Genomic DNA, 111,261 nt, shown 5'->3' on the forward strand with positions numbered 1-111,261 from the left:
GAGCATAGGAATGCGGCCACCCGAGCGTCAATGACTTTTCGGGCGACCGCATACCTATGCATAGGCTGCTAGCGGGCCATCTCCTCCTTGAGGGCCGCCACGAACCGGTCCACGTCGTCCTCGGTGGTGTCGAAGGCGCACATCCAGCGGACGTCGCCCGCGGCCTCGTCCCAGAAGTAGAAGCGGAACCGCTTCTGCAGGCGCTCGCTCACGTCGTGCGGCAGCCGGGCGAAGACCGCGTTGGACTGGACCGGGTAGAGGATCTCGACGCCGTGGACCGCCCGCACGCCCTCGGCGAGGCGCTGGGCCATCTCGTTGGCGTGGCGGGCGTTGCGCAGCCACAGGTCCTTGGCGAGCAGGGCCTCCAACTGCACCGAGACGAAACGCATCTTGGAGGCGAGCTGCATGGACAGCTTGCGCAGGTGCTTCATGTGGCGGACGGCGTCCTGGTTGATGACGACCACGGCCTCGCCGAACAGCGCACCGTTCTTCGTCCCGCCCAGGGAGAGGATGTCCACGCCGACCGCGTTGGTGAACGTCCGCATCGGCACGTCCAGGGCGGCGGCCGCGTTGGCTATCCGGGAGCCGTCCAGGTGCACCTTCATGCCCCGCGCGTGGGCGTGCTCGCAGATCGCGCGGATCTCCTCGGGGGTGTAGAGGGTGCCCAGCTCGGTGCTCTGGGCGATCGAGACGACCTGCGGCATCGCGCGGTGCTCGTCCTCCCAGCCGTACGCCTGCCGGTCGATCAGATCGGGTGTGAGCTTGCCGTCCGGCGTCGGCACGGTGAGCAGCTTGAGGCCGCCCACGCGCTCCGGCGCCCCGCACTCGTCGACGTTGATGTGGGCGGACTCCGCGCAGATCACCGCGCCCCAGCGGTCGGTGACCGCCTGGAGCGCCACGACGTTCGCTCCGGTGCCGTTGAAGACCGGGAAGGCCTCGGCCGTGGCACCGAAGTGGCTGCGGATGATCCGCTGGAGGTTCTCGGTGTACGCGTCCTCGCCGTACGCGACCTGGTGCCCGCCGTTGGCCAGGGCCAGGGCGGCGAGCACCTCCGGGTGTGCCCCGGCGTAGTTGTCGCTGGCGAAACCGCGGACCTCCGGGTCGTGATGACGGCGCGCGTCGGTCCTGGGAGGGTTCACGGCTTCTCGGTCAGCCACAGACGGTTTCCGTTCACTTCGGCGGCGGGCTTGTCCCAGACTCCGGCGATGGCCTCCGCCAGGTCCTTGACGTCGGTGAAGCCCGCGAACTTCGCGTTGGGGCGGTCGGCGCGCATCGCGTCGTGCACCAGCGCCTTCACCACCAGGATGGCAGCCGCCGACGTCAGCTCGCCCTCGCCCTTCGCCTTGTTGAAGGCGTCGGCCATGGCCAGCGTCCAGGCCTCGGCGGCGGCCTTCGCGGCGGCGTAGGAGGCGTTGCCGGCGGTGGGCTTGCTCGCGCCCGCCGCGCTGATCAGGACGTACCGGCCGCGGTCGCTGCGCTGCAGGGCGTCGAAGAAGGCGAGCGAGGTGTGCTGCACCGTGCGGATGAGCAGCAGTTCGAGCAGGTCCCAGTCGTCGAGCTTGGTCCTGGTGAAGGTCTCGCTGCCGCGCCAGCCGCCGACGAGGTGCACCAGACCGTCGACCCGGCCGAAGTCCTTCTCGACGTGGGCGGCCCAGTCGCGGGTGGACTGCAGGTCGAGCAGGTCCACGGTGTCACCGGTGACCGTGGCGCCGCCGTACGCGTATCGGGCCGCGTCCACGGCCTCCGCGAGCCGCTCGGGGTCGTTGTCCGAACCGACGACGGTGGCCCCCGCTTCGGCGAGCCGCAGCAGCGCCGCCCGGCCGGCCGGTCCGCCCGCGCCCGCCACCGCGATCACCGCGCCGCTCAGTGGCCCGTTCCCGTTCCGCATCTTCGCCTCCTGCCGAGCGGCCGTACCGGTTCCCAGAGTGCTCATGCGGCAACCCGCTCGGCCGCCTGAGCCGTGATGCCCTTCGTCGAGGCGATCACGTTCTTGAGCTTCTTCTGCAACGCCTCATAGAACATGCTCAGCGGAAACTCGTCCGGAAGCACGTCGTCCACGAGCTTACGCGGCGGCTGGGTCAGATCGAGGGCATCCGGGCCCTTGGCCCACTTGGAACCCGGGTGCGGGGCGAGGTAGGTGGAGACCAGTTCGTACCCGGCGAACCAGTGCACGAGCTTGGGGCGGTCGATGCCGTCCCGGTACAGCTTCTCGATCTCGGCGCACAGCTGGTTGGTGACCTGCGGGGCGCGCTCCCAGTCGATGGCGAGCTTGTTGTCGGTCCAGCGCACGACGTCGTGCTTGTGCAGGTAGGCGAAGAGCAGCTGGCCGCCAAGACCGTCGTAGTTGCGCACGCGCTCGCCGGTGACCGGGAAACGGAACATGCGGTCGAACAGCACCGCGTACTGCACGTCGCGGGCCTGCGGCACGCCGTCGGCCTGGAGCTTCACGGCCTCCTTGAAGGCGGTGAGGTCGCAGCGCAGCTCCTCCAGGCCGTACATCCAGAACGGCTGGCGCTGCTTGATCATGAAGGGGTCGAACGGCAGGTCGCCGTGGCTGTGGGTGCGGTCGTGGACCATGTCCCACAGCACGAAGGCCTCTTCGCAGCGCTTCTGGTCGTGGACCATCGCGGCGATGTCCTCGGGCAGCTGAAGGCCCAGGATGTCGACGGCGGCAGCCGTCACGCGGCGGAAGCGGGCTGCCTCACGGTCGCAGAAGATGCCGCCCCAGGAGAACCTCTCCGGCGCCTCGCGCACGGCGATGGTCTCCGGGAACAGCACGGCGGAGTTGGTGTCGTAGCCCGTGGTGAAGTCCTCGAACTTGATGCCGCAGAACAGCGGGTTGTCGTAGCGGATGCGCTCCAGCTCGGCCAGCCAGTCGGGCCAGACCATGCGCAGCACGACCGCCTCGAGGTTGCGGTCCGGGTTGCCGTTCTGCGTGTACATCGGGAAGACGACCAGGTGCTGGAGGCCGTCCCGGCGGTTCGCGGCGGGCTGGAAGGCCAGCAGCGAGTCCAGGAAGTCGGGCACCGGGAAGCCCTCGTCGGCCCACCGGTGCAGGTCCCTCACGAGCGCCTCGTGGTAGGCGGCGTCGTGCGGCAGCAGCGGGGAGAGCTCCGCCACGGCCTGTGCCACACGGCGGACGGCGGCCTCGGCCGCCGCGCGCTCCGGGGCGCCCTCGGCGTCGAAGTCGATCGAACCGTCCTTGGACTGCCATGGCCGGATTCGCTCCACGGCATCCTTGAGCACGGGCCAAGCCGGGTGGTCCACCACCCTGTCCTGCGGAGGAACCTGCTCCTCCGAACCCAACTGCACAAGAATTTCCGTCATGACCCATCCTTCACGGGAGAACCTCTCGTAAGCACACCGTATGCATACGGGGTTTCCCCCAGCAAGGGGACAGTCGAAAAATTATCCTGCTTGCAACCCGCTTCACCGCTCTTTTTCCTGCGCAGCATCGGCAACGCAACGACTTCCACTGAACGTTTGTTCGGGAACGATCTCCGGGGCAGAAGGGCGACTTCAGGCCATCGCCGTAGGGCACAGCACGGTCAACACGGGCGAGACGCGCCCACCCGGGGGTGACACCGGACCGGCCGCTCAGTCCGGTTTCGCGCCGTTCCGTGCGCCCCCGGGCCCCGGCACGACCGGGTTCGCGACGCGGCCGGGCCGTTAGGCTGCGGCCGAGCCGCGCCGGCCCGGGAGCACCGCGCGGCTGCCCGAGCCGCCGTCGACGGAAGCGAGCCGAACCTTGAACTTCCTCACCATCGGTCACCGCGGAGTGATGGGTGTCGAACCCGAGAACACCCTCCGGTCCTTCGTCGCCGCCGAACGCGCGGGACTGGATCTGGTCGAGCTCGATCTCCATCTGAGCAAGGACGGTGCCCTCGTGGTCATGCACGATGACCAGGTGGACCGTACGACCGACGGTACGGGGCCGATCGCGGAGAAGACCCTCGCCGAGTTGCGCGCGCTCGACGCGGGCCGTGGTGAACGCGTCCCCGTCTTCGAGGAGGTCCTGGACGCGGTGCGGACGCCGATCCAGGCGGAGATCAAGGACGTGGCGGCGGCACGGGCGCTGGCCGAGGTGATGCACCGCCGCGATCTGGCCGGCCGGGTGGAGGTGTCCTCGTTCCACGGCGAGGCGGTCGCGGAGATCGCCCGGCTGGTGCCGGGCGTCCGCACGGCGCTGATCGCGAGTCGCTACGGCACCGACGTCGTGGAGCGCGCCGTCGAGGCCGGCGCGGCGACCGTGTGCCTCAACATCCGCCGGCTGACCCTGGAGGTCGTCGAGCACGCGCGCGAGGCGGGCCTGAGGATCATCGGCTGGGTCGTCAACACCCCGGAGCACCTGCGGCTCGTCCGCGCGCTGGAGCTGGACGGCGCGACCACCGACTACCCGGAGATCAGGCGCACCGGCCGCTTCACGGCGTGACCTCCCCGCACACAGTCACACCAGCGGCTTGACCAGCAGCTCGAACTGGAGGTCGTCGCGCTGGGGGATACCGAAGCGCTCGTCGCCGTACGGGAAGGGGCTCATCTGTCCCGTACGGCGGTAGCCGCGCCGCTCGTACCAGGCGATGAGGTCGTTCCGGACGGAGATGACGGTCATCTGCATCTCCTTGACGCCCCACGTCTCGCGGGCCGTACGCTCCGCCTCGGCGATGACCACCTTGCCGAGCCCGCCGCCCTGCAGCGTGGGGCTGACCGCGAACATCCCGAAGTAGGCGTGGTCGCCGCGGCGCTCGATCTGGCAGCAGGCGATGATCGCCCCGTCCCGCTCCACGGTCAGCAGCCGGCTGTCGGGCGACTTGACGACCTCGAGCACGCCCTCCGGGTCGGTCCGCTGGCCCTCGAGGATGTCCGCCTCGGTGGTCCAGCCGGCCCGGCTGGCGTCGCCGCGGTACGCCGACTCGATCAGCGCGACCAGCGCGTCGATGTCGGCCTCGGTGGCGTCGCGGAAGGTCAGACCGGTCATGGCGGTGTCGGCGTTGGCGGGGCTGTCCATTGGGATGCTTCTCCGTGTTCGGTTGCGCGGCGTGAGCATCGATGAGGGTAACCCGCCCACTAGGCTCCGCATGTATGGTCCACGTGCTGAGCAGCCGCACCCTCCTGCGCCCGACCGACCCGGAGCGCTCCCGGGCGTTCTACGGCGGGAAACTCGGGCTCCCGGTGTACAGGGAGTTCGGTACGGGACCCGATCGCGGGGTCGTGTACTTCCTCGGCGGGGGCTTCCTCGAGGTGGCCGGCCGCAGCGAGACCCCACCCTCGCCCGCCCTGAAACTGTGGCTGCAGGTACAGGACGTGGCCGCCGCACACGCGGAACTGGCCGACGCCGGGGTCACGATCGTACGGCCGCCGGTGAAGGAGCCGTGGGGTCTGATCGAGATGTGGATCGAGGACCCGGACGGCACCGAGATCGTGCTCGTGGAGGTTCCGGACGACCATCCCCTGCGGTACCGCCCGGGCACCTGATGCCGCCCCGCCAGGAGCGGGCTTAGCGTGGTGAGGGGGACATCAGTGGCGGAGGTGCCGCATGAAGCTCGACGCACCGGTGACCGGCGGGCCCTGCTGGACGGAACTGGGCACCAGCGATCTGGAGGCCGCCAAGCGGTTCTACACCGAACTGTTCGGCTGGCGGCCGGAGACGGACCCGCGGCCGGAGGCGGGCGGCTACACCATCGCGCACCTCGGCGACGCGGCGGTAGCGGCCCTCGCCCCGCTCTACCAGGAGTCGCAGCCGGTCGCCTGGAACGTGACGTTCTCGGTCGCCGACGCGGACGCCGCGGCGGAGGCGGTGCGCTCGGCCGGCGGCACGGTGCTCCTGGGGCCGATGGACGTCTTCGACGCGGGCCGTTTCACGGTCGCGGGCGACCCGGGCGGCGCCGTCTTCCAGATGTGGCAGCCGCGGGCCTTCCCCGGGGCCGGGCTGCTCAACGCGCCGGGCTCGCTCGGCTGGGTGGAACTGCTGACCCGGGTTCCCGAGCGGGTCACCGACTTCTACACGACCGTCTTCGGCTGGAGCGTGCACCCGGCCGAGCAGTACACGCAGTGGGGCGTCGAGGGCGCCGACTTCGGCGGCATGGTGACGATGGGCGACCGGTTCCCGCCCGAGGTGCCGTCGCACTGGCTGCCGTACTTCGCGGTGGAGGACGTCGACGCCACGGCACAGGTCGCGACACAGGCGGGCGCGGGCGTCCTCATGGAACCCACCTCGGTCCCGGACGGCCCGCGCATCGCCGTCCTGAAGGACCCGCAGGGCGCGGTGTTCGGCATCCATGCCGCAGGTGAGGAAGGCTAGGGTCGGTCTTCGAGCCCGGGTGCCGCTCCCGCTCGGCGGACGACGTCGAGTCGAGGGGAACGGCCGTGATCGCGAATTCCGCCGGTGTGCGCCGTCAGCCGCGCGGCGCGCCGAGCCGGCCCTCCAGCTGGACGAGCAACTCGCCGAGCAGCGTGGCGAGTTGATGCCGGTCATCGGTGTCGAGTCCGGACAGGACGGCGGTCTCGTACGACAGCTGCTCGGGCAGGACGGCGTCGACCAGCTCGCGGCCCGCCTCCGTCAGATGGACATGCGCGACTCGGCGGTCGCGGGTGTCACCGCGCCGCTCGACGAGGCCCCGCTCGGCGAGCTGCTTGATCCGCTTGGTGACCGCAGCGCCGGAGGAGAACGTCTCCCGGGCCAGCTCTCCGGGCGTCAGCTCGTGTCCCGTACGGCGCAGCGTGCCGAGGACGTCGAACTCCGGCCGGGTCAGCCCGGCGCGGCGCAGCGGGGCGTCCTCGGCCTGCTGGAGCAGGGCGGCGCAGCGGTTGACACGGCCGATGATCTCCATGGGCCCGGTGTCGATGTCGGGGCGGACGGCCCGCCACTGGCGCACGACGGCGGCAACGGTGTCACCCGTGACCGGCGCCCGTCCGGCGGCACCGCCCTGCGACCGCGTCGTCGGTCCGTTCACTGCCGTCATGTCCGTGCGCCTTCCGAGGTGTGCGGTTGCTGCCGTCATACCGTCGCGGCGAGCGTACGGTGTCCGGCCTGTTCGACGCGCAGCACCCGCTCCTCGGGCAGGGCGCGTTGCCACCACTCGCCGGCCGCGGCGTCGGCCGTGGCGCGCAGCTCCACGAGGGCTGCGGCGAGAGCGCGGCGTGCGGCTTCCAGGGTCCCCGGCTCGGCGTGCTCGGTGGCCAGGATCCAGGCCGCGCGCTCGCGGGCTCGGTCCGCGGCGGCGAGAGCGCGGTCGAGGCGATCACCGGCGCGCCGGTTGGTGACGACCCCCGATGAGGGTGTCCAGGACCCGGTCGGCCATCAGTGCGGCGGGTTCCTGGTAGCGGGCGAACTCGGTGATGAGCAGGGCCATCGGGGTCACGCAGACGCTGCCCAGCCAGTAGTTGCGGCTGATCAGCGCCTCGGCGCCGAAGTTGAAGACCAGGCCGCACAGCACCAGGGCGAGCTGGTTCAGGTGCGCGAGCGGGGCGATGGCCGCGAAGAGCAGGACGCCGAGGAGGTTGCCGATGACCCGTTGGACGCCTCGGCGCCAGGTGAGGGTGATGTTGGCCTGGTAGAGCGAGGCGGCGGTGACCAGCGCCCAGTACGGGCGGCCGACGCCGAGCGCGAGGGAGACGTATCCGGCGAGGGCGCAGCCGAGGGCGGTGCGCAGGGCGATGGGGGCGAGCGGGCCGAGAGCGTGGTGCAGGAGGCGCCGCGGGCTTGCGAGTTCGGCCTCCACACCCAGGAGCTCGTCGGCCATCCCGCCGGGGTCGTCGGGCTGCGGGACGGCCCCGGTGCCGCGCAGGTCGCGGGCCCAGGCACGCAGCCGCCGGGGGTCGGTGTCGTCGGGCGCCGCGAGCGCGACCTCGGCACGGACGACGAGCCGTGCCAGGGCGGGCCGGGATGCGGAGCCGGCGCCGGTGGACAGCAGCGACTGCCAGGCGGTGTGTATGGCGGCCGCGGCACCGGCCCGGGCGGTGGCCGCCCCGGTGTCGACGAACACGGCGGCGGCGCTCAGGGCGTGGGCGGTGGCACGGCGCTCCGGGCCGTGCGGGCGCAGCAGGCCGGGGGCCATGCCGACGATCCAGGACCAGGCACCCGCCGCGGCGGCGAGACCGAGGTGGCCGGGGACCTGCCCCAGGGTCTGCGGGGCGAACAGGGACGCCGAGCTGACGAAGGTGAAGATCACGTTGCCGGGCGGCCCGATGCGGGCCGCGTCGCAGAGAGCCTTCTGCACGGCCGCGAGGAGGGCACCCACGGTCACCAGAACCATGGCGTTCGCGGTCAGGGACGCGGCGACCAGGGCGACGGCGAGGCCGCCGAGCATGCCGAGGACGACCCGGACGAGGGTCAGGGCACGAGCGGCGTAGGGGCGGTGGTGCGCGTAGAGGGCGCACAGCGAGCCCGCCATCGTGTAGACGGCCAGGTCGAGGCGGCCGAGGACGAGCAGCGTCAGGTTCGGCGGTGCGACCGCGGCGACCACGCTCAGTGCGGGCTTGGACCAGATCTCGGAGGGCCGGCCGAGGCCAGATGGCCGGAGAGGGGCAGAGGGCGCACTCGGGGGGTTCGGGGGGTGACACTGCTCATGCGAGAAAAGTTTAGCAGGTATTTTACCAGTAAATGAATTCGACTCCGGGGACCTGGCACCGGCCTGCCGTGCGATCCCCGCGCTCCCCCCGTACCCCTGTGCGCTCGCGTGCGCACCCTGCGTCACGGGCATGCCCTCGGTGACCGTCAGAGACCGTCCAGCGGGGAGGTGCGCGGTGCACGGATCTGCTTCGCCCGGCTGGCTGCTCGTCGCGCTGTGCGCGGCGACCGGGGCCTACTGTCTGCTGCGGATGCGCAGCACCGTCGAGGAACAGCGCCGGGCCGCGGGCGGCGAGGCGCTGATGGGGTTCGGCATGGCGGTGATGGCGGTGCCCGCCGCGGTCGCCGTGCCGCCGCGCGCCGTGTGGATCGCCTACGCCGTGGTCTTCGGCGGGGCGGCCGTGCGGGCCCTGTGGGAGGCCCGGCGCGGCGCCCACCATCTGCACCATCTGATAGGCGCGTGCGCCATGGTCTACATGGCGGCGGCGATGGCCGCCTCGCCGGGACACCACACCCACGGCGGCGTATCGCCGCTGACCGGGACACTGCTGCTCTACTTCACGGTCTATGTGCTGTGGTCCGGAGTACGGCTGGTGCCGGCGGTGGCGGTGGCCACCGCCGGGGGTGCACCCGGCACGGGCTGGGGCGACCGGCCCGAACTCGCGCGCGCCTGCCGCCTGTCCATGGCGATCGCGATGCTGGCGATGCTCCTCACGCTGTGACACGGGCGCCGGCCGCATCCGATCGACCGTGGGAGACGGCACTGCGCAACCGTGGCGTGCGTCACTTTGCCGCGACAGTGCGTAGGCCGTGCCCCCGCTCGACTCATAGGCTTCGCCCCATGATGGTCCCCGCGGCACTGCTGCTGCTCGGCGCCCTGACCGCCGTCCTCGCTCCGCGGCTGCTCGCCCGGGCGGACTGGCCCGACCGCGAACCGGTGGTCGCCCTGTGGGTGTGGCAGTGCGTGGTGGCGGCGGTCCTGGTGTGCTGCGTGCTGTCGATGACGCTGAGCGCGGCCGCCGCGTGGACGGCCGTGCGGGGTCATGTGTTCGCCCCCGCGCCGCACTCGGTCGTGGCCGCCTACGCGCTGAGCACGGGGAGCCCATGGGCCGCGACGACCGCCGTGGCACTGGCGTGCGGCGGCGTGTGGAGCGCGGCGATGCTGGTCCGGGAGGTCTCCCGGGCACGGGCGCGCCGTCGGCACAGCCGCGCCGAACTCCTCGTGCGGGCCCCGTTGTTGCCCGGCGAGCAACCGCGCGGCGACCGGCTGGTGGTGCTGGAGGGGGAGCGCCCGGACGCCTGGTGGCTGCCCGGGCCGACACCCCAACTGGTCATCACCACGGCTGCGTTGCGCCGACTCAAGGGCAGACAACTGGACGCCGTGCTCGCCCATGAGCAGGGCCACGCGCGGGCCCGGCACCACTGGCTGCTGCACTCCTCGGCCGCACTGGCCAACGGGTTTCCCCAGGTGCCCGTCTTCGCCGCGTTCCGCGACGAGATGCACCGGCTGGTGGAACTCGCCGCCGACGACATGGCCTCCCGCCGCCATGGCCGCCTCACCACCGCGCTGGCGCTGGTGGAACTCAACCAGGGCCGGGGCGTGTTCGGGCCCTGCCCCACCCCGCAGGCCCATGTTCCGCAGCGTGTGCACCGCCTCCTCACCCCCCCGGACCGGCTCCCGGCGGCGCGGCGGCTGCGGCTGACGGCGACCGCGGCCCTGGTGCCGGTGATTCCGGTGCTGGTGGCGTTCGTACCAGGGCTGCGCGCACTCGGGTAGTCATGGCAGGCGCCCCGCGGCCCGGACTTGACCCATGGCCGCAGGTGTCGGCGAGGATCACGGTATGCACCCCGCGACCGTCGACTCACCGCCCCGTCCACCGAGCCCGCGGATCGGGGCACTCACCGCCGCCGCCCTCGCCGCCTCGTCGGTGGTGCTCCTGGTGCTGGTCGCCGTCTCCTGGCGTCCGCTCATGTCGCTCGACGGCGACATCGCGACGACCACGCACCGCTGGGCGGTCGAACACCGGGACATCACGCGCGTGTCCCGGGTCCTCACGGACTGGGTGTGGGACCCCCAGACCATGCGCGTTCTGTGCGCGGCCGCCGTTGTCCGGCTGTTGTGGCGGCGCAGAGCGCCCTGGCTCGCACTGTGGGTGGCGGCCACATGCGCGTTCGCCGCGCTGGCGCAGAACGCGCTCAAGGCGGCCGTCGACCGCCCGCGCCCGGTGTGGCCGAATCCCGTCGACTCCGCCCACTACGCGGCCTTCCCCTCCGGTCACGCCATGACGGCGACCGTGGTGTGCGGACTGCTGCTGTGGCTCCTGCACCGGTACGACGCCGGGCGCCTCTTGTGGCGTACGGCGCTCACGGTGGCCGTGGTCTCGGTGGTGGGCGTCGGTCTGACCCGCGTCTGGCTGGGCGTGCACTGGCCGTCGGACGTGCTGGGCGGCTGGTTGCTGGGGGCCCTGCTGGTCGCGCTCGCGGTGGCTTCGTACGAACGGTGGTGCCCAGGGGTGGAGGCGCCGCTCCGGCGCGAACGGCGTCCTTGACCGTGTGCAGCGTGTCCCGAAGGATCGGCCCATGGCGATCAAGGGCGTCCTCTTCGACTTCTCCGGGACCCTCTTCCGCATCGAGTCGACCGAGTCGTGGCTGCGCGCGGTGCTCGCGGAGGCCGACACGCCGCTACCCGAAAACGAGTTGCCACGGCTCGCGGCGCAACTGGAGGCCGCGGGCGCGCTGGCGGGCGGTTCCTCCCCCGCGGGTCCGCTGCCGGACGACCTGGCCGCGCTGTGGGCGGTGCGGGACCGCAGCGCCGAGGCGCACCGAGCCGCGTACACCGGGCTCTCCCGTCGGGTGGAACTGCCGGACGCGCGGCTGCACGACGCGCTGTACGACCGCCACATGACGCCCGCCGCCTGGCAGCCCTACCCCGACACGGTCGAGGTGCTGGCCGCGCTGCGCGAGCGCGGGGTGGCCGTCGGCGTGGTCAGCAACATCGGCTGGGACCTGCGTCCCGTCTTCCGCGAGCACGGCGTCGACCGGTACGTGGACGCGTACGTGCTGTCGTACGAACACGGCATCCAGAAGCCGGACACCCGGCTGTTCGCCCTCGCCTGCGAGGCGCTCGGCGTCGGCCCTGAGGACACGCTGATGGTCGGCGACGACCGCCGCGCCGACGGCGGCGCGGCGGACCTGGGCTGCGCGGTGCACTTCGTGGAACACCGCACGGTGACCGAGCGCCCGGACGGGCTCCGTCCCGTGCTGGACCTGATCGACTGAGCCTGGCGCGCGCCTCGGCTCTCAGCTCTCGTAGCCCTCGACCTGCGACGCCGGGCGGACCTGTGCCTCGTCCGGGTTCTCGCCGAACTCGGCCTTGGCGCGGCGCTGGCGCAGCAGGTCCCAGCACTGGTCCAGGGCGCGTTCCAGCTCGCCGAGCCGCTCCTGCTCCGTCGCGCTGTCGATCCGGCCGGACGACACCGCCTCCCGCAGGACGCGCTCCTCCTCCACCATCGCCGAAATCCTGCCCAGGATCTTGTCCTGATCCATCTCTGTCCGCCTCCTCGGTGATTGCTGCCCACTCTAGGGAGGGATCACCGGCTGTGCGACACATGTGGCGGGCGACGAGGAGTGCGCGCCTGCCCCGGACCATCCCCCGCGTGGCCCGGGGCAGGCGCCGCCCGGAGCCGGCCGGCGAGGCGCGGTTCCGGGACGCACTGAGTATAGTTGGTTGGCAGCCAGTCAACGCAGGAGTCCAGGATGTCGCCGCGCAGCGCCTCGGTCAATGAAGAATTGCGGCGGCGTTCCCGCGAGCGGCTTCTGCACGCTGCCGTGGAACTGGTCAGCGAGCGCGGCTACGACGCGACGACGCTCGGCGACATCGCGGACCGCGCCGGCTCGGCGCGGGGCCTGGTGTCGTACTACTTCCCCGGCAAGCGGCAGCTCCTCCAGTCGGCCGTGCACCGGCTGATGCACCGCACCCTGCAGGAGGCCCTGGAGCGGGAGCCGCGCACCGAGGACGGCCGGGAGCGGATGGCGCGGGCCATCGACGCGATCCTGGGCCTGACCGTGCACCATCCCGTGCTGATGCGCCAGCACATGGCGGGGATCCTGCAGGCCGAGGGGTTCGTGCAGTGCCCCGAGCAGCAGCGGCTGGCGGAACTGCTGCGGGACACGGTGGCCCGGCACGGCTCGGCGGACCCGGACACCGACTACCCGATGCTGCGGGCCCTGCTGATGGGCGCGGTCTATGCGGCGCTGGTGCCGGGCGTTCCCATGCCACGGGCCGTCCTGCGGGCCGAGTTGTTCGAGCGCTACGGCCTCGCCTGGGAGATGGGTGCGCCGCCGGCCCCCGAGGGGACCGACGAGGCGTACGACCCCGACCTGTCGCGGTTCTTCGCGACGGAGGACCGCCCACCTCGGACGAGTGGTCAGCCGAAGTAGTCCGGCTGCGTCTGGACGTTCAGCTCACGGAGCCGGACCCGTTGCGCGGGGTCCGTGCGGCGGTCGGTCAGCTTCAGGACGTCGAAACCCTTCGCGATGTCGTTCGAGTAGATGTACCCGTCGTAGTGGTACGCCGACCAGGAGCCGCCGACGGTGAGGGTGCCCGTGGAGAGCGGTCCGCGCTCGAGGTAGGCGATTTCCTCGGGGTGTGCGGAGTCGGTGAACTCCCAGACGCTGACGCCGCCCTGGTACCACGCCTGGACCATGAGGTCGCGGCCCTTGACCGGGATCAGCGACCCGTTGTGGGCAACGCAGTTCTCGGTGTCCGCCTGGTGGCGCGGGATCTTGTAGTGGCCGCGGAAGACGAGCTTGCGGCCCTCGCCCCTGCCGACGATGTCGTGGACGCCGTCCGCGCCGCGGTTCGGGCCGGTCTGCGCATTGCAGGTGGCCGCGCCGCCTCCGCCCAGCTCGTCGGTGAAGACCACCTTGTCCGCCTTCTGGTTGAAGGTGGCCGAGTGCCAGAACGCGAAGTTCACGTTGTCCTGGACCCGGTCGATGACCTTCGGATGCTCCGGGTCCTTGACGGACATCAGGATGCCGTCACCCATGCAGGCGCCCGCCGCGAGGTCCTTGGAGGGCAGCACGGTGATGTCGTGGCAGCCGGTGGTCTTGGCGACGCCGGGGTTGGTGGGTGAGCCGGGGTTGCCGCCGCCGTCCGGTCCTTCACCGGGGAAGAGCACCGGGAAGCCCACCACCGCGGCCTTCTCGGGCGCCTTGCGCGGCGCCTTGATGACCGAGATGCCGTCGTGCGGCGGTTGGCAGTCGGGGAACGTGCTGCTCGGCGAGTACGAGGAGACGTAGATGTAGACGTTGTCGCGCTTCGGTACCAGCGAGTGCGTGTGCGAGCCGCAGGCGGTCTCGACGGCCGCGACATACCTGGGGTTCGTCTTGTCGGTGATGTCGAAGACCTTCCTGCCCTCCCACGACGACTTCTCGGTCGCGGGCTGTGTGGTGCTGTTGCAACTGCTGTCGCTGCGCGAGGAGTCGGTGGACAGGAAGAGCAGGTTGCCGGAGACGGAGACGTCGTTCTGCGAGCCCGGGCACAGGACCTGGGCGACCGTCTTCGGGGCCTTGGGGTCGGCGATGTCGAAGATGCGGAAGCCGTCGTAGTTGCCGGCGAAGGCGTATCTGCCCTGGAAGGCCAGGTCCGTGAAGCCGGGAAGCGCGTCCTTGGGGACGTTGGCCAGGTGCTGCACGTTGGTGGAGTGGACGATCTCGTCCTGGCCGGGTATCGCGCCGTCCGCGATCGCCTTCCTCGCCTGCGTCTCGGCGCTCTCGGACACCTGGCGGGAGGCCGCGGCGTCTCCGGGATCGGGGGTGGCGGCCGCGGGTTGGGCCGTGAGCAGTGCGGCCAGGAGTCCGGCCGCCGCAGCGCCGACTCCCAGGCGTCTGCGCCGGGTGGAGACACTCTCCGCCGAGGAGGCCGGCAAGCGGCGCGCGGAGGACGACACTCCGAACGCGGCGGACTTCTCCTACGCACGAATGATGATCGACCATCACCGGCAGGCGCTTGAGATGACGCAACTGGCGCCGCGGCGGGCCGAGTCGGATGCGGTGAAACGACTCGCGGAACGGATCACGGCCGCGCAGCAGCCCGAAATCGCCTCGCTGGAAGCCTGGTTGACGGCACATGCGAAAGAGGACCACGGCAGCTCGCACCAGCACGACCCGATGCCCGGCATGGCGACCGAAGCCCAGCTGAAGCGGTTGCGCGCGGCCGAGGGCAAGGCGTTCGACGAGTTGTTCCTCAAGCTGATGATCACTCATCACGGCGGCGCCGTCACGATGGCGGCGGACGTGAAGGCCGAGGGCAACAACATCCGGATCGAGGAGATGGCCGACGACGTGATCGCACAGCAGACGAGCGAGATGAGCCGCATGCGCCAGATGCTGTGAGGGGCTCGCTCGCGCGGCGTTCCCGCCCCATCAGCTCCTGATGTGACGCGGGGTCAGGAAGCCGGCGTCGCGCGCCCCGGCGATCAGTTTCAGCGAGCGGCGTCGGCTGCGCCCCGTCGCACACATGACCGCGTACACCGGATCGACGCCCTCGCCCTGGGCCGCGCGATACTCCTCCGCGACCAGGCGCCACCCCTCGACGCCACGCGGCCAGGCAGGGCGGGGCCGGTCCGCCGGTGCCCCCAGGGGCTCGTGCGGCGACCCGGAGTCCACACCGCACGCCTCGAGCAGCGGTTCCTCGATCCAGTCGGCGAGGGCCGTCAGATCGCCGAGCGACAGGGGCGGCTGGGCCCGCACCTCCTCGATCGACACGCCACCGCCCGCGACCACGGCGAGGACGTCGACCCGGCCGCCATCGGGCAGATCGAGCCGGACCGCATACCACGACGTGACGCTCCCGCGCTCCCGCACTTCCCACGCGGGCCACACCGCCACCGGCACATCCGACCGTGAACGATCGGAAAAATCCTGAAAGGACACTTCCAGCACATACGGAACGTAAATGAATGATCACATACCATGCGGAGAGCCACGCACAGAAGGAGCGCGCACCGCACCCCGTCGGCCCAGCGGCACGCCCCCTCCCCTCCTGCCGTGCGCGGTGCAATGCTGGAGCCACCAGCGATCTCCTGCGCGAAGGAGTTCCGCCGTGCTGCATGTCGCCGTCGTCGGCTCGGGTCCGAGCGGGGTCTACACCGCCCAGGGCCTGGTCCTGCAGGATCCAGGGGTACGCGTCGACGTACTCGACCGCCTGCCGTGCCCGTACGGGCTGGTGCGGTACGGCGTGGCGCCCGACCACGAGAAGATCAAGTCCCTGCAGAACAATCTGCGCACGGTCCTGGAGCACGAGCGGATCCGCTTCCTGGGCGGCGTCCAGGTGGGCGCGGGAGGGGTGCCGCCCGCCCGGCTGCGCGAGCTGTACCACGCGGTGGTCTACTGCGTGGGCGCCGCGACCGACCGGCACCTCGGCATTCAGGGCGAGGACCTGCCCGGCAGCTGGTCGGCCACCGAGTTCGTGTCCTGGTACAGCGCGCACCCGGACTCCGTGGAGGAGGGATTCCTGCACGACGCCCGGGCGGCCGTGGTGATCGGCGTCGGGAACGTCGCGGTGGACGTGACCCGGATCCTGGCCCGCGAGGTGGCGGAGCTGAGCCCCACCGACATGCCGCAGGCGGCGCTCACCGCGCTGGCCGCCGGCAAGGTCACGGAGATCCACATGGTGGGGCGGCGCGGCCCCTCCCAGGCCCGCTTCACCACCAAGGAGCTGCGCGAGCTGGGCACCCTGCCGGACACCGACGTGATCCTGGACGAGGGGGAACTGGCGCTCGACCCGGCGTACACCGATCCGTCCGGGCTGCCGGCCACCCAGCGCCGCAACGTCGAGGTGCTGCGTGGCTGGGCCGCGGCACCGCCGAGCGGTGCGGCACGGCGGATCCGGCTGCGGTTCTTCCTGCGGCCGGTGGAACTGCTCGCCGACGGGGGCCGGGTGGGCGCGGTGCGGTTCGAGCGGACGCTGCCCGACGGACGGGGCGGAGTCACGGGCAGCGGCCGGTACGAGGACATCGAGGCCCAGCTGGTGTTGCGTTCGGTGGGCTACCGCGGAGTGCCGTTGGAGGGGCTGCCGTTCGACACGGAGACCGGCACCGTGCCGCACCGGGCGGGGCGGGTGCTGCGCGACGGGCAGGTCTCCCCCGGCGAGTACGTGGCGGGGTGGATCAAGAGGGGGCCGACGGGGGTCATCGGCACGAACCGTCCCTGCGCGAAGGAGACGGTGGCCTCCTTGCTCCAGGACGCGCCCGGCCTCGCTGCCCGTCAGGTCGCGGACGACGCGCTCGCGGCCCTGCGGGCGGACGGGGTGCAGCCGGTCGAGTGGCCCGGATGGCTGGCGATCGAACGGGCGGAGGCGACCCTCGGGGCGTCACTGGGCCGGGGTGTGGTGAAACTCCCGGACTGGCAGTCACTGATGGCCGCCGCGCACGACACAATCCCGCAACACCCCTGAAATCAACAAACTGTTCAAGGAGCCTACGTTTTCCCCCATGCCCACCGTGCACCCTGTGGACGAAGTCCCCCCGATACGCCAACTCGCCGCCTACGCCCTCCAACACGTCCTCGCCATGTACGCCGGCGCCGTGGCGGTACCGCTCATCGTGGGCGGCGCCATGAAACTGCCGGCCGCCGACCTGGCCTACCTCATCACCGCCGACCTGCTGGTGTGCGGTGTCGCGACCCTGATCCAGTGCGTCGGCTTCTGGCGCTTCGGCGTACGCCTGCCGATCATGCAGGGCTGCACCTTCGCCGCCGTGTCCCCCATGGTGCTCATCGGGACGACGGGTGGCGGCCTCCGCGCCATCTACGGCTCGGTGATCGTCGCGGGCCTCGCGATCGTGCTGCTGGCGCCCGTCTTCGGCAGGCTCCTGCGCTTCTTCCCACCCCTCGTCACCGGTACGGTCATTCTGATCATCGGCCTGTCGCTGCTGCCGGTGGCCGGCAACTGGGCCGCCGGCGGCCAGGGTTCGAAGGACTTCGGGGAGCCCAGGAACCTGGCCCTCGCCGCCTTCGTCCTGCTGGTCGTACTCGCGGTCCAGCGCTTCGCGCCCGCGTTCCTGAGCCGCATCGCGGTGCTGATCGGCATCGCGGTGGGGCTGGCGGTCGCGGTGCCGTTCGGCTTCACGGACTTCGGCGGAGTGGGGGATGCCGACTGGGTCGGGATCAGCACGCCGTTCCACTTCGGTACGCCCGTCTTCCACGCCTCGGCGATCGCGTCGATGCTGGTGGTCGCACTGGTGACGATGACCGAGACCACCGGTGACCTGATCGCGGTCGGTGAGATGACCGGCCGCAGGGCCGAGCCGCGCTCCCTCGCGGACGGTCTGCGGGCCGACGGGCTCTCCACGATCCTCGGCGGGGTGTTCAACACCTTCCCGTACACGGCGTACGCCCAGAACGTCGGCCTGGTCGGCATGACCCGGGTGCGCAGCCGCTGGGTCGTGGCGGCCTCCGGCGGCATGCTCGTACTGCTGGGTCTGCTGCCCAAGCTGGGCGCGGTGGTCGCGGCCGTTCCGGCGCCGGTGCTCGGCGGGGCGGGTCTGGTGATGTTCGGGACGGTCGCCGCGAGCGGACTGCGCACGCTGGCCGGCGTGGACTTCCGGGGCAACCACAACCTGACGGTGGTGGCCGTCTCGGTGGCGGTCGGCATGCTGCCGGTCGGGGTGCCGACGGTCTACCAGAAGTTCCCGGACTGGTTCCAGACGGTGATGACCAGCGGGATCAGCGCGGGCTGCCTGACCGCGATCGTCTTGAACCTGCTCTTTAACCACCTGCCCTCGAAGGCCGGCTCAGCCGTCCCGGAGGCGGACGGCCTGACGCGCGGCGGCGGCGAGCAGGGTGTCGAGGAGGCCCGGGAAGAGATCGTCTAGGTCGTCCCGGCGCAGGCCGTTCATCTTGGCCGTGCCCCGGTAGACCTGCCGGATCACCCCGCTCTCGCGGAGCACCCGGAAGTGGTGCGTGGTGGTGGACTTGGTGACGGGCAGGTCGAAGTGCGAACAGGAGAGCTCGCCGCTGCCGGCGGCGAGCTCCCGCACGATCCGCAGCCGCATGGGGTCGGACAACGCGTGCAGCACGGCCTCCAGACGGATCTCCGCACGCTTCGGGTGCGGAAGGTCGCGACTGCCGAGTGCGGGGGCGGCGGGGGTCACAACGGCTCCAGTTCGTCCGGGGTCCGTCCGGCGGGGCGTCCGGGGGCTGCCTCCCATTGTACGAGGGTCATCGTAGTTTGACATTCGCCGTACTACGATGGCTATCGTACGAGAGTCGTTGTCGGCCCCGCACCGAATGGAGTCCGCCGTGAGCGCGCTCTTCGACCCCTTCACCCTGCGCGATGTGACGATCGCGAACCGCATCTGGATGCCTCCGATGTGCCAGTACTCGGCCGCGCCCGAGGGGCCCGCCACGAGTGCACCCACCGACTGGCACTTCGCCCACTACGCGGCGCGCGCGGCCGGCGGCACGGGACTGATCGTCGTCGAGGCGACCGCCGTCTCGCCCGAGGGCCGCATCTCCCCCTACGACCTGGGCCTGTGGAACGACACGCAGGTGGAGGCGTTCCAGCGGATCACGCGCTTCCTCAAGGAACAGGGCACCGTTCCGGCGGTCCAGCTCGCGCACGCCGGCCGTAAGGCGTCGACCGACCAGCCCTGGAAGGGCGGCGCGCCGGTGGGCCCCGACGCGTACGGCTGGCAGCCGCTCGCGCCGAGTGCCATCCCGTTCGACGCACGCCATCCCGTGCCGACCGAGCTGACCGTGGCCGGGATCCAGGAGATCGTGGAGCGGTTCGCGGACGCGGCCCGCCGCGCCCTGGCCGCCGGTTTCGAGGTCGTGGAGATCCACGGCGCGCACGGCTACCTCGTCAACGAGTTCCTCTCCCCCCACTCCAACCACCGCACGGACGCCTACGGCGGCTCCTACGAGAACCGCACCCGCTTCGCGCTCGAGGTCGTCGACGCGGTGCGGCAGGTGTGGCCGGACGACAAGCCGCTGTTCTTCCGCATCTCGGCCACCGACTGGCTGGACGAGGCCGGCTGGACGGCCGACGACACGGTCCGTTTCGCCGCCGACCTCAAGGCACACGGCGTCGACCTCCTCGATGTCTCGACCGGCGGCAACGCGGCGGGCGTCCGCATCCCGACCGGCCCCGGCTACCAGGTGCCCTTCGCCGCCCGGGTGAAGGCGGAGACCTCCCTTCCGGTGGCTGCGGTGGGGCTCATCACCGAGCCCGAGCAGGCCGAGAAGATCCTGGTCAACGGCGAGGCGGACGCGGTGCTGCTGGGCCGCGAACTGCTCCGCAACCCGTCCTTCGCCCGCCTCGCGGCCCGCGAACTGGGCGGCGAGGTGCGGATCCCGGACCAGTACCACCGGGCCGTCTGATCCGGCCCTCGCCCGCCTTCGCGGCCCTTTGAGCGCACCGGGAACATGCCCGCGGTGCTTCCGCGGGCATCGGCACATCGACGACGGACGGCTCGTGGGCGGCCGGACGGTCGGACGACGGACTGACGGTCAGCCCGTCATCCGGCCCCACAGCGGCCCGAACCGGGCCCAGGCCTCGTCCCACTGCGCCATGCGCCGACGTTCCAGGCGTTCGCGCAGGATGCGTCCGCCCACGAACGGGACCGCCGCAGCCCCGGCCCCCACCAGCACACCCACCATGGCCGCACGGACCTGCGCCTGGGACTCGGTGGCGGGCTGTGTCACCAGGGAGCCCTCACGGTCCGTCCACACGGTGACGGCCGAGCCCGTGAGGCTGCCGGCGGCCACCCGCGCTTGCCCGGCGTGCGACGAACCGTGCCTGTCCGTCCAGCGCACCTTCGCCCACACCCGCTCCGCCCCGGCGCCGGCACTCCGCTTCGGGGCGTCCTGGGTGAGCAGGGCCACGACCGGATGCCACTGGGCCCGTTCCTCGGCCAGCCCGCGCTCCACCGAGTGCGTCGCCGCCACTCCCGTCAGAACGCCGCCCACCACGGTCACGGCCCAGACCGCCAGCACCACCCAGGCCTCCAGCGCATCGCTGCGGCGCCGCAGCGGATTGCGCCGCCACCGCCACAGCCACACCCTGCGACCGCGGAACGTCATCGACGACAGCCACCCCATCGATGGCATCCTCCTCACCCATGCACGGACACCCCCCGACCGCCCTCCCATACGCGAGCGGGACCGCCGCTGCTCACCCGCGGTGAGGCGGCTCGCGGGTCCACCGCCCCCGGGCGAGGCCCCCAAGGCTCGCCTCCAGCCCGGCGGGTTCCCGCCCCGCCCTCCGAAAACACGGCTCTGACCTGCGGTGACTTTGTCCACGGGGGTGACTGTCAGTGCCGGGGTGCAGACTGGCCCATGTCTGGGACAACGGCGTTTCGGAGGTGGTCGGCATGGCCGACGTACTGCTCACCGTGGGCACACGCAAGGGACTGTTCATCGCGCGGCGACGAGGCGGCGCCTGGGAGTTCGATGACAGCCCGTACTTCAACGCACAGGCCGTGTACTCGGTGGCCATCGACACCCGCGGCGACACCCCACGCCTGCTGGCCGGAGGCGACAGCTCGCACTGGGGGCCGTCCGTCTTCCACTCCGACGACCTCGGCCGCACCTGGACCGAGCCGGCACGGCCCGCCGTCAAGTTCCCCAAGGACACCGGTGCTTCACTGGAGCGCGTCTGGCAGCTGCACCCGGCCGCCGCCGAGCCCGACGTGGTGTACGCGGGCACGGAGCCGGCCGCGCTGTACCGCTCGGAGGACCGCGGCGAGAGCTTCGAGCTGGTGCGCCCCCTGTGGGAGCACCCGACGCGCGACAAGTGGGTGCCCGGCGGCGGTGGCGAGGGCCTGCACACCGTCGTCACCGACAGGCGGGACCCGAAGGCCGTGACGGTCGCCGTGTCGACGGCCGGTGTCTTCCGCACCCGGGACGGCGGCGCGAGCTGGGAGCCGTCCAACTCCGGTGTCTCAGCTGTGTTCCTGCCCGATCCGAACCCGGAGTTCGGCCAGTGCGTCCACAAGATCGCACAGGACGCGGCGGCTCTGGACCGGCTGTATCTCCAGAACCACTGGGGGGTGTACAGAAGCGACGACGCGGGCGCCCACTGGACGGACATCGGCGAGGGCCTGCCGTCGACGTTCGGCTTCTCCGTGGCCGCCCATCCGCACCGCGGGGACACGGCGTACGTCTTCCCGATCAACGCGGACGCGGACCGGGTCCCGGCAGGCCACCGATGTCGCGTGTTCCGGACGGCGGACGCGGGCAAGACCTGGGAGCCGCTCACCGCGGGACTGCCCGCCGAGGACCACTACGGCACGGTCCTGCGGGACGCCCTGTGCACGGACGACGCGGACCCGGCGGGCGTGTACTTCGGCAACCGCAACGGCGAGGTGTACGCGTCGGCGGACGACGGTGACAGCTGGCAGCTACTCGCCTCGCATCTGCCGGACGTGCTGTGCGTAAGGGCGGCGGTGATCGCCTGATCCGACATCAATCCGCCGAGTCCGGCACCCTGTTCGTCCACAGCGCGATCATTTGCGGTCACCGATGGGTCACCGGTTGATCGCCGGTGCGGGCGCGGCAGTAGGGTGACGCCCGTGGCACCACGACCGTTGCATGAAATCGTCGAAGCAGGCTGGGCGAAGGCCCTGGAACCGGTGGCCGAGCGGATCGCCGCGATGGGGGACTTCCTGCGCGCGGAGATCGCCGCGGGGCGCACCTACCTCCCGGCGGGACCGAACGTCCTGCGGGCCTTCCAGCAGCCCTTCGACGAGGTCCGCGTCCTGATCGTCGGCCAGGATCCGTATCCCACACCGGGTCACGCGGTCGGGTTGTCGTTCTCGGTAGCTCCGGACGTGCGGCCGCTGCCGGGAAGTCTGATCAACATCTTCCGGGAGCTGAACGGCGACCTGGGCCTGCCCCAGCCGTCCAACGGCGACCTCACCCCGTGGACCAGGCAGGGCGTGCTGTTGCTCAACAGGGCACTCACCACGGCCCCGCGCCGTCCCGCGGCCCACCGCGGCAAGGGCTGGGAAGAGGTCACCGAGCAGGCGATCCGGGCACTGGCCGGGCGCGGCAAGCCGCTGGTGTCCATCCTGTGGGGCCGCGACGCGCGCAATCTGCGGCCGCTGCTGGGCGATCTCCCGGCGATCGAGTCGGCGCACCCGTCCCCGATGTCGGCGGACCGGGGCTTCTTCGGCTCACGGCCGTTCAGCCGGGCCAACGACCTGCTGATCCGGCAGGGCGGGCAGCCGGTGGACTGGCGCCTGCCGTGACGCCCTCCGGGCCGGGGCCTGTTCCGTCGGGGAACCTCCCCGGCGCGGTGCCGGAGGCCGTGCTCGCCGTGGACTGCGGGGGCTCCGGCCTGCGGGTCGCCCTCGCGCCGCGGGGCGGCCCGGCCTCGGCGGCGACGGCCCCGCTCACGTCCTGTGAGCCGGTGCGCACCGGTGCCCGGGGCATCGACGCCGGGCATCTGCTGGAACAACTCCTGCCGATGGCACGGCTGTTGCGGGCCGATGCCGGCGGTGCCGACCTGCGGGCCGTGGTGATCGGGACGGCAGGTCTGGCCACCCTGGGCGACGACCTGCGCACCCGGCTTCCCGGCGCGCTGGCCCGTGAGCTCGCTGTACGCAGGGTGGCGCTGGTCGCGGACGCCGTCACCGCCTACGCGGGCGCGCTCGACGCACGCCCGGGCGCAGTGGTGGCGGCCGGCACCGGCCTGATCGCGCTCGGCATGGATCTGACGAACTGGCGCCGGGCGGACGGCTGGGGTCATCTGCTGGGCGACTGCGGCGGCGGCGCGTGGATCGGGCGGGCGGGGCTGGAGGCGGCGCTGCGCGCGCACGACGGGCGGCCCGGCGGTTCGGGGCGTCTGCTGGCGCGAGCCGAAGCGATGTTCGGCCCGGTCACCGGACTGCCCGGCAAGGTGTACCCGCGCACCGACCGGGCCGCGGTGCTGGCCTCGTTCGCTCCCGAAGTGGCCGCCTGCGCCGTGGACGACCCGGTCGCCGCCGGCATCCTGAGGGCCGCCGCCCGGCACATGGCCGAGTCCGCGGCCGCCGTGTGTCCCACCGCGGGCGAGCCTCCTGTCGCCCTCACCGGAGGCCTGTTTCGGGTGGGCGAGCCCCTTCTGGTGCCGCTGCGGCGGGAGTTGGCGCGCCAGGTGCCGCACGCACGCCTGGTCCCCGCGGAGGGCGACCCTCTGCACGGCGCCGTCCGCATCGCGCTCGCACTCGCGAACGATTCGCTCACACTCCCTCAGGACGAACACCTGTTGCATGTCGTGACCGAAAAGAGCGACTGATCCCCCTTGCGGGCACAGGGGAGTTACGTCCTCATACGCGGCGGAAAAGTCACACCGTATCGATCACTTCTCATCCGCACGTAACTCATCAGACAAAACCGGACGGATACCGCTCACTTGCACCCTCCCCGAACAGGGGAGCCCACAAAGCCAGTAGCATGCGGCGCCATGAGTTCCCCGACTGGGCCCGCATCCGGCCTGCCTGTACGAATGCCGCGACCCCGCCAGCCCGGGCGGCACCGCCGCCCGGAACCCCTGGTGGCTCCCGAGGGCGCGCCCGCGCTCGTCCTCGCGGTGCCGGGCACGCCCAGCGCCGCCACGCGCAGCCTCGCCGAGGAGGTCGTGAGCATCGCGCGTTCCGAGCTGCCCGGCCTGGACGCGCGCATCGGCTACCTGGACGGGGACGACTCGGAGTTCCCCACGCTGAAGTCCGTGCTCACGCACACCGCCGAGGAGCGCACCGCACGCTACGAGCAGGCGGTCGCCGCCGGCCTGGAGGTCAAGGAGCCCGACGGCCCCGTGGCCGTGGTGGTGCCGCTGCTGGCCGGTCCCGACAGCGCGCTGCTGCGCCGGGTCCGCCAGGCCGTCATGGACAGCCGGGTCGCGGCCGACCTGACCGACGCCCTCGGCCCCCACCCGCTGCTCGCCGAGGCGCTGCACGTGCGCCTGTCCGAGGCCGGTCTGGCCCGTGCCGACCGCGCCCGTCTGTTCACGGTCGCGACGGCCGCGGACGGCATCATCCTCGCCTCCGTCGGCGGCGACGAGGCCGTGCAGGCGGCCGGGATCACCGGCATGCTGCTGGCCGCGCGGCTCGCCGTCCCGGTGATGGCGGCGGCGCTGGACCAGGAGGGCTCGATCGCGTCGGTCGCCGAGCAGCTGCGCTCCTCGGGCTCGCAGCAGCTGGCGCTCGCGCCGTACCTGATCGGCCCGGAGCTCGAGCCGGGGCTGCTGGAGGCGGCCGCCGAGGAAGCGGGCTGCCCCGCCGCCGAGGCGCTCGGCCCCTACCCGGCGATCGGCAAGCTCGCGCTCGGCAAGTACACGACGGCGCTGGGCATCGCCCCGCAGCAGCCGCAGGGGGCGCCGGTCCGCTGACCCAGCCGGACACCCGTACGGCGAAGGGCCCGCTCCGCCCAGGGAGCGGGCCCTCCGCCGTGTCACGGGGAAGTCGGCCGCCGCACCGCGTTGCCGGGCCGGGCAGGCGTCAGACCCGGACCGGGGACGAGCCGTGCAGCGGTACGGCCAGGGCGATCAGGGCCCGTTCCAGGCCGTGGAGGTGACTGAGGGCCTGCTCGGCGCCGGGGTGGTGGCCCGGGGCGCCCGCGGGAGAGGTCAGCGCGGGTTCGGGGACCGCTCCGAGCAGTGCCTCCACCGCGGTCTCGACGCGTCGGCACGCGTCCGTGAGGCGGGCGTCGTGCGAGGCCTCCGGGTCGGCGGCGACAGCGGCGAGGCCGCGCGTTCGACGGGCGCACTCGTCGAGCAGTGCCAGCACCTGGCGGGCCCGGGCCTTGCGTGCACGCAGCGGGTTCAGCGGATGTACCAACGGCGCGAGCGCCTGTCGCACACGCCCCAGCAGCGCTTCCAGCTCCGCCGCGCGCGACGCGGGATCCGCCTCGGGGTCGCCTGCGAGTCGCCGTGCCGCCGCCGCGGTGCAGCCGTGCACCGCGTGCACGGCCCGGCGCACCCACTGGTCGGTGACCGTGTGCGTGGTGATCGGGAGGACGAGCGCGACGGCGAGGGCCGCGCCCAGGGCCCCGACGCCCGTCTCCGCGAGGCGCAGAGCGAGCAGATCCGGGTGCAGCACGCCCAGGAGACCGTAGAGAAGGCCCGCCATCACGGTGACGAAGAACATCATCCAGCTGTAGGACGGCGCCGCCGTGTAGAAGATGCCGAACACGCAGACGGCGACGAGCCCGGCGGTGGGCGCCGGGGCACCGTGCAGCGGCACCGCGACCAGCAGCCCGGCGACGATGCCGGTGCCCGTGCCGACGACCCGCCGGAAGCCGCGCACGAGCGTCTCCCCGCGCGAGGCGGTGTTCACGAAGATCCACCAGGCGGTGCCGACGGCCCAGTACCAGCGCTCGTGGGACAGCACCTGGCCCGCGGCGACGGCGAAGGCACAGGCGGCGGTCGCCTGGAAGGCCTGGCGGGTGACGGGCCGGGCGAGGCCGCGGCCGTCGAGCGGCGCGGGCGCGGCGGGCAGCGGCGTACGGCGTTCGACGCACCACACCCCGAACCGCACCGCCGAGGCGGCGGCGAGCGCGAGCGCCACGGCCGTGTACAGCTCCGGCAGCTCGCCCGGGGCTGCGTGCAGGAACTGCGCGACGAAGAAGGTCATGAAGGCGAAGATGCCCAGTGCGTTCCCGCGTGGCCCCCAGCGGCGGGCATACACACCGGCGAAGACCACCGCGAGCCAGACCGCGTCCCGCACCGCCGGCACCGCGTGCAGGGCGGTCGCGGCCGTGAGCACCGGAAGTCCGACGGCGGGCAGCAGCGCGGTGGTGACCGCCTGACCGCGCACGGTCGGATCGGCGACCGTGAACAGTGCGAGCAGCGCGGCGAGCCCGCCGGTGACCGAGGCCGACAGCGGCAGCCCGACTGCCGCGCACAAGGTCACGGCGAGGCCGATACCGAGCACCGCGCGCAGCGAGACGCGCAGCCGGAACAGCCCCGGATCCGGAGCAGTGAACATCTTCTTCAGCTTCTTCAGCGCCGGGTTCGTCACCGTCGTCCGTCCGCCCCCACTTCTCATGCCATCGCGCCGCCAGGACATGGGAATGGCGCCGCGGGCACGGATTCCGGCTTCCTCACCGGTCCTGCGCTGCGCGGCGCCACTGATGCCCATAAGGAAAGCATCAGGAAGGCAGTGGCTCAACTGGCGCGCTGTTCACTGGGCCATTGGTACAGTCGAAGAAGATCCACTCGTACCATCGGGAGACCAACGGACCATGGCCGTGGACGGACTCGACACCCGCATCCTGCGGCTGCTGATCGAACAGCCGCGCACCAGCGTGCGTGAGTACGCGCGCATCCTCGGCATCGCCCGGGGCACCGTGCAGGCCCGCCTCGACCGTCTGGAGCGCGACGGGGTGATCACCGGCTCGGGGCCGTCCCTGTCCCCCGCCGCGCTCGGGCACCCCGTGCTGGCGTTCGTGCACATCGAGGTCACGCAGGGGCATCTGGACGACGTGGGCGACGCGCTCGCGGGTGTGCCGGAGATCGTGGAGGCCTTCTCCATCACCGGTGGCGGCGACCTGCTGACCCGGGTCGTCGCCCGCGACAACGCACACCTGGAGGACGTCATCCAAAAGCTCATCAGCCTGCCCGGGGTGGTCCGCACCCGCACGGAGGTCGCACTGCGCGAACGCGTACCGCACCGGCTGCTGCCGTTGGTGGAGTCGATCGGTCGCGCGGCGACGACCTGACTCGAAGCCGGCGCACTTCGTGACTGGCTGCCGGGCACGGCGTCCTCGTAGCCTTCTTGCGACCGGGGAGGGGTTCATGGGTTCCGAGGCCGTACTCGTCGCCAACCGTGGGGAGATCGCCGTCCGGGTGCTGCGCGCCGCCGCCGAAGTGGGCCTGCGGACGGTCGCGGTGTACGCGGACGGCGACGACGCGCACATCCGGCACGCCGACGAGACCGTGCCGGTCCCGGACTACCGGGACGCGGAGGCGCTGCTCACGGCCGCACGTTCGACCGGCTGCGCCTTGCTGCACCCGGGCTACGGATTCCTCAGCGAGGACGCGGAGTTCGCCCGCCGCTGCGCCGCCGAGCAGGTCACGTTCGTCGGGCCCTCCCCCGACGCCCTCGCCCTCTTCGGCGACAAGGCACGCGCACGTGCCTTCGCCTCGCAACTGGGTGTGCCCGTCCTGCCCGGGGGCGGAACGACCCCGGAGGAGGCCCGGGAGTTCCTCCGCGACGGCCCGCTGATGATCAAGGCGGTCGGCGGGGGCGGCGGGCGCGGTATGCGGGTGGTGCGGACGGCCGATGAGCTGGCCGGGGCGTGGGAGCGCTGCCGGTCCGAGGCCCGGCAGAGCTTCGGGTGCGACACGGTGTACGCCGAGCGGCTGCTGGAGGGCGCCCGGCACATCGAGGTGCAGGTCCTGGGCGACGCGCACGGCTCCGTCACGCACCTGTGGGAGCGGGACTGCAGCGCCCAACGCCGGCACCAGAAGCTCATCGAGATCGCACCCGCGCCCGAACTGCCGCACCGTGTACGGGCCGCGGTGGTGTCGGCCGCTCTGCGGCTGGCGCGCGCCGCGCACTACACCGGGCTCGGCACGTTCGAGTTCCTGGTGCGGGGCGAGGAGTTCCACTTCATCGAGGCCAATCCCCGGCTCCAGGTGGAGCACACGGTCACCGAGGAGGTGACGGGCGTCGATCTGGTGACCGCACAACTGCGCCTGGCGGCGGGCGAGTCGCTGGCGGCGCTGGGGCTGGCGGGACCGCCCGATCCACCGCGCGGATTCGCCGTGCAGGTCCGGGTCAACGCCGAGGTGACGGAGGCGGACGGCACGGTACGGCCGTCGTCCGGGCGGCTGACGCGCTTCGACGTGCCGACAGGCCCGGGGATCAGGGTCGACACGGCGGTCCGCGCGGGCGTAGAGGTCGGCGTGCGCTACGACGCGCTGCTCGCCAAGGTGGTGGCACACGCCCGGCACGGCGGCTGGCAGGCCGCCTGCGCCCGGGCCCGCCGCGCGCTCGGCGAGTTCGCGATCGAGGGGGTGCGCACCTCCGTCCCGCTGCTGCGGTCGGTGCTGGCGCACCCGGGGTTCTGGGCGCACACGGGCTTCGTCGAGCAGCACCTGCGAGAACTGCTGCCCGAGGAAGCGAGCGTGGCGCCCGGGTGGGCCGACGGCACGGTGGGGTCGCCGCTGAGCGGCACGGTGCTCTCGGTCGAGGTCGCGCCGGGTGACGCCGTGCGCTCCGGGCAGCAGCTGCTGGTGCTGGAGGCGATGAAGATGGAGCACGTCGTCCGCGCACCGGGCTCCGGGGTCGTCCGCAGGGTGCACGCGCGCGTGGGCGACACGGTGGCCGAGGGACGCGCCCTGGTGGAGCTGGACGTCGCAGCCGACGATCCGCACGAGGACGGCGGAGTCCCGGCGGTGGACCCGGACGCCGTGCGGCCCGACCTTGCGGAGGTGATCCGGCGGCACGCGTTCGGCCTGGACGAGCACCGCCCGGAGGCCGTCGCCAGGCGGCACGCCACCGGCCGCCGTACAGCGCGCGAGAACATCGAGGACCTGTGCGACGGGGGGTCGTTCACCGAGTTCGGCGCGCTGGCGATCGCGGCGCAGCGGCGCCGGCGCTCGCTGGAGGACCTGATCCGGGCGACTCCGGCGGACGGCATGGTCACCGGCATCGGGCGGGTCAACGGCGAGCCGTGCGTCGTCATGTCGTACGACTACACCGTCCTTGCGGGCACACAGGGACTGCAGAACCACCGCAAGACCGACCGGATGCTGCAGATCGCCGAGGAGCGGCGGCTGCCGGTGGTGCTGTTCGCGGAAGGCGGCGGGGGCCGCCCCGGTGACACGGACGGCACATCGGTCTCGGGCCTGGAGCTGACCACGTTCCACCAGATGGGCCGGCTCAGCGGTCTCGTCCCGCTGGTCGGCATCGCCTCGGGGCGCTGTTTCGCGGGCAACGCGGCCCTCCTCGGCTGCTGCGACGTGGTGATCGCCACGCCGGACGCCACGATCGGCATGGGCGGTCCGGCGATGATCGAGGGCGGCGGACTCGGCGTGTACCGGCCCGAGGAGGTGGGGCCGCTGTCGGTCCAGGAACCCAACGGAGTGGTGGACGTGGTGGCCGCCGACGAGGCCGAGGCGGTGGAGGTGGCGCGCCGCCACCTGTCCTACTTCCAGGGCCGGCGGACCGGCTGGGAGGCTCCCGACCAGCGGCTGCTGCGGCACGCCGTTCCGGAGAACCGCAGGCGGGCATACGACGTGCGCACGGTGATCGAGGCGCTGGCCGACACCGGGTCGGTACTGGAGCTGCGGCGGGCCTTCGGCGTGGGCGTGGTGACGTCCCTGGTGCGGATCGAGGGCCGCCCGATGGGTCTGATCGCGAACAATCCGGCGCACCTGGGCGGCGCCCTCGACCGGGACGCCGCGGACAAGACGGCCCGCTTCCTCCAGCTGTGCGACGCCTTCGGCCTGCCCGTCCTCTCGCTGTGCGACACGCCGGGTTTCATGGTGGGTCCGGAGGCCGAACGGACGGCGACCGTACGGCACTTCGCCCGCATGTTCGTGACGGGCGCGAACCTGCGGGTGCCGCTCGTGAGCCTGGTGCTCAGGAAGGCATACGGGCTGGGCGCGATGGCGATGATGGGCGGCTCCACGCGCGCGCCGCTCGCCTGCGCCGCCTGGCCCACGGGAGAGTTCGGTGGCATGGGCCTGGAGGGCGCGGTCCGCCTCGGCTACCGCCGGGAGCTGGCGGCGATCGCGGACCCCGAGGAGCGGGCCCGCGCGTTCGAGGAACGGGTCGCCGAACTGTACGAGCAGGGAAAGGCGGTCAATGCGGCGGCGGCCCTGGACATCGACGCGGTGATCGATCCGGCGGAGTCGCGAAGCTGGGTGCTGGCCGCGCTGGACGGCTGGGAGGGGCCCCGCCGGACGCGCGGGCGGGGCTTCGTCGACACCTGGTGAGCGCCGGACGGCTGCGCTACGACCGCCGACGGGGCTTGCCGCGCCGTGCGGCCCTGGGACCGCCGGACCCACTACGGGGACTGCGGTCGGCCGACTTGCCCGGCGCGGGCTTGCGCCGGGTCCCCGCCGCGTCGGTGCGCTGACGTTTCGCTTCGGCGGGAGCCTGTTGTGCGGGGCTGCGTCCCCGGGTGCTGTTGACCGTCCGGCCGCGCACGATCCCGATGAAGTCCTCCACCAGGTCGGTCGTCGCGTCCTCGGGCCAGGACAGAGCGACACTCGACTGGGGCGCGTCCACGACCGGGCGGTAGGTGAGGTCGCGCCGGTGGTGCAGCCGCGCCAGCGACTGGGGGACGACGAGCAGGCCCACGCCCGCCGCCACGAGTTCGATGGCGTCCTCGGTGGTGGCAGGGCGCTCGAAGGCGGGCTCGCCCGGCGGTCGCTCCCAGCCCAGGACGTCGTCGAGGGGGTGGAAGACGACCTCGTCGGCGAGGTCGTCGCAGGACACCTCGTCCACGGCCGTCATCACGTGGTCCTTGGGGACGACGACCACGGTGGTCTCGGTGTAGAGGGGGATCGCGCTGAAGACCGTACGGTCGACGGGCAGCCGTACGAGCCCCGCGTCCGCCTCGCCGCCGCGCAGCACCTTCGGCGCTTCGGCCGCCGGCACCTGCAGCAGGGTGAGGGGTACGTCGGGCAGGCGCTCGTTCCAGATCCGCACCCATTTGGCGGGCGTCACCCCGGGGACGTACGCGAGCCGGAAGGAGGGGGATGCATCCGTGCCTGTCACCCCGCCAGGTTACCGGGCGTGGTCAAAGGGCCCGTATCCGGCCGATAGTCTGGACAGCATGAAGTCGCAGCAGACCACCCAGACGATGAAGCCCGCCACCGCGGCGAAGAAGCTGGGTGTGTACCTCCCCGCCACCCCCGCCGAGTTCCAGGAGGGTGTCATCTCCCGGGCCGAGCTGAACGAGCTCCAGGCCAACCCGCCCGAGTGGCTGCGGGAGCTGCGACGCGACGGCCCGCACCCGCGTCCGGTGGTCGCGGCGAAGCTGGGCGTCTCCATCGCCGGCCTCGCACGCGGCGGAGTCACCGAAGCGCTCACCACGCAGCAGATCGAGGCGCTGAAGAAGGACCGTCCCGAGTGGCTGGAGAAGGAGCGCGCCACCCAGGCCGAGGTCCGCAAGGAAGCCGCGCGCATCAAGAAGCGGGACGCCGAGCGCGCCGAGCAGGCCGGTCGTCCGCGTCCCTGACGTCCGCCGGGCACCGCGCCGTGCACACGACAGCGGGGCCGGGCTGATGCCCGGCCCCGGATTTTCCCGCTCGCGGTGCCCCAGGTGTTCTAGACGTTGGGCTCCGCCGCGCTGATGTCACCGAGCGCCGACTCCGGCTGGCGCTCCACGGCCAGGTCGCCGAGGGAGATGATCCCCACCGGTTCTCCGCCCTCGACGACGGGGACGCGGCGGATGTGGTGCTCGCGCATCACCTGCACCGCGCGGTCGATGTCCTCGTCGGGGCTCAGGGTGACCAGGTCCTCACTGCACGCGCGAGCCACCGTGGTCTCCTGCGGGTCGACTCCCTCCGCGAGCGCGCGCACCACGAGGTCGCGGTCTGTGACCAGTCCACGCAGATGGTCCTCCTCGGTGACGAGGACGGCTCCGATGTCCCGGTCGCGCATGATCTGCGCCACCGTCGCCAGCGAGGTCTGCGGTTCGACCTTGACGGGCTCGGCGGTCATGATGTCGCGTACGTGCTGGGCCATCACTTGTCCCTTCTCCACAGGTCTCCCAGGCTCCAGATCTTCTGGTCCTCCCGGGTCTCCCCCGGAGCGGCGGTTCCGGTCCCCGCCGCACAGGCGCCGAGTACCCGATGGGCGTGGTCCTGCACGGCGGCGGCGCGGTCTCCCGCGCCGCGGTGGTCCGCCGGGACGGGTCCCCGTCAGGTGGCGCCGGAGCCCCCGCTGCCGAAGGAGCCGCTGGAGCCGGGGCTCCAGCGCGGGCGCTTCTGGTCCCCGCTGCGTCGGGTGCCGGAGGCGTGGAGCTCGTGCGGGGTGAGACGCTCGCTCTCGTCCTGCGCACGCGGAACCTCGTTCGGCTCCCTGACCTCCTGGGACTCCATGACGGGTCCGGAGGTCGGCCGGGTCGGCTGCTCGGAGGGGCGGGGCGGCGTCGGTTCCCGGCGGCGCACCCTGATGCCGAGGCGGACGGCCCACACCAGGGCTCCCGCGATGAGGAGACCGCCGACGAAGGCGCCGAGCACGCCCCAGGCGGCATCGGAAGCGGCCATTTGAAGAGAGATCGTCAGCATTGCCTCCGGGTACCCCGCTGCCGGGAATGAACCCTCCGGCCCCGTGTGCCTCGACGGCGCCCGGGCGGCGGACCGCCTCGCAGCGCGGGGCCGCACGGCCGCACCCTCTTCCTCCCGACCGGTTTTCACCGGCCGAGCCGGGGCACCCGCGATGCGCCCGCGTGCCGTCCGGCCCGTGCGCCGGGTGTGACGCCGCGGGCGGCGGCGCGTGGAGGAGGAAGATGACAGAACTGTCGGAATACACCGCGGACCTCCGGCGGAAGGCCACCACCCCGTCCCCTCTCGGCCGGGCGGTGCTGAACTGGATCACGACGACCGACCACAAGGTGGTCGGTCGTCTGTACATGGTCACGGCGTTCTGCTTCTTCGTCTTCGCCGGCCTGCTGGCGATGGCGATGCGGGCCGAACTGGCCCGTCCGGGAATCCAGTTCATGTCCGAGGACTTCTACAACCAGTTGTTCACGGTGCACGGCACGGTGATGATGCTGCTCTTCGCGACGCCCATGTTCGCCGGGTTCGCCAACGCGGTGATGCCGCTGCAGATCGGTGCCCCGGACGTGGCGTTCCCGCGCCTGAACGCCCTGTCGTACTGGATGTACCTGTTCGGCGGCCTGATGGTGGTGTCCGGGTTCCTGACGCCTTCCGGGGCCGCCTCGTTCGGCTGGTTCGCCTACGCCCCGCTGAACAGCGCGTACCGCACGCCCGGCGCAGGCGGGGACCTATGGACGATGGGCCTGGTGGTGACCGGTGTGTCGACGACGCTGGGCGCGGTCAACTTCATCGCCACGATCATGTGCCTGCGGGCCCCCGGCATGACGATGTTCCGGATGCCGATCTTCACCTGGAACGTCCTGTTCACCTCGATCCTGGTGCTGCCGGCGTTCCCCGTGCTCACGGCCGCGCTGCTGGCACTGGAGGCCGACCGGAAGTTCGGGGCGCATGTCTTCGACGCATCGAACGGTGGCGCCATCCTGTGGCAGCACCTGTTCTGGTTCTTCGGGCACCCCGAGGTGTACATCGTCGCACTGCCGTTCTTCGGAGTGGTCTCGGAAATCCTCCCGGTCTTCTCGCGCAAGCCGTTGTTCGGCTATCTGCCGATGATCGGCGCGACGACCGCCATCACCATGCTGTCCGCTGTGGTGTGGGCGCACCACATGTTCACCACGGGTGCCGTGCTGTTGCCGTTCTTCTCCCTGATGTCGTTCCTGATCGCGGTCCCGACGGGGATCAAGTTCTTCGCGTGGATCGGCACCATGCACCGCGGGTCGCTGTCGTTCGAGACACCGATGCTGTGGTCGCTGGGCTTTCTGGTGTCGTTCCTGCTGGGCGGCCTGAGCGGCGTGCTCCTCGCGTCGCCGCCGATCGACTTCCATGTCACCGACTCGTACTTCGTCGTGGCGCACCTGCACTACGTGCTCTTCGGCACCGTCGTCTTCGCGATGTTCGCGGGCTTCTACTTCTGGTGGCCGAAGTTCACCGGGAAGATGCTGAACGAGCGGCTCGGAAAACTGCACTTCTGGCTGCTGTTCCCCGCCTTCCAGCTCACCTTCCTGGTACAGCACTGGCTGGGCACGGAGGGCATGCCCCGCCGCTACGCCGACTACCTGCCGGCCGACGGCTTCACCCTGCTCAACACACTCTCCTCCGCGGGCGCCTTCCTGCTGGGCGTCTCCACGCTGCCGTTCCTGTACAACGTCTGGCGCACCTCGCGGTGCGGGGAACGCGTCACCGAGGACGACCCCTGGGGTTACGGCCGCTCGCTGGAGTGGGCGACGTCGTGCCCGCCGCCGCGCCACAACTTCGTGGCCCTGCCCCGGGTACGGTCCGACTCGCCCGCCTTCGAACTGCACCATCCCGAGGCCCTGCGGCAGTCCCTCGAGGAGGGAGCACGATGAAGACCGAGGCAGTGCTCTTCGGCGGCGTCGCCGTGTTCTTCGCGGGCTCCGCCGTCCTCTACGGCGCCTGGTCGAGGGATCCGGCCGGTACGGCGTGTCTGGTCATCGCCTTCGGGATGGCCGCCCTGGTCGCCTTCTTCTGCGCCGTCCAGTACCGGCGCAAGGGGCGCCGCCCCCAGGACCGCAAGGACGCCGAGGTGATGGACGCGGCCGGGCCGCTGGAGTTCTTCCCGGCCCGCAGCCCGTGGCCCGTGGTCACGGCGCTCGGTTTCGCCCTCGCCGCGACCGGTGTGGTCTTCGGGCTGTGGCTGTGCCTCATCGGCCTCGGGGTGCTGGCTCGGGGTGTTCTGGGGATGGTGTTCCAGTACGCGGCTCGCGGGAGCTGAGCGGCTTCCTCGGCGCCCCCGGCCGGAAGCCGGTCACCGGCTCGTGGCCGCTCGCGTAGCCGCCCTCCACGGTCTGCCGCACCTCCCCCGTCTCCTCGCCCTCGGCCAGGCGCTTCTGCTCCGCCTCCAGCAGGGCGTGGCACAGTCGGCGGGTGAGCAGGAAGGCGGCCACGGGCGCCACCACCACGGCGATGCGCAGGATCCAGGTCAGCGAGTTCAGCGAGATCCGGAAGGTGCCGGCCACGACGTCGTTGCCGCCGGCCAGCAGCAGGACGCCGTAGAAGGTGATCCCGGCGACGCCGAGCCCCGTGCGCACCGGGCGTTCCCGCGGCCGGTCGCACAGGTGCTGCTCCCGGTGCCGCTCCCCCGTCAGCCGCTGTTCGACGAACGGGTAGGCGTACAGGACGGCGAACAGCAGCAGGGGGAGGACGACCGCCGGCAGCAGCACGTTCCACATGATCGTGTGGCCGGCGACGGTCGTCTCCCAGCGCGGCATCAGCCGCAGCGCCCCCTCCAGGAAGCCGACGTACCAGTCGGGCTGCGAGCCGGTCGACGCCTGGTCCGGCCGGTAGGGGCCGTACGTCCACACCGGGTTGATCTGGGCGACCGAGCCGAGCAGCGCGAGCACGCCGGAGACCATGAGGGACAGGCCGATGGAGGACGCGGCGAACTGCGGGAACAGCGGCTTGCCGATGACGTTCCGGTTGGTCGCGCGCGGGCCCCTCCACTGGGTGTGCTTGAGGTGGAAGACCAGGATCAGATGCGCGGTGACCAGGGCGAGCAGGGCTCCGGGCAGCAGCAGGACGTGCACGGGGTACAGGCGGGACACGATGTCCTCGCCGGGGTACTGGGACCCGAACACGAACATGCTGACGTAGGTCCCCACGACCGGCAGGGACAGCATGATGCCCTGGGCGATGCGCAGCCCCGTACCGGAGAGCAGGTCGTCGGGGAGCGAGTAGCCCGCGAAGCCCTCGGCCAGGGCGATCAGGAACAGCGTGACACCGATGACCCAGTTGATCTCCCGCGGCCTGCGGAACGCACCGGTGAAGAAGATCCGCAGCAGGTGCAGCCCGATCGCGGAGACGAACACCAACGCCGCCCAGTGGTGCATCTGCCGGACGAGGAGGCCACCGCGCACCTCGAAGCTGATGTGCAGGGTCGAGTCGAACGCCTCCGACACCAGCGTCCCGCGCAGCGGCACGTAGGGCCCCTGGTAGACGACCTCGTGCATCACAGGCTTGAAGAAGAGCGTCAGCCACACGCCGGTCACGATCAGCACGACCAGGCTGTAGAGCGCGATCTCGCCGAGCAGGAACGACCAGTGCTCGGGGAAGGCCTTGCGCAGCAGTTGCCCGCCGCCGTCCAGCACGGGCAGCCGCCCGTCCGCCGCGTCGGCGAACCGCTCCCCGGGGCGGCGGGCCCGGGATTCCGCGGACGGGTCCGGTGGCCGGGGCTCCGCCCTCACCGTGCCTCCCCCGCCTGGTCGGCAGACCTCTCGCACCGGTCCCGGTCCACGGAACGCCTCCTTCTTCCGCCTCTCACCGACCGTTCCATGCCCTGTGTGGCCCTCGGACCACCGACGGCCCCCTCTGGCTTCATGCGGCCCGTCCTCAGGGGAAGAGCGCGATGCCGAGGACGATCAGCAGGACGATCACGACGATGATCGCCACCACGCTCCAGGACCCGCGGTACTTCGCCGGTGCCTTCTGCTTCGGCTTCCCTCCGCGGGGCCGGTCCTCCTCCAGGGTCGGGTTGGGCGGACGGTCACGCTGGTAGAACTCTTCGTCATCTCGGTGCTCGGTCATGACGACTCCTTCCCGATGTGCGCCTGTCCTTGTGGTGCCGCTGACCTTTTCCTGGCCCTGACCTGTGGTGGCCCTGGCCTTGGCGAGGTGTGGCGCTGGAGCGGGTTCCCCGTCCTGCGGCCGGGATTCCGGACAGGTCAGGCAGCCAGTGCCCCCGTGCGCAGCGCGCTGTCCCCACCACGCCACGCCTTCAGGAGGTGGGCGCCCAGCCGGTCCTCGAGGAAGCCGGTGGCTCGGATCCCGAACACGACGTCCGCCTCCAGACCGGGTTCGCTCTCCAGCAGCCCACCGATCACGTCATGGCGTACGACCTGTTCGTGCACCGCGTCCGCCACCACGTGCTCGTCGTAGAAGCGCGCGGCGGCCTGACCCGCGCCCGCCCGCCGCATGGCATCGGCCAGCCGGCGCGAGCCAGGGGAGGAGGTGACCTCGACGGCCGCGAAATGGCCGGTCAGGGCGCCGCGCAGGCTGCGGTGCAGTCCGAAGAAGGACATCAGGTTGACCGTGGCGAGCATCTCCGCGGGCGCGGCCTCCACGTAGTAGCCGTAGGCCGTGTTGAGGCCCAGGTCCTCCATCAGGTCGGCGAAGAGGCCCGCGTGGATCTCGTCGGCACGTCCCGCCCCGAACTCATCGAACTCGACGGCCACCATGGCCGCCTTGGCCCTGCCGTGCAGCCGGGGAATCACCCAGGCATGCGGGTCGGCCTCCTTGAGGTGGTACAGCGACCGCAGGGCCGCGTACTCCCTGAGGTGGCGCAGCTCGCCCCGGCTCCGCAGGAAGTGGGTGACGCTCCCGCCGTCGTCACCGACGGGTTCGACCTGGAGTTCGTCCAGGGCCTCCTGCGCGCCGGCGTCGACGGGGACGTCGGCACGCAGGGCGTCCAGGAAACGGTCCTCAAGGGCGCGGCGGAAGGTGAGGAGGGAGGGGTCCCACTCGTGGTCGTCGTCGACCCCGTCGAACCCCTGGTAGTGCAGTTCGTACAGGACGTACAACGCCAGCTGCAGGTCTTCGCCGTACGGGTCGCTGTCCGCGAGGGAGGCGAGCGACAGCGGGCTGCCCCGCTCCCGCAGCGCGCTGACCACACCGTGCGACAGCGGGCCCCGGGGCAGCGGCAGCGGAGGGCTGAACCGGCGTGGTTCACGTCGTCCGGTCGTCACGCGCCCGTCTCCTTTGTCTCCCGGTCCTGATCGTCCGGAGCCCTTCGGCACCCCGCTTGCCACTCCTCCGGTATCTCCCTCGGCCCGGCTTCCCGGTCGTACGACGCGTTCTTCCGCACGGCTTCCCGGTCGCCGGGCCTCTCCTCCCGCACGGCCTCCCCGGTCGCCCGGCGACCCTCCCGCGCGGCCTTTCGATCGTCCGGCGGCCCCTCCCGCCCGGTTTCCCGGTCGTCCGTCGGCTTCCCGCGGCGGCGATGGCTGGTGTCGCACCACGGGTAGGTGCGGCTGCGCCGGCAGGTGCAGATCGCCACCACGAACCGCCGGCTGACGGCGGTCTCACCGTCGGGGCCGGTGACCTCCACCGGGCCTTCGACCAGCAACGGGCCGTCGCGATCGGCACGGATGCGGACAACGCGTTCACTCTCGTACGGCACGGACGACCACCAGCTCTTCCACCATGTCGTCGGCGGGCAGACCCCGCTGGCGCAGCCAGGCCAGCCGGGAGCGCAGCACCCGGCCGAAGGGAACGGGAACGCGGTCCGTGACCCGGGCACTGAGCCCGGCCGCGGTGAGACGGTCCAGGGTCTCCTCCACGCCGGACAGCGCGGAATGCACCATCAGGAGCACGCCGTAGGGGCGCAGGTGCCGGGGCGCGGCATCGCAGATGCGGTTCAGGAGCAGCCGCCCGTCGTAGCCCGCGTCCCAGGCCCGGGCGGAACCACGGGGGGTACCGGCGTCCGGTGAGGGGACGTACGGCGGGTTGCTGACCACCAGGTCGAAACGGCGCCCGGGTACGGCCGCCATGAGGTCGCCCCGGCGCACGCTGATGCGCTGCCCGCTGAGCAGCGCGTTCACCCGGGCCGCCAGTACCGCCTGCCAGGAGATGTCGACGGCGGTGACGCGCGCGCCGAGCCGTGCAGCCTCCAGCGCGAGGGCTCCGTTGCCGGTGCCCAGGTCGAGGACGTCCGTCCCGGGGACAATGCTCTCCCGCCGCAGGGCGTGGGTCAGCAGCCAGGTGTCCTCCTGCGGCTGGTACACACCCGGTGGGGTCCACACGGGGGCGGGAAGGGGCGGACAGGGGGTCTCGACGGTCATCGGCTCCTCCGTGCGACTGGCAGGCAGGCGCCACCGCGCCCGCCGCGGCGCACCACGGCGGGCGCCGATCTTCTGCCTGCGCACCCCGAGTCCCCCACTGCACGTACTCGACACGTGCCCTTCTCGCCCGGGGCGTACGGCGCCCTCAGGGAGGCGCGGGGCCGGTGATCACCGCTCGGAGAACGGGACCGATGATCACCGCTCGGAGAACGGGACCGGTGATCGCCGCTTGGAGAGCCTGCGCCAGGGAAACCGTTGCCCGGTCGGGAACGCGGCGCGTTCCCCCGGCGCGGGGCTCACGCGAGGAAGCTCAACCGCACCTGACGCTGGGCGTTGTCCCGGTTGGTGTCCACCAGGCACACCGACTGCCACGTCCCCAGTTCCAGTCGACCGCCGATGACCGGCAGGGTCGCGTGGGGCGGGACAAGGGCCGGGAGGACGTGGTCGCGGCCGTGACCGGGGCTCCCGTGACGGTGCTGCCAGCGGTCGTCGGCGGGCAGGAGGGTGTGCAGGGCGGCCAGGAGATCGTCGTCGCTGCCGGCGCCCGTCTCGATGATCGCCACGCCGGCCGTGGCGTGCGGCACGAAGACGTTCAGGAGGCCGTCCCGGCCTGCCGACACTTCACGGAGGAAGGTCTCGCATTCTCGGGTGAGGTCGAACACCGTCTCGGAGGTTCCGGTGGCGATGCGCAGGACGCGGGTGTTGAAGACATCGGACATACCTCCATCCTGACCCACCCGAGCGTGCCCGCAGTCAGCCGATCGCCCCTACGACGACACATGAGGTCCACGCTCCGAGACACCGTTGACCGTCACCCTGTCATCTGGCTATTTTCAGCCGCATGTTGCGTTCAGCCCTGCTCACCACGCGCGGTCACATCGACCTGCTGCGGGTGGCCTCCGCCGCGTGTCGTCGCGGTCGCTGACGCCTTCCTTCCCTCTCTTCGGCCTACCCCTGCCCGCCTCGGCTCCGCCCTGCCCGCACGCCTGAACCCGTTGTGAGGTGGCGCCGCCGAGGCGCGTCCCCATCCGGCCGCTCTCCTCCTCATGGAGCACTCGTGAGCATCAGCCATGCCCCACCCGGCACCTCGGTGCCCGACATATCGGTGATGTCAGAGAACGGGCAGACCCCGCCCGAACTCGAACCCCTCGTCCCCTCCTCCTCTCGCCGCACACTCGTCCCCCGCTGGCTGCGCCGCACCTCCGGCCCGCTCCTGCTGCTCGCACTGTGGCAACTTCTCAGCAGCACAGGGGTGTTGCCCTCCGACGTCCTCGCCTCTCCGGGCAGGATCGCACAGGTCGCGGGCGATCTCGTCGCCGACGGATCCCTGCCCTCCGCGATGGGCACCTCCCTGCGCCGGGTCGCGGCCGGCCTGCTGCTCGGCACCGTCATCGGCACCGGACTCGCCCTCGTCTCCGGGCTGTTCCGCATCGGCGAGGACCTCGTGGACGCACCGGTCCAGATGCTGAGAACGGTCCCGTTCGTCGGCCTGATCCCGCTGTTCATCATCTGGTTCGGCATCGGCGAGGCCCCGAAGGTCGCCATCATCACCCTCGGCGTGACCTTTCCGCTCTACCTCAACGTCTACGCCGGCATCCGCGGCGTGGACGCCCAGCTGATCGAGGCCGGGGAATCGCTGGGGCTCTCCCGGTGGGGGCTCGTCCGGCACGTCGTCCTGCCGGGCGCCTTGCCCGGCGCGATGACCGGCCTGCGCTACTCCCTCGGCATCGCGTGGCTCGCTCTCGTGTTCGCCGAGCAGGTCAACGCTGACGCCGGGATCGGCTTCCTCATGGTGCAGGCGCGTGACTTCCTGCGGACCGACGTGATCGTGGTCTGCCTGATCGTCTACGCCTTCTTCGGTCTGCTCGCCGACTTCATCGTCCGCTCCCTCGAAAGGCTGCTGCTGCAATGGCGACCGACGTTCACGGGCCGGTGACGACCGGCGCCGCACAGGCCCCGGCCCCCGCCTCGGCCGTCCGCGTCGAGGGGCTCACCCGCTCCTTCGACGGGCGCGCCGTCATCGACCGACTCCAACTCGACGTGCGAGCGGGAGAGTTCGTCGCCCTGCTCGGCCGCAGCGGCTGCGGCAAGTCGACTCTGCTGCGCATCCTCGCCGGACTCGACCGTGACATCGAGGGCACCGTCCTCGTCCCCCGCCGCAAGGCCGTCGCCTTCCAGGCGCCCCGGCTGATGCCGTGGAAGAAGGTCTGGCGCAATGTGCTGCTCGGGCTGCCCGGCAAGCCCGAACGCGCCGTGGCCGAAAAGGCGTTGGACGAGGTGGGCCTGGCGCACCGCTCGGACGCCTGGCCCAAGACCCTCTCCGGTGGCGAGGCCCAGCGTGCCTCCCTGGCCCGCGCCCTGGTGCGCGAACCGGATCTGCTGCTGCTCGACGAGCCGTTCGGCGCGCTCGACGCGCTCACCCGTATCAAGGCCCAGCGCCTGGTGGGCGAGCTGTGGCAGCGACGCGGCTGTGCCGTGCTGCTGGTCACGCACGACGTCGAGGAGGCGGTGCTGCTCGCCGACCGCGTCCTGGTGATGGACGGCGGTGTCATCGGCCACGAGACGACGGTCGATCTGGACCGCCCGCGCGACATCACCGACCCCCGCTTCGCGGAGGTGCGCGCCGGACTGCTGGAACGCCTCGGCGTCGCCACGGCCGCCGAAGCGGCCTGACTCCCTCTTCCTCCTGTACCTCTCCCCTGACTCCCCTGTACACGAATGGATCCGTCATGCGACGACGCCTCCTGCCCGCCGCGCTGCTCCTGCCCTTCGCCCTGCTGCTCACCGCCTGCGGCGGGAACTCCGCGGCCGAGACATCGGCCGGCGGCCGAACCGACGGCAAGGGCTCCCTCACGCTCAGCGTCGGTGACCAGAAGGGGGGTTCCGAGGCGATACTGGACGCCGCCGGTGAGCTGAAGAACCTCGACTACAAGATCAAATGGTCCACCTTCACCTCCGGGCCACCCCTGCTGGAGGCCGTCAACGCCGGCGCCGTCGACATCGGCGGGGTCGGCAACACCCCGCCGGTCTTCGCCGCGGGTGCCAACTCGAAGATCACGGTGGTGGCCGCCTGGCACGGTACGTCCAAGGGCGATGCCATCCTCGTACCGAAGGACTCCAAGCTGACCGCTCCGCAGCAGCTCAGGGGCAGGTCCATCGCCGTGGCGCAGGGTTCCTCCGCGCACTACCAGCTCGTCGCCTCCCTGAACAAGGCGGGTCTGAATCTGAGCGACGTGAAGGTGAAGTACCTGCAGCCGGCCGACGCCCTGGCGGCCTTCACCAGCGGCAAGGTGGACGCCTGGGCGGTGTGGGACCCGTACACCTCGCAGGTGCTGCAAGGGGGGCAGGGTCGTGTCCTCACCACCGGCGAGGGCGTGACCAACGGTCTCACCTTCCAGGTGGCGGCACCGAGCGCCCTGAAGGACAAGAAGAAGACTGCGGCCATCAAGGACTACCTGGAGCGGCTGCGACGAGCCCAGGACTGGGTCTACGCGCATCCCGAGGCCTGGGCCAAGGCATGGGCGAAGGACACCGGACTGTCGTACGAGGTGGCGCTCGCCGCGGTGAAGCGCACCAACGCCTCCCGGGTCCCGGTCGCCGTGGACCACTCCCTGATCGCCTCGGAGCAGCAGATCGCGGACACCTTCACCAGCCTGAAGCTCATCCCGCGCAAGGTGAACTTCGGTGACTTCGTGGACACCGAGTTCAACGGTGACCTGCCCCCGTCCACCGCGACGCCCCGTGTCCTGAAGGAGAAGTGACACACCGAGCAGTGGCTGCGGGAACAGGGCCGGCCCCGAGGCGGGGCGGCGAGGTGACCCTGATCATGGGCATGATGGAACCTGGATGCCATACGCCGGCCGACGTTCTCCTGACGGCATGAACGCACACCGTGAGGTTCCCTATCCCGCTCCGTCTCCCTGGATCGACGGCCGCGCCGTGGAGGGTTCCGGACCGCTGATCGACGTCGTGAACCCGGCCGACGAGTCCGTGATCGCCTCCGTGCACGAGGGCACGGCCGAGGACGTGGACCATGCGGTGGACGCGGCGCTCGCCGCCTTCCCCGCATGGTCGTCGACGTCGCCGGAGGATCACATCGCCGTCGTGCGGCGCCTTGCCGACGGAATGCAGAAGCACTCCGAGGAGCTCGCGGCCACCATCACGCTGGAGATGGGGCCCCGATCAGCTTCTCGCGGCAGGCGCAGGCCGGATTCCCCGTGGCGTCGACATTCGCCGCGATCACTGCGGCTGAGAAGTACGAGTGGACGGAGGTGATCGAGAACTCACTCGTCATCCATGGGCCGATAGGCGTCGTGGGCGTCATCACCCCGTGAAACCTCCCCCATCGCCTGCGCTGGGTCTCCGATGCGGCCGGACCGATCCGCGTGCCTTCGTCGGCGGGGTCGCCGACTGGCGGGCCCGGCAGGCCGGAAGGCTTCGAGACCGGCGCCCGCCCCTCCGCGAACTCCCGGTAGCTGTCGGTGTCCTGGACCGCGCGGTTCGGGGGTTACAAACAGTCCGGCAACGGCCGGGGCCAGGATGGGCAACTGAGTGGCCTGCCGGTGCAGGATCCATACAGGCCCTCGACGGTGGCCTTCAGCTCTGCGGGCTGTCGCCCATGGCGGGCACCACGTCCATCACGGCGTCCCTGTCATGGCCTGCACCGGGCGGAGACAGCAGATCGACCACGCGCCATCCGGCCGGCGGAGCCTCGGCGACGCTCTCGCGGCGCGTGGAATTCGCCACATTTACTCCCTTCACTATGAATGAATGCATAAAAGTGTTTCTTTACAGCTGATTGCAATCCTCCGGTAGCCGGCTCCGGAGATTCAACGACCAGTGGCGTGGGAGAAGCGTTTGATCACGGTAAGTAGGCGACGCACCGAACTGATGGCTACGGCCGGCGTACTCGGCGGCGTACTCGCACTCACGGCCCTCGGCGGTACCAGCAACGCTGCCACCAGCGGCAGCACCACCGGGAGTCACCCTCAATCGCGAGCGCGGGGAGATCAGGCGGGCGCCCAGGACGCTTCTGACGCCCGAATAAAGATCACGCCCGGGCAAGGTGCCTCCGACGTCGGGATCAATGACCCCGTCAAAGTCACCGTCAGTAATGGCAAGCTCACCCAGGTGACCATGACCGCCGTCGCGACCGGTGCCGAGATTCCGGGCACCCTGTCCGCGAACGGCGCCTCCTGGAAGCCGAACGGCCGGCTGGAGCGGGCCACCAGGTATCAGATCGCCGCAGAGGCCGAGGACGCCAAGGGCCGCTCCGTCACCGGGAACGCCACGATCACCACGGTCTCCCCCGCCAACGACTTCATCGGGCACCTCTCCCCCGAGGACGGCTCGACCGTCGGCGTGGGCATGCCGGTGACGGTCGACTTCGACAAGGCGATCGGCGACAAGGCCGCCGTGGAGTCGAGGATCCAGGTCAGCTCAAGCAGCGGGCAGCGCGTCGTCGGTCACTGGTTCAACGACGACCGCCTGGACTTCCGCCCCCGGAACTACTGGAAGCCCGGCTCCACCGTCACCGTGAGGCTCACCCTCCACGGCATCCGGAAGACGGTCACGTTCAAGATCGGCCGGAGCCAGATCAGCACCGTCGACGCCAGGACGAAGCAGATGAGCGTCGTACGGGACGGCAGGACGATCAAGACCATCCCGATCTCGTCCGGCAGCCCCGAGCACCCGACGTACAACGGTCAGATGGTCATCTCCGAGAAGTTCAGGCAGATCCATATGAACGGTGCGAGCGTCGGCCTCACAAAGAAGGACGGCAAGCCCGCGTACGACATCAGTGACGTACCGCACGCCATGCGCCTGACCGCCTCGGGCACGTTCATCCACGGCAACTACTGGGGTGCCGACTCGGTCTTCGGCAAGATCAACACCAGCCATGGCTGCGTGGGCCTGAAGGACGTCAAGGGCGGCCGCGACGGCAAGCAGCCCGCTGCGTGGTTCTTCGACAACTCGATGATCGGTGACGTCGTGATCGTCAAGAACTCCGAGGACAAGACCGTGTTGGCCCCGGACAACGGGCTCAGCGACTGGAACATGCCGTGGGCCGAGTGGGTCCAGGGCAGCGCGACCAGCTGACGCCACATCGCTCCACCTGAAGCGCAGCCGGGCGAATGAACCGGAAACACAAATGCCCTGCCGCCAGGCCAGGGCGCGCCAGGCTGCGCCCCACGGCCTCACCCTGTCGGTGGCTGGATGTAGTCCTCCAGACGCGCCACCGCGAACCCCTGCTCCTGGATGCGCCTGAGCAGGTTGGCGAACATCTGCGTCATGGTGGCGCCCTTGAGTTCCGTGGGCCCGCGGAAGTGGGCGAGGATGATGTCGCCGGGGCGCAGCTTCTTGTCCGGGTTCTGGTACTGCATGTTGCGGATCTGCATGGACTCGCGCCACCAGACGATCGCCCGGGGGCCGCACTCAGCAACCGCGATCTTGGTGTTGCCGTTGTACGCCCCGTACGGCGGGCGGAACAGCAGCGGCGCGGTGCCGTACTCCTTGGTGAGCACCTTCTGGTCGCCGCACACCTCTTCCTTCTGGCGGGCCAGCGGGAGGGTGCTCATCACCGGGTGGTGCAGGGTGTGGTTCTCGATGTGGTTGCCCATCGCCTGCAGCGGCTTGAAGTATGCGTAGTCCGACTTGATGGCGTCGTTCATCAGGAACATCGTGATCGGGACTTTCAGGTCCCGCATCATCGCGATGAACTTCGGGTCCTTCTCCTGGCCGTCGTCGATGGTGACGAACACGACCTTCTGCGAGGTCGGTATGTGCGTGAAGACCGGCACCGGACCGGTGGCGGACAGTTTCACGGGCTTGTCGACCGGGGGGTTCGGCGCCGTGGGCAGCGGCGTCAGGCCCCATTTGTGCCAGGCGGCAGCGCTCGGGGCGGTGCCGCCGGGACTCCGGGGGGAAGCAGGCTGAGAAGGGGCGGTGGTCGGAGCCGACGCGCCGCTGCCGCCCGCGCTGCAGCCGCCGACTGCCAGGGTCGCCACGATCGCTCCCGTGAGCGCCCGATGGAATCCGCCGCGCCCGATGTACCGCTTCACCGTTCCTGTTCCCGTCGCTTTGCCGTCACTGCAGTGCCGTCGTCGGCTCTCCCGGAACGGTACCCCGCCGTGTGGGAGGGGGCGTTGAGCTGCGGGTAAGGATATGACTATGCGGTGCCGCGCCAACGTACCCCCGATCAGGCGAGGTCGGTGATGACGCAGTCGCAGCTCTCACACGCCCTCCGGGCGCGTTACGCCACGCCTCGGCCTGAACAACCTGTGCGGCGCCGGACCGGTCGTCAGCCGCCATCTCCACGGCGCCTCGCCCAAGGGGAGGTAGGCGCTCACGCCGCGCGGGGTGGACCTCGCCCGGACACCGGCCGCCACGCCACTCATCGGCGACCCACGCACCGACGAGAACCTGATTCTCAGCCACTTCCACCTGGCCCTGGTCAAATTGCGTACTTGCCGCTGGTCTACCGTCCCGAAGATCAGGCGGGACGTCGAGAAGAACGGGCCTCAGTTCTTCGAGCCCGGCAAGGCGCCGTTCATTCGGGCACGGACCAGCTGCTCACGCGCCGCCGGGCCACGAGGGCAGCGATCTCGTCGTCGAGCTCGCCACCGCTGCAGGCGATCAGGTCGCGGTGGAGATGGTCGAGGAGTCGGTCATGACGCCCCTGACCGTCCGACCTCACTGATCCCTCCGCGGGCCAGGGACGGCCGCACCTTCGTCGACCGGCACGCCTGCGCACCCAACTGACCTGGTGGGAAGATCCACGCCCATCGCAGGGTTGGTGGAAGCGTGAACAACACACGTGAGGTCGACGTGGTCGTCATAGGCGCTGGGCAGGCCGGCCTGTCCAGCGCCTATCACCTGCGACGCACGGGGTTCGAGCCGGAGCGCGACTTCGTGGTCCTCGATCACTCCCCCTCTCCGGGTGGCGCCTGGCAGTTCCGCTGGCCCTCACTGACCTACGGCAAGGTGCATGGAATGCACGCCCTGCCGGGCATGGAGCTGACGGACGCGGATCCGGCGCGGCCGTCCTCGGAGGTCATCGGCGCGTACTTCGACACCTACGAGCAGACCTTCGACCTGCGCGTACGGCGACCGGTGCACGTACGGGCCGTCCGGGAGGGCGCGGAGGGACGGCTGCTCGTCGAGACATCGGCCGGGACCTGGTCGACGCGGGCGTTGATCAACGCCACGGGCACCTGGGACCGGCCCTTCTGGCCGCGCTATCCCGGCCAGGAGAGCTTTCGGGGGCGGCAGCTGCATACGTCCCAGTACCCCGGGCCCGAGGAGTTCGCCGGACAGCGGGTGGTCGTCGTCGGGGGCGGCGCATCCGGCACCCAGCATCTGATGGAGATCGCCCCCTACGCCGCCGCGACCACCTGGGTGACCCGGCGTCCGCCGGTGTTCCGCGAGGGCCCGTTCAGCGAGGACGTGGGACGGGCTGCCGTGGCGCTCGTGGAGGAGCGGGTGCGGCAGGGGCTGCCGCCGAGGAGCGTGGTGTCCGTGACCGGGCTGCCGCTCAGTGACGCGGTCCGGCAGGCGATCGCCGACGGTGTCCTGGACCGGCAGCCGATGTTCGACCGGATCGTGCCGGACGGCGTGGAGTGGGACGACGGGCGGCGCGTGGAGGCCGACGTCATCCTGTGGGCGACCGGATTCCGGGCCGCGATCGACCACCTCGCGCCGCTGCGGCTGCGCGAGCCGGGCGGCGGCATCCGCGTGGACGGCACACGGGTGGTCTCCGACCCGCGGATCCACCTGGTCGGCTACGGCCCGTCGGCGAGCACGATCGGCGCCAACCGGGCGGGACGCGCGGCCGTACGGGACATCAGGCGTCTGCTGGCGGGGGAACCGGTCGCCGCGGCCTGAGGCGCACGACGCCGGACCTCAGCTGGCGGTCTCCAGTTGCGCGTCCCGCCGGACCAGGGCCGCGTACCGCCCGTCGAGCTCCAGCAGCTCCTCGTGCGTCCCGCGTTCGACCGCGCGTCCGGAGTCCAGGACGACGATCTGGTCGGCGCTGCGGATGGTGGACAGCCGGTGTGCGATGGTGAGCGTCGTGCGGTTGGCCGACAGAGCGTCGATGGCCTCCTGGACCGCGTGCTCGGTCCGCGTGTCGAGCGCGCTGGTCGCCTCGTCCAGGATGAGGACCGGCGGGTCGCGCAGGATGGTGCGGGCGATGGCGAGCCGCTGTTTCTCACCGCCCGAGAAGCGGTGGCCGCGCTCGCCGACGACCGTGTCGTACCCGTCGGGAAGGGACATGATGTGGTCGTGGATCTGGGCCGCCCCGGCCGCCGCGTACAACTCCTCGTCGGTGGCGTCCGGCTTGGCGAAGCGCAGGTTGTCGGCGACCGAGGCGTGGAAGAGGTAAGTCTCCTGGGAGACGACGCCGACCGCGCGGGCGAGCGTGTCGAAGTCCAGGTCGCGTACGTCGACGCCGTCGAGCGTGACCCGCCCACCCGTCACGTCGTAGAGCCGGGGCACCAGGTAGCCGAGCGTGGACTTCCCGGAGCCGGTGGGGCCCACCACGGCGAGGCTGCCGCCCGCCGGGACGGTGATGTCGATGTCCTTCAGGACCGGGCCGCTCTTGTCGTCGTAGTGGAACTCCACCCCCTCGAAACGGATCTCGCCCTTGACGTGGTCGAGATGGACCGGCTCGTCGGACTCGGTGATGTCGATGGGCAGGTCCAGGTACTCGAAGATGCGCTGGAAGAGCGCCAGGGAGGTCTGGATCTGGACGCCGGTGGACAGCAGGCTGACCGTCGGCCGGAACAGACCCTGCTGGAGCGAGACGAACGCGACCAGGGTGCCTGTCGAGATGGACGGGCCACCGAGTTGGAGCGCCACCCCCGCGGTCCAGTAGATGACGGCGGGCATTGCGGCCATGACGATGGTGATGACGGCCATGCGCCAGCGCCCCGCCATGTTCGACTTGACCTCTAGGTCCACCAGGCTCTCCGACTCGCGCTCGAAGGACTGGGTGAGCGAGTCGGCGCGGCCCATCGTGCGGCCGAGCAGGATGCCGCTGACGGAGAGCGACTCGGTGACGGTCGCGGCCATCGCGGCCATCTGCTTCTGGCGCTGGGTGGCTATCTTCTTGCGTTCGTTGCCCACACGCCGGCTGATCCACACGAACAGCGGCAGCAGGAGCAGCGAGACGACGGTGAGGCGCCAGTCGAGGGCGACCATGGCGACGATGGTGGCGACCACGCTGGTGAGGTTGGACACCAGGGAGGTCGCGGTGGAGGTGACCGTCGCCTGCATGCCGCCGATGTCGTTGGCGATGCGGGACTGCACCTCGCCGGTGCGGGTGCGGGTGAAGAAGGCGAGCGACATGCGCTGCAGCCGGCCGTAGACCGCGGTGCGCAGGTCGTGCATGACGCGCTGGCCGACGGTGGTGGAGATCAGGGTCTGCAGCACGCCGAAGACGCTGGTCACGACGGCGCTGAGGATCATGCCGAGGGCGAGCAGGGTCAGCAGACCGGTCCGGCCCTGCGGGATCGCCACATCCAGGGTCTCCTTCAGCAGGAAGGGCGTGGCGACGGAGACCAGCGACGAGGCGCCGACCAGCAGGCCGACGATCGCCAGCCGCCCGCCGTACGGCTTGAAGAGCCTCAGGATGCGGCGGACCTGCCGCGGCTGCTCCGGTGAGCCGCCCGGCGACGGTGTCCAGGTGGGTTGGTCGGGGTGCATGGGCTCCTACGGAGGTGAGGCGTCGGAACGAGCATCGAGATCCTAGCTCATTGTTACCTATACTCACAATGCACAAGGTCCTGATATTGTTCCCGCATGACGACCCCCGATCCGGACAGCCTGCTCGCCGAGCAGCTGCTGCGGCTCACCCGTCGGGTCCACCGCATCCAGAAGCGTCATCTGGAGCGGTGCGACCTGGGCATCACCCCGGCCCAGTCCCGGCTGCTGCGCACCCTCGCCCACTTCGGCTCACCGCCGCGCATGGCGGATATCGCCGAGCGCCTGGAGGTGGTCCCGCGGGCGGTGACGACGCTGGTCGACGGCCTGGAGGCGAGCGGCAAGGTACGCCGGGTACCGGATCCGACCAATCGGCGGGTGATCCGGATAGAGGTGACGGACGAGGGGCGCAAGGCACTGCGCGCGTTGCGCGGCGCACGCCGGTCCGCAGCCGAGGAGATTCTCGCTCCCTTGACGGACGAACAGCGTGCGGTGCTCGGCGATCTGCTCACCACACTGATCGACGGCGAAGATGTCACGCCGGCAGCAGAGCGGCACCTCGCAGCGGACCGGGAGCGCCGGTGCTGACGTCGCGCGACTGAGCCGCATGTGACGGGGCGCGGCTCCCGTCCCTGCGGCAGCCGCGCCCCGTCGTCGTCTCAGACCTCGTGTGCGGACTCCCTGACCGCGCCGGCGGCGAGGCCGACCTGGGGAGCGACGCCCGCTTCCGGCTCCTCGGCATCCACTGGGAGCGCGATCTCACCGTCCAGCACCTTCTTCGCCCGCGCGGCGTCCAGTGCGCCCTCCCAGCGGGACACCGTGAAAACGGCGACGCAGTTGCCCAGCAGGTTGGTGACGACGCGCATCGAGTCCATGATGCGGTCCACGCCCAGCAGCAGGGCGACCGCTCCGGCGGGAATCACCCCCAGGGAGGTGGCGGTCGCTGACAGCGCGAGAAAGGCCGAACCGGGCACGCCCGCCATTCCCTTGCTGGTGAGCATGAGCACCAGGACCACCGTGATCTGCTGGCTCAGGCTGAGGTGCACGCCCACCGCCTGGGCGATGAAGACGGTGCCGATGGAGAGGTAGAGGGAGGCGCCGTCGAGGTTGAAGGAGTACCCCGTGGGCAGCACCAGACCCACGGCATCCTCACGGCAGCCTGCCCGGCGCAGCTTCTGCATCATGCGCGGCATCACGGTCTCGCTGGAGGCGGTGCCGAGGGCGAGCAGCATCTCCTCCCGGGTGTAGCGGACGAACTTCCAGAGGCTGAGTCCCGTGACCAGCTTCAGCGCGACGGCGAGCACCATCAGGAAGAGCGCCGCGACCGCGTAGCACAGGACGATGAGCTTGCCGTACGTCGTGATGACGCCGAGGCCGTACTGCCCGACCAGGTGAACCATCGCGCCGAACACGGCGAGCGGCGCCAGGCGCATCACGAAGCCAACGACGGTGAAGACGACCTCCTGTGCCTGCTCGATCGCGGACAGGACCCCGGGCACCCTGGCCCGGCCGAGATGCAGCAGCGCGGCACCCACCAGGCAGGCGAGGACGAGGACCTGGAGGAGCGCGTTGTCGGCGAAGGCTCCGACGAAACTCTGCGGCAGCGCGTTCAGGACGAACTCGGTGGTCGAGGGCAGGGAACCCCCGCCCGTCTGCTTGTCCACCGCGGAGGCGTCGAGCTTGGAGGCGTCGATGTGCATACCGGAACCGGGCCCGACGAGGTTGGCCGCGCCCAGGCCGATGAGCAGCGCGGCCGTGGAGGCGACCTCGAACCAGATCAGGGCCTTGAGCCCGATCCGCCCGAACGCCTTCAGATCACCGGCCTTGGCGATGCCGACGACGACCACGCAGAACACGAGCGGCGAGATGACCGCCTTGATGAGGCGGACGAAACCGTCGCCGAGCGGCTGGAACACCGTGGCCGAGTAGGGCCAGAGTTTTCCGACGACGATGCCGAGCACGAGCGCGCAGGCGACCTGCGCGAACAGAGAGGTACGCAGTATGCGTGCGACACGTCGCGACAGGGACGGGACAGTCGGCGGCACGGGCACTCCTGGAAGGGGACGCGGACAGACAGAAACCCCGAAGGTGACTTCTGCGATACGGAAAGTAGCTTCCGCACCGATCACTTTCGGGGTGTTGTTGATCGCGCCTGAGACCTCCGTGTCACATCCGTGTAAAACGACGACGGGTCGCGCGCGTCCCATCGGCGGTGACGACTCGTCGTCCGTGGGGGCTCACCTGTCCGGAATGCCGCCTCACTCGGCGTCAGGCGGTTCCTCCGGTTGCTCCCAGGTCTTCAGATGCGCCCTGTCCCCCATCACCACCACGGGCTCCTGCTCCGGATCGAGCGCGCGCAGCAGGTGCCTCATTCCGGATTCGGGGACCGTGACACAGGCCAACGTGCCGTCTTCGTGGTCCACGTGCAGCCAGATGCCGCCGCCCTTCTCCTCACCCTCGGGGCGGCTCGGATCATGGGGCGGGGTGCCCCTGAGCCGGTTGTAGTCGATGGCGATGACGTAGTCGAAAGCGTTCCGGTGCGACTCGTCCCAGCCCTTCGGCAGTTCATAGGACTCTCCCTGGCTGTAGGGGAGTTTCGAGCCCGGATCGTCGAGGAGACCGCCGGCGTCGCTGAGCGTGAACACGCCGACCGGACTACGCAGATCACCCAGATGGTGATCCGTCGTCCAGCCCGCCTTCCCGTTGTGCCCACGCCAGCGGCCCGACTCCTTCCAGGACGAGCCCTCCTTCAGGTAGAGCACGATCGTGGAGTCCGGGGAGTCCTCGTCGTCGCCGTAGACCGCCACGACCTGGCGCGATCCGTAGGGGATCCGTCTGTGCAGCCCGTCGCCGACACCCGGAATGCGGCTGGGCCCGGGCGCGGGTGCAGGTGTCCTCCCGGTCCCGTTCCCAGGGGCGCCGTGAAGGGTGCGGCCGCCTCCCGCCGGACCGGGGCCCTTCGCCCCGCGCATCTCGCCGGCCGAACTGCCGCACCCCGGTACGGAGATCAGCAGTACACCGCAGGTCACTGCCACCGCCCACTTGTCCACTGTCGCACCGTGCACACCATTTGTTCGCATATGTCATATCGTCACACCTCTTTCCATGCGGTTCCGTCCGGATGTCCGCCATTCGGCCCCGCACAGCGACAGGGCCGGTTCTCGCCGCCCAGGCCGGAAAACCGTTTGCCTTCGAGCGCGTTCCGACGCGAGGCTGTCACGGCTTGTCACGGGCAGGCTCGGGTCCTCAAGGACGCTGCCCCGGCCTGCCCCGCCACCCGATTCAGCTGACACGAGCCACTGGGACGTCATGCAGATCCACGACCTTCCGTATCCCGACCCTGGTGTGCCGGACGCACGCTCGGGTCCCCGATTCCTGTGGTGGCTCGGCCGGAACCAACTGGGCGGGCAACTGAAGTCCCTGGCGTGGGGACTGCTGCACTTCCTGTCCGTCTGCGGGCTGCCGTTCTGCGTGGGTCTCGCCGTCCAGGCCGTCATCGACCGGTCGGGCGCACGGCTCGCACTGACGGGCGGTCTGCTCCTGTTGTGCGGCGCCGGCATCGCGCTCGGCGACACCATGCTGCACCGCACCGCGGTCACCAACTGGATCACCGCCGCCGCGCGGGTCCAGCAGCTCCTGGCGCGCAGGACGGCCCTGCTCGGCTCCGCCCTGACCCGGCGGGTGGCGGCCGGCGAGGTCGTCGCGGTCTCCACCGGTGACGTCGAGAAAATCGGCTGGTTCGTGGAGGCCGTCTCGCGATTCAGTGCGGCCGCGCTCACCGTTGTCACCGTCTGCGTCACGCTCGTCGTCTACCAGCCGGCGCTCGGCGTCATCGTGGCGGTGGGCGTGCCGGCGCTGGCGCTCACCGTGCTGCCGCTGCTGCCCCGGGCGACCCGGCGCGCCGACGTCCAGCGCGAGAAGGCGGGCCGTGCCACCGAGCTGGCCTCGGACACCGTCGCGGGCCTGAGGGTGCTGCGCGGCATCGGCGGCGAGGAGCTGTTCCTGGAGCGCTACCGCCGGGCCTCCCAGGAGGTCCGCACCGCGGCCGTGCGCAGCGCCCGTATGTGGTCGCTGATCGCGGCGATCCAGGTGCTGATGCCGGGGCTGCTGTTGATCGCGCTCGTCTGGCGCGGTGTCCAGCTGGCCCATGAGGGGCGGATCGCGGTCGGTGAGCTCGTGACCGTGTACAGCGCCGTCATGCTGCTCACCTACCCGCTGCAGCACTTCGAGGAGATCGCCATGGCGTACTCCTTCTCCCGGCCGTCGGCCCGGCGCGCGGCCCGGGTGCTGTCCCTGGAGCGTGCCACGGACGCCGCGGGCTCCCGCGAGGCGAGCCTGCCGGCCGGGGACCTGTACGACCCGCGGACGGGCCTGCTGGCGCCTGCGGGACGGTTCACCGCCGTGGTCTGCGGCGACCCGGACGCGGCGGGGGTGCTGGCCGAACGGCTGGGCGGACACCCCGCGGAGGAGGACACCTCGGCGCTGCTGGGCGGCGTCCCGCTGGACGAGCTGCCGCTCGAAAGCGCCCGCACCGCCGTCCTCGTCCAGGACAAGGATCCGGTGCTGCTGTCCGGCTCGCTGCGCGACCTGCTCGACGTTCCCGCATCCGGTGAGGTCGGCGCGGAGGAGGCGCTCGCCGCGGCGCAGTGCGGTGATGTCCTGGACGCCCTCATGGAGGGCTCCCCGGACACCGACGACCCGATGAACGCGCGGATCACCGAGCGCGGCCGCTCCCTGTCCGGCGGCCAGCGCCAGCGGCTGGCCCTGGCCCGGTCGCTCATCACGGACCCCCAGGTGCTGGTCCTGGACGAGCCCACGTCCGCCGTCGACTCGCACACCGAGGCACGGATCGCCGAGGGGATCCGCCGCCTGCGGGCGGGCCGCACGACGGTCGTGTTCACCTCCTCGCCCCTTCTTCTGGACCGAGCGGACCGGGTGGTGCTGGTGCACGAGGGAGAGGTGGCGGCGGTCGGCCTGCACCGCGACCTGGTGCACACCGAACCCAGGTACCGCTCGGTCGTCACCCGCGAGACCGACGACGAGGCCGCCGCGCGCGGCGACGTCCTGGCCGAACTGCGCCAGATGGAAGAGATCGAGGAGACCGCATGATCGGCGTGGCGCCACCGGCGTACGACCCGGCAGCTCCGACGACGGCGACCACGCTGCCCGTCGGCGGCCCCGCGACCGTACGCGCCTACGCGGCCGAACTGTTCCGCCGGCACCGCCGCCCCTTCCTGCTGCTCATCGCCGTGAACACGGTCTCCGTGGTCGCCTCGATGGCCGGCCCCTACCTGCTGGGCGGACTCGTGGAACGCGTCTCGGACGGCGCCCGGGAACTCCATCTGGAACGCACCGTCGCGCTCTTCGTCCTCGCCCTCGTCGTCCAGGCCGTCTTCGTCCGCCTGGTGCGGCTGCGCGGCGCCGTGCTCGGCGAGCGGATGCTGGCCGACCTGCGCGAGGACTTCCTCGTGCGGTCGGTCAGGCTGCCGCCGGGCGTCCTGGAGCGGGCCGGGACCGGTGATCTGCTGTCCCGGATCACCACGGACATCGACCGGCTCGCCAACGCGATGCGCGAGGCCGTGCCGCAGCTCGCCATCGGCGTGGTGTGGGCCGTGCTCCTGCTCGGCGGCCTCACCGTCACGGCCCCGCCGCTGGCACCGGCCGTGCTCGTCGCGGTACCTCTGCTGGTGATCGGCTGCCGCTGGTACTTCAAGCGCGCTCCGTCCGCCTACCGCTCCGAGGCCGCCGGGTACGCCGCCGTGGCCGCGGTCCTCGCCGAGACCGTGGACGCCGGACGCACCGTCGAGGCCCACCGCCTCGGCGACCGGCGCATCGAGCTGTCGGACCGGCGCGTCAAGGAGTGGACCGCCTGGGAGCGCTACACCCTGTGGCTGCGGTCGGTCCTCTTTCCGGTCATCAACGTCACCCATGTCACCGTCCTGTCCTCGGTCCTGTTGATCGGCGGGGTGTTCGTCCTGCAGGGCTGGATCGGCATAGGGCAGCTGACGACCGGCGCGCTCATCGCTCAGATGCTCGTCGACCCGGTGGGACTGATCCTGCGCTGGTACGACGAGCTGCAGGTGGCCCAGGTGTCGCTGGCACGGCTCGTCGGGGTCCGCGAGATCGAGCCGGACGCGGGCGACGCCTCCCTGGCCCCCGACGGCCGTGACGTGGCCGCCGAGGAGGTGCGTTTCGGCTACCGCGCGGGAGTCGACGTGCTGCACAAGGTCAGCCTGGAGGTGGCGCCCGGCACCCGCCTCGCCCTGGTCGGCCCGTCCGGTGCGGGCAAGTCGACGCTGGGCCGGCTGCTCGCCGGGATCTACGCGCCCCGGGGCGGCCGCGTCACCCTGGGCGGCGCGGAACTGTCCCGAATGTCCGCCGAGCGCGTGCGCTCGCATGTGGCCCTGGTCAACCAGGAACACCACGTCTTCGTGGGCTCCCTGCGCGACAACCTGCTGCTGGCCCGGACGGACGCCGTCGACGCCGAGCTGTGGGCCGCCCTCGGCGCCGTGGACGCGGACGGCTGGGCGCGGGCCCTGGACGACGGCCTGGACACCGAGGTGGGCTCCGGTGGTCTGGCGCTCACCCCGGCGCAGGCGCAGCAGATCGCGCTGGCCCGGCTGGTGCTCGCCGACCCGCACACCCTGGTCCTGGATGAGGCGACCTCCCTGCTCGACCCGCGCGCGGCCCGCCATCTGGAGCGCTCCCTGGCCCGAGTGCTGGACGGTCGCACGGTCGTCGCCATCGCGCATCGACTGCACACGGCCCACGACGCCGACGTCATCGCGGTCGTCGAGAACGGGCGGATCAGCGAGTTGGGCAGCCACGAGGAGCTGGTCGCCGCCGACGGGGCGTACGCGGCGCTGTGGCGCTCCTGGCACGGGTGACCTCGGGCAGCCGCCGGGGGTGGTCGGGGTCGGCGGCCCGGGATCGGGGATCCGGGCGGGCAGTCGGCCGCCCGGACCGCAACCGCTGCCGCCGCGGCTGCCGCCGGTCCGCCCCGCTTACAGACGCCGGCCCCGGCCTTGCCCGGCCCGCGCCCGGCTGCCGTTGCGCGGTGCCGACGGGCGGTGGAAGGCTGGAGGTGCACCGGCCGGGGGGACGTCCCGGAGCCATCCGGCCATGGAGGGCGCGGCCCGCTCCGAGGTGGTCCCCCGCGTCCGACACGCGTGCATGGCGGCAATCGGTTCCGTCCCACCACGTGGAGGTATCTGTGGACAGCACCGAGGGATGGGGTGACGACGTCTACCAGCCCGACGGATCCGAGGTGCAGGACGACGCGGGGCTGCTCGACGCCGAGGACACCCTGGAGAGCGACGGGGTCACCAACCCGCTCGACCGGGGCTGGTCTCCGCCCGAGCGGCCGTGGGCGGTGGAGCACGTGGGCGTGACCGCGGCCGAGGGGCATCACGGCGAGACCCTGGACCAGCGACTCGCCGAGGAGATCCCGGACATCGCGGTCCCGGACGACGACGGCATCGGGGACTGGCCCGACGGCGACGGGGAGCCCCTGGACAACGAGGTCGGCGACGCGCGCTCCGGCCGTCTCGTCGCGCCGGACGAAGGGGCGCACGAGGACGAGGAGAACGGTCTGGTCGCCACCGACGTCGGCATCGACGGCGCGGCGGCCTCGGCCGAGGAGGCTGCCGTGCACATCGTCGACGAGGACACACTGCCCGGCTGACGCCACCCGTCGCCCACCACGTAAGGAGACCCCATGCCGCCGGACAAGCACCCCGACTACCACCCCGTCGTCTTCCGCGACCGCGCCGCCGGCTACGCCTTCCTCACCCGCTCCACCGCGACCAGCGACCAGACCATCGAGTGGGACGACGGGACGACGTATCCGGTGGTGGATGTCGAGATCTCCTCCGAAAGCCACCCCTTCTACACGGGCAAGGCCCGCACGGTGGACACGGAGGGGCGCATCGCGCGCTTCGAGCGGCGCTACGGCACGGGACAGGCAGCCGACGACGACCCCGGCCAGTAGACTGCCGCACCCGTCGAGGGGCCGTCGTCCTTCGGCCGCCCTCAGATGACGTTGAGCGCCGCCGCGCAGCCCACCCCGCCCAGCAGCATGAACGCCGGCATCAGCACCTTCAGCTCGACCCAGCTGCCCGCCCGGAACCGCAGCGGTTTCGGCGTGCCCAGCGGGTACCAGCGCTTGCGGCCCACGGGTATCGGCCAGAGGATCGGGCAGCCCGAGACGGTCAGCGCGTCCCCGATGTCGTGCACCAGGGCGCCGAGGACGATCGGCAGACCGAGCCACAGGTAGTGCTGGCCCGGCGCCGTGAACAGCCAGTCGGCACCATTGCCCGGTTTGTCGAGTATGCCGGCCAGAATCCACGCGCTCGTGGCGGCCAGCAGCCACACCAGCACGTCGCTGCTCGAACCACGCGCCGCCCGCCACAGCAGTCCCTCGATGGCCAGCACCATGTGCGCGAAAAGGATGGCCAGCACCGCCCAGCGGCCGCCCGTGACGGCCGCCACGGACGCGCCCGCTCCGATCAGCACCGCCCACAGCCAGGTGTGCGTGAGCGTGCGGTGACCGCCCGACCGGCGAGGGTCGCCCGACTTCCTGGTCGCCTTGTAGACGGCGTACGACAGCTTGTCGACGATCTCGCACAGCCAGCGGGAGAGGGGTCCGAAGGCCCGCGAGATGGTGGCCGCCTTGTGATCCAGATCCGGGGCCAGGGCGGCACCCGCGCAGATCAGCGCACCGACGAGAAGGACTGGCCAGGGCATCGGGTGACCCGCCGCTGCGGCGGCCGCCCCCACGCCGAGCCAGGCTGCGGCTCCCGACAGTGAGTGTGCTGGTCCCATCATGGCCGCATCCCGCCCCATTCCTCTTGTAGCGCTGTCCAGTTGTCCGTGTGCGCTGACGTACTTTCGGCGCCACAGCGTAGCGTTCATGATCTTCGGGTCGGCGGCCGATTCCCCCATCTGTTGCGAGGGCAGGCAAGATGGGATCGTGACCCTCATCGATCAGCTCCCGCAGACCGCAGACCCCGACGCCCTCTACGAAGCCTTCGAGTCGTGGGCCGGGGAGCGCGGGCTCACCCTCTATCCGCACCAGGAGGAGGCGCTGATCGAGGTGGTCTCGGGAGCGAACGTGATCGTGTCCACCCCCACCGGCTCCGGCAAGAGCATGATCGCGGCGGGTGCGCACTTCGCGGCGCTGGCCCGGGACGAGGTCACCTTCTACACCGCGCCGATCAAGGCTCTCGTCTCGGAGAAGTTCTTCGAGCTGTGCAAGCTCTTCGGCACCGAGAACGTCGGCATGCTCACCGGTGACGCCTCCGTCAACGCCGACGCGCCGGTGATCTGCTGCACCGCCGAGGTCCTGGCGTCGATCGCGCTGCGCGACGGCAGGCAGGCCGACGTCGGCCAGGTCGTGATGGACGAGTTCCACTTCTACGCCGAGGGCGATCGCGGCTGGGCGTGGCAGATCCCGATCCTGGAGCTGCCGCAGGCGCAGTTCATCCTGATGTCGGCGACGCTCGGCGACGTCTCGATGTTCGAGAAGGACCTGACCCGCCGCACCGGTCGCCCCACGGCGGTGGTGCGCTCGGCGACCCGTCCGGTGCCGCTCTCCTACGAGTACCGGCGCACCCCGCTCACCGAGACGCTCACCGAACTGCTGGAGACCCGGCAGGCCCCTGTCTACATCGTCCACTTCACCCAGGCGCAGGCCGTGGAACGGGCCCAGGCGCTGATGAGCATCAACATGTGCTCGCGGGAGGAGAAGGACCAGATCGCCGAACTGATCGGCAACTTCCGCTTCACCACGAAGTTCGGCCGCAACCTCTCCCGTTACGTGCGGCATGGCATCGGCGTCCACCACGCCGGCATGCTGCCGAAGTACCGCCGCCTGGTGGAGAAGTTGGCCCAGGCCGGTCTGCTGAAGGTGATCTGCGGCACGGACACCCTCGGTGTCGGCGTCAACGTCCCCATCCGCACCGTGCTCTTCACGGCCCTGACCAAGTACGACGGCAACCGGGTGCGCACCCTGCGTGCCCGGGAGTTCCACCAGATCGCGGGCCGCGCCGGGCGGGCCGGCTTCGACACCGCAGGCCTGGTCGTGGCGCAGGCGCCGGAGCACGTCATCGAGAACGAGAAGGCGCTGGCGAAGGCCGGGGACGATCCGAAGAAGCGTCGCAAGGTGGTGCGCAAGAAGGCGCCGGAGGGCTTCGTCGGCTGGACGGAGAACACCTTCGAGAAGCTGATCGCCTCCGAGCCTGAGCCGCTCACCTCCCGCTTCCGGGTCACGCACACGATGCTGCTGTCGGTGATCGCCCGCCCGGGCAACGCCTTCGAGGCGATGCGCCATCTGCTGGAGGACAACCACGAGCCGCGCAAGCAGCAGCTGCGGCACATCCGGCGGGCCATCGCGATCTACCGCTCGCTGCTGGACGGTGGCATCGTCGAGAAACTCGACGAGCCGGACGCCACCGGCCGTATCGTGCGCCTCACGGTCGACCTCCAGCAGGACTTCGCGCTCAACCAGCCGCTGTCCACCTTCGCGCTGGCCGCGTTCGAGCTCCTCGACCCCGAGTCCCCGTCCTACGCCCTGGACATGGTCTCCGTCGTCGAATCCACGCTGGACGACCCGCGTCAGATCCTCATCGCCCAGCAGAACAAGGCGCGCGGTGAGGCCGTGGCCGCGATGAAGGCGGACGGTGTCGACTACGAGGAGCGCATGGAGCGGCTCCAGGACGTCACCTACCCCAAGCCGCTGGAGGAGCTGCTCTTCCAGGCGTACAACACCTACCGCAAGAGCCACCCATGGGTCGGCGACCATCCACTCTCGCCGAAGTCCGTCATCCGCGACATGTACGAACGCGCGTTGTCCTTCACGGAGTTCGTCTCGTTCTACGAGCTGGCCCGCACCGAGGGCATCGTGCTGCGCTACCTGGCCAGTGCCTACAAAGCCCTCGATCACACCGTCCCGGACGACCTGAAGTCGGACGATCTGGAGGACCTGATCGCCTGGCTCGGCGAGATGGTGCGCCAGGTCGACTCCAGCCTGCTGGACGAGTGGGAGCAGCTGGCCAATCCGGAGGAGATGACGGCCGAGGAGGCCCAGGAGAAGGCCGACGAGGTGAAACCGGTCACCGCGAACGCGCGCGCCTTCCGGGTGCTGGTCCGCAACGCCATGTTCCGCCGCGTGGAGCTCGCCGCGCTCGACCAGATCGAGGAGCTCGGCGAGATGGACGCCGAGTCCGGCTGGGACGCCGAGGCGTGGGGCGCGGCCATGGACAAGTACTGGGACGAGTACGACGAACTCGGCACCGGCCCCGACGCCCGTGGCCCGAAGCTGCTGATCATCGAAGAGGAGCCGGAGAACGCGCTGTGGCGGGTCCGCCAGATCTTCGCCGACCCCAACGGCGACCACGACTGGGGCATCAGCGCCGAGATCGACCTCGCGGCCTCCGACGCGGAGGGCCGAGCCGTCGTCCGGGTCACCGACGTCGGCCAGCTGTGAGCACAGGAGCACACCACTCATGACGAACCCAGCCGAGAGGCTCGTCGACCTGCTCGACCTGGAGCGGATCGAGGTCAACATCTTCCGTGGCCGCAGCCCGCAGGAGTCCTTGCAGCGGGTCTTCGGCGGGCAGGTGGCCGGCCAGGCGCTGGTCGCCGCCGGCCGCACCACGGACGGCGAACGACCGGTGCACTCCCTGCACGCGTACTTCCTGCGCCCGGGCATACCGGGCGTGCCCATCGTGTACCAGGTCGAACGGGTCCGTGACGGAAGGTCCTTCACAACTCGGCGGGTCACGGCCGTGCAGCAGGGCCGCACCATCTTCAATCTGACCGCCTCCTTTCACAAGCCTGAAGAGGGGAGCTTCGAACACCAGCTGCCGCCGGCCCGCGAGGTGCCGGATCCTGAGTCGCTGCCGACGGTGGCGCAGGAGGTCAAGGAGCATCTGGGCGCGCTGCCCGAGGCGCTGGAACGGATGGCTCGGCGTCAGCCGTTCGACATCCGCTATGTGGACCGGCTGCGCTGGAGCGCCGACGACGTCAAGGGCGCCGAGCCGCGCAGCGCGGTGTGGATGCGTGCCGTGGGCCCGCTCGGGGACGACCCGCTCGTGCACACCTGTGCGCTGACGTACGCGAGCGACATGACCCTTCTGGACGCCGTACGTATCCCCGTGGAACCGCTCTGGGGGCCGCGGGGCTTCGACATGGCGTCGCTGGACCACGCGATGTGGTTCCACCGGCCGTTCCGCGCGGACGAGTGGTTCCTGTACGACCAGGAGTCCCCGATCGCGGTGGGTGGCCGGGGCCTTGCCCGGGGCCGCATCTACGACGTCGAGGGCCGCCTGCTCGTCTCGGTCGTCCAGGAGGGACTATTCCGTCGGCTCGAGCGGTGAAATGGCGCGTGCCGCACACCGGCGTCGGCCGGTCGGCGCGCGGCGACGGTCACGGGTTTCTGCGGCGCAGCCACCCGAGCACGCCTCGCGACGGCGTCGGTTCGTGGCGCTCGGCCGCCGCCTTCCGGCCGGGCGCGGTCCCGGTGTGGGTCACAGGCTCGACCCGGACGGCCGTCTTGGTGAGGCAGGCGGTCCGGCACACGTCCGTGGCCCGGTGCACGGTCGTGTTTCCACAGACCGTCGCGGCCCTGCCCCCGCGGACCGGTGCGGTACGGTGTGCGGTCCCGGGCCGGCGTTCGTCGTCGGGGACTCCCGGTGACAGCCGCGCCGCAGGCCGCTGCCGCCGCGCCTCGACCAGCGCCTGTCCCAGATCGGCCCGGAGCCAGCCGACCTCGTCGGGGTCGTCCGCGACCATGATGCGCGCGGCGACCCGGGCCGCGGATGAGTCGGGCGGCCACTGCACGGACTGGGCGGGCCGCAGACGGTACAGCTCGGCGCGCTCGTACGAATCGGGGACGACATCCGCCACGTGTGCCGGGTCCAGCAGGGACGCCACCACGGCGGCCTTCGCCCACGGGTCGTCCGTCAGCCGCAGCCGGAATCCGAGGTGGCGCCCACGCCAGTTACGGGGGCGCAGGTCCAGCCCCGCATCCAACTGGTCACGCAGACCCTCCGGAGTCCGGCCGGTGAGCAGCCGCGCGTTCGCCTCTCCGGACGCGAACTGCTTGACCTCCTCGGCCAGATACAGCCACACCACGGCACGGTAGCGGTTCAGATACCACTTCACCGGCACGATCAGGCCCAGGCGTGCGAACCGAGTGAACCGGGCGGGCGCCACGTCCATCAGGGCCGCACCGTCCCTGGTGCCCACCGTCGCGACCCGTTCCCGGAGGGTCTCGGGGAAACCGTCCTCGCATCGCACGCGGTCGATTTCGGCGCGCGTGACGCGGCGGCCCCCTCCCCTGTCGTCGGGAACCGTCCGCACACAGCCGAGCTGGACGGCGAGATCCAACTCACCGCGCTTGAGGTCCAGTTCTCGTGCGGCGCGACCCAACGCCAGCGATGGCGACCGCGACGCGATGTCCGCCGAACCGGTGGTCTCGCCGATGGTGGGCATGATCGTGTGTCCGGACATGGCCGTCTCCCCCGTGGAGTCCGCTGCGGGCGCCGTGTGCGTCCGCGTCGGAAAAACCGTAGCCTCATCGCCGGATCCGGGAACGAGCCTGTGGAAAACTCCGCCCACCCCGCCGTCGACGCAGGTCAGAGGTCGACTGTCGGCGTGTGTTCCCGCTGCCGCTCGGCCACGGCGAGGTGCTCCCCGACCCGGTTCACCATCAGCGTCATCTCGTAGGCGATCTGGCCGATGTCGGCGTCGGCGGCGCTGAGCACGCACAGGCAGCTGCCGGGCCCGGCCGCCGTGACGAACAGGATCGCTTCGTCGAATTCGATCATGGTCTGCCGTACCCGGCCCGCGCCGAAGTGGCGGCCTGAGCCCTTGGCCAGGCTGTGCAGGCCGGACGAGACGGCGGCGAGATGCTCGGCGTCCTCCCGCCGCAGCCCGGTGCTGGTGCCGGTCACCAGTCCGTCGTTGGTCAGGACCAGCGCGTGTCGTATGGGCTCCACGCGCTCGGTGAGGTCGTCCAGGAGCCAGCCGAGCTCCGTGTTCTGCGCCATGGTCCGCTCTCCCCGTGTTGTCGCTCCCCCTGGCCGGAGGATTTGGTCAGCCAGCCTTCACCACAGCCGCCGTCCCGGCAAGCACGATGAGGGTATGGCACAGAAGATGACCGACGAGGAATGGCGAGACTTCGTCTCGCACGGGACCCGCACCGGGAAGCTCTGCACGGTCCGCGCCGATGGCGCTCCGCATGTGGCGCCGATCTGGTTCCTGCTGGACGGCGACGACGTGGTCTTCAACACGGGTAAGGAGACCGTGAAGGGGCGGAATCTGGCCAGGGACGGCCGGGTCGCCCTCTGCGTGGACGATGATCACCCTCCGTACGACTTCGTGGTGCTGCACGGGCGGGCCGAGTTGTCGGAGGATCTGGAGGAGGTGCGGCACTGGGCGACTCGGCTCGGCGCCCGGTACATGGGTGAGGACCGGGCCGAGGAGTTCGGCGCCCGCAACGGCGTTCCGGGAGAACTCCTCGTCCGGGTACGGGTCGAGAAGGTCCTGGCCTATTCGTCCGTTGCCGGATAACCTGCCGGTCCTGACCGGCAGACGTGTCAGCCCACGGAGTCGAGCAGCCGGGCGGTGTGCATCCGCCCGGCGTACTCCACGAGGCGGATCAGCACCTCCTTCCCCGAGTCCCGGTCCCGTGCGTCGCACAGCACCACCGGCGTGCCCTGGTCGAGGTCGAGGGCGCGTGACACGTCGTGGGCCGCGTGGGTGCGGGCTCCGGCGAAGCAGTTCACGGCGACCACGAACGGGATGCGGCGGTGCTCGAAGTAGTCCACCGCCGGGAAGCAGTCCTCGAGCCGCCGGGTGTCCGCGAGTACGACGGCGCCGAGGGCGCCCTGGGAGAGCTCGTCCCACAGGAACCAGAACCGGTCCTGCCCCGGTGTGCCGAAGAGGTAGAGCGAGAGCCCGGACCGGATGGTGATGCGCCCGAAGTCCATGGCGACGGTCGTCGTGACCTTCTGGTCCACACCGTCGGTGTCGTCCACGGACTGGCCTGCCTCGCTCAGCAGTTCCTCGGTGCGCAGGGGCCTGATCTCGCTGACCGCGCCCACCAGGGTGGTCTTGCCCACGCCGAACCCGCCGGCGACCAGTATCTTCAACGCCAGGGCGGCCATCTCGTCCTCGGTGGCGTCGGAGTGCTCGGAGACCATCGATCACTTCTCTCGGGAGTGCCGACCGCGGTCGACGTCAGTACATCCGTGCGGAGTCAGCATCATGGCAACAGCGGTGCTCCTCCGGGGAGTTCGACCGCTTTCTGAACGATGCGACCACCTGTCGTCCATTCGGTGCCCGAATGCACGTACAACTCGGTACGGGTCCGGCCCGCTGTGCTTCCCGCCCTTCGTCTACAGCGCCCTCAGTCCCTCGATGACCTCGCGAAGAATCCGTTCGTCGGGGAGTTGGGCCGGTGGTACCGGACGGCTGACCGTCACGCACCCCAACTCCAGGAGGTCCCCGAGGAGCACACGGACGACGCCCACGGGCAGGTCGGCCCCCGCGGCAAGTTCGGCGACGGACTGTGTCTCGATGCGGCACAGGTCGATGAGGGCTCGGTGTTCCGGCCCCAGCGCGGCGTCGTCGAGGTTCGGTGCCCCGGGATCGAGCAAGACAAGGGCGATGAGGTCGAAGCGCACCCCGGTCGGGCCCGGCTTGGTGCGGCCGCCCGTCATCGCATAGGGCCGCACGAGGGGGCCGGCCTCGTGGTCGTACCACTGGCTGCCCGGCTGGTACGGGACGCCTGTCCGGTCCTCGGTCATCTGCGACCGCCTTCGCTCCTCATCCGGCGGCGGGCGGTCGCGCGCCCACCCTGGGCGGGGTGTAGAGGTGCTCGCCGACGCGTTTGACCAGTCGTGCCATCTCGTACCCCACCAGGCCGATGTCGGCGGTGACGGCGGTGAGGACGGCGAGGCAGGAGCCGTCGCCCGCGGCCGCCACGAAGAGGAAGCCGTCATCCATCTCCACCATGGTCTGCCGTACACCGCCCGCCCCGAAGTGGCGGCCCGCGCCCTTGGCCAGGCTGTGGAAGCCGGAGGCGACCGCCGCCAGGTGTTCCGCGTCCTCGCGGCTGAGGCCGGTGGAGGCGCCGACCGCCAGGCCGTCGTTCGACAGCACCACGGCGTGCCGTACTTCGCTCACGCGTACCACTAGGTCGTCCAGCAGCCAGTCGAGTTCGCCCGACCGCTGGGCGGCCCTCATGCTCGGGTCCTGGATCATGCGGGGTCTCCTTCGCTGCTGTCGCCGTCGGGTCGGGCCGCCCGTCCAGGTGCGCGGCCACCGCCGCGTGCCCAGCCGTCGCGGTAGGCCGCCATGCGGTCCCGTACCAGTTCGGGGGTGCGCTCGTCGTCGCCCCGGGAGCTGCGAGCGCTTGTCGCGCCCTCCTCCGGGCGCCGGTCGCGCAGTTGTGGGGCGAGGCTCGCCTGCCGTACCCGTCGCGGGAGGTCTTCCGAGACCTCGGCGTCGTCCGCGGGGCGGTGCAGCCTCAGGGACGCGACTCCCGGGCGAGGGCTCTCGGGCGGCAGGTCGACGGAGCGTTCCCCTCCGACCTGCGCGGAACGCGCCAGGGCGGGCCGTTCCGTCGCCTGCGCCACGGGTTCCCTCGGTGCCGGGACAGCGGCCACGCGCGCGTACTGGCGGTCCTCCTCCCGCTCGGCGTCCGCCGTACGTCGAGCGGGTTCCGCCGCACCGCTGTGCAGCAGGGCGGTCGGTAGGAGGACGACGGCGGTGGTGCCGCCGTAGGGCGACGTGCGCAGGTGCACCTTGATGCCGTGCCGGGAGGCGAGCCTGCTGACCACGAAGAGGCCGAGCCGGTCGCTGTCGAACAGGTCGAGCGCCTCGGACTGTTCGATGCGCCGGTTGGCCTCGGTGAGGGTCTCCTTGCCCATGCCGAGCCCCCGGTCCTCGATCTCGACGGCGTAGCCGTTGCCGACGGGTTCTCCGTTGACACGCACGCGCGTGTGGGGCGGCGAGAACTGTGCGGCGTTCTCGATGAGTTCGGCGAGCAGGTGCGTGAGGTCGGCGACCGCGGTGCCGATCAACGAGGCCTCGGGGAGCTGCCGCACCTCCACGCGCGCGTAGTCCTCGATTTCCGAGACGGCGGCGCGTACCACGTTGGTCAGTGAGACGGGCCTGCGCCAGGCGCGGCCGGGTGCGGCGCCGGAGAGGATGATGAGGCTCTCGGCGTGGCGGCGCATGCGCGTGGTCAGGTGGTCGAGCCGGAAGAGGTCGCTCAGTTCGCCCGGGTCCTCGGAGCGGCGCTCCATGCTGTCGAGCAGGTTGAGCTGGCGGTGCACCAGGACCTGGCTGCGCCGTGCGAGATTGACGAACACCCCGGAGATGCCGCTGGCGAGTTCCGCGCGTTCGACGGCGGCGCGCAGGGCGGCACGGTGCACGATTCCCAGGGCCTCGGCGACCTGCCCGGTCTCGTCGTCGGCCGGTGGGCCGCCGGGTGCCTCGGCGTCGACGTCGATCTCCTCCCCAGCACGCAGCTTGCGCATGGCGTGCGGGAGTTTGTGGCGCGCGATCTCCAGGGCGCTGTTGCGCAGGCTCACCAGCTCGACGACGAGTCCTCGTCCGATGCGTACGGAGATGACGAGCGACGCGGCGACGGCGACGAGGCCGAGCAGCACGGCTGCGCCGGCGGGTGTGAGCACGCCGCGGGTGAACGGGTCGGCCTGGCGTGCGACGCTCCGGCCCGCCTCCGCCTCGATGGTCCGCATGCCGTCCTGCACGCGCGCGTGTGCCGTGTTCCAGGCCGCTTCGGGGGCGGCGGCGACGGCCGAGGCACCGGACCGCCTGGCCAGCACCCTGTCCTCCATGGCACCGATACCGGCGTACGCGCTGCTCTCCGCCAGCCGGTTCCAGGAGGTGCGTTCGGCGCCGCGCAGGTCGGCGACGGCGGACGCGGTCAGGGTGCGGCGCGTGTCGACGGCGCCGGTGAACAGCCTCAGCCGGTCGCCGTCAAGGCTCCGCACCAGGCGGGCGCCGGCCAGAACGGCGTCCTCCCGGGCCAGCGACTCGCCCGCGCGGGAGAACTCGAGCAGTACGCGCGCGTCGGACCCCAGGTCGGCGTCCTGCACACCGGTGAGCGCACCGCCCACCTGGAAGGCGGCAGCGATGGTCTTGGTGTACTGCCCGTACGCCTCCTCCCAGCCGACGCGATGGGCGAGTACGCCGCCGCGCAGGGACCGCAGGCGTTCGGCCCCCGTGACGAAGGACTGGAGACGGCCTGAGACGCCGGAGGGCAGGTCGGTGCCGTCGGCGACGGTGTGACCGCCGTCGAGCCTCAGTGCGGCCACTGCCCGGTCGGTGCGCCCGGCGAGAGCTTGCAGATCGCTCTGCTGTTCGGCGGCAGGATCCGTCGCGTAGCGTACGGCGGCGGCGCGCTCGTCCTGGAGCGCGGCCACGGCGTCGGCGACCGGCACGCGCACTCCGGAGTCCACGCGTTGCAGCTGGCGCAGCCGGGCGACGTCCTGGGCGGTGCTGACGGTGGCGTAGGCCCACAGGGCGATCAGCGAGATCACAGGCACCATGAGCAGGCAGACGATCTTCGCCCGCACGGTGCGCGGCCGTAGGCGCCACCGTCCCGCCCGCGCGGCGGTGCCGGGTGGTTCGATTCCGCCGGTCTCTTCGGTTCCGGCGCGCTCGTCAGCCGGCGGGCCGGCGTGCGCGCGGCGGCCACGCGCCGGTGGCCGGGGCGGCGGCTCGGCGCCGGCCGTGGGTGTCCTGCGGGATGTTCGCATGGCCTTCTCACTCGGAGTGTGTCGCGACGTGTGGTCCGTGCCCGTGGTCAGCGGGCGGCGCTCTCGACCGGCCGCTGGGCCGACGCGGAGGCCTCGCGCTCTCCGGCGGTGGGCGACAGAGCGACGAACGCCGAAGTCAGAAAGAGGTAGGACCCGAGGCCGACGGCGAGAGGGAAGATGAACTGCATCGCCGTGGCCCCGGGCAGGACATCGCCGGACGGGACCACATCCACGCTCACCGCGAACATCGCGGTGTAGTGCATGCTGCTGACCGCCGCACCCATGACGAGCGAGGCGACGGTGACCGCGATGGGCGACTTGATGTTGAGGCCCGCCCACAGAGCCGCCGTCGCCGCGACGACCGCGATCAGCACGGAGAGCGCGACGAGCACCGGGTCGTAGTGCACCGTCCCGTGCAGCCGCAGCGCCGCCATGCCGAGGTAGTGCATGCTCGCGACCCCGAGACCGGTGGTGAGCCCACCGAGGAAGAGGGCCCGGGGGCGGCCACCGTCGTAGCCGACGGCGAACACGCCGACTCCCACGACGATCATGGCAACGAGCAGGCTGAGGATGGTCAGCGGCACGTCGTAGCGGACCTCGGTCCCGGTGACGCCGAAACCGAGCATGGCCACGAAGTGCATGGTCCAGATGCCGGTGCCGATCGCCGAGGCGGCGGTGACGAGCCAGTTGCGACGCGACCTGCCGGTGGCGCCGAGCGCGCGGACCGTGCAGCGCAGCCCCAGGGCGGCGCCTATGCAGGCCATCACGTACGACAGCACGGGGGTCAGCCAGCCGAATGCGGCGTGGTCCAGGTGTCCCATGGCCACGGGACGCTAGCCCTGGCGTAGGGGCGCAATGGGGGCGCATTTCGAAAGCGGTTGGAATCTGACGCAGACGAGGCACGGAACGATCGCGTCATGCTCGAACATGTGCACAGAGACATCCCTCGCGAAGGTGAGGGATCATGCCGAACATGAGCGACGACCACACACACGTCCAGGAGTTCTTCACCGTGCGAGCGGCCGACTGGGACGCGAGGTTCCCCGACGACGGCCCGGCGTACGTCGCCGCGGTCGCCGCTCTCGGACTGCGCGAGGGCGACCGGGTGCTCGACGCCGGCTGCGGCACAGGGCGGGCCCTCACACCGTTGCGTGCGGCCGTGGGGCCCTCGGGCGTGGTCCTCGGGGCTGATCTCACCCCGGCGATGCTTCAGGCAGCGGTACGGGCCGGACGGGACCGCGACGGCGTGTTGCTGCTCGCCGACGTGGCCGCGCTTCCACTGCGCACAGAGTCACTGGACGCGGTCTTCGCGGCGGGACTGATCGCCCACCTCCCCCACCCGGCCGTGAATCTGCGTGAGCTGGCGCGCGTGGTGCGGCCCGGCGGACTGCTCGCGCTCTTCCATCCGATCGGCCGGGCGGCCCTCGCGGCCCGCCAGGAGCGGCAGATCACCCCCGACGATCTGCGCGCCGAGCCCAACCTCCGTCCACTGCTGGCCGGCTCCGGCTGGCGCATGACGTCGTACGTCGACGAGGACACCCGCTTCCTCGCCCTGGCCGTCCGCGAGGGCTGAGCCTCAGCCCCGCCCCGCAACCGCGGCCACCAGGGCATCCGGGTTGTCGAACATGACGTTGTGGCCCGCGCCCGGCACGGTCACCACGCAAACACCCGCCGCTTCCAGCCCTTCCCTGCCGGCCAGTTCACCGCTCAGCTCCCCCTGGAGGTAGACGCGGTCCGCCGTCAGGCCCTCGAGCATGCGACGCATCGTGGGATTCGTACCGCGCACGAGGTGCGTCGCCGTGCGGTGCAGGGCCCGCGGGTCGGCGAGCCGCATGGTCGCCGCCCAGCTCGGGCCGACCTTCTGCAGTACGCGCGCGTGGCCGCCGTTGTCGACGTACTCGTCCTCGGTGTAGGCGGCGATGCCGCTGCTGCCCGCACCGATCGGCGGGTTCGGATCCAGGTTGGCCTCGATGAGCACCAGGCGCGTGACCAGGTCGGGTCGCCGGTGGGCGAGAACGACGGCGACGGAGCCACCCATGCTGTGCGCGACGACCTCGGCCCCCGTGACCCGTGCCGCGTCCAGCGCGGCGGCCAGCGCGTCGGCATGACCCTCCAGGGAGTACGCGAAGTCGGCGGGGCGGTCGCTGATGCCGTGTCCCGGCAGGTCGACGAAGAGGCTGCGGCGCCCGGCGAGTTCGGGCCGCGCGGCGATGCGCGCGTGGTAGACCGCCGAGGTGGCCCCGAGTCCGTGCACGAATACCCTCGCGGGTTCCGCGCCTGCCGTCTCGGTCCAGCGGATCAGGCTTCCCCTGTTGTCGAACCCGGCCTGTCTCATCAGCCACTCCTTCGTGCTTTCGTCCTCACCGTTCCCCGAGGCAGAATACATCGGCACCGATGTATTACCCATCCGATGTACCGCGTTGCTGCGGCACAATATGGCCATGCTCGAGCTGGCCATCCTCGGTTTCCTGTACGACGCCCCACTGCACGGGTACGAGCTGCGGAAGCGCATCGCGGCGTTGACCGGACACGTGCGACCCGTCGCGGAGAGCACGCTGTACCCGGCGATCAAGCGACTGGAGAGGTCCGGACTGCTGGCACGTACCACTCAGCCGGGTTCGGTGGCGGCTCCCCGTCATGTCCTGACGCTCACGGAGGAGGGCAGGCAGGAGCTGCGGCGCAGGCTCGCGGAACCGGACCCGCGAGACGTCACGGACGAGAACCGCTGGTTCACGGTGCTCGCCTTCCTCCGTCATCTGGAGGACCCGGCGGCACAGGGCGCGGTCCTGCGGCGCCGGCTCGCCTTCCTGGAGGAGCCCGCGAGCTTCTTCTACGAGGGAGACCGTCCGTTGGGCGCGGAGGAGGTGGAGGATCCCTTCCGGCGTGGGATCCTCACGATCGCGCGGGCCACGACCCGGGCCGAACTGGCCTGGCTGCGCGCCACGCTCGACTCCCTCGACTCACTCGGTGGAGGAGATCGTTGAGGGGGCACCTGCCTGCCGAACCGGGCAGCCCCTGACCCCGGGAACCGGATGGGTGCCCAGTTCGGCGACGCGGTAGCCGTTCGGGTAGCCCTTGATCTCCCAGTTCTGCCGTGCGTGGTGGGGAGTTCGGCGCGGGGGCATGAGGCGGACCAGGCGGCCGCGGGCCCGGACCGCACGGCGCACCCACGCGCGCGCGGCGGCGCTCGGCGGCTCGTACCGGAAGGCCCGCAGGAGCGAGTCGTCCAGCAGGGAGAGGGTCGCCAGCCGCAGGACGGGGGCGAGGGGGCGCGGATACCAGGAGGCCATCAGGTCCAGGGTCGCGTCGGACACGCGCCGGGCCTGCGGGTCCCAGGCGAAGTGGGCGGCCTCATAGGCGTCCAGGCAGGCCTCGAACTCCGCAAGGTGCCGGGGACGTCCTTGATGCCCATGCGCCGCCCCAGGGTGCGGTAGTGGACGGCGGAGGCGATGGTCTCGTGCCGGGACAGCCGGCGCCATCCGTAGGCGTCGATCCACCGCTTGGGCATCGCCACGAAGGTGCACGGCACGTACCTCATGTCGTCGTTGCTGATGTCGTAGCTGCGGTGCATCTGGTTGATGCGGCGGATCGGCGGATCGCGGTGCGCCCTTCGTCACTGTCGAAGCCGTACTCGACCACGGTGTCGAGGAGCAGCGAGGTGTCGTCGTACCGCTTCTGTGTGCGGTCGGTGAGCTCCCTGGTCTCGGCGAGCAGCCGACCGATGCCGGGGACGGCGTACGTGCGGTAGAGCGCCAGTTCCAGGGCACGGGTGTAGTCCCAGGGGAACTCGTACGCGGCACTGAGCCGGTAGATCTCCAGGGCGTCCTTCTCGGGGTCCAGTCGCCGGATCTGTTCGAGCCGCTCGAACCGCTTCACCGTTCCGTCCCCCTTCTGCCACGGCGACTCCAACCCTACGTTGAAGAGCAGCACACGCACGTCGGCCAAGGCAACCACAAGGGGGAAGGTGGCTCGGCATGTTCGACAGGATCCGCACATCGGTCGGCAGACTGGTCAACAACTCTTCGCGCACCCGGGTGGCCGCGGCCGGGGGCAAGCGCACACACAACCTGTTCGAGGCGGCTGCCGCTTACGTGTCGGCGTGCGCCGAGGGCGACCAGGAACGGATGGACGAGGCCGCGGCGTGGGTCTCGCCGGAGGCCCTGTCGTTCGGTGTCACGGAGCTTGCCTGCCGTGCGCTGATCGCTCTCGCACGGGAGCGCGGCGACTCTCCCTGGGCGGTCGCGCGGACACTGCTCGGCCTACCTGCCGCCTGACGCCGAAATTCGCCGGGTGCTTTCGCCCCGTCCGGCCGGAGACGTGCGGTTCCTTCCGCGATTCGCAGTCGTGACAACCGGCTCGCGGGCGCATTAGGGTGCGCCGACGAACCACGGATCGGGAGGACGGCATGACCGGGACGGACGAGGACTCCGTCGCCGCCACGGACGACGCGCTGTATGTACTGACGGCCATTCTGCTGACGCCCGCGCAGTTCCCGAGCGTGCTGGGCGACGACTATCCGGAGGCCTGCGCGGCGCTCGGTCTGCCGCCCGTGATGGACGGGTACGGCCTGGTGCTCGGCCAGGACGGCGACGGTGCGCGCTGGACGGTGGTCGTCGACGACGTGTCGCTGGTGGCCGTGGCGATCGCGTCCTGGGACTGCGGCATGGAGTACGACCTGTCGCCCGACGAGCGCACGGTCGTCGCCGCGCTGCCGGGCTGGCCGCTGGCTGTGGCTGTCGCGGCGCCCGGGGTGCCCGCCCCGCACGACCCGGCGCCCGAGGACACCGACCGTCAGCCGCTCTCCCCGCCGGACACCGACACCTGGGGGCCGGCGCAACGGCGCCTGGGTGCCGACCAGATCGCGCTCCAGTGGGCCATGTGGCGGGGCCAGGTCGACGACGCCGACTTCGCACCCGTGGACGACGCCGAGCCGTCAGCGGAAGGTGGCGAGCCCGTCGGCGGCAAGGCCGGCGACGGGGCCCGCAGCGGGATACACCGCGCGCTCGACGACGCGCACGCGTATGTGGCCTCTCCTCCGCCGCCGGGCCGTGTCCGTTCCGCGTTCGCACCCGGTGACGCACGCCTGTTGCGTGCCGACGGGCCCGGCTGGTCCATGGTGGCCAGGACCGACGACATCGCGTTCTTCCTCCTCGACGAGAAGCCCGGAGAGGTTATCCCGGTGGGGCGGGGCCGACAGTTGCCCGGACTGCTGGAGGGGCTCGACAAGGTGGCGGCACGTCCGGCCTGAGGCGGCACAGCTGCGGCGCGATGGGCTGGGCCTGCGTTGTGAGAACCCATACGGCCCTTAGCGTCCATGTGGCTCACACCTATGGTCGACGAACTTCCGTGGTCGCAGCATGGGCAGCCCCGCGCTCCCGTGCTGCCCCGGAGGTTCCTCATGCGCCTGTCTTCCCGTCGCGTCGCGTTGTGTGCCGCCGCCCTGCTCCTCTCGGTCCTCCCCGGCCGCGCGGCGGCGGGCGACGGTCGCCACTGCGAACCGCAGGAGGGGATACGGGTGCCTGGTGCGGCGTTCCAACAAAGCGCTTGCCTGGGTGACATGACGACGGCAGGGCTCGCGGGAACGCCCTACACGGACATGACCGAGCAGGCGGGCCTGACCGCCGCGGCCACCCACAATCCGTCCGGTGTGCCCGGGCTGCAGATCGACGGCTACTTCCCGGACGACTCGCACTTCAACACCACGCACGGCTGGCACCACGACGCCCAGTTCGTGATCCGGCTCCCCGACCGGTGGAACGGCGGCCTCGTCGTCACGGGCGCTCCTGGTACGCGGCGGCAGTACGCGACCGACACGGCGATCTCCGACCGGGTGCTGGCTCAGGGCTATGCGTACGCGGCCACCGACAAGGGCAACAGCGGGCCGGACTTCTACCGCGACGGCACCCGCCCTGGTGACGCCGTCGCCGAGTGGAACCAGCGCACGACGCAGCTCACGCTGGCCGCCAAGCGGGTGGTGGCGCAACGCTACGGACGGGCCCCCCGGCACACGTACATGACCGGTATCTCCAACGGCGGCTACCTGACGCGCTGGCAGCTGGAGCACCACCCCGAGCTGTACGACGGCGGGGTGGACTGGGAGGGCGCGCTGTGGACGGCCGACGGCCCGAACCTGCTGACCTCGCTGCCGGTGGCCGTGGCTCGCACGCTGGGCTCCGCCCGGGACGAGGATCTGTACGCGGCCGGGTTCGCCCACGGGTCCGAGTTCCTGTGGCCGTACCACGAGAAGGCGTACTGGGGCGTCACGCAGAAGATCTACCGGGCCGAGTTCGACCCCGCGTACGACCCCGCCTGCCCCGGTGCGTCCGCCGGGTCGACTGCGGAGCAGATCCTGGCACCCTGTCCGTCGGACGCGGCCTACGACTATGCGGCGCGCCCCGCGTCCGTGCACCGGGCGGTCGCCCGGGTCGCCCTCACAGGACGGCTCCGCAAGCCGCTGATCACGCTGCACGGCGACCTGGACACCCTGCTGCCCAAGAGCACGGACTCCGACGTGTACGCGCGCATGGTGCGGGAGGCCGGTCGCGGACCGCTGCACCGCTTCTACACCATCGAGGGCGGTACGCACGTCGACGGCCTCTACGACACCTATCCCGACCGGCTCAGGCCGATTCTGCCGTGCTACCGGGCGGCCTTCGACGCCCTCACCGCGTGGGTCGAGCGGGGCGAGCGGCCGCCCGCGGACCGTACCGTCGGCAGGCCCGCGGACGGTGACGTGGTCAACTCCTGCGCGCTGACAGAACCCCGGGCCGACCGCTAGCCTCTCAGCGGCCGAGCTCCTTCCGCGCCACTCGGCGCAGCCTGCGCCGCTGTGACGGGTCCAGGGTGAAGTACGCCGCCGCAGGGACTCCCAGCACGATCAGGAGGGCGGCCCACCACGGCAGCCATATCCACAGGATGAGCCCGGCCAGCACTCCCCCGGTGGCGATCTTCGCGTTCCTCGACATGTGTCGCCTCCTTCGCGGCCACTGCCGCTCCTTGTTCTGAGAACGGGTGCCTGCTGCGCACGGTTCCGGGCCCGGACCCTGAGACAACCCTGAGTCGCACCCCTCAGCCGTCCCTGAGAGACCCCTCGGGGACGGCCGCGACCTCAGTGTGTCGGCGGTGCTGAGACCGGCGCCGCGAAGAGTGACTCCAGGTCGCTGGGAAAGCCACCGGGAAGCTCGGTGGGGAAGCCTGACGGCAACCTCGACGGGAATCTCGTCGCCGGATCCGAGGGGAGCTTCGAGGGCGACATGGTCGGCAGTCCTGTCGGTATCCCCTCGGACGGGGCAGGCGTGCGGCTCGTGCTCGCGCCGCTCTCGGTGGGCGATTTCCGCTGCGACGCGCCATCGCCGCTGCGGACCACGAGGACCACGGCGGCGATTCCGAGGGCCACGATCGCGGCGAGCGTCAGAAGGAGGCCGGCGCGACGGCGGCCGGGCGCGCCGGGTGGTCCGGACGGCGGCTGGGACGGCGGGCCGAATCCGGTGTGGTCCGAGGGCGGCGTGTCTCCCGGTGGCATGGCCATACGGTCAACAGTCGCCTCGAACCGGTGGTGGCGGGACCCTCACGTGGATGGTGATACGGACTCATGCCAGGGACCGCATGATTCCAGGACATCCGCGTGAGGGCCCGTCACCCTCGAGTACCGGCAGCGATCAGCCGCGCGCACCCAGCAGATGGTCCATGGCCAGCTGGTCCAGGCGCTCGAAGGCCATTCCGCGCGCGGCGGCCGCCTCCACGTCGAACTCCTCGAAGGCACTGCGATCGGCGAGCAGCGCATCCAGCCCGTCCTGGGCGGTCGGCAGCGCCAGCTGGTCCAGACGCGAGGCGCGCAGGGCCTCCTGGACCTCCGGATCGGCCCGGAAGGCGGCCGTGCGCTCCTTGAGGATCAGGTAGTTGCGCATGCAGCCCGCCGCCGACGCCCACACGCCGTCGAGGTCCTCGGTGCGCGGCGGCTTGAAGTCGAAGTGGCGCGGTCCGGTGTAGCCGGCGCTCTCCAGGAGGTCGACCAGCCAGAACGCGGCGCGCAGGTCGCCCGCGCCGAAGCGCAGGTCCTGGTCGTACTTGATGCCGGACTGGCCGTTGAGGTCGATGTGGAAGAGCTTGCCCGCCCACAGGGCCTGGGCGATGCCGTGCGGGAAGTTGAGCCCGGCCATCTGCTCGTGGCCCACCTCGGGGTTGACGCCGTACAGCTCCGGACGCTCCAGGCGCTCGATGAAGGCCAGGGCGTGGCCGACGGTGGGCAGCAGGATGTCGCCGCGGGGCTCGTTCGGCTTGGGCTCGATGGCGAAGCGCAGATCGTAGCCCTGTGAGGTGACGTACTCGCCCAGGAGGTCGAAGGCCTCCTTCATGCGGTCGAGTGCGACCCGCACGTCCTTGGCCGCGCCGGACTCGGCGCCCTCCCGGCCGCCCCAGGCGACGTACGTCTTGGCGCCCAGCTCCACCGCCAGGTCGATGTTGCGGATGGTCTTGCGCAGTGCGTAGCGGCGGACGTCCCGGTCGTTCGCGGTGAAGGCGCCGTCCTTGAAGACGGGGTGCGTGAAGAGGTTGGTGGTGGCCATCGGCACGGTCATCCCGGTCGTGTCGAGGGCCTGGCGGAAGCGCTTGATGTGCCCCTCGCGCTCGCTGTCCGAGGACCCGAAGGGGATCAGGTCGTCGTCGTGGAAGGTCACGCCGTAGGCCCCGAGCTCGGCGAGGCGCTGCACCGTCTCCACCGGGTCCAGGGCGCGCCGGGTGGCGTCCCCGAACGGGTCCCGTCCCTGCCAGCCGACGGTCCACAGGCCGAAGGTGAACCTGTCCTCGGGGGTGGGCTGGTAGCTCATGCCGCGGCTCCTTGCTCGCTGAGACTATTTCGTCATGGCGCTTAACAAATTAGTATGCGGAGGCATCTCTGGGAAGAGACCAGGTGTCCCCCGTCCGGGGACTCTGTACGGGCACCCCGTACAGGGACTCGGCACGAGGACTCCGTACGGTGACGATGGGCGCACGTTCGGCCACGCCGGTCGGCGACACGCCCGCCACAGGCCAGATCCCGCGAGCCGCGGAAGAGGGAGAGCCCGATGTCAGCAGCCGAGGGTCCGCTCGTCGTCGGGGTGGACTCGTCCACCCAGTCCACCAAGGCCCTGGTCGTCGACGCGTCGACCGGACAGGTGGTGGCGAGCGGTCAGGCGCCGCACACCGTCACGTCTGGCGCCGGTCGCGAGAGCGACCCGCGCCAGTGGTGGGAGGCGCTGTGCGAAGCCCTGCACCAGTGCGGCGAGGCGGCGCACGAGGCCGCCGCGGTGTCGATCGGCGGCCAGCAGCACGGCCTGGTCACCTTGGACGCCCGGGGCGAGCCGGTCCGACCGGCCCTGCTGTGGAACGACGTACGGTCGGCGCCGCAGGCCCGCCGCCTGGTGGAGGAGCTGGGCGGCCCCAAGATCTGGGCGGAGCGCACGGGCAGCGTGCCCGGGCCCTCTTTCACGGTCACGAAGTGGGCCTGGCTGGCCGAGAACGAACCGGAGGCCGTCCGCGCGACCAAGGCCGTGCGGCTGCCCCACGACTACCTGACCGAGCGCCTCACGGGGCAGGGCACGACCGACCGTGGCGATGCCTCCGGCACCGGCTGGTGGGCGTCGGCGACGGAGTCGTACGACGAGGAGATCCTCGGGCACGTGGGCCTGGACCCTGCCCTGCTGCCGCGCGTGGTCCGGCCCGGGGAGGTGGCCGGCACGGTGCGCGACGTCCATGACCTGCCGTTCTCCAAGGGCACCCTGGTCGCGCCGGGCACCGGGGACAACGCGGCCGCCGCGATGGGGCTGGGGCTGCGCCCCGGGACTCCGGTGCTCAGCCTCGGGACCTCCGGGACGGTGTACGCGGTCTCGAAGCGCCGCCCCGCCGACCCGACCGGGACCGTGGCCGGCTTCGCGGACGCGCACGGTGACTGGCTGCCGCTGGCGTGCACGCTGAACTGCACGCTCGCCGTCGACCGGATCGCCGCCCTGCTCGGCCTGGACCGGGAGGCCGTCGAGCCCGGCGCCGGTGTGACGCTGCTCCCCTATCTCGACGGCGAGCGCACCCCGGACCTCCCGCACGCCTCGGGGCTACTGCACGGCCTGCGGCACGACACGACGGCCGGACAGCTGCTGCAGGCGGCCTACGACGGCGCGGTGCACTCGCTGCTCGGTGCCCTCGACCTGGTGCTCGACGCGGACGCGGACCGCACCGCTCCGCTGCTGCTCATCGGAGGCGGGGCACGGGGCCGGGCCTGGCAGCAGACCGTACGGCGGCTCTCGGGACGTCCGGTTCAGGTTCCGGAGGCCAGGGAGCTGGTCGCGCTGGGCGCCGCCGCGCAGGCCGCTGGGTTGCTGACCGGTGAGGACCCGGCAGCCGTCGCCCGGCGCTGGGACACCGCCCGTGGGCCGGTCCTCGAGGCCGTGGAGCGGGACGAGGTGACGCTGGCCAGGATCGCCGGGGTACTCTCCGACGCGGCGCCGCTGCTGGAGCGGGAGCCGGACCGGCGCTGACGAATCCGAGGGAGGCATGTCCGCTCCGCTGCACGAAGCCCATCCGTCCAGCCCCGGCCGACGGCTGCCGGACACCCAGCAGGGCATGCGCCGCCGGAACCTGGCGCGGGTCATGCATACCGTCAGCGCCGAGGGGCCGCTGTCGCGTGCCGCGGTCGCCTCCCGGATCGGGCTGACCCGCGCGGCGGTCTCGACGCTGGTCGACGAGCTGATCCGGTCGGGGCTGCTGGAAGAGCTGGGGCCGGAGCGGCCCGGCCGGGTCGGGCGCCCGGGGTCCGCTTTGGCCGTAAGTGGCCGCGGCCCCGCCGGGATCGGCGCCGAGATCGGTGTCGATCATCTGGCGGTGTGCGCGGTCGATCTGCGCGGCGACGTACGGGCGCGGGCCGTGCGGCACGGAACGAACCGGGGCCGCCCGCCGCAGCCGGTGCTGGGCGAACTGACCGCGCTGGTACGGCAGGTGGTCGCGGAGGCGGAGCGGGAAGGCCTGTGGCCCGCGGGGCTCGCCGTCGCCGTGCCCGGCCTCGTCGCGCGCGACGCACGGACCGTGGTGCGCGCCCCCAACCTCGACTGGCACGATGTCGACCTGGGGCCCCTCCTGCCGGAGGAGCTGTCGCTGACAGTGGACAACGAGGCCAACTTCGGCTCGCTCGCGGAACTATGGCTCGGTGGCGACATCCCCCGCGACTTCCTGCACGTCTCGGCGGAGATCGGCATCGGCGGCGCCGTGGTCGTGGACGGGCGGCTGTTGCGCGGGACGCGTGGATTCGCGGGCGAGTTGGGTCATGTCCCGGTGCGCCCGGACGGTCCCGCGTGCGCCTGCGGCGGGCGTGGCTGTCTGGAGCAGTACGCCGGCGAGGAGGCCGTGCTGCGCGCGGCCGGGCTGACACCGGGCGAGGACCGCGTCGAACTCCTGGCCGAGCGTGCGGCGCAGGGCGACGGGGAGGTGCTCCGAGCCCTGCGGGGCGCCGGCACCGCGCTCGGGATAGCGCTCACCGGCGCGGTCAACCTGCTCGACCCGGAGACGGTGGTGCTGGGGGGAGCCCTGGCCGCACTCGCCCCCTGGCTCCTTCCGTCCCTGGAGCGGGAACTGGCCCGGCGAACGGCAGGCCCGGCCTGCGCCGTGAGCGTCTCACGGCTGGGCTCCGAGGGGCCGCTGCTGGGTGCCGCGCACTCGGTGGTGCGTGCGGTGCTGGACGATCCCGCGGCGGTGGCCGCACGGATGTGACGACCCGGCCCGCGACCCGGCCCGGGACCGCCGGTATCCCGGTCACGTAGGACCATATCCCTCGAACGGGTGATGGAGATATCCACAGTCTCCTGGTTGTCCACCGAGGACACCGGGCCCTTCGTGCCCAACCGCCCAGCGTCGTACCGTGATTCACGCGAGGCGCAGCCGTCGGGCAGTGGCGGCTCGGGAGTCGAATCGGGGGGTTCACATGGCGGGGACACGGCTTCGGGCCGGAGGCGTGAGGCGATCGGTCTGCGCGAGGTCCTGTTCCGGAGCGTCACAGCGATGGCGCCGGCGGCAGCGGTCGCGGCATCCGCCCCCTCGGGCGCGGGCCGGCTTCGGGCCCGCGCTGCTGACCGCGGCAGCCCCGCAGGTGTTCGGCTTCGGGTCCACGCCGACCGCACCGGTGTCGTACGCCGGTCCCCCGTTTCGCCGGGCCGGTTCGGTCCGAGAGGGACCTGGTCGGCTGCCGGGATGTGAAACGCACCGCTGAATCCATGCCCTGATGCGCGAAACGGCGGCCGCGCTGGGGCGTTGAGCAGATCAGGAACAAAATCGGCACTTCTTCGAAAGTCGAGCGCGGAAGGCACTCCGTCCATGGAACGAACCGAGCAGGAACGGGCAAGACCCCTCACCAGTAGACGGCGGTTGCTGCAGGGCGCGGCCCTCGCGGCGGTGCCCTACACGCTGCTTCCCTCCGCACCGGCCCAGGCCCGGCCACGGGTCGTCGACCATCCCTCCGCGGACTGGATGTCGGCCAGTCCCGGTAACTACACGCCGTCCGACCGGCCCTTCAGCTACCCGCTCGACCTCGTCGTCATCCATGTCACGCAGGCGACGTACACAAGCACCCTGGGTATCTTCCAGAACCCGCGGAAGAACGTGTCCGCGCACTACGTCGTCCGGTCGGCGGACGGGCACATCGCGCAGTGCGTCCGCGAGCACGACATCGCCTGGCACGCAGGCAACTGGGACTACAACACACGCAGCATCGGCATCGAGCACGAAGGGTGGGTGGACCGGCCCGGATACTTCACGAACGCACTCTACGAGCAGTCGGCCGGACTGACGGCGGCGATCTGCACCCGGCACGGCATCCCTAAGGACCGGGCGCACATCATCGGGCACTACGAAGTCCCGGGCACCGACCATACCGACCCGGGACCGAACTGGGACTGGACGCGCTACATGAGGCTGGTCAACGCCGCTTGACGTCGGCGCGCGAACTGTCGGTCCCGTTCTGGTCGATGGCGGTCGAAGAGGTTGTCGGCGGCCGACCCCGGAGTGACGATGTCACCCATCGCACCGCCGTTCCCGGGAGGCCGAGTTGACCGAGCCGTGGGTGGCCCTGGAGCCAGGGGCCGATCCCGTCGAACGGGTGCGGGAGCTGCGTCGCGCGCACGAGACGTTCACGGCGGTGGGGACGGTGGCACGGCGGGTGCGTCCCGTGGTCGCCGACTCGTGGCGGCGTTCGGCGCGGGCGGGCGTCGGACCGGACGGTACTGCGCCGGTGGAGCTGACGGACGGCGACCTCGGCTCCTACCGGGCCGAGCATCCGCTCGCGCGGGTGATGCCGTTGGTGCGTGAGCTGATGGGCCCGTTCGCGGCGGACGGCGAGCATCTGCTGGCGGTGTGCGACGCTCAGGGCAGGCTGCTGTGGGTGGAGGGGCATCAGGCGACACGGCGGCGGGCGGACAGCATGAACTTCGTGCCGGGTGCCCGCTGGGCGGAGTCCGCGGTGGGGACGAACGCGCCGGGGACGGCCGTCGCAGTGGACCGGCCCGTGCAGGTGTTCGCCGCCGAGCACTTCATCCGGCGGGTCCAGCCCTGGACGTGCGCGGCGGGTGCACGATCCGCGTACCGGGCGCGTGCTCGGCGCGCTGGACATCACCGGCGGGGACCGGCTCGCGCATCCGCACAGCCTGGGGTTCGTGCAGGCGGTGGCCCGGGCCGCCGAGTCCCAGCTGGCGCTCCTGGCACCGGCCGAGGACGCGGCGGACACGGTGCGGCTGACCGCTCTCGGCCGTGACGAGGCGTGGCTCCTCGTCGGCGGCCGAAGGGTCCGGCTGAGCCGCCGGCACAGCGAGATCCTGGTGCTGCTGGCCCGGCACCCGGAGGGGCTGACCGGTGACGAACTGCTGTGCGCGCTGTACGAGGACGAGTCGGTGACGCCGGTGACGCTGCGCGCCGAGCTGGCCCGGCTGCGCCGGATCCTCGGCCCCGGTCTGCTGGCGTCGCGCCCGTACCGGCTCACAGCGGCGGTCGAGTCGGATGTCACGGCCGTCGAGCGCCGGCTGGCGTCGGGCGCGGTGGCGGAGGCGGCGGCCGCGTACCGGGGCCCGTTGCTGCCGGGTTCGCAGGCGCCCGCGGTGGCCCGGTTGCGGCGCAGGCTGGCCGACGGGTTGCGGACGGCGCTGATCGCCCGCCGCGACCCGGACCTGCTGGCCGACTGGGTCCACGCGCCGTGGGGCGAGGACGACCTCGACGTCTGGCGGGCACTGGCGGCGGCACGGCCGACCGCGGCGGTGATGGCACGCCTCGAGGACCTGGAGGCGGAACTGGCGGTGCCGGCGGGATGGGAGCGTCCCGGACCCCACTGACGCGGGGAAGCGAGACCGGCACACGTCCGTGAGCCCCAGGACGCAACGTCCTCGCAACGTCCCCGTTCCTAGCCTCGGCGTCGAGAGCTGCCCAACGGCGGGCAGCGCCTTCCCAGGAGGCAGAGCCGCAATGACCCGTTACGCAGCGCCCGGCACCGAGGGCGCCATCGTCTCCTACCAGGCGCGTTACGACCACTTCATCGGTGGGGAGTACGTGCCGCCGGCGCGTGGCCAGTACTTCGAGAATCCGACTCCGGTCAACGGGCAGCCGTTCACGGAGATCGCGCGGGGCACCGCCGAGGACGTGGAGCGCGCGCTGGACGCGGCGCACGCCGCCGCGCCCGCCTGGGGCCGTACGTCGGCGACCGAGCGCTCCGACATCCTCCAGAAGATCGCCGACCGGATGGAGGCCAACCTGGAGCAGTTGGCGGTGGCCGAGAGCTGGGAGAACGGCAAACCCGTCCGGGAGACGCTGGCCGCGGACATTCCGCTCGCCATCGACCACTTCCGCTACTTCGCGGGTGCGATCCGCGCGCAGGAGGGGTCACTGGGCGAACTCGACGACGACACGGTGGCGTACCACTTCCACGAGCCGCTCGGCGTGGTGGCGCAGATCATTCCGTGGAACTTCCCCCTTCTGATGGCCACGTGGAAGCTCGCGCCGGCGCTCGCCGCGGGCAACGCGGTCGTGCTGAAGCCGGCCGAGCAGACCCCGGCGTCCATCCACTACTGGCTCAGCCTGGTCGCCGACCTGCTGCCGCCGGGCGTGGTGAACATCGTCAACGGCTTCGGTGTGGAGGCGGGCAAACCACTGGCGTCCAGCCCGCGCGTGGCGAAGGTCGCGTTCACCGGCGAGACCACGACGGGGCGGCTGATCATGCAGTACGCCTCCGAGAACATCACTCCGGTGACGCTGGAACTCGGCGGGAAGTCCCCGAACATCTTCTTCGACGACGTGTGGTCGGCGAACGACGACTTCCGCGACAAGGCGCTGGAAGGCTTCACGATGTTCGCGCTCAACCAGGGCGAGGTGTGCACCTGCCCCTCACGGGCACTGGTGCAGCGGGGACACTACGCCGAGTTCATGGAGGCGGCGGTCGCCCGCACCGAGAAGATCAGGACCGGGCACCCGCTGGACACGGACACGATGATCGGCGCCCAGGCGTCGAACGACCAGCTGGAGAAGATCCTTTCGTACCTGGACATCGGTCGGCAGGAGGGCGCGAAGGTCCTCACGGGTGGGGAACGGATCGAGTACGACGGTGAGTTGAAGGGCGGGTACTACGTCCAGCCGACGATCTTCGAGGGCGACAACCGGATGCGGATCTTCCAGGAGGAGATCTTCGGGCCGGTGGTGTCGGTGACGTCGTTCCACGACTTCGACGACGCCATCAAGATCGCCAACGACACGCTGTACGGCCTCGGTGCGGGCGTGTGGACGCGGGACATCAACACCGCGTACCGCGCGGGCCGCGCCATCCAGGCGGGCCGCGTCTGGACGAACTGCTACCACGCGTACCCGGCGCACGCGGCGTTCGGCGGTTACAAGGGCTCGGGCATCGGCCGTGAGAACCACAAGATGATGCTGGAGCACTACCAGCAGACGAAGAACCTCCTGGTGTCGTACTCGCCGAAGAAGCTCGGCTTCTTCTAGACCGGCAAAGGGCGCCTGGCCGGGGGCCGATGCCCGGCCGGGCGCCCTTGTCGTACCCGCGCTGGGGCACGAGCTGAAAGTGCTCGTGCTTCGTTGCTCATCCGTGCCGCCGCTGTGTCAGCCAGGGCACACGCTCGGGCTGTGACCTCGTGCGCGGGTGATCCGTTCGATTCGCCGAGGAGCTGCGGGCCGCAGTGCGGGTGTCTGTCCCAGGTCGGCGACCGCCTCCGCAGCGGGTGTTCGGTGAATGGGCCCGGTTCGCCCGGACAGGGGCAGGCCGCTGCCGTGATGGGTATGGGCGATGCTCTCCGCGGTGATCGACACCGCCGTCGCCTGTGCCGTGCGGGCTCCGAGATCGAGCCCGATGGTCGAACGCAGCCGGGCCAGCCGGTCGTCCGGGACGCCGGCTGCACGCAGCAGGCGCAGGCGTTCGTCGTGCGTGCGTCGGGATCCCATGGCGCCGACGTGGCCGACCGGCAGGTCGAGGGCCAGGCGCAGCAGCGGGATGTCGAACTTGACGTCGCGTGTGAGGGCGCAGATGGCCGTACGGGCGTCCACCTCGGTGCGTTCCAATGCGGCCTTGGCGCAAGGCGCCGAACTCTGCCCGCAGCGAGAGGGCCGCGCGCTGTTCCCCCGCCGGAACGAAGCGACCGATCAGCGCGGCGGCAAGCGCGGACAGGGCTGCCAGAGCCCAGAACGGACCGCGCCAGCCGACGAACTGGCCGACGAAGGAGCCGACGGGCACGCCGACGACATTGGCGAGGGCCAGGCCGCCGATCATGCCGCCGATGGCGCGTGTCGCGGCTGCGGGGCGGGCGGCGGTCGCGACCACCGCGCCGACGGACCAGAAGGCACCGGTGGCCAGCGCCGTGTCGATGCGAGCCGCGAGAACGACCGTGAAGGATGTACTCAGGGCTGCGACGACGTGCCCAAGGCTGAGGACCGCGAGCGCCAGGACGAGTGTCTGGCGCTGAGGCAGGCGCAGGGTGGCCAGGACCATGGTCGGGGAGCCGATGATCATGCCGACGGCGAAGGCCGTGATCAGCAAGCCGACGCTGGAGACGCTGACACCGAGATCAGTGGACAGTTCAGGCAGCAGGCCGACGATGAGGAACTCGGTCGTGCCCATCAGGAAGGTACCAGCGGCGAGCACCCAGACGACGAACGGCAGGTTGCCGGGTGTGGTCCCAGCCGTGGAAGACATGCGTGCGGTCTCTCTTCGCGTGGTGTGCGAAGCAGTCACGGCCGGCATCAAAGGGCCGGCCGTGGCGTGCGAGCGAGACGGAGCCAGGGGCAGGCGGGCGGAGTCAGTCGGGCAGCGGTTCGGCGTAGTGGCGGAAGCCATCGCGCTTGACATGGATGTCGTACAGGCGCTCGGCCAGGACCTCGGGGCTGCTGTGCTCGGCGTCCGGGCGGATGGCGCCGGGAATGATCAGTTGCGCCGCGTGGATGTTCTCGGTGCGAGGGCCTCGTGGGGCATGCGGGCATAGGCGCTCTCGGCGGCGAAGGCGATCAAGGTGCGGGCGCGCTCGGGACGTCGGTGGGGAAGCCGCGGGCCTGGATGCCGTCCCGGGCCAGGTCGGAGGTCGGCCGTCAGGTCGTTCAGGTGCCCGGCACTGCGGTGGACCAGGGCCGCGGCGTGGCCGGCGGCGCCGCCAACGGCGGGCGGTGGCCGGCCCGAGGCCGGGGCCGGCGCCCATGAGGGCGAAGGCGGTCACCATGAGTCCTCGGGAGAGGGTCCGGCAGCGGAGGCCGGCCCCGGCAATGGCCTGATCAGGGCTTCAGGAGGGCCTTGATGGCGCGGCGCTCGTCCATGGCCTTGTAGCCCTCGGCGACCTGCTCCAGGGGCAGGGCGAGGTCGAAGACCTTGCCCGGGTTGATCCGGCCGGAGAGGACCCGGTCGATCAGGTCGGGCAGGTAGCCGCGTACGGGCGCGGGGCCGCCGCGCAGGCCCACGTGGGAGAAGAACAACTCCTGCCCGTCGATCGCCACGTCGTGGGGTACACCGACGAAGCCGACGTTGCCGCCGGGGCGGGCCGAGCGCAGAGCCTGCTGCATGGCCTCGGCCGTGCCGACGCACTCCAGGACGCTGTCGGCGCCGATGCCGTTCGTCAGCTCCTTCACACGGGCGACACCCTCCTCGCCACGCTCGGTGACGATGTCCGTCGCCCCGAACTCGCGGGCCAGCTGCTGGCGAGGCTCGTGGCGGCTCATCGCGATGATCCGCTCGGCGCCCAGTTCCCTGGCGGCGATGACACCGCACAGGCCGACCGCTCCGTCACCGACGACCACGGCGGTGGACCCCGGCTTCACCTCGGCTGCCTTGGCGGCGTACCAGCCGGTGCCCATGACGTCGGAGACGGCGAGCAGGCTCGGGACGAACGCGCTGTCCGGGTGGTCGTCCGTGGCGACGAGGGTGCCGTGGGCGTTCGGGATGCGGACGTAATCGGCCTGGCACGTGCTCATGAACTCCCGGTGCAGGCACGACGACTGCCAGCCGTTGAGACAGTTCGGGCAGGTGTTGTCCGAGGTGGCGAAGGAGCCGACGACGAACTGTCCCGGCCTGACACCGGTGACCTCACTGCCGACCTCCTCGACGATGCCGACGTACTCGTGGCCCATGGGGTGGGGTTCGTCGACGGGCTCCAGACCGCGGTAGGCCCACAGGTCCGAGCCGCACACGCAGGTGGCGACCGTGCGGATGATCGCGTCGGTCGGGTTGATGATCTCCGGGTCGTCGCGCTCCTCGAAGCGGACGTCGCCGGGGGCATAGATGACTGCACCACGCATGGGGGCTTCCTTCATCGCGGGGTCTATGTGCCGCAGCCGTGTCGACAACGGCTGCTCATGAACGAGCCTCACACGCCGAAGCGCGGGCGAAAAGCGGAGAAAACCATCCGGGGACAGGCACTTCCTGGGAGAAGACTCTCCCCCTCTGCCCCGGCACGTTCAATGCCATGCTGGGAGGCATGACCGCCAATGTCCCCTTCAACGAGCTGGGAGAATTTCTCAAGAAGCGCCGCGCCGAGCTGAGCCCGCGCACCGTCGGCCTGCCCGACTCCGGCGGACCGCGCCGGGTGGCGGGGCTGCGCCGTGAGGAGGTCGCCCAGCTCGCCGCGATCAGCACCGACTACCACACCCGGCTGGAGCAGGGCCGCATGCAGGCCTCCGCTCCCGTACTGGACGTTCTCACCCGCGTGCTTCACCTGGACGACGACCAGCGGGCCTACCTCTTCCAGCTCGCCGGCAAGACCACCACTCGCACGCGCCGTCGCGGCCGGCAGAAGGTCCAGTCCCAGCTGCAGCGTGTTCTGGACGACCTCACCTCCACACCGGCCATTGAGCAGGGCCGACGCGGGCACATCCTGGCCTGGAACGCGCTGGCCGCCGCCCTGGTCACCGACTTCTCCAGGATTCCGGAGAAACACCGCAACTACCCGCGGATCCAGTTCACCGACCCGGCGATGCGGATCCTGTACGCCGACTGGGAGGCTTCCGCCCAGATTTCGGTCGCCCAACTGCGTAGGGAGGCGGCGAAATACCGTGAGGACCCGCGGCTTGTCGAACTGGTCGGTGAACTGTCGATGCATGACCAGCAGTTCGCCCAGTGGTGGGGAGAACATCAGGTCGCCGCCCGGACTGTCGGCACCAAGACCCTCAACCACCCGGTCGTCGGGGAACTCGTCCTGAACCAGGACACCCTCACCGCCAACACCGATCCCGACCAGCACCTGACCGTCTGGACCGCCGCCCCCGGCTCCCCCACCCACGAACGCCTGCGCATCCTCGCCTCCTGGGCCGCCGAACAGAACCTGCCGTCCTCACAACCGGTCACCTGAGCGTCGGCCGCTTCCGTCCGCCTCCACCGGCGGTGCGACCCTGCACGCCATGCCGGCGTTGCCGAACCGCGGACACCGAGACCTCCCGTGAACACAGAATCCGATGGGTCGCCGGCACGGCAGCCGAGCGCAGTCGGGCACGGGCCTCGGAAGCCTCGCCCGTCCGCGGCTGCCGGGTGTGGCAGTCAGCCGCTGTCGCGGAGGCTGGCTTCTTCGAGGTCGAGTTCGTGCTGGATCCGGCGCCGGGTGGCGTTGCTGATCTTGTTCGCGTCGTAGAGGCGCTGGAGTTCGGCCGCCTCGATGGCGATGAGTGTCCGGCGTATCTCGCGGTAGGCGTCGGCAGGACGGGCGTCCGGGTCGGTGTAGTGGGCGTCCTCGGCCTGGTGGATGCGCGCTTCCAGATGGCGACGGGCCTGTTTCAGGGCGGCCTCGGCGGCGGCACCCAGCTCGGCGAGCTGATCCAGATCGCCGAGCTGTTTGAGCTCTTCCAGAGCAGCGTGGGCAATGCGTCGGCGGGTCCGGGCCTCCTCGCGGGCGGTGTGCTCCGGTTCCAGGGAAATGCCGGAGCGACGGACCACAGGGGCGAGGGTGAAACCCTGGACGACAAGAGTGAGCGCGATGGTCCCGGTGGTGAGCGTGAGGATCAGCGCCCGGTGCGGCAGCGGCGCCCCTGTATGGGTGACCAGGGGAATGGACAGCGTGGCAGCAAGCGGCATGACCCCCCGGGTGCCCGCCCAGGACAGGACGGCCGGCACACGCCAGGACAGACGGCGGTCGCCTTCCCCGTGCCGGTGCTGGATCAAGGCGGACAGCGGGAAGATCCACAGCAGGCGGATCGCCAGCACAGTGAAGGCGATCACCGGCACCCACAGCGGCCAGCCTTGCTCGTCGTGCGCGAGGTGTCGGACGGCGGAGGGGAGCTGGAGGCCGATGAGGGCGAAGACGACGCTCTCCAGCAGGAAGGTCACGGTGTCGTAGACGGCGTGGACCTGGAGGCGGATGGGGGCGTTGCTGACCTTGTGGCCGGTGCTGCCGAGGACGACCCCGGACACGATGACGGCGGTCACTCCGGATGTGTGCGACTGCTCCGCGATGACGTACGCGGCGTACGGAGTGACCAACGCGATGACGGTCTCCAGCACGGGGTCCTCGGTCCGTCTACGGATGAGGGTCACCACTGCGGCGACCGCCGCGCCGATGAGGGCTCCTCCGCCCGCCAGGATCAGGAACTGCTCGACGGTCCTGGGGACGGTGATGGCGCTGCCGGAGACCACGGTGGCCACGGCGACCTTGTACAGGACGAGGGACGTGGCGTCGTTGAACAGGCTTTCCGCCTGCACCATGGCCTGCACGCGCGGTGGGAGGGACAGGCGCCGGCCGAGCGCGGTGACGGCCACGGGGTCGGTGCTGGCCAGGACGGAACCGAGGATGAACGCGGTCGCGGCGGTGAGCGGGGTGATGGCTCGGGCGACGTACCCGACGGCGAGGGCGGAGGCGAGGACCAGGCCGAAAACGAGGCCGGTCACCGGTCGCCACACGGCGCGCAGGTCTCGGACGGAGATTTCCCCGGCCGAGGCGAAGAGCAGTGGGGGCAGCACCAGCACGTTGATCACGTGAGGCGCCAGTCGAATCTCCGGTACCCATGGCATCAGCCCGACGACCACACCGGCGACCACGAGGAGCGAGGGGGCGGGCAAGCTCCAGCGCCGGGCGCCGGTCGCCACGGCTGTGGCCAGGACCACGAGCAGCAGGACGACGGTCAGGCCGGTCATGGAGCGTCCCCGGTGGGTTACGGTTTGTCATCCCCCTGTGACCAGGTGCTTTACCAACGTAACCGACCTCTGGCGGTGACGCAGCGGGCATGGAGCCGCACGGTCAGGGTGCGGCCTGGGTTGCCCACGCAGCCGCAGTCCCGCGATGGCCAACTCCACCCGGCCTCGCTCAGCGAGATGGTCGGCACCACACCGGTCGGCCGGTTCGATGCCCCTGACCAGCGGATCCGCCGCCCTGTCGGTGCGGACGCCGCGCTCGGACGCTCCCCCGATGCCGTCTGCCGACCACAACCCGCGCTACTGCGCCCCGGTCCGCACGCGGAGCAGAATCCCGTCGATCACCTGTCAGTGATCCTTTGACCGGCCGCAACGTCCACTGCTGACCGGCAGGAACGGGCCCCGGTCGGCCCACTCGGCAACCATCAGATCACCGCGCCCCCTGCCCACACCAACGAAACGGGCACGGGGCGATCACATGGTCACCGGACACTTCCTAGGCTTTCCGGGCCAGCCCGGCGGCGATGAGGCGCTCCCAGACGGTGAGCTCCCGTTCGCCGCTGCTGCTCCACGGGCTGTCAACCACGTCAGGACGCCACAGGGACGCGGGGACGATCCCGGGGTCGAGGATCTCCAGGCCATCCAGCAGGGACTCGATCTCCTCGTCGGAGCGCCACCGGCCGCGGCCGAAAGTCTGCTGGAGCACTCCCTCGGCCTCCGCTGTCTCCGGGTTGTTGCCGGAACGGAAGTGGCTGACGAAGAAGTAGCTCCCGGAGGGCACGTGGTCGCGCCAGTAGCGGACGATGCCGGCTGGGTCCTCCTCGTCGTTGACGTGGTGAAGGATGGCACTGAACATGACGGCGACGGGTTGATCGAAGTCGATCAGTTCCAGGGTGTCCGGGTGGGTACGGACGGCTTCGGGGTCGCGCACATCGGCCGCGACGACCCGGGTCCGGTCGTTCTCCTCCAACAGGGCACGGCCGTGGACCAGCACTTGGGGGTCGATGTCGACGTACACGACCCGAGACTCCCGAGCGTGCCGTTGCGCGACCTGGTGGACGTTGTCGGCCGTCGGAAGACCACTGCCCAGGTCGATGAACTGCCGTACATCGGTGGTCGTCGCGATCTCCCGAACCGCTCGGGTCAGGGCTGAGCGGTTGGCGAAGGCGATTGCCACCGAACCAGGAAGGTCACGTTTGAATACGTCGCCGATCTCCCGATCCACGGCGTAGTTGTCCTTGCCACCGAGCAGGTAGTCGTAGACGCGGGCGATGCTGGGCTTGGTCGCGTCGATGGAAGAGCCTTCATCCGTCATGGCGACCATCCTCCTCCGCAACGTCGCCTGCCTGCCATCGCTTTGCAATCCTGCCGCCGACGTCCACGACACCGAGCGCTCCCCGGCTACGACACCCTGGCCACAGTCCGGGAGGAGCGATTCCGCCCGGCGGAGCCCGGCAGCCTCGGCGGACATCACGATGCTGGTGCGGAACGTGATGACGCCGCTGCCCCTGCGCGAGGCGTCTGGCTCCTCGCGCTGACCTTGCTGGGCACGCTGTCCTTCGGCACGCACTCCCCCCAACCCGGTCCAACGAGGACAAGGCGCCCCGTTCCAGCCCCTCGTCCACACACTCGACCTCTTGATTCCCATCGGTGGCCTGGCTCAGCGTACGGCCTGGTACTGGTCGAACGTCAGCCTCCAGTGGCTGGCCTACCCGCTGATCGCATTCGGCTGGGTGCTGACGAGCGCCGTCATCGCGGGTATCAGCCGCACCCTGCAGAAAAACTGGCGGCAGTCAGCTGCAACCAGGCGTCGCCGGCAGATCAGTGCGCATCCGAGGGAGAGGAAGGCTGCGTGGATGTCGTCGCGTCGCTCCCAACGGATGCTCAGGCGGCGGAACCACTGCAGGTGGGCGAACGTGCGCTCCAGGGCCCGGCCTTCAGTCCCGGCACAGCCAGACCGTGGTGTCGGAAGGCAGCAGCCCGTCCTCGTCGAGCGGTCCTGATGCGAGGACGGGGCTGCAGGCGTCGGGGAGCGGGACCGATCGGTGGGAGAGGTTGACCGCGCACAGCAGGCCGTTGCCGCGTTCGAAGAGGAGCGTGCCCTGCGGGCTGTCCAGCCAGCGGAACTCCTCGCCGCTCAGGCCGGCGTGGGTGCGGCGCAGGCTCAGGGCGGACCGGTAGAGCTGAAGCACGGAGGCGGGGTCGGCCTGGTTGGCTTCGGCGGTGTACGACTTCCAGTCCTCGGGTTGTGGGAGCCAGGGGGTGGATCCGGGCGGACCGAAGCCGAAGGGCGGGGTGTCGCCGCTCCACGGCAGGGGGACTCGGCAGCCGTCGCGGCCGCGGACGGTGTGGCCGGAGCGTTCCCAGGTGGGGTCCTGCAGGACCTCTTCGGGGAGATCCTCGACTTCGTAGAGCCCCAGTTCCTCACCCTGGTAGATGTACGCGCCGCCGGGAAGGGCGAGCATGACGAGGGCGGCTGCGCGGGCGCGGCGGGTGCCGAGGGCGAGGTCGGTGGGCCGGCACTGGTGGCGCAGCGGCGCGGTCACGCCGGTGTACGCGCGGCCGAAGCGGGTGACGTGACGGGTTTCGTCATGGTTGGACAGCACCCAGGTGGCGGGGGCACCGACGGCGGCGAGGTCACTCATGCTGCGGTCGATGACCTCACGCAACCTGTCCGCTTCCCAAGGACACTTGAGGAAGTCGAAGTTGAAGGCCGTGTGGAGTTCGTCGGGGCGGAGGTAGTCGGCAAGGCGGCCGGGGCGGACGTGAGCCTCCGCCACGAAGATCCGGCGGTCGGCGTAGCTGTCGGCGATGGCGCGCCAGCTGCGGAAGATCTCGTGGACGCCGTCGCGGTCCCAGTGCGGGTGGTCCTGGCCCTCCTCGGCCAGGACGCGGAACTCCGGCAGGCCGAGGTCGGGCAGGGCGGGGTCCTTGACCATGCCGTGGGCGACGTCGATGCGGAAGCCGTCGACACCGAGGTCGAACCAGAAGCGCAGGATCGATTCGAACTCGGCGCGGACCTCCGGGTTGTCCCAGTTGAGGTCGGGCTGTTCGGGGGCGAACAGATGCAGATACCACTGGCCGTCCGGGGTGCGGGTCCATGCGGGCCCGCCGAAGGCCGCGTGCCAGTCGTTGGGGGGCAGGGAGCCGTCCTCGCCCTGCCCGTCCCGGAAGACGTAGCGCTCCCGCTCGGGCGAGCCCGGTGCCGCGGCCAATGCCTGCCGGAACCAGACATGTTGGTGCGAGGTGTGGTTGGGGACGATGTCCAGGATGACACGCAGGCCGAGGTCGTGGGCTTCGGCGATCAACTGCTTCGCATCGTCGAGCGTGCCGAAGGCGGGGTGGATGTCGCGGTAGTCGGCCACGTCGTAGCCGCCGTCGGCGAGCGGGGACGGGTACCAGGGGTTGATCCAGATCGCGTCGACACCGAGGTCGGACAGGTAGGGCAGGCGGGAGCGGAGGCCGGTGATGTCACCGGCTCCGTCGCCGTCACCGTCGGCGAAGCTGCGGATGTAGACCTGGTAGATCACGGCGGAGCGCCACGACCCGTCGCTGGCGTTGCTCACGTTGTCGGGTTCCTGACTGTGCGGTGTACGTCCGGGGGTGGAGGACTGCGTCGGCATCGTGCGTGGCTCCCGGGGCCCTCCGTACGGTGCCGGGAGTCGCGGCTCGTCTCAGCCCTTGACGGCTCCGCTGGTGAGGCCGCGGACGAAGTACCGCTGCAGGGTCAGGAAGACCAGGATCGGGACGAGCATGGAGAAGAGGCCGCCGGCCGTCACGAGCTCCCAGCCCGTGCCCTGCTGTCCCAGCAGGCCGTTGGTCGCGATGGTGATCGGCTGCTTGTCGCCCGGGCCCACGAAGATCAGGGCGACGAGCAGGTCGTTCCAGACCCAGAGGAACTGGAAGATGGCGAAGGACGCCAGTGCGGGAGCCGACATCGGCAGGATCAACCGGTAGAAGGTCTGGAAGTGGCTCGCGCCGTCGATCTTGGCGGACTCGACGACGTCCTTGGGCAGGGTCGCCATGTAGTTGCGCAGGATGTAGACGGCCAGCGACATGCCGAAGCCGATGTGGGCGAGCCAGGCGGCCGGGAAGGTGCCGTTGAGGTGGACGGAGGCGTAGAGCTTGATGAGGGGGACGAAGGCGACGTAGTTGGGGACGACGAGCAGGCTCACGATGACGATGAAGAGGACGTCGCGCCCCTTGAAGGTCATGAAGGTGAAGGCGTAGGCGGCGAAGGCGGCGATGAGGATCGGCAGGAACACCGCCGGGAGCGTGATGGCCAGGCTGTTGAAGAAGGCCGACCCGAGGTCGCCCTGCTCGATGGCCTTGGCGTAGTTGCCGGTGGTCAGGTCGACCAGTCCGCCGGGGTGGGCGAACAGGGTCCACCAACCGGTGGAGTTCGCGGCGTCGACGGTGCGGAACGACGTGACGACCACCCCGAGGGTGGGCACGATCCACAGGGCGCACACGAACAGCACGCTCAGCCTGACCGGGAGCGGGCTGCGCCTGCCGCTCCCGCCGGGGGGTGTCCGGGCGCCTCGCCGGGGCGGGCGGCCGCGGCGCGGGGCCGCCGGGGTGATCGTCGGGGTCGTCTGGGTGGTCATGCCGACTCCTCCGCCCTGAAGTGGCGAATCTGGTAGATCATGATCGGCACGATGGCGATGAGCAGCATGACGACGATCGCCGATGCGTAGCCGTAGTTGTAGTTGGTGTAGAGCTGGTTGAAGAACTCCAGGCCGACGACGTTGGTGTTGAAGGCCCCGTTGGTCATCACGTAGATCACGTCGAAGATCTTCATGACGGTGATGAGGATGGTGACGAAGACCGTGATGACCGTCCCGCGGATCTGCGGGATGATGATGCGCCAGAAGATGCGCAGTTCGCCGGCGCCGTCCAGGCGGGCCGCTTCGAGGGTCTCCGCGGGGACACCCTTGATGGCCGAGGACAGCAGCACCATGGAGAAGCCGGTCTGTCCCCACAGCAGCATGACCATGAGCAGCAGACTGTTGGCGTGCAGGGTGCTCTGCTGCAGCCAGGGGATCGGGTCGTGGCCGAAGGCGGTGACGATGCCGTTGAGCAGGCCGGTCTGCGGCTGGCCCGCGGGCTGGGCGGCGTACATGAAGCGCCACACCGTGGCCGAGCCCACGGCGCTGATGGCCATGGGCATGAAGACGACGGTCTTGGCCGCCTTCTCGGCCCTGGGTGTCAGGCGGTCGGCGAGTGTGGCGACGAGCAGGCCCACCACGATGCAGGCGGCGGGAACGACGGCGATCCACAGCAGGGTGGTGAACAGGGTCTGCCGGAAGGCCGGCGTCCCGAGCAGCTTGCCGAAGTTGTCCAGGCCGACGAAGCGTGAACCGTCGCTGCTCTTGAAGCTGTTGATGACAGTGATGACGGTCGGGTACACCAGGTAGACCCCGATCGCCGCGACCGCCGGGGCGACGTAGAAATAGGGCTTGATCCGGTTCTCCCAGCGGCCCGGCAAGGCCTCGGCGAGCTTGTTGAGGGCCCAGTAGACGACCAGGGCGGCAGCGATGCCCGCCAGTACCGTGAGGATCGTCGAGAGCACTTGGCTGACCACGGCGGTCCCTTTCCTCGAACGTGAGTCGTTGTCGGTTCGGTTCGGTGGCGCCGAGGGCGGACGGCACTGCAACTCGCCCGCCCTGGGCGGCCGTTCCGCGAGGTGGTCAGCCGGCGGGCCAGCTGGCGTCTATGTTCTTCAGGGCGGTGTCCAGCGACTCCTGGCCGGAGATCCAGGCCGTCATGTCCTTCCAGAACGTTCCGGAGCCGACCGCGGACGGCATCGCGTCGGACCCGTCGAAGGCGAACCCGGTGGAGTCGTAGGCGACCTTCGCGATCGACTGAGTCGTCTTCAGCGGGTAGTCGGCGAGCGGGAAGTCCTTGTGCGGGGAGATGAAGGAGGAGCCGTTCTTCGCCGCGGTGGTGCCGAGGTCGGTGGCCGCGAGCAGCTTCATGACCTTGCGGGCGGACGGGCTGTCCTTGTAGATGGAGGCGGTGTCGCCGCCGCCCTCGACGGGGTTCTCGCCGCCTGCTGTGGCCGGGGGCAGGCCGAAGACGCCGACCTCGGAGTCCAGGTTCTGCTGGACGGACTTGGGGAAGAAGCCGGTGATGAAGCTGCCCTGCTGGTACATGTAGCAGCCCGGCTTGCTGTTGAACATCGGGTTGCCGGCGGTGCCGAAGGCGTTGCTGGCGATCGACTTCCGGCCGCCGAGAACGTTGCCGTCGGTGAAGGCGATCTTCTGGAACTGGGCGGCGGCCTGGCGGACCAGCGGCGAGTCGAACTTGATCTTGTGGGAGATCCAGTCGTTGTACTTCGCGACGCCGCCGTCCTTGAGGATCAGGTTCTCGAACCAGTCGGTGGCGGGCCAGCCCGTCGCCGTGCCGGACTCGACGCCCAGGCACCAGGGCGTCTTTCCGTCGGCCTTGATCTTCTCCGTGAGGGCGTTGAGCTCGTCGAGGGTCTTGGGGGCGGTGTAACCCGCCGCCTCGAAGGCCTTCTTCGGGTAGAAGACCAGGCCCTTGACGTTCATGCTGACCATCAGGCCGTAGGTCTTGCCGTTCACCTTGGCCACGTCCAGCGTGCCCGCCGTCATGCTCTTCCGGAGCGCCGGGAGATCGAGGACGTCGTCCAGCGGAGTGATCTTGCCCTTGGCCGCGAGGTCCTTGATGATGCCCGGCTGCGGCATCAGGGCGATGTCGGGGGCGTCGTCGGCCTGCACCTTCTGCACGATGATCTGGTTGAGGTTGTCGACCTTGCGCCACTGGACGGTGATCCCCTGCGCCTTGGCACGGGGGTCGAGCCGGGCCTTGAGACCGTCGATGACCGGCTGGTCCATGCTCGTCCAGATCGTGACGGCCTTCGCGTCGCTCGGACCGCTGCCGGAGCCGGAAGAGCAACCGGTGGCGAGCAGTGCGAGCGCACTGATCGCGCTCACGCCGAGAACCAGCTTCCGCCTGGACATGCGTTCCTCCTTGGTCGGTGACCGGACGGCGGGGCAGCCGCCATCGCGCACCTGAGGTGACCTCGCCTGCCGGGGCGGGTCTTGCACCTGGCCACCGCGGCGGGTTACTAATTCGGGTTAGTGGCCCGAAAGCTAGCCGCCGCCCGTTTCTCGCGTCAAGAACTCGTTACAGGGGAGTTATCGGTGGATGTCCGCACGTGTCGGCGGAGCCGGCCCGCCTCAGGCCCCGGCGGGCCCCCCGGCCGGGGCCGCTGTGGAGTCCCGCATCACGAGCGGGCAGTGCACGAGGGTGCGCCCGTTCCCCACGGCGGGCTCACCGGCGGCCAGCTGCTCGGCGGCCAGCCGGCCCATCACGTCGTACGGCAGCCGTACGGTGCTCAGCGCCGGGTGGACCTCCGCCGCGAGCTGGAACTGGTCGTCGTACCCCATCACCGACACGTCCTCGGGCACCCGGACCCCCGCCTCCAGCAGGGCCAGGATCGCTCCGACGGCCATACGGTCGTTGCCGCACATGATGGCGGTCGGCCGGGGACCGCGCCTCAGCAGCTTCCGCGCCAGCTCGTAGCCCGAGTCGGCGTGGTAGTTGCCGGGCATCACGGTGTGGTTCCGCGGGTCGAGTCCCGCCCCGCGCAGCGCCTCACGGAAGCCACGCAACCGGGCCTTGGTGGCCCAGGCACTGACCGTGCCGGTGAGGTAGGCGATGTCCCGGTGCCCGAGGTCGAGCAGCGCCTGGGTGGCCTCCCTGCCACCGCGCACCTCGTCGGGCAGGATCGCCGGAACGGAGTCGTCCGGGACGAAGCAGTTCAGCAGAATCGTGGGCACCCGCCGGGCGTCGTCCGGGAGCACCACCGACTTGGTGCCGACCGCGGCGAAGATGAGGGCGTCGACCTGCCGGTCGAGCAGGTCGGCGACCAGTTGTGCCGCCTGCCGGTTCGAGGCACCGGTGTTGACCAGGAGCAGCAGATTGCCGTGGCGGAGGGACGCCTCGTGCGCTCCCTTGATGGCGGAGGCGGCGAACACGCCGAAGTCGACGTCGTGACTGACGAAGCCGATGGTGGCACTGCGCCCTTGACGCAGTCCCTGCGCGGCCCGGTTGGGACGGTAGTCGAGTTCGGCGACGGCCTGCAGGACCCGCTGCCGGGTCTCGTCGCTGATCGTCTGCCCGGCTGTCCGGTTGAGCACGAACGAGACGGTCGCGGGCGACACGCCGGCCAGGCGCGCCACATCGGCACGGCGAGGCCTTCTCGCCCTCGGTCGGTGATCTTCATGGGTTGACACGCCGCAAGAGTACGAGACGTCTCGGTTCCCGAGCACCGGTTCCCACACCCAGCAGCGCTTGCAGCTTTGGGGTTATTTCATGCGCAATGAGAGGAATCTCCAATATGCCCGCATGGCTCCACTACGCGCCCGCGAAGGGCTGGATGAACGACCCCAACGGGCTGGTCCACCGGCGGGGGCGGCACCACCTCTTCTACCAGTACAACCCGGAGGGCACCGAGTTCACCAACCAGCACTGGGGTCATGCCAGTTCCCCGGACCTGCTCACCTGGACCGAGCACGAGGTGGCACTCTTCCCCGGCCCGGCAGGAACCGCGCCGTACGACGCGACCGCCTGCTTCTCGGGCTGCGCGGTGGAACACGACGGCGGTGTGTCGATCCTCTACACCGGCGTGCTGGGCGACGCCCAGCTGCCCTGCCTCGCGCACGCCGCCGACGACGCGCTGTCGGGCTTCGTCAAGGACCCGGCCAACCCTCTGCTGTCCGCTCCGCCCGCCGCCGACATCACCGAATTCCGTGACCACAGCGTGTGGCGCGAGGACGGCCGGTGGCGTCAGCTCGTCGCGGGCGCGCGCCGCGACCACGGCGGCTCGGTGTTCACGCTGTCCTCGGCCGACCTGCGGGCGTGGGACTACGACGGCGTCTTCGTGGACCGGGCCGCGTCGAAGGTGCCGGGCGCGGTGTGGGAATGCCCCGACTACTTCGCCGTGGAGGACACGGGGACACTGCTGGTCTCGGTCATCCACGAGGACGGCGGGGAGGGGCCGGCGGTGTGGTGGATGACCGGGACCGCGTCGGAGGCCGGTTTCGAGGTGCGCGAAACCGGCGTCGCGGATGTCGGCGACCGTTTCTACGCCCCTCAGTCGTACTGGACCGCGGACGGCCGGCGGATCCAGTTCGGCTGGATCCGTACCCACCAGGACCCGGCCGGCCGCAGTGGCCACGCGGTGGGCTTCATGAGCCTGCCCCGCGAACTCTCGGTGCGGCGGGGACGCCTGCACTGCGAGCCCGCGGCCGAACTGACACGGCTGCGGCGGGCTTCGACCCCCGTACCGGTGGCCGGTGCGGTCGGCCTCGACGGGGGCAGGACCGCCGGGGAGCTGGTACTCGACGCGGCGGCGGCGGACGGTGTGCGGGCAGTCGCCCTCCGTTCCCCGGCCGGAACCGAGATGACCGTCGACCTGGCGGCGTTCGCCGGACTCGACGGGCCGCTGCGGCTGTTCTGGGACGCGGGCATCATCGAGGTGTTCCGCGGCGGCGTGGCGGGGACCTGGTCCGACCTGCGGGTGTCCGACGTCGTCACGCTGCGGCTGGACGGCGAGACGGCTGCGGCAGGCGGACGGAGCGAGGTCTGGGACCTCGCACGACCGGAACGCTTCGCCGGCCCGGCGGTCGGCCCTGGCACCGCATGAAAGGGGTGCTCCGGCCACAGGCAGGCGGCTTCCGTTGATCACCGGCTTGACCGGCTGGTGATCGACGGTCGGCATCGGCGCGGCGGCATCTCGTGCTCACCGGGCCGCGTCGAGGACGACTCGGCGCGGCCCACCCGCGGGTTGGCGCCATGCGTGCCGGGGACTGTTGCGTGTCAGAGGCTGTTGCCCCCGGCGTCTTCCCGGCCGGTCCGGTCGGCACTCCACAGTTGCGCTCTTCGTCGCGGAGCCGGCGGGCCTGGGCCGGACTCTTGGTGAGCCTGATCATCCGCGGCGGCTCACGGGCCACCCAGACGGCGACGGTCCTCCTCGTTCCACTTCCGGGTGTCACGTGGCCGGGCGTACGGTTCCGCGTCGGGCGGGTAGCCGCCGGCGACGGCCCGCTGCCGTGCGACCTCCGCATCGAACTCCAGGCGCAGCAGGAGGGCGAGATTGGTGATCCACAACCAGACCAGGAAGACGATCACTCCCGCCATGGTGCCGCAGGTCTTGTTGTACGAGGCGAAGTCGGCCACGTAGAACGCGAACCCGGCGGAGGCGATCGGCGCACGTCGGTGGCTCCCTCAACAGCGCGGAAGCGGCCATGACCTCCTCGCGCTCGGGCGGGCCCGCCGCCCGGTGGGCGAGGTTGCCGAACGCCGTCGCCGCTTGCGTGCACCGCTGGCGGCGTCAGAGGGAGCGGCGTCAGAGAGATGGGACCTGCCACGGCCCCGGGCGATCCGTGCGACGGGTCACGGCGCTCCCGGGCTCGTCCTGCGTGAGGCCTGGGCGAGCAGGCCGCTCATGGCCTGGCACTCAGTGGGGCCGATGGCGCGGGCGAGGGCCTCGTTGACAGCACGGACGAGGTCCGCGGAGTGCTCGGCGAGCAGCCGGCGCGCCTTGTCGGTGAGGGCCACCGCGGCCCCGCGCCGGTCGTCGCGGACGGATTCCCGGGTGACCAGGCCGGAGTGCTGGAGGCAGGCGACCTGGTAGGTCAGCCGGGTCTTGGGGCGCCCGAGCAGCTCAGCGATGCGCGTCATGCGCAGGGACTGACCTGGCTCGTCCGCGAGCAGGCACAACACCAGGAACTCGTCGTGGGAGACGCCGAAGGCCTGCTTGACCTGCCTGCGCATGTGCTGCTCCACCGCCCCCGCTGCCGCGAGCACCTGCATCCAGGTACGCAACTCGGCCGGGAGCAGCCGGCCCGCGCACGAGTCGCCGTCGGCAGGCACGTCGGCGGGCACGTCAGCGGAGGTGGGGTGGTCGGTCATGTGACCAGACTACCTTGCTCCAACTTTGGACAACCTGCTTCGCCACCGCCGCGGACAGCGTCAGCCCGGTAGCCGTGTTCGGGCGGCGGCTCGACTCGGCACAGCCGGCCGGGGCCCGGCATGGCCGGCGGTCCGAAACGAACAGCGGCGCGACGGCAAAGCCGGCGGGCACGGCCGCTGCTCCGGCGCCCCAGGGGGGAGGAATCCGAGATCAACGACCGTATCGACACGGCGTACCGCACCAAGTACGGCCGCTACGGCGGAGCGTACGTCAACCCCATGGTCGCGGCACGCTCGACGACATTGCGGCTCGTACCCCGATGAACAAGGCGATCCTTGCGGGAACCGCCAACTCCCCATCGACAACCGGTCCGTCCCAGGAGTGAGCGCCATGCTCGGTCTCGAACTCGTCGTGGTCCTGGGCGTGGCCGTGCTGGTGGGCGACGTCCTGGGGCAGCGCATCGGCGTGGCACCACCCGTCGTGCTGCTTGTCGTGGGAACTCTTCTCGGCCTCGTGCCGGCCGTCCGTCGGACGCAAGCCGCCCGAGGTGGTGCTGTTGCTGTTCCTTCCCGTGCTGCTGTACTGGGAGAGCCTGACCACGTCGAGCCGGGAGATCCGTTCGAACCTGCGCGGCATCGTCCTGCTCAGCACGGTCCTGGTGATCCTCACCGCGTGGGCCGTGGCAGTCACCAGGCATGCGCTCGGGCTGCCGTGGGGGCCGGCGTGGGTGTTGGGCGCGGCCGTGGCTCCCACGGACGCCACGGCGGTCGGCGCCCTGGCCGGCACCTGCCGCGCCGTCAGGTCACGGTGTTGCGTGCCGGGAGTCTCGTCAACGACGGTACCGCGCTGGTCAGCTACGGCCTGGCGGTCGGTATGACCGTCGGCGAGGAACACCTCACCCTCCCCCACGTCGGGGCTCTCTTCCTGCTGGCCTACGGCGGCGGGGCAGCGGTCGGCGTGGCGGTGGCCTGGGTCAACATGAACCTGCGGCGCCGCCTGGAGGCCCCGCTCCTGGGCAATCTGGTCATGATCCTGGCGCCGTTCACGGCCTACCTGCCGGCCGAGCTGGTCCATGCCTCGGGGGTCCCCGCGGTCGTCGTGAGCGGACTGATCACGGCCCAGGTGGCTCCACGCCTCATCCGCGCCGAACACCGCCGGCAGGCGATGGCCTTCTGGCCGCTGGCGACGTTCATCATCAACGGTGCCCTGTTCGTCCTGGTCGGCAGGGAACTCCACTACGCCCTTGGCCAGTTGAGCCAGTCCGACCTCCAAGACGCCCTGATCGCGGTCGGAGCGGTCAGCGTGGCGGTCGGCGAGCTCGTCCAGGAGGGCAAGGTCCGGTGCTTCGGGCTCTCGGAGGCCGGCGCGGAGACCATCCGCCGCGCGCATTCGGTCCACCCGGTGACGGCGGTGCAGAGCGAGTACTTGTGGACCCGGGATCCCGAGCCGAAAGTGCTGCCGACCTGCGCGGCGCTGGGGATCGGATTCGTGCCCTTCAGCCCGCTCGGCAAGGGGTTCCTGACCGGAACGGTGGACGCCTCGACGTTCTTCGCGAACGGGGACGTCCGCACGACCATTCCACGGTTCACGGCCGAGAACCGCGCGGCGAACCAGGTCCTCGTCGATCACGTGGTCAGGCTCGCGCAGGCCAAGGGCGCCACACCGGGGCAGGTCGCGCTCGCCTGGCTGCTCGCGCAGCACGCGTCGATCGTTCCGATTCCCGGAACGCGCCGCCTCACGCGCATCGAGGAGAACGTGGGCGCCACCCAGCTGCCGCTCTCCGCCGATGAACTGGCGGACCTCAATGCACTCGCGGGTCGGGTCGGGGTGCGGGGAGTCCGCTACAACGAGTACCACATGTCACTGGTCGGAAAGCAGCCGATGGCCGGGAGCGATCCGTGCGCGGCGCACCGGTACCGGTGAGATGTGATCACGTAGTCGCAGCAGGGAAGACGACGCGTCGAGGAGGGTGACGGCGAGGACGACAAGGAACCCCAGCCGGGACAGGGCTGGGGTTCCTCGGCAGATCAGTGCTGCAGAGTGAGGACACCCGGCCGCCAGGGCAGTTGGTCGTAGGGTCCGCCCGCGGTGGGGGACTTGCCCTGGTAGAGGAACTGCAGGTGGCAGGGGTCGATGGTCATGGTCTGGTCGGGGTTGTTGCGGACCAGGTCACCGTGGCTGATGTCGTTGGTCCAGGTGGCACCGCTGTTGGCCTTGCCCGCGAAGGGGTTGGACTCGCCGGCGGCCTGCGGGGTCCACGAGCCGCTCAGGCCGGAGGCCGTGAACGAGCGGAAGTAGCGCTGCTCATTGGCACCCCGAGCCTCGACGATCATGAGGTACTGGTTCTGGCCCTGGACCTTGTAGACCTGCGGCGCCTCGAACAGGTTGACCGTCGTGTCGCTCATGACCGTCGTGTACGACGAGCCGAAGTTGCCCGGGAAGTTCCCGATCGGCATGCTCGCCCGATAGATCTTGCCGTTGTCGCCGGCGAAGAACAGGTACATGTTCTGGTCGTCACCGATCAGGGTCTGGTCGATCGGGGCGGAGCCGGGGATGCTGCCGGTGAACAGTGGCTGCGGCGCGGACCAGCCGTTGGGGTTGGTGGGGTCGCTCGACGTGCGGTAGACGAAGGGCGACGCACCCCACTGGGACGCCAGCACCCAGATGTGCTTGGGCGCGAAGTAGAACAGCGTGGGCGCCACCGCGGACTGACTCATCCCCGTTTGGCCGGCCGACGCCATGTCCGACCAGTTCGTGAAGGGACGGAACATCATCGAGCCGTATCCCGATCCCGACACGTTCGACGCGTAGACCAGGTGCTTGCCGTTGTACACGACGTCGGTGAAGTCCTTCAGCGAGACCCACCCGTTCGCCGGCTGCGCCAACGGACCGGTCGACGTCCACCGGTATGTCGACGGAAGAGAACACATGCCGCCCCCCGGCGGTGTCGACGTCCCGGGCAGGCCGGTCCACTTCTGGTTGCTGCCGCCGTTGCACGTCCAGATCTCCACCGCCGTGCCGTTGGCCGTACCGGAGCCCGTAACATCCAGGCACAGCCCGGACTCCACGCCGACGATCGTGCCGTCGGAGTTCACCCGCCACTGCTGGTTCGCACCGCCGTTACAGGACCAGATCTGCACCCGGGTACCGGCCGCGGTGGCGTGGCCCGGAACATCCAGGCACTTGTTGCCGTACACGGTCAGCTCGTTGTTGTCCGTCAACGTCCACTGCTGGTTGGTCCCGCCCGAGCAGTCCCAGATCTGCAGGTACGTGCCATCGGTCTGACCGGCGTTCGGCACATCGAGACACCGGCCGGACCCAACACCGCGCAAGGCGCCGCTGGCGGCCGCCTGAGCCGGGTTGGCGACGAGCGTCGCCGCCAACGTGACCAGGACCACAACGGCAGCGGCGAACACCACGGACAGATGTCTGCGGCTGAAACTTCGTCTGCGCATGGGAACCTCGTAGTCCTTGAGTGAATAATTCCGGTTGGCCCGTCAGAGGCTGTCCGGACTGTCCATGTGGTGCGCAACCCCCGTACTCCACGAGGCTTGGCGTGCCGAGGTCTGCGGAGCCGGCCCCGCACGGTGCCGTGCCTGGCGCCGGCGTTTCATTTCTCCAGGCTCCAGTGCTGGTTCGCACCGCCCGTGCAACTCCATAGCTGGACTTTCGTTCCGTTGGCCGTTCCCTGGCCGTTGGCGTCCAGGCAGAGCCCCGACTGCACCGCTGTGATCGTGCCGTCGGGATTGATGTTCCATTGCTGGTCCGGCTGTCCGCTGCAGTCCCAGATCGCCGCCGGGGTGCCGTTGCCCGCTGCCAGGCCGACGCCCAGGCATTTGTTGCCGTAGACAACCAGCTGCTTTCCAGCGGCGTAGGTCCACCGTTGGTTGGAGCCGCCGTTGCAGTCCCACAGTTGTGCCTGCGTGCCGTTGGCCGTGGTGGAGTTGTTGATGTCGAGGCAGCGCCCCGACTGCCGGCCGACGATCTCCTGGTTGCCGGAGGGCGGTGGCGGCGGCGTGTTCGAGCCGAACTGGGTGAAGAACTGCCACACCGCCGCCGACGTCCAGGTGCGCCAGCCGTCACCGGTGGAGCCGTCTATGGGCCCGGGGTCGTGGCCCGCTCCGTCGAACGCGGCCCAGACGACGGGGTATCCGGACCTGCACCCGGAGTAGGTGGTGATGATGTGGGTCAGGCTTCCGTAGGCCGGCTCGGGCGGGTTCTGCGGGGTGCAGCCGTTGGTCCGGACGAAGGTGTCGCGCAGTTCCCGTCCCAGCGAGATGGGCAGCACGTTGTCCCTGATGCCGTGCAGACCCATGTAGGCGATGGGCTGGGTGCCGCCGTTGCACCCGCTGAGGTTCGCGCCGGAGTAGACCGCGACCGCGCGGAAGACCGTTGCCCGGGAGCAGGCCAGGGCGTACGACATCGCGCCGCCGTAGCTGAAGCCGGCGGAGAACAACTGGGTGGCGTCGACGCACAGCCCTGATTCGATCTGGCTGACCATCGCGTCGACGAAGGCCACGTCCTGGCCGCCGGAGTTGGCCCAGCCGTTGCCGATGCCCTGCGGGGCGACGAAGATCGTACCGTTGTTCGCGTTGTCAGCCAGGCGCCTAAGGCCGTAGTAGGACCAGTTGTACCCGTCCGTTCCGCCCGAGTCGACGTCGTTGGCCGTGCCGCCCCGCCAGTGGAAACCGAAGATCAGCCGGTAGGGGTGGTTGCTGTCGTAGCCGGCCGGAACCCGCAGTATGTAACTGCGCGTCTGGCCGCCGCTCTGAATCGTGTGTGTACCACTCGTCAGCGTCGGGGCCTTGCCGCAGCCGGCGGTCGCCCGGACGGCGCCGGTGGTCGTGGCCGACGCGGGCGCGCCCGGGCCGCTGCTGAAGGAGGTGCCCGCAGCTGCCAGGACGAGAAGTACCGCGGCCACGATGGAGGTTAAGAGCGGTTTGCGTTTCATACACTCCTTCTTCCGTGGTTGGGGGGTGGACAGGGAGCGTCGGTAGCCGGGCCGGTTCAGATGGCCGTGATGGTCCATTCGTTGTTGGTGCTCGAGTTCGGCGTCCACATCACCGTGGTGGAGCCGACGGTCGTGCTGCCGCTGCCGTCAAGGGCGGTGCCGGTGCCTCGATTGACGATCTGGTAGCGGTTGCCACCGAGGCTGGTCAGCGACCACTGCTGGTTGTTGCCGCCGTTCCACGCCTCCTGGCGGGCGGGTGCGCCGTTGGCGGAGTTGCCCCAGCTGTCGACGGCCATTCCGTTGGTGCGGTTCATGATGCGGTGGTAGCCGTTGCCGAGGTCGATCAGCTGCCACTGCAGGTTGGTGCTCCCGTCGTAGTTCCACTGCTTGAGGTTGGAGCCGGAGGCGACGTTGCCCCCGCTGTCGAGCACCAGTCCGCTCGTCGCGTTGGCGATCTTGACCCAGGTCGTGGAGCCGCCCGGCGCGCCCAGGACGGGGATCTCTCCGGAGAAGGTGAGCTTGACCGTGTACGCCAGGGCGTTGAACGGCGGGTTGGACGAGGGCATGGCTAGGTGCAGGCCGGAAGCATCCTGGGTCGGCGCGGGCAGGTTGATGTAGGTGCCGGCGGCGTTGTTGAGCAGTTGCGCGCCCGTCAGGCTGCTGAGGTTGATCTGGCTCGAGTTCAGCGTCGTGATGGTCATGGTTCCGCCCTGCCAGCCCAGCGCGGTGGCGTAGAGCACCTTGTTGTCCTGGCTGCGGGTGAACCGGATGTCCTCGGGTGTGCCGGCCACCGGTCCACTGAACGAGCCTCCGCCCATCTTGGTGGGGCCTTCGCCGTAACTGGCCCAGGAGCGGGTGCCGTAGACCGCCTCTCCGAAGCGGCCGAGCCAGTCGCCCATGCCGAGCAGGATCGACTGCTGTCCGGAGGGGATGGTGCCGTCGGCCATCGGGGCGATGTTCAGCAGCATGCTGCCGCCCTTGCTGACCCGGTCGATCAGCGAGTGGAGCAGGGCCTGCGTCGAGTAGTAGCCGATGCCGACCGTGTAGCACCAGCTGGAGGAGGAGATGCTGTCGTCGGTCAGCCAGTAGGGGCTGAGCAGCCCTGCCGGGCCGCCGCGCTCGAAGTCGAAGACCTCGCCCTTGTTGTCCAGGCCGTCCTTGTAGGTCGCGACCACGTCCTTGTTCCAGGAGACCGCCTGGTTGTAGTAGTGCGCGAGGAACTGGAGGCGATAGGACTCCTGCACCAGGCCCAGGTCGAAGTCCTGCCAGACCAGATCCGGCTGGTAGCCGTCGATGACCTCGATCAGCTTGTCGTACCAGAGCTTGTTCTCCGCCGCCGAGCCCTGCTGACCGAAGAGGATGCGCAGCGTCGGATCCGACTGGGACGGCACGTGGTCGTAGTAGCCGTTGAAGTGGTAGGCGTGGTGCAGCGAGGCCATGAACTTCAGCCCCTGCCCGCGGATGGCCTGCGCGTGCAGACCCAGTAGGTCGAGTCCGGGGCCGTGCCGGACCGAGTTCCACGGGTTGGAGCGGCTGTTCCACATGGAGAAGCCGTCGTGGTGCTCGGCGACCGGGCCCGCGAACCTGGCGCCTGCGGCCTTGAACAGCCGCGCCCAGGCATCGGGATCCCAGTTGCCGCCCTGGGAGACCAGTCTGGGGGCGAACTGCACGTAGTTGCCGGCCTTGTCCCGGGCACCGTCGATGAAGTTGTTGTACGGCCACACCGAGGGGTCGCCGTAGGTGGCGATGTGGTGACGGTTCTCGGCCGAGCCGCCGATGTACATGTTGCGCGGATACCACTCGTTCCCGAACGCGGGAACGCTGAAGACGCCCCAGTGGTAGTAGATGCCGAACTTGGCGTCCTGGAACCAGGCCGGGGCCGGGGGGTGCTGGTCCACGGACGACCAGTTCGCGGTGTAGCTTCGGGGGCCGTCGGTCGCGGCGGCCTCGGGGGCGAACCGGAGCAGGCCGAAGGCCGTGGCCGCGCCGGCCGCCGCCAGCAGACGGCGCCGGCTGATCGGGTGGGAGGAGGAAGTCATGCGGGGCCTCTCAGAGGGATTGACGGGGGTGGCTCAGGAGGTTCGTCAGTCGGTCACCTGATCAACTGCGGGTCCACTTCTGGTTGCTGCTGCCATTGCAGGTCCACAGCTCCAGCAAGGTGCCGTTGGCCGTTCCCGCGCCCGTGGCGTCCAGGCACAGGCCGGACTGGGCACCGGTGATCGTGCCGTCGGCGTTGATCGTCCACTTCTGGTTGCTGCCGCCGTTGCAGGTCCAGATGTCCACCTTGGTGCCGGGGCTGGTCCCCTGGCCCGCGGCGTCCAGGCAGTCGCCGCCGTAGACCCGCAGCTCACCGTCCGGAGTGCTGGTCCACTGCTGGTTGCTACCGCCGTTGCAGTCCCACAGCTCCACCTGGGTGCCCGATGTCTGCGACTGGTTCGGCACGTCCACGCATTTGCCGGAGCCGACTCCGACGATCCCGGCGGTCGTGCCGCCACCGCTTCCGCCGCTGCCGGGAGTGAGGGACAGGTTGTCGAACTGTGCCGTCTCGCCCTGGCTGGTCGCGTAGCCGACCTGGCCGCCGGCCCAGGTGTGGTCGTTCACGGAACCGACCGTGGAACCGTCGATGACAGCGGTGACGGTGCTGCCGGAGAAGGTGAGGGCCAGGGTGTGCCACCGGTTGGTGCCCAGCGCCGTGGTGGTGCCGTGGGCGAGGGTGGAGACGTTGCCGTTGGTGTTCGAGTTCAGGATCGACCAGGCTCCGGTGTCGCTCACCCGCAGGTGGTAGGCGTTCAGCCCGCCGGTGCTGCCGTAGTCCTGTGCGTTGGCACGGCCGATCAGCTCGGCGTATCCCGGCTGTTCGAGCATCACGTCGGACGAGACGGTGTAGTTGCTCCAGCTCACGTCACCGAGCAGGGCGTGCGGATCGGACAGCGCGTCCCAGGTGATCGGTTTCTGCGGACTCATCTGGCGCACGCACCTGCCGCTGCGGCCGCCGCCGCAGCCCACCGCCTCGAAGGCGCCCTGCCAGTCCATGAGGTACTTGGCCTCGGTGCCGGTGGCGTAGCTGTCGAAGGAGTCGCTGTACGGCAGGCTCATCGCGCCCTGGGCAGGGCTGGTGGCGGTGCCTTTCCCCTGTCCGGTCGTGGTGGTCAGGGTGTAGACGCGATGGGGCTGCACGGTCAGGCTGAAGCCGCCGCCGGACGGGGTGATGTCCGTGGTGTGCACGAGGTAGTCGGCCGGGTTGCCGGAGTTGACGTCCGTCGACCAGACGTGGACGGTTTTGGTGGACAGCCCGCCGGTGACGTTGAAGTTCAGCGTCTGGGCGCTGCCGGCGTCCATCGTCTCGACGACCGTGGAGTAGTCGGAGTTGTTGGTGGACTTCAGTGAAACGTAGCTGCCGTTGTTCCGGTTGCCGCCGATGTAGCCACTGGAGGCGTCGAGGTAGTGCCACCCCGGGGCGGTGAACTGGCTGGTCTGTGCCATCACCCAGGCGTTCTTGCCGATCGCGTAGTGCCCGGACCACGGCTGCGAGGCCAGGGCGAGACCCATGGTGGGGTAGGGCAGGTTCGGCGTGATCGCGGCGACCACCGGCCAGTTGAGGTACGCGGTCATCCGGCCGTCGATGTAACCGCGGTTGATGCCGCGGGCCATGGCCGGCGCTCCCGCGTCGTAGTCGTCGGAGCCGTTCTCGCTCGCCCACAGCGTCTTGCCGGACGACGTGGCGGCCGACGGCACCGAGCAGTTGGACTGGGACGAACGGTAGCCGCAGGGGTAGTGCGTGCCGAGGACGTTCACCGAGGCGGCGAACGCCGGGTCGGAGTCGACGTCGTTCGCCACGGACCAGTCGGAGTCGGCTGCGACGATCTTGACGTTTCCGTAGCCGTTGGTGTCGAGCGCGCCGCGCAGTTGCTCGTACCAGGAGACGTTGTAGCCTCTCTCGTTCCACCCGCCGAGGTAGTCGATGCTCAAGCCGTGCTGTTTGGCGCAGCCCAGCCAGGAGAGCAGATAGTTGATCATGTCGGTGGACCAGAAGTTCCCGCCGCCGATCCAGCCGGGCGCGCCCCAGGCGAGCCCGTACAGCTTGATGTCCGGGTTGCGCGCTCTGGCTTGCTCCATCAGCCACCACTCGTAGCCGCGGTTGCAGTTCAGGTCGGACCGGGTGTGCTGGTGACTGGGCTCGGCCCCCGAGGTGGAGTTGGTGTCACCGCCGATCTCGGTCTTGAGGATCTGCAGGGAGGCGCCGTAGCCGGGCCGGAACAGGTAGTCCAGGATCTGGCCGCGTTGGGGCTCGGGATAGTCGACCAGGAGTCTGCTGTTGCCGCCGCCGCCGCTGATCGCGCCGACGCCGTCGAAGGTGCGGCCGGCGGACGCGCCGTTGATCGTGACGGAGGTGGCGGCCTGGGCCGGCGCGGCGCTCGTGGCCACGACGCCGCCGGCGGCCAGGAGGAGGCCCGCGAGCACGGCCGTCGAGGCGCGCAGGCGCCGCAACAGCCGTCCGAATGCTGACACGGTGGGTTCCTTTCGCAGGTCGGAGGTGTCCCGTGGCCGGTGTGGCGGGTCCGGTCACAGGGATCGATGGCTGTGTGGTCAGCGGAGGACGAAGTCCTGGTTGGTGCCGGGCGCGTTCTTGCACGGCCACTGGTCCAGTTGCTGACCTGCGTTGCTGCCGGCGCCGTAGACGTCCAGGCACAGACCGCTGTTCCGGTTCTGGAGCGCGTAGGAGCCGTCGGACTGCCGCACGGGAAGCCAGAGTCCGGCGGCCGCTGTGCCGGGGGCCTGCTGGACGATGTCCGGAGTGCCCGCCGCCGTGGAGCTGCCGGCCACCGCCACGTCCTGGCCGGAGTTCTGTGCCCGCAGTTCGCCGTAGCCGCCCGAGGCCGGCACGAACTGGAACCGCTGGTTGCTCTGCCCGTTGCACGTCCACTGGTCGATCGCGGCGCCGGCATCGGAGGAGTTGCCGTACACGTCCAGGCACAAGTTGCCGCTCGCGACCACGAGTTGGTGGTAGCCGTCCGGGAAGCCGCCACCGCTCGACGAGGCCGGTGTCAGATGGACGGCGAACGCGTCGTGCGAGCCCTGGAACGTGAACGGCACGGTGATCGAGCCCCCGGAGGCGCTCACGTTCTGGTCGTA

Annotated in this window: 101 protein-coding genes and 8 pseudogenes (1 of these 109 only partly in view); 51 read left to right on the plus strand and 58 right to left on the minus strand. The window is 70.8% G+C overall.

Translation table 11 applies throughout. The features are described from left to right. Positions 1-68: 68 nt before the first annotated feature. The 3 genes from ACFYZJ_RS12055 to ACFYZJ_RS12065 are packed head-to-tail and all read right to left on the minus strand — an operon-like array spanning position 69 to position 3,327. Positions 69-1,139 carry a threonine aldolase family protein gene (locus tag ACFYZJ_RS12055; protein ID WP_388565978.1) on the minus strand — a complete coding sequence of 357 codons (1,071 nt, stop codon included), beginning with the start codon at positions 1,137-1,139 and terminating at the stop codon, positions 69-71. Continuing rightward, complete coding sequence (locus ACFYZJ_RS12060; protein ID WP_388566644.1) at positions 1,136-1,888, minus strand: SDR family NAD(P)-dependent oxidoreductase; 753 nt, start codon at positions 1,886-1,888, stop codon at positions 1,136-1,138. Before ACFYZJ_RS12060 ends, ACFYZJ_RS12055 begins: the two co-directional genes overlap by 4 nt. Before the next feature lie 41 nt (positions 1,889-1,929). Then, the gene (locus ACFYZJ_RS12065; RefSeq protein WP_388565980.1) at positions 1,930-3,327 is read right to left on the minus strand and encodes a DUF6421 family protein; all 1,398 of its coding nucleotides are present in this window, start codon (positions 3,325-3,327) and stop codon (positions 1,930-1,932) included. Between the two features lie 421 nt (positions 3,328-3,748). On the opposite strand from ACFYZJ_RS12065, the gene ACFYZJ_RS12070 reads away from it, so the two are divergent. Then, a complete protein-coding gene (locus ACFYZJ_RS12070; protein WP_388565983.1) occupies positions 3,749-4,432 on the plus strand; it encodes a glycerophosphodiester phosphodiesterase in 684 nt (227 codons plus the stop codon). A 15-nt stretch (positions 4,433-4,447) separates the two neighbouring features. On the opposite strand, the gene ACFYZJ_RS12075 is transcribed toward ACFYZJ_RS12070, so the two are convergent. Then, positions 4,448-5,005 carry a GNAT family N-acetyltransferase gene (locus ACFYZJ_RS12075; protein WP_388565985.1) on the minus strand — a complete coding sequence of 186 codons (558 nt, stop codon included), beginning with the start codon at positions 5,003-5,005 and terminating at the stop codon, positions 4,448-4,450. A gap of 74 nt (positions 5,006-5,079) precedes the next feature. Between ACFYZJ_RS12075 and ACFYZJ_RS12080 the strand changes: the two genes are divergently transcribed. Continuing rightward, a complete protein-coding gene (locus ACFYZJ_RS12080) occupies positions 5,080-5,472 on the plus strand; it encodes a VOC family protein (RefSeq protein ID WP_388565988.1) in 393 nt (130 codons plus the stop codon). Between the two features lie 61 nt (positions 5,473-5,533). Further along, on the plus strand, positions 5,534-6,298 hold the full coding sequence (locus ACFYZJ_RS12085; RefSeq protein ID WP_388565990.1) for a VOC family protein: 765 nt from the start codon (positions 5,534-5,536) through the stop codon (positions 6,296-6,298). 94 nt (positions 6,299-6,392) lie between these two features. Here ACFYZJ_RS12085 and ACFYZJ_RS12090 read toward each other — a convergent pair whose 3' ends face one another. Both ACFYZJ_RS12090 and ACFYZJ_RS12095 read right to left on the minus strand, forming a co-directional pair. After that, on the minus strand, positions 6,393-6,959 hold the full coding sequence (locus ACFYZJ_RS12090) for a MarR family winged helix-turn-helix transcriptional regulator (RefSeq protein WP_388565993.1): 567 nt from the start codon (positions 6,957-6,959) through the stop codon (positions 6,393-6,395). A 35-nt stretch (positions 6,960-6,994) separates the two neighbouring features. Further along, a pseudogene (locus ACFYZJ_RS12095) lies at positions 6,995-8,566 on the minus strand (FUSC family protein). 176 nt (positions 8,567-8,742) lie between these two features. Between ACFYZJ_RS12095 and ACFYZJ_RS12100 the strand changes: the two are divergent. The 4 genes from ACFYZJ_RS12100 (at position 8,743) to ACFYZJ_RS12115 (ending at position 11,845) form a co-directional block, all read left to right on the plus strand. Next, entirely contained in the window at positions 8,743-9,288 is a 546-nt protein-coding gene (locus tag ACFYZJ_RS12100) for a DUF5134 domain-containing protein (RefSeq protein ID WP_388565995.1), read from the plus strand. A gap of 119 nt (positions 9,289-9,407) precedes the next feature. Next, complete coding sequence (locus ACFYZJ_RS12105; protein ID WP_388565998.1) at positions 9,408-10,343, plus strand: M56 family metallopeptidase; 936 nt, start codon at positions 9,408-9,410, stop codon at positions 10,341-10,343. Positions 10,344-10,407: 64 nt separating this feature from the next. Further along, positions 10,408-11,115, plus strand: coding sequence for a phosphatase PAP2 family protein (locus tag ACFYZJ_RS12110; RefSeq protein WP_388566000.1), 708 nt, complete (start codon positions 10,408-10,410; stop codon positions 11,113-11,115). Positions 11,116-11,146: 31 nt separating this feature from the next. After that, the gene (locus ACFYZJ_RS12115; protein WP_388566003.1) at positions 11,147-11,845 is read left to right on the plus strand and encodes an HAD family hydrolase; all 699 of its coding nucleotides are present in this window, start codon (positions 11,147-11,149) and stop codon (positions 11,843-11,845) included. Positions 11,846-11,866: 21 nt separating this feature from the next. Here the strand turns inward: ACFYZJ_RS12115 and ACFYZJ_RS12120 are convergent, their stop codons facing one another. Next, positions 11,867-12,112 (minus strand): DUF2630 family protein, encoded by a 246-nt coding sequence (locus ACFYZJ_RS12120; RefSeq protein ID WP_388566006.1) that lies wholly within the window; start codon positions 12,110-12,112, stop codon positions 11,867-11,869. Positions 12,113-12,322: 210 nt separating this feature from the next. On the opposite strand from ACFYZJ_RS12120, the gene ACFYZJ_RS12125 reads away from it, so the two are divergent. After that, on the plus strand, positions 12,323-13,006 hold the full coding sequence (locus tag ACFYZJ_RS12125) for a TetR/AcrR family transcriptional regulator (protein WP_388566008.1): 684 nt from the start codon (positions 12,323-12,325) through the stop codon (positions 13,004-13,006). Here ACFYZJ_RS12125 and ACFYZJ_RS12130 read toward each other — a convergent pair. Beyond that, a complete protein-coding gene (locus ACFYZJ_RS12130; protein ID WP_388566010.1) occupies positions 12,994-14,496 on the minus strand; it encodes an LVIVD repeat-containing protein in 1,503 nt (500 codons plus the stop codon). The two genes, ACFYZJ_RS12125 and ACFYZJ_RS12130, sit on opposite strands and share 13 nt — an antisense overlap. On the opposite strand from ACFYZJ_RS12130, the gene ACFYZJ_RS12135 reads away from it, so the two are divergent. Further along, on the plus strand, positions 14,384-14,962 hold the full coding sequence (locus tag ACFYZJ_RS12135) for a DUF305 domain-containing protein (protein WP_388566012.1): 579 nt from the start codon (positions 14,384-14,386) through the stop codon (positions 14,960-14,962). The genes ACFYZJ_RS12130 and ACFYZJ_RS12135 overlap by 113 nt on opposite strands. 30 nt (positions 14,963-14,992) lie before the next feature. On the opposite strand, the gene ACFYZJ_RS12140 is transcribed toward ACFYZJ_RS12135, so the two are convergent. Next, entirely contained in the window at positions 14,993-15,457 is a 465-nt protein-coding gene (locus ACFYZJ_RS12140; protein ID WP_388566647.1) for a DUF6214 family protein, read from the minus strand. A 214-nt stretch (positions 15,458-15,671) separates the two neighbouring features. On the opposite strand from ACFYZJ_RS12140, the gene ACFYZJ_RS12145 reads away from it, so the two are divergent. Together ACFYZJ_RS12145 and ACFYZJ_RS12150 are read left to right on the plus strand one after the other, a co-directional pair. After that, the gene (locus ACFYZJ_RS12145) at positions 15,672-17,024 is read left to right on the plus strand and encodes an FAD-dependent oxidoreductase (protein WP_388566015.1); all 1,353 of its coding nucleotides are present in this window, start codon (positions 15,672-15,674) and stop codon (positions 17,022-17,024) included. A gap of 37 nt (positions 17,025-17,061) precedes the next feature. Further along, positions 17,062-18,441 carry a nucleobase:cation symporter-2 family protein gene (locus tag ACFYZJ_RS12150; protein WP_388566018.1) on the plus strand — a complete coding sequence of 460 codons (1,380 nt, stop codon included), beginning with the start codon at positions 17,062-17,064 and terminating at the stop codon, positions 18,439-18,441. On the opposite strand, the gene ACFYZJ_RS12155 is transcribed toward ACFYZJ_RS12150, so the two are convergent. Continuing rightward, positions 18,361-18,720, minus strand: a complete 360-nt coding sequence (locus tag ACFYZJ_RS12155; protein ID WP_388566020.1) for an ArsR/SmtB family transcription factor — start codon at positions 18,718-18,720, stop codon at positions 18,361-18,363. The two genes, ACFYZJ_RS12150 and ACFYZJ_RS12155, sit on opposite strands and share 81 nt — an antisense overlap. 148 nt (positions 18,721-18,868) lie before the next feature. Between ACFYZJ_RS12155 and ACFYZJ_RS12160 the strand changes: the two genes are divergently transcribed. Further along, entirely contained in the window at positions 18,869-19,948 is a 1,080-nt protein-coding gene (locus tag ACFYZJ_RS12160) for an NADH:flavin oxidoreductase/NADH oxidase (RefSeq protein ID WP_388566023.1), read from the plus strand. 129 nt (positions 19,949-20,077) lie between these two features. Here the strand turns inward: ACFYZJ_RS12160 and ACFYZJ_RS12165 are convergent, their stop codons facing one another. Then, the gene (locus tag ACFYZJ_RS12165; RefSeq protein ID WP_388566650.1) at positions 20,078-20,650 is read right to left on the minus strand and encodes a hypothetical protein; all 573 of its coding nucleotides are present in this window, start codon (positions 20,648-20,650) and stop codon (positions 20,078-20,080) included. Between the two features lie 233 nt (positions 20,651-20,883). On the opposite strand from ACFYZJ_RS12165, the gene ACFYZJ_RS12170 reads away from it, so the two are divergent. The 4 genes from ACFYZJ_RS12170 to ACFYZJ_RS12185 all read left to right on the plus strand — a co-directional run bounded on the left by ACFYZJ_RS12170 (position 20,884) and on the right by ACFYZJ_RS12185 (position 24,938). Further along, a complete protein-coding gene (locus ACFYZJ_RS12170) occupies positions 20,884-22,026 on the plus strand; it encodes a WD40/YVTN/BNR-like repeat-containing protein (RefSeq protein ID WP_388566026.1) in 1,143 nt (380 codons plus the stop codon). A 114-nt stretch (positions 22,027-22,140) separates the two neighbouring features. Next, complete coding sequence (locus ACFYZJ_RS12175) at positions 22,141-22,818, plus strand: uracil-DNA glycosylase (protein ID WP_388566029.1); 678 nt, start codon at positions 22,141-22,143, stop codon at positions 22,816-22,818. A gap of 47 nt (positions 22,819-22,865) precedes the next feature. Further along, on the plus strand, positions 22,866-23,846 hold the full coding sequence (locus tag ACFYZJ_RS12180) for an N-acetylglucosamine kinase (RefSeq protein WP_388566032.1): 981 nt from the start codon (positions 22,866-22,868) through the stop codon (positions 23,844-23,846). A 168-nt stretch (positions 23,847-24,014) separates the two neighbouring features. Further along, a complete protein-coding gene (locus ACFYZJ_RS12185) occupies positions 24,015-24,938 on the plus strand; it encodes a sirohydrochlorin chelatase (protein ID WP_388566035.1) in 924 nt (307 codons plus the stop codon). Between the two features lie 109 nt (positions 24,939-25,047). On the opposite strand, the gene ACFYZJ_RS12190 is transcribed toward ACFYZJ_RS12185, so the two are convergent. Then, on the minus strand, positions 25,048-26,535 hold the full coding sequence (locus ACFYZJ_RS12190) for an FUSC family protein (protein ID WP_388566653.1): 1,488 nt from the start codon (positions 26,533-26,535) through the stop codon (positions 25,048-25,050). A 256-nt stretch (positions 26,536-26,791) separates the two neighbouring features. On the opposite strand from ACFYZJ_RS12190, the gene ACFYZJ_RS12195 reads away from it, so the two are divergent. Next, complete coding sequence (locus tag ACFYZJ_RS12195; protein WP_388566037.1) at positions 26,792-27,268, plus strand: Lrp/AsnC family transcriptional regulator; 477 nt, start codon at positions 26,792-26,794, stop codon at positions 27,266-27,268. Positions 27,269-27,344: 76 nt separating this feature from the next. Continuing rightward, positions 27,345-30,494: a carboxyl transferase domain-containing protein gene (locus tag ACFYZJ_RS12200; RefSeq protein ID WP_388566039.1), complete on the plus strand. Its 3,150-nt coding sequence runs from the start codon at positions 27,345-27,347 to the stop codon at positions 30,492-30,494. A 16-nt stretch (positions 30,495-30,510) separates the two neighbouring features. Here the strand turns inward: ACFYZJ_RS12200 and ACFYZJ_RS12205 are convergent, their stop codons facing one another. Continuing rightward, entirely contained in the window at positions 30,511-31,281 is a 771-nt protein-coding gene (locus tag ACFYZJ_RS12205) for a LysR family substrate-binding domain-containing protein (protein WP_388566041.1), read from the minus strand. Positions 31,282-31,339: 58 nt separating this feature from the next. On the opposite strand from ACFYZJ_RS12205, the gene ACFYZJ_RS12210 reads away from it, so the two are divergent. Continuing rightward, positions 31,340-31,744: a DUF5997 family protein gene (locus tag ACFYZJ_RS12210; protein WP_388566042.1), complete on the plus strand. Its 405-nt coding sequence runs from the start codon at positions 31,340-31,342 to the stop codon at positions 31,742-31,744. 89 nt (positions 31,745-31,833) lie between these two features. On the opposite strand, the gene ACFYZJ_RS12215 is transcribed toward ACFYZJ_RS12210, so the two are convergent. Beyond that, positions 31,834-32,253 carry a CBS domain-containing protein gene (locus tag ACFYZJ_RS12215; RefSeq protein ID WP_388566044.1) on the minus strand — a complete coding sequence of 140 codons (420 nt, stop codon included), beginning with the start codon at positions 32,251-32,253 and terminating at the stop codon, positions 31,834-31,836. Positions 32,254-32,429: 176 nt separating this feature from the next. After that, complete coding sequence (locus ACFYZJ_RS12220) at positions 32,430-32,777, minus strand: DUF6479 family protein (protein WP_388566047.1); 348 nt, start codon at positions 32,775-32,777, stop codon at positions 32,430-32,432. Between the two features lie 242 nt (positions 32,778-33,019). On the opposite strand from ACFYZJ_RS12220, the gene ctaD reads away from it, so the two are divergent. Next, positions 33,020-34,693: a cytochrome c oxidase subunit I gene (ctaD, locus tag ACFYZJ_RS12225; protein ID WP_388566049.1), complete on the plus strand. Its 1,674-nt coding sequence runs from the start codon at positions 33,020-33,022 to the stop codon at positions 34,691-34,693. Continuing rightward, entirely contained in the window at positions 34,690-35,079 is a 390-nt protein-coding gene (locus tag ACFYZJ_RS12230; protein ID WP_388566051.1) for a cytochrome c oxidase subunit 4, read from the plus strand. The genes ctaD and ACFYZJ_RS12230 overlap by 4 nt, the downstream gene beginning before the upstream one ends. Here the strand turns inward: ACFYZJ_RS12230 and ACFYZJ_RS12235 are convergent. The 6 genes from ACFYZJ_RS12235 to ACFYZJ_RS12260 all read right to left on the minus strand — a co-directional run bounded on the left by ACFYZJ_RS12235 (position 35,009) and on the right by ACFYZJ_RS12260 (position 39,858). Continuing rightward, complete coding sequence (locus tag ACFYZJ_RS12235; protein ID WP_388566052.1) at positions 35,009-36,547, minus strand: cytochrome bc complex cytochrome b subunit; 1,539 nt, start codon at positions 36,545-36,547, stop codon at positions 35,009-35,011. The two genes, ACFYZJ_RS12230 and ACFYZJ_RS12235, sit on opposite strands and share 71 nt — an antisense overlap. A gap of 145 nt (positions 36,548-36,692) precedes the next feature. Continuing rightward, positions 36,693-36,887: a hypothetical protein gene (locus ACFYZJ_RS12240; RefSeq protein WP_388566054.1), complete on the minus strand. Its 195-nt coding sequence runs from the start codon at positions 36,885-36,887 to the stop codon at positions 36,693-36,695. A gap of 137 nt (positions 36,888-37,024) precedes the next feature. After that, complete coding sequence (locus ACFYZJ_RS12245; RefSeq protein ID WP_388566056.1) at positions 37,025-38,044, minus strand: iron-containing redox enzyme family protein; 1,020 nt, start codon at positions 38,042-38,044, stop codon at positions 37,025-37,027. Next, on the minus strand, positions 38,041-38,478 hold the full coding sequence (locus ACFYZJ_RS12250) for a CDGSH iron-sulfur domain-containing protein (RefSeq protein ID WP_388566059.1): 438 nt from the start codon (positions 38,476-38,478) through the stop codon (positions 38,041-38,043). The genes ACFYZJ_RS12245 and ACFYZJ_RS12250 overlap by 4 nt, the downstream gene beginning before the upstream one ends. Continuing rightward, entirely contained in the window at positions 38,462-39,139 is a 678-nt protein-coding gene (locus ACFYZJ_RS12255) for a HemK2/MTQ2 family protein methyltransferase (RefSeq protein ID WP_388566061.1), read from the minus strand. Before ACFYZJ_RS12255 ends, ACFYZJ_RS12250 begins: the two co-directional genes overlap by 17 nt. 296 nt (positions 39,140-39,435) lie before the next feature. Then, positions 39,436-39,858, minus strand: a complete 423-nt coding sequence (locus tag ACFYZJ_RS12260; protein WP_388566064.1) for a secondary thiamine-phosphate synthase enzyme YjbQ — start codon at positions 39,856-39,858, stop codon at positions 39,436-39,438. Positions 39,859-39,980: 122 nt separating this feature from the next. Here ACFYZJ_RS12260 and ACFYZJ_RS12265 point away from each other — a divergent pair, with 122 nt between their 5' ends. From ACFYZJ_RS12265 to ACFYZJ_RS12285, 5 genes are all read left to right on the plus strand, one after another. Next, positions 39,981-40,064 carry a putative leader peptide gene (locus ACFYZJ_RS12265; RefSeq protein WP_313884353.1) on the plus strand — a complete coding sequence of 28 codons (84 nt, stop codon included), beginning with the start codon at positions 39,981-39,983 and terminating at the stop codon, positions 40,062-40,064. Positions 40,065-40,196: 132 nt separating this feature from the next. Then, the gene (locus ACFYZJ_RS12270) at positions 40,197-41,075 is read left to right on the plus strand and encodes an ABC transporter permease (RefSeq protein WP_388566066.1); all 879 of its coding nucleotides are present in this window, start codon (positions 40,197-40,199) and stop codon (positions 41,073-41,075) included. Then, entirely contained in the window at positions 41,048-41,812 is a 765-nt protein-coding gene (locus ACFYZJ_RS12275; RefSeq protein WP_388566068.1) for an ABC transporter ATP-binding protein, read from the plus strand. Before ACFYZJ_RS12270 ends, ACFYZJ_RS12275 begins: the two co-directional genes overlap by 28 nt. Before the next feature lie 56 nt (positions 41,813-41,868). After that, on the plus strand, positions 41,869-42,900 hold the full coding sequence (locus ACFYZJ_RS12280; RefSeq protein WP_388566071.1) for an ABC transporter substrate-binding protein: 1,032 nt from the start codon (positions 41,869-41,871) through the stop codon (positions 42,898-42,900). Between the two features lie 118 nt (positions 42,901-43,018). Continuing rightward, entirely contained in the window at positions 43,019-43,414 is a 396-nt protein-coding gene (locus ACFYZJ_RS12285; RefSeq protein ID WP_388566074.1) for an aldehyde dehydrogenase family protein, read from the plus strand. A gap of 321 nt (positions 43,415-43,735) precedes the next feature. On the opposite strand, the gene ACFYZJ_RS12290 is transcribed toward ACFYZJ_RS12285, so the two are convergent. Further along, a complete protein-coding gene (locus tag ACFYZJ_RS12290; protein WP_388566076.1) occupies positions 43,736-43,885 on the minus strand; it encodes a hypothetical protein in 150 nt (49 codons plus the stop codon). 144 nt (positions 43,886-44,029) lie between these two features. On the opposite strand from ACFYZJ_RS12290, the gene ACFYZJ_RS12295 reads away from it, so the two are divergent. Beyond that, entirely contained in the window at positions 44,030-45,238 is a 1,209-nt protein-coding gene (locus ACFYZJ_RS12295) for an Ig-like domain-containing protein (protein WP_388566656.1), read from the plus strand. Between the two features lie 98 nt (positions 45,239-45,336). On the opposite strand, the gene ACFYZJ_RS12300 is transcribed toward ACFYZJ_RS12295, so the two are convergent. Together ACFYZJ_RS12300 and ACFYZJ_RS12305 are read right to left on the minus strand one after the other, a co-directional pair. After that, entirely contained in the window at positions 45,337-46,146 is an 810-nt protein-coding gene (locus ACFYZJ_RS12300) for a polysaccharide deacetylase family protein (RefSeq protein ID WP_388566078.1), read from the minus strand. A gap of 542 nt (positions 46,147-46,688) precedes the next feature. Beyond that, positions 46,689-46,835 carry a hypothetical protein gene (locus ACFYZJ_RS12305; protein WP_388566080.1) on the minus strand — a complete coding sequence of 49 codons (147 nt, stop codon included), beginning with the start codon at positions 46,833-46,835 and terminating at the stop codon, positions 46,689-46,691. Between the two features lie 107 nt (positions 46,836-46,942). Between ACFYZJ_RS12305 and ACFYZJ_RS12310 the strand changes: the two genes are divergently transcribed. Continuing rightward, complete coding sequence (locus tag ACFYZJ_RS12310) at positions 46,943-48,022, plus strand: NAD(P)-binding domain-containing protein (RefSeq protein ID WP_388566082.1); 1,080 nt, start codon at positions 46,943-46,945, stop codon at positions 48,020-48,022. Positions 48,023-48,040: 18 nt separating this feature from the next. Here the strand turns inward: ACFYZJ_RS12310 and ACFYZJ_RS12315 are convergent, their stop codons facing one another. Beyond that, the gene (locus ACFYZJ_RS12315; protein ID WP_388566085.1) at positions 48,041-49,843 is read right to left on the minus strand and encodes an ABC transporter ATP-binding protein; all 1,803 of its coding nucleotides are present in this window, start codon (positions 49,841-49,843) and stop codon (positions 48,041-48,043) included. Between the two features lie 96 nt (positions 49,844-49,939). Between ACFYZJ_RS12315 and ACFYZJ_RS12320 the strand changes: the two genes are divergently transcribed. Then, on the plus strand, positions 49,940-50,428 hold the full coding sequence (locus ACFYZJ_RS12320) for a MarR family winged helix-turn-helix transcriptional regulator (protein ID WP_388566087.1): 489 nt from the start codon (positions 49,940-49,942) through the stop codon (positions 50,426-50,428). Between the two features lie 71 nt (positions 50,429-50,499). On the opposite strand, the gene ACFYZJ_RS12325 is transcribed toward ACFYZJ_RS12320, so the two are convergent. Next, positions 50,500-51,885: a cation:dicarboxylate symporter family transporter gene (locus ACFYZJ_RS12325; RefSeq protein WP_388566089.1), complete on the minus strand. Its 1,386-nt coding sequence runs from the start codon at positions 51,883-51,885 to the stop codon at positions 50,500-50,502. 213 nt (positions 51,886-52,098) lie between these two features. After that, positions 52,099-52,647, minus strand: coding sequence for a hypothetical protein (locus ACFYZJ_RS12330; RefSeq protein WP_388566091.1), 549 nt, complete (start codon positions 52,645-52,647; stop codon positions 52,099-52,101). A 502-nt stretch (positions 52,648-53,149) separates the two neighbouring features. Here ACFYZJ_RS12330 and ACFYZJ_RS12335 point away from each other — a divergent pair. The 4 genes from ACFYZJ_RS12335 (at position 53,150) to ACFYZJ_RS12350 (ending at position 57,830) form a co-directional block, all read left to right on the plus strand. Continuing rightward, positions 53,150-54,949: an ABC transporter transmembrane domain-containing protein gene (locus tag ACFYZJ_RS12335; protein WP_388566093.1), complete on the plus strand. Its 1,800-nt coding sequence runs from the start codon at positions 53,150-53,152 to the stop codon at positions 54,947-54,949. Beyond that, positions 54,946-56,727, plus strand: coding sequence for an ABC transporter ATP-binding protein (locus tag ACFYZJ_RS12340; protein ID WP_388566096.1), 1,782 nt, complete (start codon positions 54,946-54,948; stop codon positions 56,725-56,727). The genes ACFYZJ_RS12335 and ACFYZJ_RS12340 overlap by 4 nt, the downstream gene beginning before the upstream one ends. Before the next feature lie 326 nt (positions 56,728-57,053). Continuing rightward, positions 57,054-57,524 carry a DUF5709 domain-containing protein gene (locus ACFYZJ_RS12345; RefSeq protein ID WP_388566098.1) on the plus strand — a complete coding sequence of 157 codons (471 nt, stop codon included), beginning with the start codon at positions 57,054-57,056 and terminating at the stop codon, positions 57,522-57,524. Positions 57,525-57,557: 33 nt separating this feature from the next. Beyond that, positions 57,558-57,830, plus strand: coding sequence for a type B 50S ribosomal protein L31 (locus ACFYZJ_RS12350; RefSeq protein WP_388566101.1), 273 nt, complete (start codon positions 57,558-57,560; stop codon positions 57,828-57,830). Positions 57,831-57,871: 41 nt separating this feature from the next. Here the strand turns inward: ACFYZJ_RS12350 and ACFYZJ_RS12355 are convergent, their stop codons facing one another. Continuing rightward, positions 57,872-58,666 carry a metal-dependent hydrolase gene (locus ACFYZJ_RS12355; RefSeq protein WP_388566103.1) on the minus strand — a complete coding sequence of 265 codons (795 nt, stop codon included), beginning with the start codon at positions 58,664-58,666 and terminating at the stop codon, positions 57,872-57,874. A 145-nt stretch (positions 58,667-58,811) separates the two neighbouring features. Between ACFYZJ_RS12355 and ACFYZJ_RS12360 the strand changes: the two genes are divergently transcribed. Both ACFYZJ_RS12360 and ACFYZJ_RS12365 read left to right on the plus strand, forming a co-directional pair. Continuing rightward, entirely contained in the window at positions 58,812-61,325 is a 2,514-nt protein-coding gene (locus ACFYZJ_RS12360; RefSeq protein WP_388566106.1) for a DUF3516 domain-containing protein, read from the plus strand. A 19-nt stretch (positions 61,326-61,344) separates the two neighbouring features. Then, positions 61,345-62,217, plus strand: a complete 873-nt coding sequence (locus ACFYZJ_RS12365) for an acyl-CoA thioesterase (protein ID WP_388566108.1) — start codon at positions 61,345-61,347, stop codon at positions 62,215-62,217. A 49-nt stretch (positions 62,218-62,266) separates the two neighbouring features. On the opposite strand, the gene ACFYZJ_RS12370 is transcribed toward ACFYZJ_RS12365, so the two are convergent. Together ACFYZJ_RS12370 and ACFYZJ_RS12375 are read right to left on the minus strand one after the other, a co-directional pair. After that, positions 62,267-63,352, minus strand: coding sequence for a DUF6397 family protein (locus tag ACFYZJ_RS12370; RefSeq protein ID WP_388566111.1), 1,086 nt, complete (start codon positions 63,350-63,352; stop codon positions 62,267-62,269). Between the two features lie 125 nt (positions 63,353-63,477). Then, positions 63,478-63,891, minus strand: a complete 414-nt coding sequence (locus ACFYZJ_RS12375; RefSeq protein ID WP_388566114.1) for a roadblock/LC7 domain-containing protein — start codon at positions 63,889-63,891, stop codon at positions 63,478-63,480. A 94-nt stretch (positions 63,892-63,985) separates the two neighbouring features. Here ACFYZJ_RS12375 and ACFYZJ_RS12380 point away from each other — a divergent pair, with 94 nt between their 5' ends. Further along, positions 63,986-64,414 carry a PPOX class F420-dependent oxidoreductase gene (locus ACFYZJ_RS12380; protein ID WP_388566116.1) on the plus strand — a complete coding sequence of 143 codons (429 nt, stop codon included), beginning with the start codon at positions 63,986-63,988 and terminating at the stop codon, positions 64,412-64,414. Positions 64,415-64,440: 26 nt separating this feature from the next. Here ACFYZJ_RS12380 and ACFYZJ_RS12385 read toward each other — a convergent pair whose 3' ends face one another. The 5 genes from ACFYZJ_RS12385 to ACFYZJ_RS12405 all read right to left on the minus strand — a co-directional run bounded on the left by ACFYZJ_RS12385 (position 64,441) and on the right by ACFYZJ_RS12405 (position 69,455). After that, positions 64,441-65,046 carry an ATP/GTP-binding protein gene (locus tag ACFYZJ_RS12385; protein WP_388566118.1) on the minus strand — a complete coding sequence of 202 codons (606 nt, stop codon included), beginning with the start codon at positions 65,044-65,046 and terminating at the stop codon, positions 64,441-64,443. Between the two features lie 195 nt (positions 65,047-65,241). Next, a complete protein-coding gene (locus tag ACFYZJ_RS12390; RefSeq protein WP_388566121.1) occupies positions 65,242-65,652 on the minus strand; it encodes a DUF742 domain-containing protein in 411 nt (136 codons plus the stop codon). A 19-nt stretch (positions 65,653-65,671) separates the two neighbouring features. Continuing rightward, on the minus strand, positions 65,672-66,109 hold the full coding sequence (locus ACFYZJ_RS12395; protein WP_388566124.1) for a roadblock/LC7 domain-containing protein: 438 nt from the start codon (positions 66,107-66,109) through the stop codon (positions 65,672-65,674). Next, entirely contained in the window at positions 66,106-68,634 is a 2,529-nt protein-coding gene (locus tag ACFYZJ_RS12400; RefSeq protein ID WP_388566127.1) for a nitrate- and nitrite sensing domain-containing protein, read from the minus strand. The genes ACFYZJ_RS12395 and ACFYZJ_RS12400 overlap by 4 nt, the downstream gene beginning before the upstream one ends. Positions 68,635-68,681: 47 nt before the next feature. Next, positions 68,682-69,455, minus strand: a complete 774-nt coding sequence (locus ACFYZJ_RS12405) for an MHYT domain-containing protein (RefSeq protein ID WP_388566130.1) — start codon at positions 69,453-69,455, stop codon at positions 68,682-68,684. Positions 69,456-69,607: 152 nt separating this feature from the next. Between ACFYZJ_RS12405 and ACFYZJ_RS12410 the strand changes: the two genes are divergently transcribed. Continuing rightward, positions 69,608-70,207: a class I SAM-dependent methyltransferase gene (locus ACFYZJ_RS12410; protein WP_388566132.1), complete on the plus strand. Its 600-nt coding sequence runs from the start codon at positions 69,608-69,610 to the stop codon at positions 70,205-70,207. 3 nt (positions 70,208-70,210) lie between these two features. Here ACFYZJ_RS12410 and ACFYZJ_RS12415 read toward each other — a convergent pair whose 3' ends face one another. Next, on the minus strand, positions 70,211-70,969 hold the full coding sequence (locus ACFYZJ_RS12415; RefSeq protein ID WP_388566134.1) for an alpha/beta fold hydrolase: 759 nt from the start codon (positions 70,967-70,969) through the stop codon (positions 70,211-70,213). 106 nt (positions 70,970-71,075) lie between these two features. On the opposite strand from ACFYZJ_RS12415, the gene ACFYZJ_RS12420 reads away from it, so the two are divergent. Then, positions 71,076-71,618, plus strand: coding sequence for a PadR family transcriptional regulator (locus ACFYZJ_RS12420; RefSeq protein ID WP_388566136.1), 543 nt, complete (start codon positions 71,076-71,078; stop codon positions 71,616-71,618). Here the strand turns inward: ACFYZJ_RS12420 and ACFYZJ_RS12425 are convergent. After that, a pseudogene (locus tag ACFYZJ_RS12425) lies at positions 71,595-72,510 on the minus strand (oxygenase MpaB family protein). The gene ACFYZJ_RS12420 and the pseudogene ACFYZJ_RS12425 sit on opposite strands and share 24 nt — an antisense overlap. A 98-nt stretch (positions 72,511-72,608) precedes the next feature. Between ACFYZJ_RS12425 and ACFYZJ_RS12430 the strand changes: the two are divergent. The 3 genes from ACFYZJ_RS12430 (at position 72,609) to ACFYZJ_RS12440 (ending at position 75,412) form a co-directional block, all read left to right on the plus strand. Beyond that, positions 72,609-72,908, plus strand: a complete 300-nt coding sequence (locus ACFYZJ_RS12430) for a hypothetical protein (RefSeq protein WP_388566138.1) — start codon at positions 72,609-72,611, stop codon at positions 72,906-72,908. A gap of 131 nt (positions 72,909-73,039) precedes the next feature. Continuing rightward, positions 73,040-73,882 (plus strand): hypothetical protein, encoded by an 843-nt coding sequence (locus ACFYZJ_RS12435; RefSeq protein WP_388566140.1) that lies wholly within the window; start codon positions 73,040-73,042, stop codon positions 73,880-73,882. 150 nt (positions 73,883-74,032) lie between these two features. Then, positions 74,033-75,412, plus strand: a complete 1,380-nt coding sequence (locus ACFYZJ_RS12440; protein ID WP_388566142.1) for a tannase/feruloyl esterase family alpha/beta hydrolase — start codon at positions 74,033-74,035, stop codon at positions 75,410-75,412. 4 nt (positions 75,413-75,416) lie between these two features. Here ACFYZJ_RS12440 and ACFYZJ_RS12445 read toward each other — a convergent pair whose 3' ends face one another. Next, positions 75,417-75,599 (minus strand): hypothetical protein, encoded by a 183-nt coding sequence (locus ACFYZJ_RS12445; protein WP_103842773.1) that lies wholly within the window; start codon positions 75,597-75,599, stop codon positions 75,417-75,419. A 693-nt stretch (positions 75,600-76,292) separates the two neighbouring features. Further along, positions 76,293-77,459: a xylose isomerase gene (gene xylA, locus ACFYZJ_RS12450; RefSeq protein ID WP_388566144.1), complete on the minus strand. Its 1,167-nt coding sequence runs from the start codon at positions 77,457-77,459 to the stop codon at positions 76,293-76,295. A gap of 237 nt (positions 77,460-77,696) precedes the next feature. On the opposite strand from xylA, the gene xylB reads away from it, so the two are divergent. The 5 genes and pseudogenes from xylB (at position 77,697) to ACFYZJ_RS12475 (ending at position 84,624) form a co-directional block, all read left to right on the plus strand. Continuing rightward, positions 77,697-79,142, plus strand: a complete 1,446-nt coding sequence (gene xylB, locus ACFYZJ_RS12455; RefSeq protein ID WP_388566146.1) for a xylulokinase — start codon at positions 77,697-77,699, stop codon at positions 79,140-79,142. Positions 79,143-79,158: 16 nt separating this feature from the next. Continuing rightward, positions 79,159-80,367: an ROK family protein gene (locus ACFYZJ_RS12460; protein WP_388566148.1), complete on the plus strand. Its 1,209-nt coding sequence runs from the start codon at positions 79,159-79,161 to the stop codon at positions 80,365-80,367. Between the two features lie 600 nt (positions 80,368-80,967). Continuing rightward, positions 80,968-81,582 carry an N-acetylmuramoyl-L-alanine amidase gene (locus ACFYZJ_RS12465; RefSeq protein ID WP_388566150.1) on the plus strand — a complete coding sequence of 205 codons (615 nt, stop codon included), beginning with the start codon at positions 80,968-80,970 and terminating at the stop codon, positions 81,580-81,582. Between the two features lie 115 nt (positions 81,583-81,697). Next, positions 81,698-82,970 (plus strand): annotated as a pseudogene (locus ACFYZJ_RS12470) (GAF domain-containing protein). A gap of 130 nt (positions 82,971-83,100) precedes the next feature. Beyond that, positions 83,101-84,624 (plus strand): aldehyde dehydrogenase family protein, encoded by a 1,524-nt coding sequence (locus ACFYZJ_RS12475; RefSeq protein ID WP_388566153.1) that lies wholly within the window; start codon positions 83,101-83,103, stop codon positions 84,622-84,624. Positions 84,625-84,741: 117 nt separating this feature from the next. Here the strand turns inward: ACFYZJ_RS12475 and ACFYZJ_RS12480 are convergent. The 4 genes and pseudogenes from ACFYZJ_RS12480 to ACFYZJ_RS12495 all read right to left on the minus strand — a co-directional run. Further along, a pseudogene (locus ACFYZJ_RS12480) lies at positions 84,742-85,197 on the minus strand (XdhC family protein); the annotation flags it as partial. A gap of 103 nt (positions 85,198-85,300) precedes the next feature. Beyond that, positions 85,301-85,981: pseudogene (locus ACFYZJ_RS12485) on the minus strand (MFS transporter); the annotation flags it as partial. After that, positions 85,932-86,342, minus strand: a pseudogene (locus ACFYZJ_RS12490) (hypothetical protein). The pseudogenes ACFYZJ_RS12490 and ACFYZJ_RS12485, both read right to left, overlap by 50 nt. Positions 86,343-86,397: 55 nt before the next feature. After that, positions 86,398-87,414, minus strand: a complete 1,017-nt coding sequence (locus ACFYZJ_RS12495) for a zinc-dependent alcohol dehydrogenase family protein (RefSeq protein WP_388566156.1) — start codon at positions 87,412-87,414, stop codon at positions 86,398-86,400. Between the two features lie 167 nt (positions 87,415-87,581). Between ACFYZJ_RS12495 and ACFYZJ_RS12500 the strand changes: the two genes are divergently transcribed. Next, a complete protein-coding gene (locus ACFYZJ_RS12500) occupies positions 87,582-88,463 on the plus strand; it encodes a helix-turn-helix transcriptional regulator (protein ID WP_388566158.1) in 882 nt (293 codons plus the stop codon). 185 nt (positions 88,464-88,648) lie between these two features. Here the strand turns inward: ACFYZJ_RS12500 and ACFYZJ_RS12505 are convergent, their stop codons facing one another. From ACFYZJ_RS12505 to ACFYZJ_RS12535, 7 genes are all read right to left on the minus strand, one after another. Continuing rightward, on the minus strand, positions 88,649-90,235 hold the full coding sequence (locus tag ACFYZJ_RS12505) for a Na+/H+ antiporter (protein WP_388566160.1): 1,587 nt from the start codon (positions 90,233-90,235) through the stop codon (positions 88,649-88,651). Between the two features lie 493 nt (positions 90,236-90,728). Then, entirely contained in the window at positions 90,729-91,556 is an 828-nt protein-coding gene (locus tag ACFYZJ_RS12510; protein WP_388566162.1) for an SAM-dependent methyltransferase, read from the minus strand. A 613-nt stretch (positions 91,557-92,169) separates the two neighbouring features. Then, positions 92,170-93,798 carry an alpha-amylase family glycosyl hydrolase gene (locus tag ACFYZJ_RS12515; RefSeq protein ID WP_388566164.1) on the minus strand — a complete coding sequence of 543 codons (1,629 nt, stop codon included), beginning with the start codon at positions 93,796-93,798 and terminating at the stop codon, positions 92,170-92,172. A 108-nt stretch (positions 93,799-93,906) separates the two neighbouring features. Beyond that, entirely contained in the window at positions 93,907-94,839 is a 933-nt protein-coding gene (locus ACFYZJ_RS12520; RefSeq protein WP_388566166.1) for a carbohydrate ABC transporter permease, read from the minus strand. After that, entirely contained in the window at positions 94,836-95,816 is a 981-nt protein-coding gene (locus ACFYZJ_RS12525; protein WP_388566168.1) for a carbohydrate ABC transporter permease, read from the minus strand. The genes ACFYZJ_RS12520 and ACFYZJ_RS12525 overlap by 4 nt, the downstream gene beginning before the upstream one ends. A 106-nt stretch (positions 95,817-95,922) precedes the next feature. Beyond that, positions 95,923-97,218 carry an ABC transporter substrate-binding protein gene (locus tag ACFYZJ_RS12530; RefSeq protein WP_388566170.1) on the minus strand — a complete coding sequence of 432 codons (1,296 nt, stop codon included), beginning with the start codon at positions 97,216-97,218 and terminating at the stop codon, positions 95,923-95,925. A gap of 219 nt (positions 97,219-97,437) precedes the next feature. Continuing rightward, positions 97,438-98,544: a LacI family DNA-binding transcriptional regulator gene (locus ACFYZJ_RS12535; RefSeq protein WP_388566172.1), complete on the minus strand. Its 1,107-nt coding sequence runs from the start codon at positions 98,542-98,544 to the stop codon at positions 97,438-97,440. A 56-nt stretch (positions 98,545-98,600) separates the two neighbouring features. On the opposite strand from ACFYZJ_RS12535, the gene ACFYZJ_RS12540 reads away from it, so the two are divergent. Next, positions 98,601-99,908, plus strand: a complete 1,308-nt coding sequence (locus ACFYZJ_RS12540) for a glycoside hydrolase family 32 protein (protein WP_388566174.1) — start codon at positions 98,601-98,603, stop codon at positions 99,906-99,908. Between the two features lie 296 nt (positions 99,909-100,204). Here ACFYZJ_RS12540 and ACFYZJ_RS12545 read toward each other — a convergent pair. Together ACFYZJ_RS12545 and ACFYZJ_RS12550 are read right to left on the minus strand one after the other, a co-directional pair. Then, a pseudogene (locus tag ACFYZJ_RS12545) lies at positions 100,205-100,468 on the minus strand (YhjD/YihY/BrkB family envelope integrity protein); the annotation flags it as partial. A gap of 189 nt (positions 100,469-100,657) precedes the next feature. Beyond that, complete coding sequence (locus ACFYZJ_RS12550; protein ID WP_388566176.1) at positions 100,658-101,176, minus strand: MarR family winged helix-turn-helix transcriptional regulator; 519 nt, start codon at positions 101,174-101,176, stop codon at positions 100,658-100,660. A 120-nt stretch (positions 101,177-101,296) separates the two neighbouring features. Here ACFYZJ_RS12550 and ACFYZJ_RS12555 point away from each other — a divergent pair, with 120 nt between their 5' ends. Further along, complete coding sequence (locus tag ACFYZJ_RS12555; protein WP_388566178.1) at positions 101,297-101,500, plus strand: DUF2255 family protein; 204 nt, start codon at positions 101,297-101,299, stop codon at positions 101,498-101,500. Here ACFYZJ_RS12555 and ACFYZJ_RS12560 read toward each other — a convergent pair. Next, positions 101,448-101,828, minus strand: coding sequence for a hypothetical protein (locus ACFYZJ_RS12560; protein WP_388566679.1), 381 nt, complete (start codon positions 101,826-101,828; stop codon positions 101,448-101,450). The genes ACFYZJ_RS12555 and ACFYZJ_RS12560 overlap by 53 nt on opposite strands. Between ACFYZJ_RS12560 and ACFYZJ_RS12565 the strand changes: the two are divergent. After that, a pseudogene (locus tag ACFYZJ_RS12565) lies at positions 101,749-102,416 on the plus strand (cation:proton antiporter); the annotation flags it as partial. The gene ACFYZJ_RS12560 and the pseudogene ACFYZJ_RS12565 overlap by 80 nt on opposite strands. Positions 102,417-102,479: 63 nt before the next feature. Beyond that, positions 102,480-103,100 (plus strand): aldo/keto reductase, encoded by a 621-nt coding sequence (locus tag ACFYZJ_RS12570; protein WP_388566659.1) that lies wholly within the window; start codon positions 102,480-102,482, stop codon positions 103,098-103,100. Between the two features lie 104 nt (positions 103,101-103,204). Here the strand turns inward: ACFYZJ_RS12570 and ACFYZJ_RS12575 are convergent, their stop codons facing one another. The 5 genes from ACFYZJ_RS12575 to ACFYZJ_RS12595 form a co-directional block, all read right to left on the minus strand. Next, positions 103,205-104,632, minus strand: a complete 1,428-nt coding sequence (locus tag ACFYZJ_RS12575) for a non-reducing end alpha-L-arabinofuranosidase family hydrolase (protein ID WP_388566181.1) — start codon at positions 104,630-104,632, stop codon at positions 103,205-103,207. Between the two features lie 155 nt (positions 104,633-104,787). After that, on the minus strand, positions 104,788-106,128 hold the full coding sequence (locus ACFYZJ_RS12580) for a ricin-type beta-trefoil lectin domain protein (RefSeq protein WP_388566184.1): 1,341 nt from the start codon (positions 106,126-106,128) through the stop codon (positions 104,788-104,790). Between the two features lie 56 nt (positions 106,129-106,184). After that, complete coding sequence (locus ACFYZJ_RS12585) at positions 106,185-108,167, minus strand: alpha-L-fucosidase (RefSeq protein WP_388566187.1); 1,983 nt, start codon at positions 108,165-108,167, stop codon at positions 106,185-106,187. Between the two features lie 61 nt (positions 108,168-108,228). Further along, positions 108,229-110,637 carry a ricin-type beta-trefoil lectin domain protein gene (locus ACFYZJ_RS12590; protein ID WP_388566190.1) on the minus strand — a complete coding sequence of 803 codons (2,409 nt, stop codon included), beginning with the start codon at positions 110,635-110,637 and terminating at the stop codon, positions 108,229-108,231. Between the two features lie 78 nt (positions 110,638-110,715). After that, positions 110,716-111,261, minus strand: the 3' end of a protein-coding gene (locus ACFYZJ_RS12595) for an RICIN domain-containing protein (RefSeq protein WP_388566192.1). The gene runs 1,287 nt beyond the window's last position; only the last 546 of its 1,833 coding nucleotides appear in the window; its start codon lies off the right edge, out of view — the gene reads right to left on this strand; the stop codon is at positions 110,716-110,718.

Source organism: Streptomyces sp. NPDC001848 (assembly GCF_042891915.1).
Lineage (GTDB): Bacteria > Actinomycetota > Actinomycetes > Streptomycetales > Streptomycetaceae > Streptomyces.

What these genes read in the sequence shown, in the direction of transcription:
- ACFYZJ_RS12380 (WP_388566116.1), top strand. Translation starts at nt 63,986, where the DNA reads ATGGCACAGAAGATGACCGACGAGGAATGGCGAGACTTCGTCTCGCAC.
- ACFYZJ_RS12240 (WP_388566054.1), bottom strand. Translation starts at nt 36,887, where the DNA reads ATGACCGAGCACCGAGATGACGAAGAGTTCTACCAGCGTGACCGTCCG.
- ACFYZJ_RS12440 (WP_388566142.1), top strand. Translation starts at nt 74,033, where the DNA reads ATGCGCCTGTCTTCCCGTCGCGTCGCGTTGTGTGCCGCCGCCCTGCTC.
- ACFYZJ_RS12435 (WP_388566140.1), top strand. Translation starts at nt 73,040, where the DNA reads ATGACCGGGACGGACGAGGACTCCGTCGCCGCCACGGACGACGCGCTG.
- xylA (WP_388566144.1), bottom strand. Translation starts at nt 77,459, where the DNA reads ATGAGCTACCAGCCCACCCCCGAGGACAGGTTCACCTTCGGCCTGTGG.
- ACFYZJ_RS12230 (WP_388566051.1), top strand. Translation starts at nt 34,690, where the DNA reads ATGAAGACCGAGGCAGTGCTCTTCGGCGGCGTCGCCGTGTTCTTCGCG.
- ACFYZJ_RS12285 (WP_388566074.1), top strand. Translation starts at nt 43,019, where the DNA reads ATGAACGCACACCGTGAGGTTCCCTATCCCGCTCCGTCTCCCTGGATC.
- ACFYZJ_RS12335 (WP_388566093.1), top strand. Translation starts at nt 53,150, where the DNA reads ATGCAGATCCACGACCTTCCGTATCCCGACCCTGGTGTGCCGGACGCA.
- ACFYZJ_RS12110 (WP_388566000.1), top strand. Translation starts at nt 10,408, where the DNA reads ATGCACCCCGCGACCGTCGACTCACCGCCCCGTCCACCGAGCCCGCGG.
- ACFYZJ_RS12375 (WP_388566114.1), bottom strand. Translation starts at nt 63,891, where the DNA reads ATGGCGCAGAACACGGAGCTCGGCTGGCTCCTGGACGACCTCACCGAG.
- ACFYZJ_RS12295 (WP_388566656.1), top strand. Translation starts at nt 44,030, where the DNA reads ATGGCTACGGCCGGCGTACTCGGCGGCGTACTCGCACTCACGGCCCTC.
- ACFYZJ_RS12350 (WP_388566101.1), top strand. Translation starts at nt 57,558, where the DNA reads ATGCCGCCGGACAAGCACCCCGACTACCACCCCGTCGTCTTCCGCGAC.
- ACFYZJ_RS12080 (WP_388565988.1), top strand. Translation starts at nt 5,080, where the DNA reads ATGGTCCACGTGCTGAGCAGCCGCACCCTCCTGCGCCCGACCGACCCG.
- ACFYZJ_RS12255 (WP_388566061.1), bottom strand. Translation starts at nt 39,139, where the DNA reads ATGACCGTCGAGACCCCCTGTCCGCCCCTTCCCGCCCCCGTGTGGACC.
- ACFYZJ_RS12105 (WP_388565998.1), top strand. Translation starts at nt 9,408, where the DNA reads ATGATGGTCCCCGCGGCACTGCTGCTGCTCGGCGCCCTGACCGCCGTC.
- ACFYZJ_RS12340 (WP_388566096.1), top strand. Translation starts at nt 54,946, where the DNA reads ATGATCGGCGTGGCGCCACCGGCGTACGACCCGGCAGCTCCGACGACG.
- ACFYZJ_RS12315 (WP_388566085.1), bottom strand. Translation starts at nt 49,843, where the DNA reads ATGCACCCCGACCAACCCACCTGGACACCGTCGCCGGGCGGCTCACCG.
- ACFYZJ_RS12465 (WP_388566150.1), top strand. Translation starts at nt 80,968, where the DNA reads ATGGAACGAACCGAGCAGGAACGGGCAAGACCCCTCACCAGTAGACGG.
- ACFYZJ_RS12505 (WP_388566160.1), bottom strand. Translation starts at nt 90,235, where the DNA reads ATGACCGGCCTGACCGTCGTCCTGCTGCTCGTGGTCCTGGCCACAGCC.
- ACFYZJ_RS12190 (WP_388566653.1), bottom strand. Translation starts at nt 26,535, where the DNA reads ATGTTCACTGCTCCGGATCCGGGGCTGTTCCGGCTGCGCGTCTCGCTG.
- ACFYZJ_RS12065 (WP_388565980.1), bottom strand. Translation starts at nt 3,327, where the DNA reads ATGACGGAAATTCTTGTGCAGTTGGGTTCGGAGGAGCAGGTTCCTCCG.
- ACFYZJ_RS12365 (WP_388566108.1), top strand. Translation starts at nt 61,345, where the DNA reads ATGACGAACCCAGCCGAGAGGCTCGTCGACCTGCTCGACCTGGAGCGG.
- ACFYZJ_RS12320 (WP_388566087.1), top strand. Translation starts at nt 49,940, where the DNA reads ATGACGACCCCCGATCCGGACAGCCTGCTCGCCGAGCAGCTGCTGCGG.
- ACFYZJ_RS12530 (WP_388566170.1), bottom strand. Translation starts at nt 97,218, where the DNA reads ATGTCCAGGCGGAAGCTGGTTCTCGGCGTGAGCGCGATCAGTGCGCTC.
- ACFYZJ_RS12540 (WP_388566174.1), top strand. Translation starts at nt 98,601, where the DNA reads ATGCCCGCATGGCTCCACTACGCGCCCGCGAAGGGCTGGATGAACGAC.
- ACFYZJ_RS12420 (WP_388566136.1), top strand. Translation starts at nt 71,076, where the DNA reads ATGCTCGAGCTGGCCATCCTCGGTTTCCTGTACGACGCCCCACTGCAC.
- ACFYZJ_RS12115 (WP_388566003.1), top strand. Translation starts at nt 11,147, where the DNA reads ATGGCGATCAAGGGCGTCCTCTTCGACTTCTCCGGGACCCTCTTCCGC.
- xylB (WP_388566146.1), top strand. Translation starts at nt 77,697, where the DNA reads ATGTCAGCAGCCGAGGGTCCGCTCGTCGTCGGGGTGGACTCGTCCACC.
- ACFYZJ_RS12090 (WP_388565993.1), bottom strand. Translation starts at nt 6,959, where the DNA reads ATGACGGCAGTGAACGGACCGACGACGCGGTCGCAGGGCGGTGCCGCC.
- ACFYZJ_RS12150 (WP_388566018.1), top strand. Translation starts at nt 17,062, where the DNA reads ATGCCCACCGTGCACCCTGTGGACGAAGTCCCCCCGATACGCCAACTC.
- ACFYZJ_RS12390 (WP_388566121.1), bottom strand. Translation starts at nt 65,652, where the DNA reads ATGACCGAGGACCGGACAGGCGTCCCGTACCAGCCGGGCAGCCAGTGG.
- ACFYZJ_RS12260 (WP_388566064.1), bottom strand. Translation starts at nt 39,858, where the DNA reads ATGTCCGATGTCTTCAACACCCGCGTCCTGCGCATCGCCACCGGAACC.
- ACFYZJ_RS12280 (WP_388566071.1), top strand. Translation starts at nt 41,869, where the DNA reads ATGCGACGACGCCTCCTGCCCGCCGCGCTGCTCCTGCCCTTCGCCCTG.
- ACFYZJ_RS12400 (WP_388566127.1), bottom strand. Translation starts at nt 68,634, where the DNA reads ATGCGAACATCCCGCAGGACACCCACGGCCGGCGCCGAGCCGCCGCCC.
- ACFYZJ_RS12510 (WP_388566162.1), bottom strand. Translation starts at nt 91,556, where the DNA reads ATGGTCGCCATGACGGATGAAGGCTCTTCCATCGACGCGACCAAGCCC.
- ACFYZJ_RS12430 (WP_388566138.1), top strand. Translation starts at nt 72,609, where the DNA reads ATGTTCGACAGGATCCGCACATCGGTCGGCAGACTGGTCAACAACTCT.
- ACFYZJ_RS12355 (WP_388566103.1), bottom strand. Translation starts at nt 58,666, where the DNA reads ATGATGGGACCAGCACACTCACTGTCGGGAGCCGCAGCCTGGCTCGGC.
- ACFYZJ_RS12370 (WP_388566111.1), bottom strand. Translation starts at nt 63,352, where the DNA reads ATGTCCGGACACACGATCATGCCCACCATCGGCGAGACCACCGGTTCG.
- ACFYZJ_RS12460 (WP_388566148.1), top strand. Translation starts at nt 79,159, where the DNA reads ATGTCCGCTCCGCTGCACGAAGCCCATCCGTCCAGCCCCGGCCGACGG.
- ACFYZJ_RS12265 (WP_313884353.1), top strand. Translation starts at nt 39,981, where the DNA reads ATGTTGCGTTCAGCCCTGCTCACCACGCGCGGTCACATCGACCTGCTG.
- ACFYZJ_RS12385 (WP_388566118.1), bottom strand. Translation starts at nt 65,046, where the DNA reads ATGGTCTCCGAGCACTCCGACGCCACCGAGGACGAGATGGCCGCCCTG.
- ACFYZJ_RS12405 (WP_388566130.1), bottom strand. Translation starts at nt 69,455, where the DNA reads ATGGGACACCTGGACCACGCCGCATTCGGCTGGCTGACCCCCGTGCTG.
- ACFYZJ_RS12500 (WP_388566158.1), top strand. Translation starts at nt 87,582, where the DNA reads ATGCTGGGAGGCATGACCGCCAATGTCCCCTTCAACGAGCTGGGAGAA.
- ACFYZJ_RS12195 (WP_388566037.1), top strand. Translation starts at nt 26,792, where the DNA reads ATGGCCGTGGACGGACTCGACACCCGCATCCTGCGGCTGCTGATCGAA.
- ACFYZJ_RS12185 (WP_388566035.1), top strand. Translation starts at nt 24,015, where the DNA reads ATGAGTTCCCCGACTGGGCCCGCATCCGGCCTGCCTGTACGAATGCCG.
- ACFYZJ_RS12200 (WP_388566039.1), top strand. Translation starts at nt 27,345, where the DNA reads ATGGGTTCCGAGGCCGTACTCGTCGCCAACCGTGGGGAGATCGCCGTC.
- ACFYZJ_RS12415 (WP_388566134.1), bottom strand. Translation starts at nt 70,969, where the DNA reads ATGAGACAGGCCGGGTTCGACAACAGGGGAAGCCTGATCCGCTGGACC.
- ACFYZJ_RS12275 (WP_388566068.1), top strand. Translation starts at nt 41,048, where the DNA reads ATGGCGACCGACGTTCACGGGCCGGTGACGACCGGCGCCGCACAGGCC.
- ACFYZJ_RS12060 (WP_388566644.1), bottom strand. Translation starts at nt 1,888, where the DNA reads ATGCGGAACGGGAACGGGCCACTGAGCGGCGCGGTGATCGCGGTGGCG.
- ctaD (WP_388566049.1), top strand. Translation starts at nt 33,020, where the DNA reads ATGACAGAACTGTCGGAATACACCGCGGACCTCCGGCGGAAGGCCACC.
- ACFYZJ_RS12210 (WP_388566042.1), top strand. Translation starts at nt 31,340, where the DNA reads ATGAAGTCGCAGCAGACCACCCAGACGATGAAGCCCGCCACCGCGGCG.
- ACFYZJ_RS12395 (WP_388566124.1), bottom strand. Translation starts at nt 66,109, where the DNA reads ATGATCCAGGACCCGAGCATGAGGGCCGCCCAGCGGTCGGGCGAACTC.
- ACFYZJ_RS12220 (WP_388566047.1), bottom strand. Translation starts at nt 32,777, where the DNA reads ATGGCCGCTTCCGATGCCGCCTGGGGCGTGCTCGGCGCCTTCGTCGGC.
- ACFYZJ_RS12165 (WP_388566650.1), bottom strand. Translation starts at nt 20,650, where the DNA reads ATGACGTTCCGCGGTCGCAGGGTGTGGCTGTGGCGGTGGCGGCGCAAT.
- ACFYZJ_RS12085 (WP_388565990.1), top strand. Translation starts at nt 5,534, where the DNA reads ATGAAGCTCGACGCACCGGTGACCGGCGGGCCCTGCTGGACGGAACTG.
- ACFYZJ_RS12475 (WP_388566153.1), top strand. Translation starts at nt 83,101, where the DNA reads ATGACCCGTTACGCAGCGCCCGGCACCGAGGGCGCCATCGTCTCCTAC.
- ACFYZJ_RS12410 (WP_388566132.1), top strand. Translation starts at nt 69,608, where the DNA reads ATGAGCGACGACCACACACACGTCCAGGAGTTCTTCACCGTGCGAGCG.
- ACFYZJ_RS12495 (WP_388566156.1), bottom strand. Translation starts at nt 87,414, where the DNA reads ATGCGTGGTGCAGTCATCTATGCCCCCGGCGACGTCCGCTTCGAGGAG.
- ACFYZJ_RS12215 (WP_388566044.1), bottom strand. Translation starts at nt 32,253, where the DNA reads ATGGCCCAGCACGTACGCGACATCATGACCGCCGAGCCCGTCAAGGTC.
- ACFYZJ_RS12075 (WP_388565985.1), bottom strand. Translation starts at nt 5,005, where the DNA reads ATGGACAGCCCCGCCAACGCCGACACCGCCATGACCGGTCTGACCTTC.
- ACFYZJ_RS12575 (WP_388566181.1), bottom strand. Translation starts at nt 104,632, where the DNA reads ATGCGCAGACGAAGTTTCAGCCGCAGACATCTGTCCGTGGTGTTCGCC.
- ACFYZJ_RS12520 (WP_388566166.1), bottom strand. Translation starts at nt 94,839, where the DNA reads ATGACCACCCAGACGACCCCGACGATCACCCCGGCGGCCCCGCGCCGC.
- ACFYZJ_RS12585 (WP_388566187.1), bottom strand. Translation starts at nt 108,167, where the DNA reads ATGACTTCCTCCTCCCACCCGATCAGCCGGCGCCGTCTGCTGGCGGCG.
- ACFYZJ_RS12125 (WP_388566008.1), top strand. Translation starts at nt 12,323, where the DNA reads ATGTCGCCGCGCAGCGCCTCGGTCAATGAAGAATTGCGGCGGCGTTCC.
- ACFYZJ_RS12120 (WP_388566006.1), bottom strand. Translation starts at nt 12,112, where the DNA reads ATGGATCAGGACAAGATCCTGGGCAGGATTTCGGCGATGGTGGAGGAG.
- ACFYZJ_RS12550 (WP_388566176.1), bottom strand. Translation starts at nt 101,176, where the DNA reads ATGACCGACCACCCCACCTCCGCTGACGTGCCCGCCGACGTGCCTGCC.
- ACFYZJ_RS12580 (WP_388566184.1), bottom strand. Translation starts at nt 106,128, where the DNA reads ATGAAACGCAAACCGCTCTTAACCTCCATCGTGGCCGCGGTACTTCTC.
- ACFYZJ_RS12445 (WP_103842773.1), bottom strand. Translation starts at nt 75,599, where the DNA reads ATGTCGAGGAACGCGAAGATCGCCACCGGGGGAGTGCTGGCCGGGCTC.
- ACFYZJ_RS12555 (WP_388566178.1), top strand. Translation starts at nt 101,297, where the DNA reads ATGGCCGGCGGTCCGAAACGAACAGCGGCGCGACGGCAAAGCCGGCGG.